This window comes from Streptomyces sp. NPDC058240, from assembly GCF_042882135.1.
GTDB lineage: Bacteria > Actinomycetota > Actinomycetes > Streptomycetales > Streptomycetaceae > Streptomyces.
Genome location: NZ_JBHVWT010000002.1, coordinates 127849 through 243191, shown reverse-complemented (window position 1 = coordinate 243191; position 115343 = coordinate 127849). Strand labels below are relative to the sequence as shown.

At 69.1% G+C, this 115343-nt stretch carries 105 protein-coding genes, 3 tRNA genes and 1 pseudogene (2 of these 109 only partly in view); 58 read left to right on the top strand and 51 right to left on the bottom strand.

The window, feature by feature from the left end:
• On the top strand, positions 1-362 hold the end of the coding sequence (trxB, locus tag ACFVX4_RS06365; protein ID WP_389972499.1) for a thioredoxin-disulfide reductase. It extends 601 nt beyond the left edge of the window; the window shows 362 of its 963 coding nt (coding positions 602-963); the start codon falls outside the window, past its left edge; it ends in the stop codon at positions 360-362.
• A 47-nt stretch (positions 363-409) separates the two neighbouring features.
• Entirely contained in the window at positions 410-742 is a 333-nt protein-coding gene (trxA, locus tag ACFVX4_RS06360; RefSeq protein ID WP_389972497.1) for a thioredoxin, read from the top strand.
• A gap of 80 nt (positions 743-822) precedes the next feature.
• On the opposite strand, the gene ACFVX4_RS06355 is transcribed toward trxA, so the two are convergent.
• The 9 genes from ACFVX4_RS06355 to rpmH form a co-directional block, all read right to left on the bottom strand.
• Positions 823-1440, bottom strand: coding sequence for a GNAT family N-acetyltransferase (locus ACFVX4_RS06355; protein WP_385337500.1), 618 nt, complete (start codon positions 1438-1440; stop codon positions 823-825).
• A gap of 300 nt (positions 1441-1740) precedes the next feature.
• Positions 1741-2841, bottom strand: a complete 1101-nt coding sequence (locus ACFVX4_RS06350) for a ParB/RepB/Spo0J family partition protein (protein ID WP_389972494.1) — start codon at positions 2839-2841, stop codon at positions 1741-1743.
• A complete protein-coding gene (locus ACFVX4_RS06345) occupies positions 2838-3914 on the bottom strand; it encodes a ParA family protein (protein ID WP_389972492.1) in 1077 nt (358 codons plus the stop codon). Before ACFVX4_RS06345 ends, ACFVX4_RS06350 begins: the two co-directional genes overlap by 4 nt.
• A 291-nt stretch (positions 3915-4205) precedes the next feature.
• Positions 4206-4922 (bottom strand): 16S rRNA (guanine(527)-N(7))-methyltransferase RsmG, encoded by a 717-nt coding sequence (gene rsmG, locus ACFVX4_RS06340; RefSeq protein WP_266416829.1) that lies wholly within the window; start codon positions 4920-4922, stop codon positions 4206-4208.
• A gap of 109 nt (positions 4923-5031) precedes the next feature.
• A complete protein-coding gene (locus tag ACFVX4_RS06335) occupies positions 5032-5541 on the bottom strand; it encodes a R3H domain-containing nucleic acid-binding protein (RefSeq protein WP_124719874.1) in 510 nt (169 codons plus the stop codon).
• A gap of 14 nt (positions 5542-5555) precedes the next feature.
• On the bottom strand, positions 5556-6818 hold the full coding sequence (gene yidC / locus ACFVX4_RS06330) for a membrane protein insertase YidC (protein ID WP_389972489.1): 1263 nt from the start codon (positions 6816-6818) through the stop codon (positions 5556-5558).
• Between the two features lie 3 nt (positions 6819-6821).
• Positions 6822-7181 carry a membrane protein insertion efficiency factor YidD gene (yidD, locus tag ACFVX4_RS06325; protein ID WP_389972487.1) on the bottom strand — a complete coding sequence of 120 codons (360 nt, stop codon included), beginning with the start codon at positions 7179-7181 and terminating at the stop codon, positions 6822-6824.
• Positions 7178-7549 carry a ribonuclease P protein component gene (gene rnpA / locus ACFVX4_RS06320; protein WP_329820077.1) on the bottom strand — a complete coding sequence of 124 codons (372 nt, stop codon included), beginning with the start codon at positions 7547-7549 and terminating at the stop codon, positions 7178-7180. The genes yidD and rnpA overlap by 4 nt, the downstream gene beginning before the upstream one ends.
• Before the next feature lie 18 nt (positions 7550-7567).
• Positions 7568-7705 carry a 50S ribosomal protein L34 gene (rpmH, locus tag ACFVX4_RS06315; RefSeq protein ID WP_030930485.1) on the bottom strand — a complete coding sequence of 46 codons (138 nt, stop codon included), beginning with the start codon at positions 7703-7705 and terminating at the stop codon, positions 7568-7570.
• A gap of 369 nt (positions 7706-8074) precedes the next feature.
• Here rpmH and dnaA point away from each other — a divergent pair, with 369 nt between their 5' ends.
• The 10 genes from dnaA to ACFVX4_RS06265 all read left to right on the top strand — a co-directional run bounded on the left by dnaA (position 8075) and on the right by ACFVX4_RS06265 (position 21471).
• Entirely contained in the window at positions 8075-9874 is a 1800-nt protein-coding gene (gene dnaA, locus ACFVX4_RS06310; protein WP_389972485.1) for a chromosomal replication initiator protein DnaA, read from the top strand.
• A gap of 1136 nt (positions 9875-11010) precedes the next feature.
• Positions 11011-12141: a DNA polymerase III subunit beta gene (gene dnaN, locus ACFVX4_RS06305; protein ID WP_389972483.1), complete on the top strand. Its 1131-nt coding sequence runs from the start codon at positions 11011-11013 to the stop codon at positions 12139-12141.
• Between the two features lie 155 nt (positions 12142-12296).
• Positions 12297-13175, top strand: coding sequence for a phosphogluconate dehydrogenase (NAD(+)-dependent, decarboxylating) (gene gnd, locus ACFVX4_RS06300; protein WP_389972481.1), 879 nt, complete (start codon positions 12297-12299; stop codon positions 13173-13175).
• Between the two features lie 85 nt (positions 13176-13260).
• A complete protein-coding gene (gene recF / locus ACFVX4_RS06295; RefSeq protein ID WP_389972479.1) occupies positions 13261-14391 on the top strand; it encodes a DNA replication/repair protein RecF in 1131 nt (376 codons plus the stop codon).
• The gene (locus ACFVX4_RS06290) at positions 14388-14960 is read left to right on the top strand and encodes a DUF721 domain-containing protein (RefSeq protein ID WP_389972477.1); all 573 of its coding nucleotides are present in this window, start codon (positions 14388-14390) and stop codon (positions 14958-14960) included. Before recF ends, ACFVX4_RS06290 begins: the two co-directional genes overlap by 4 nt.
• 448 nt (positions 14961-15408) lie before the next feature.
• Positions 15409-17514: a DNA topoisomerase (ATP-hydrolyzing) subunit B gene (gyrB, locus tag ACFVX4_RS06285; protein WP_389972475.1), complete on the top strand. Its 2106-nt coding sequence runs from the start codon at positions 15409-15411 to the stop codon at positions 17512-17514.
• A gap of 46 nt (positions 17515-17560) precedes the next feature.
• Positions 17561-20182: a DNA gyrase subunit A gene (gyrA, locus tag ACFVX4_RS06280; RefSeq protein WP_389972473.1), complete on the top strand. Its 2622-nt coding sequence runs from the start codon at positions 17561-17563 to the stop codon at positions 20180-20182.
• Between the two features lie 93 nt (positions 20183-20275).
• On the top strand, positions 20276-20860 hold the full coding sequence (locus tag ACFVX4_RS06275) for a DUF3566 domain-containing protein (protein WP_389972471.1): 585 nt from the start codon (positions 20276-20278) through the stop codon (positions 20858-20860).
• A 70-nt stretch (positions 20861-20930) separates the two neighbouring features.
• Positions 20931-21007, top strand: a tRNA-Ile gene (locus ACFVX4_RS06270).
• A gap of 110 nt (positions 21008-21117) precedes the next feature.
• Positions 21118-21471, top strand: coding sequence for a hypothetical protein (locus ACFVX4_RS06265; protein WP_389972469.1), 354 nt, complete (start codon positions 21118-21120; stop codon positions 21469-21471).
• 83 nt (positions 21472-21554) lie between these two features.
• On the opposite strand, the gene ACFVX4_RS06260 is transcribed toward ACFVX4_RS06265, so the two are convergent.
• On the bottom strand, positions 21555-21923 hold the full coding sequence (locus tag ACFVX4_RS06260; RefSeq protein ID WP_389972467.1) for a DUF6344 domain-containing protein: 369 nt from the start codon (positions 21921-21923) through the stop codon (positions 21555-21557).
• Between the two features lie 308 nt (positions 21924-22231).
• On the opposite strand from ACFVX4_RS06260, the gene ACFVX4_RS06255 reads away from it, so the two are divergent.
• The 3 genes from ACFVX4_RS06255 to ACFVX4_RS06245 all read left to right on the top strand — a co-directional run bounded on the left by ACFVX4_RS06255 (position 22232) and on the right by ACFVX4_RS06245 (position 25781).
• Complete coding sequence (locus ACFVX4_RS06255; protein ID WP_003958712.1) at positions 22232-22366, top strand: DLW-39 family protein; 135 nt, start codon at positions 22232-22234, stop codon at positions 22364-22366.
• A gap of 233 nt (positions 22367-22599) precedes the next feature.
• Positions 22600-24438 carry a VWA domain-containing protein gene (locus ACFVX4_RS06250; RefSeq protein WP_389972922.1) on the top strand — a complete coding sequence of 613 codons (1839 nt, stop codon included), beginning with the start codon at positions 22600-22602 and terminating at the stop codon, positions 24436-24438.
• Positions 24438-25781: a hypothetical protein gene (locus tag ACFVX4_RS06245; protein WP_389972465.1), complete on the top strand. Its 1344-nt coding sequence runs from the start codon at positions 24438-24440 to the stop codon at positions 25779-25781. Before ACFVX4_RS06250 ends, ACFVX4_RS06245 begins: the two co-directional genes overlap by 1 nt.
• A gap of 49 nt (positions 25782-25830) precedes the next feature.
• Here ACFVX4_RS06245 and ACFVX4_RS06240 read toward each other — a convergent pair whose 3' ends face one another.
• Positions 25831-27246, bottom strand: a complete 1416-nt coding sequence (locus ACFVX4_RS06240; RefSeq protein WP_389972463.1) for a serine/threonine-protein kinase — start codon at positions 27244-27246, stop codon at positions 25831-25833.
• Positions 27247-27346: 100 nt separating this feature from the next.
• Positions 27347-27895: a DNA-binding protein gene (locus ACFVX4_RS06235; protein WP_266416858.1), complete on the bottom strand. Its 549-nt coding sequence runs from the start codon at positions 27893-27895 to the stop codon at positions 27347-27349.
• Between the two features lie 169 nt (positions 27896-28064).
• On the opposite strand from ACFVX4_RS06235, the gene ACFVX4_RS06230 reads away from it, so the two are divergent.
• Positions 28065-28137, top strand: a tRNA-Ala gene (locus ACFVX4_RS06230).
• 209 nt (positions 28138-28346) lie between these two features.
• Here ACFVX4_RS06230 and ACFVX4_RS06225 read toward each other — a convergent pair.
• On the bottom strand, positions 28347-29081 hold the full coding sequence (locus ACFVX4_RS06225) for a DUF5324 family protein (RefSeq protein ID WP_389972460.1): 735 nt from the start codon (positions 29079-29081) through the stop codon (positions 28347-28349).
• Between the two features lie 490 nt (positions 29082-29571).
• On the opposite strand from ACFVX4_RS06225, the gene ACFVX4_RS06220 reads away from it, so the two are divergent.
• Positions 29572-30099, top strand: a complete 528-nt coding sequence (locus tag ACFVX4_RS06220) for a peptidylprolyl isomerase (protein WP_389972458.1) — start codon at positions 29572-29574, stop codon at positions 30097-30099.
• A gap of 175 nt (positions 30100-30274) precedes the next feature.
• A complete protein-coding gene (locus ACFVX4_RS06215) occupies positions 30275-31177 on the top strand; it encodes a rhomboid family intramembrane serine protease (RefSeq protein ID WP_389972456.1) in 903 nt (300 codons plus the stop codon).
• 329 nt (positions 31178-31506) lie between these two features.
• On the opposite strand, the gene crgA is transcribed toward ACFVX4_RS06215, so the two are convergent.
• A complete protein-coding gene (crgA, locus tag ACFVX4_RS06210; RefSeq protein WP_389972454.1) occupies positions 31507-31761 on the bottom strand; it encodes a cell division protein CrgA in 255 nt (84 codons plus the stop codon).
• A gap of 141 nt (positions 31762-31902) precedes the next feature.
• Here crgA and ACFVX4_RS06205 point away from each other — a divergent pair, with 141 nt between their 5' ends.
• The 6 genes from ACFVX4_RS06205 to ACFVX4_RS06180 are packed head-to-tail and all read left to right on the top strand — an operon-like array spanning position 31903 to position 36464.
• Positions 31903-32670 (top strand): DUF881 domain-containing protein, encoded by a 768-nt coding sequence (locus tag ACFVX4_RS06205; protein WP_389972452.1) that lies wholly within the window; start codon positions 31903-31905, stop codon positions 32668-32670.
• A gap of 26 nt (positions 32671-32696) precedes the next feature.
• Positions 32697-33413 carry a class E sortase gene (locus ACFVX4_RS06200; RefSeq protein WP_389972450.1) on the top strand — a complete coding sequence of 239 codons (717 nt, stop codon included), beginning with the start codon at positions 32697-32699 and terminating at the stop codon, positions 33411-33413.
• 56 nt (positions 33414-33469) lie between these two features.
• Positions 33470-33652: a hypothetical protein gene (locus ACFVX4_RS06195; RefSeq protein ID WP_072487564.1), complete on the top strand. Its 183-nt coding sequence runs from the start codon at positions 33470-33472 to the stop codon at positions 33650-33652.
• Positions 33649-34287, top strand: coding sequence for an aminodeoxychorismate/anthranilate synthase component II (locus ACFVX4_RS06190; RefSeq protein ID WP_389972448.1), 639 nt, complete (start codon positions 33649-33651; stop codon positions 34285-34287). Before ACFVX4_RS06195 ends, ACFVX4_RS06190 begins: the two co-directional genes overlap by 4 nt.
• The gene (locus ACFVX4_RS06185) at positions 34284-35708 is read left to right on the top strand and encodes a class E sortase (RefSeq protein WP_389972446.1); all 1425 of its coding nucleotides are present in this window, start codon (positions 34284-34286) and stop codon (positions 35706-35708) included. The genes ACFVX4_RS06190 and ACFVX4_RS06185 overlap by 4 nt, the downstream gene beginning before the upstream one ends.
• 27 nt (positions 35709-35735) lie before the next feature.
• Positions 35736-36464, top strand: coding sequence for a class E sortase (locus ACFVX4_RS06180; protein WP_389972444.1), 729 nt, complete (start codon positions 35736-35738; stop codon positions 36462-36464).
• 77 nt (positions 36465-36541) lie between these two features.
• On the opposite strand, the gene ACFVX4_RS06175 is transcribed toward ACFVX4_RS06180, so the two are convergent.
• Both ACFVX4_RS06175 and ACFVX4_RS06170 read right to left on the bottom strand, forming a co-directional pair.
• Positions 36542-36691 carry a hypothetical protein gene (locus tag ACFVX4_RS06175; protein ID WP_389972966.1) on the bottom strand — a complete coding sequence of 50 codons (150 nt, stop codon included), beginning with the start codon at positions 36689-36691 and terminating at the stop codon, positions 36542-36544.
• A gap of 50 nt (positions 36692-36741) precedes the next feature.
• Positions 36742-36834 (bottom strand): annotated as a pseudogene (locus ACFVX4_RS06170) (restriction endonuclease); the annotation flags it as partial.
• 7 nt (positions 36835-36841) lie between these two features.
• On the opposite strand from ACFVX4_RS06170, the gene ACFVX4_RS06165 reads away from it, so the two are divergent.
• Entirely contained in the window at positions 36842-37081 is a 240-nt protein-coding gene (locus tag ACFVX4_RS06165; protein WP_389972442.1) for a hypothetical protein, read from the top strand.
• A 514-nt stretch (positions 37082-37595) separates the two neighbouring features.
• Here the strand turns inward: ACFVX4_RS06165 and pknB are convergent.
• From pknB to ACFVX4_RS06135, 6 genes are all read right to left on the bottom strand, one after another.
• Positions 37596-39578 (bottom strand): Stk1 family PASTA domain-containing Ser/Thr kinase, encoded by a 1983-nt coding sequence (gene pknB, locus ACFVX4_RS06160; protein ID WP_389972440.1) that lies wholly within the window; start codon positions 39576-39578, stop codon positions 37596-37598.
• Between the two features lie 167 nt (positions 39579-39745).
• On the bottom strand, positions 39746-41203 hold the full coding sequence (locus tag ACFVX4_RS06155) for a peptidoglycan D,D-transpeptidase FtsI family protein (RefSeq protein WP_389972438.1): 1458 nt from the start codon (positions 41201-41203) through the stop codon (positions 39746-39748).
• Complete coding sequence (locus ACFVX4_RS06150; RefSeq protein WP_389972436.1) at positions 41200-42609, bottom strand: FtsW/RodA/SpoVE family cell cycle protein; 1410 nt, start codon at positions 42607-42609, stop codon at positions 41200-41202. The genes ACFVX4_RS06155 and ACFVX4_RS06150 overlap by 4 nt, the downstream gene beginning before the upstream one ends.
• Before the next feature lie 23 nt (positions 42610-42632).
• Positions 42633-44144: a Stp1/IreP family PP2C-type Ser/Thr phosphatase gene (locus ACFVX4_RS06145; RefSeq protein WP_389972434.1), complete on the bottom strand. Its 1512-nt coding sequence runs from the start codon at positions 44142-44144 to the stop codon at positions 42633-42635.
• 129 nt (positions 44145-44273) lie between these two features.
• Positions 44274-44789 (bottom strand): FHA domain-containing protein, encoded by a 516-nt coding sequence (locus ACFVX4_RS06140; protein ID WP_389972432.1) that lies wholly within the window; start codon positions 44787-44789, stop codon positions 44274-44276.
• 10 nt (positions 44790-44799) lie between these two features.
• Positions 44800-45669 (bottom strand): FhaA domain-containing protein, encoded by an 870-nt coding sequence (locus ACFVX4_RS06135; RefSeq protein WP_389972430.1) that lies wholly within the window; start codon positions 45667-45669, stop codon positions 44800-44802.
• A gap of 317 nt (positions 45670-45986) precedes the next feature.
• Here ACFVX4_RS06135 and ACFVX4_RS06130 point away from each other — a divergent pair.
• A tRNA-Leu gene (locus tag ACFVX4_RS06130) sits at positions 45987-46069 on the top strand.
• A 242-nt stretch (positions 46070-46311) separates the two neighbouring features.
• On the opposite strand, the gene ACFVX4_RS06125 is transcribed toward ACFVX4_RS06130, so the two are convergent.
• Positions 46312-46782 (bottom strand): MarR family winged helix-turn-helix transcriptional regulator, encoded by a 471-nt coding sequence (locus ACFVX4_RS06125; protein ID WP_389972428.1) that lies wholly within the window; start codon positions 46780-46782, stop codon positions 46312-46314.
• A gap of 90 nt (positions 46783-46872) precedes the next feature.
• Here ACFVX4_RS06125 and ACFVX4_RS06120 point away from each other — a divergent pair, with 90 nt between their 5' ends.
• From ACFVX4_RS06120 to ACFVX4_RS06105, 4 genes are all read left to right on the top strand, one after another.
• A complete protein-coding gene (locus tag ACFVX4_RS06120; protein ID WP_389972426.1) occupies positions 46873-48039 on the top strand; it encodes a hypothetical protein in 1167 nt (388 codons plus the stop codon).
• 148 nt (positions 48040-48187) lie between these two features.
• On the top strand, positions 48188-49639 hold the full coding sequence (locus ACFVX4_RS06115) for a DUF2252 domain-containing protein (protein WP_389972424.1): 1452 nt from the start codon (positions 48188-48190) through the stop codon (positions 49637-49639).
• A gap of 58 nt (positions 49640-49697) precedes the next feature.
• Positions 49698-50753 (top strand): J domain-containing protein, encoded by a 1056-nt coding sequence (locus ACFVX4_RS06110; RefSeq protein WP_389972422.1) that lies wholly within the window; start codon positions 49698-49700, stop codon positions 50751-50753.
• Positions 50754-50799: 46 nt separating this feature from the next.
• Positions 50800-51144: a rhodanese-like domain-containing protein gene (locus ACFVX4_RS06105; RefSeq protein WP_389972420.1), complete on the top strand. Its 345-nt coding sequence runs from the start codon at positions 50800-50802 to the stop codon at positions 51142-51144.
• 86 nt (positions 51145-51230) lie between these two features.
• On the opposite strand, the gene ACFVX4_RS06100 is transcribed toward ACFVX4_RS06105, so the two are convergent.
• The 6 genes from ACFVX4_RS06100 to paaA all read right to left on the bottom strand — a co-directional run bounded on the left by ACFVX4_RS06100 (position 51231) and on the right by paaA (position 56153).
• On the bottom strand, positions 51231-52430 hold the full coding sequence (locus tag ACFVX4_RS06100; protein ID WP_389972418.1) for an acyl-CoA dehydrogenase family protein: 1200 nt from the start codon (positions 52428-52430) through the stop codon (positions 51231-51233).
• A gap of 144 nt (positions 52431-52574) precedes the next feature.
• Positions 52575-53633 carry a 2Fe-2S iron-sulfur cluster-binding protein gene (locus tag ACFVX4_RS06095; RefSeq protein WP_389972416.1) on the bottom strand — a complete coding sequence of 353 codons (1059 nt, stop codon included), beginning with the start codon at positions 53631-53633 and terminating at the stop codon, positions 52575-52577.
• Positions 53634-54140: a 1,2-phenylacetyl-CoA epoxidase subunit PaaD gene (gene paaD / locus ACFVX4_RS06090; protein WP_389972414.1), complete on the bottom strand. Its 507-nt coding sequence runs from the start codon at positions 54138-54140 to the stop codon at positions 53634-53636.
• Entirely contained in the window at positions 54134-54835 is a 702-nt protein-coding gene (gene paaC, locus ACFVX4_RS06085; protein WP_389972412.1) for a 1,2-phenylacetyl-CoA epoxidase subunit PaaC, read from the bottom strand. Before paaC ends, paaD begins: the two co-directional genes overlap by 7 nt.
• Entirely contained in the window at positions 54832-55122 is a 291-nt protein-coding gene (gene paaB / locus ACFVX4_RS06080; RefSeq protein WP_093548044.1) for a 1,2-phenylacetyl-CoA epoxidase subunit PaaB, read from the bottom strand. Before paaB ends, paaC begins: the two co-directional genes overlap by 4 nt.
• Positions 55119-56153: a 1,2-phenylacetyl-CoA epoxidase subunit PaaA gene (paaA, locus tag ACFVX4_RS06075; RefSeq protein WP_389972410.1), complete on the bottom strand. Its 1035-nt coding sequence runs from the start codon at positions 56151-56153 to the stop codon at positions 55119-55121. The genes paaB and paaA overlap by 4 nt, the downstream gene beginning before the upstream one ends.
• 115 nt (positions 56154-56268) lie before the next feature.
• Here paaA and ACFVX4_RS06070 point away from each other — a divergent pair, with 115 nt between their 5' ends.
• From ACFVX4_RS06070 to ACFVX4_RS06060, 3 genes are all read left to right on the top strand, one after another.
• A complete protein-coding gene (locus tag ACFVX4_RS06070; protein ID WP_389972408.1) occupies positions 56269-57030 on the top strand; it encodes a DUF5819 family protein in 762 nt (253 codons plus the stop codon).
• On the top strand, positions 57027-58280 hold the full coding sequence (locus tag ACFVX4_RS06065) for an HTTM domain-containing protein (RefSeq protein ID WP_389972406.1): 1254 nt from the start codon (positions 57027-57029) through the stop codon (positions 58278-58280). The genes ACFVX4_RS06070 and ACFVX4_RS06065 overlap by 4 nt, the downstream gene beginning before the upstream one ends.
• 149 nt (positions 58281-58429) lie before the next feature.
• Positions 58430-59068: a TrmH family RNA methyltransferase gene (locus ACFVX4_RS06060; protein ID WP_389972919.1), complete on the top strand. Its 639-nt coding sequence runs from the start codon at positions 58430-58432 to the stop codon at positions 59066-59068.
• A gap of 55 nt (positions 59069-59123) precedes the next feature.
• On the opposite strand, the gene paaN is transcribed toward ACFVX4_RS06060, so the two are convergent.
• Positions 59124-60824, bottom strand: a complete 1701-nt coding sequence (paaN, locus tag ACFVX4_RS06055) for a phenylacetic acid degradation protein PaaN (protein ID WP_389972404.1) — start codon at positions 60822-60824, stop codon at positions 59124-59126.
• Between the two features lie 123 nt (positions 60825-60947).
• Between paaN and ACFVX4_RS06050 the strand changes: the two genes are divergently transcribed.
• The gene (locus ACFVX4_RS06050; RefSeq protein ID WP_389972402.1) at positions 60948-61541 is read left to right on the top strand and encodes a TetR/AcrR family transcriptional regulator; all 594 of its coding nucleotides are present in this window, start codon (positions 60948-60950) and stop codon (positions 61539-61541) included.
• Positions 61542-61609: 68 nt separating this feature from the next.
• On the opposite strand, the gene ACFVX4_RS06045 is transcribed toward ACFVX4_RS06050, so the two are convergent.
• Positions 61610-62116, bottom strand: coding sequence for an Lrp/AsnC family transcriptional regulator (locus ACFVX4_RS06045; protein WP_389972916.1), 507 nt, complete (start codon positions 62114-62116; stop codon positions 61610-61612).
• Positions 62117-62379: 263 nt separating this feature from the next.
• Between ACFVX4_RS06045 and pdhA (ACFVX4_RS06040) the strand changes: the two genes are divergently transcribed.
• The 7 genes from pdhA (ACFVX4_RS06040) to ACFVX4_RS06010 all read left to right on the top strand — a co-directional run bounded on the left by pdhA (ACFVX4_RS06040) (position 62380) and on the right by ACFVX4_RS06010 (position 71412).
• Positions 62380-63543, top strand: a complete 1164-nt coding sequence (gene pdhA / locus ACFVX4_RS06040; RefSeq protein WP_389972400.1) for a pyruvate dehydrogenase (acetyl-transferring) E1 component subunit alpha — start codon at positions 62380-62382, stop codon at positions 63541-63543.
• Positions 63540-64571 carry an alpha-ketoacid dehydrogenase subunit beta gene (locus tag ACFVX4_RS06035; protein ID WP_266416932.1) on the top strand — a complete coding sequence of 344 codons (1032 nt, stop codon included), beginning with the start codon at positions 63540-63542 and terminating at the stop codon, positions 64569-64571. The genes pdhA (ACFVX4_RS06040) and ACFVX4_RS06035 overlap by 4 nt, the downstream gene beginning before the upstream one ends.
• On the top strand, positions 64571-66094 hold the full coding sequence (locus tag ACFVX4_RS06030; RefSeq protein ID WP_389972397.1) for a dihydrolipoamide acetyltransferase family protein: 1524 nt from the start codon (positions 64571-64573) through the stop codon (positions 66092-66094). The genes ACFVX4_RS06035 and ACFVX4_RS06030 overlap by 1 nt, the downstream gene beginning before the upstream one ends.
• Before the next feature lie 109 nt (positions 66095-66203).
• Positions 66204-67064: an NTP transferase domain-containing protein gene (locus ACFVX4_RS06025; protein WP_389972395.1), complete on the top strand. Its 861-nt coding sequence runs from the start codon at positions 66204-66206 to the stop codon at positions 67062-67064.
• 428 nt (positions 67065-67492) lie between these two features.
• Entirely contained in the window at positions 67493-69142 is a 1650-nt protein-coding gene (locus ACFVX4_RS06020; protein WP_389972393.1) for a molybdopterin molybdotransferase MoeA, read from the top strand.
• Positions 69100-70242: a TrkA family potassium uptake protein gene (locus ACFVX4_RS06015; protein WP_266416939.1), complete on the top strand. Its 1143-nt coding sequence runs from the start codon at positions 69100-69102 to the stop codon at positions 70240-70242. The genes ACFVX4_RS06020 and ACFVX4_RS06015 overlap by 43 nt, the downstream gene beginning before the upstream one ends.
• 183 nt (positions 70243-70425) lie before the next feature.
• Entirely contained in the window at positions 70426-71412 is a 987-nt protein-coding gene (locus tag ACFVX4_RS06010; RefSeq protein WP_389972390.1) for an NAD(P)H-quinone oxidoreductase, read from the top strand.
• A gap of 154 nt (positions 71413-71566) precedes the next feature.
• Here the strand turns inward: ACFVX4_RS06010 and ACFVX4_RS06005 are convergent, their stop codons facing one another.
• The 6 genes from ACFVX4_RS06005 to ACFVX4_RS05980 all read right to left on the bottom strand — a co-directional run bounded on the left by ACFVX4_RS06005 (position 71567) and on the right by ACFVX4_RS05980 (position 79441).
• Entirely contained in the window at positions 71567-72115 is a 549-nt protein-coding gene (locus ACFVX4_RS06005) for a bacterial proteasome activator family protein (protein ID WP_323180131.1), read from the bottom strand.
• 182 nt (positions 72116-72297) lie between these two features.
• Entirely contained in the window at positions 72298-75144 is a 2847-nt protein-coding gene (locus ACFVX4_RS06000) for an FtsX-like permease family protein (RefSeq protein ID WP_389972388.1), read from the bottom strand.
• Entirely contained in the window at positions 75141-75926 is a 786-nt protein-coding gene (locus tag ACFVX4_RS05995; protein WP_389972386.1) for an ABC transporter ATP-binding protein, read from the bottom strand. Before ACFVX4_RS05995 ends, ACFVX4_RS06000 begins: the two co-directional genes overlap by 4 nt.
• A gap of 144 nt (positions 75927-76070) precedes the next feature.
• Positions 76071-76685, bottom strand: a complete 615-nt coding sequence (locus ACFVX4_RS05990; RefSeq protein ID WP_266416947.1) for a PadR family transcriptional regulator — start codon at positions 76683-76685, stop codon at positions 76071-76073.
• A 117-nt stretch (positions 76686-76802) separates the two neighbouring features.
• Positions 76803-77504 (bottom strand): hypothetical protein, encoded by a 702-nt coding sequence (locus ACFVX4_RS05985; protein WP_389972383.1) that lies wholly within the window; start codon positions 77502-77504, stop codon positions 76803-76805.
• Positions 77505-77788: 284 nt separating this feature from the next.
• Positions 77789-79441 carry a protein kinase gene (locus ACFVX4_RS05980; protein WP_389972381.1) on the bottom strand — a complete coding sequence of 551 codons (1653 nt, stop codon included), beginning with the start codon at positions 79439-79441 and terminating at the stop codon, positions 77789-77791.
• Between the two features lie 294 nt (positions 79442-79735).
• Here ACFVX4_RS05980 and ACFVX4_RS05975 point away from each other — a divergent pair, with 294 nt between their 5' ends.
• Positions 79736-81367 carry a protein kinase gene (locus ACFVX4_RS05975; RefSeq protein WP_389972379.1) on the top strand — a complete coding sequence of 544 codons (1632 nt, stop codon included), beginning with the start codon at positions 79736-79738 and terminating at the stop codon, positions 81365-81367.
• Between the two features lie 89 nt (positions 81368-81456).
• Here ACFVX4_RS05975 and ACFVX4_RS05970 read toward each other — a convergent pair whose 3' ends face one another.
• The 3 genes from ACFVX4_RS05970 to ACFVX4_RS05960 form a co-directional block, all read right to left on the bottom strand.
• Positions 81457-82449 (bottom strand): phosphotransferase, encoded by a 993-nt coding sequence (locus ACFVX4_RS05970; protein WP_389972913.1) that lies wholly within the window; start codon positions 82447-82449, stop codon positions 81457-81459.
• A gap of 202 nt (positions 82450-82651) precedes the next feature.
• The gene (locus ACFVX4_RS05965) at positions 82652-83110 is read right to left on the bottom strand and encodes a pyridoxamine 5'-phosphate oxidase family protein (protein ID WP_389972377.1); all 459 of its coding nucleotides are present in this window, start codon (positions 83108-83110) and stop codon (positions 82652-82654) included.
• A gap of 141 nt (positions 83111-83251) precedes the next feature.
• Positions 83252-83911: a response regulator transcription factor gene (locus ACFVX4_RS05960; RefSeq protein ID WP_266425659.1), complete on the bottom strand. Its 660-nt coding sequence runs from the start codon at positions 83909-83911 to the stop codon at positions 83252-83254.
• A gap of 340 nt (positions 83912-84251) precedes the next feature.
• Here ACFVX4_RS05960 and pdhA (ACFVX4_RS05955) point away from each other — a divergent pair, with 340 nt between their 5' ends.
• Genes pdhA (ACFVX4_RS05955) through ACFVX4_RS05945 form a run of 3 tightly spaced genes read left to right on the top strand, consistent with a single transcriptional unit; the run spans position 84252 to position 87836 of the window.
• Complete coding sequence (gene pdhA / locus ACFVX4_RS05955; protein WP_389972375.1) at positions 84252-85433, top strand: pyruvate dehydrogenase (acetyl-transferring) E1 component subunit alpha; 1182 nt, start codon at positions 84252-84254, stop codon at positions 85431-85433.
• Between the two features lie 2 nt (positions 85434-85435).
• Complete coding sequence (locus tag ACFVX4_RS05950; protein WP_266492038.1) at positions 85436-86416, top strand: alpha-ketoacid dehydrogenase subunit beta; 981 nt, start codon at positions 85436-85438, stop codon at positions 86414-86416.
• Positions 86417-86426: 10 nt separating this feature from the next.
• Complete coding sequence (locus tag ACFVX4_RS05945; RefSeq protein WP_389972373.1) at positions 86427-87836, top strand: dihydrolipoamide acetyltransferase family protein; 1410 nt, start codon at positions 86427-86429, stop codon at positions 87834-87836.
• On the opposite strand, the gene ACFVX4_RS05940 is transcribed toward ACFVX4_RS05945, so the two are convergent.
• Positions 87823-88329: an ATP-binding protein gene (locus ACFVX4_RS05940; RefSeq protein WP_389972371.1), complete on the bottom strand. Its 507-nt coding sequence runs from the start codon at positions 88327-88329 to the stop codon at positions 87823-87825. The genes ACFVX4_RS05945 and ACFVX4_RS05940 overlap by 14 nt on opposite strands.
• 227 nt (positions 88330-88556) lie before the next feature.
• On the opposite strand from ACFVX4_RS05940, the gene ACFVX4_RS05935 reads away from it, so the two are divergent.
• Together ACFVX4_RS05935 and ACFVX4_RS05930 are read left to right on the top strand one after the other, a co-directional pair.
• On the top strand, positions 88557-89435 hold the full coding sequence (locus ACFVX4_RS05935; protein WP_093547999.1) for a helix-turn-helix transcriptional regulator: 879 nt from the start codon (positions 88557-88559) through the stop codon (positions 89433-89435).
• A gap of 2 nt (positions 89436-89437) precedes the next feature.
• The gene (locus ACFVX4_RS05930; protein WP_329869720.1) at positions 89438-89620 is read left to right on the top strand and encodes a DUF397 domain-containing protein; all 183 of its coding nucleotides are present in this window, start codon (positions 89438-89440) and stop codon (positions 89618-89620) included.
• 79 nt (positions 89621-89699) lie between these two features.
• On the opposite strand, the gene ACFVX4_RS05925 is transcribed toward ACFVX4_RS05930, so the two are convergent.
• The gene (locus tag ACFVX4_RS05925; protein ID WP_389972368.1) at positions 89700-90092 is read right to left on the bottom strand and encodes an SgcJ/EcaC family oxidoreductase; all 393 of its coding nucleotides are present in this window, start codon (positions 90090-90092) and stop codon (positions 89700-89702) included.
• A 170-nt stretch (positions 90093-90262) separates the two neighbouring features.
• Here ACFVX4_RS05925 and ACFVX4_RS05920 point away from each other — a divergent pair, with 170 nt between their 5' ends.
• A complete protein-coding gene (locus ACFVX4_RS05920) occupies positions 90263-90859 on the top strand; it encodes a hypothetical protein (RefSeq protein WP_389972366.1) in 597 nt (198 codons plus the stop codon).
• A 126-nt stretch (positions 90860-90985) separates the two neighbouring features.
• Positions 90986-91420 (top strand): VOC family protein, encoded by a 435-nt coding sequence (locus tag ACFVX4_RS05915; RefSeq protein WP_389972364.1) that lies wholly within the window; start codon positions 90986-90988, stop codon positions 91418-91420.
• A 71-nt stretch (positions 91421-91491) separates the two neighbouring features.
• Here ACFVX4_RS05915 and ACFVX4_RS05910 read toward each other — a convergent pair whose 3' ends face one another.
• On the bottom strand, positions 91492-92391 hold the full coding sequence (locus ACFVX4_RS05910; RefSeq protein ID WP_266416980.1) for a D-alanyl-D-alanine carboxypeptidase family protein: 900 nt from the start codon (positions 92389-92391) through the stop codon (positions 91492-91494).
• Positions 92392-92594: 203 nt separating this feature from the next.
• Between ACFVX4_RS05910 and ACFVX4_RS05905 the strand changes: the two genes are divergently transcribed.
• The gene (locus ACFVX4_RS05905; protein ID WP_389972362.1) at positions 92595-93278 is read left to right on the top strand and encodes a GntR family transcriptional regulator; all 684 of its coding nucleotides are present in this window, start codon (positions 92595-92597) and stop codon (positions 93276-93278) included.
• Positions 93275-94585 carry a nitrate/nitrite transporter gene (locus ACFVX4_RS05900; RefSeq protein ID WP_266416982.1) on the top strand — a complete coding sequence of 437 codons (1311 nt, stop codon included), beginning with the start codon at positions 93275-93277 and terminating at the stop codon, positions 94583-94585. The genes ACFVX4_RS05905 and ACFVX4_RS05900 overlap by 4 nt, the downstream gene beginning before the upstream one ends.
• An 81-nt stretch (positions 94586-94666) precedes the next feature.
• Here the strand turns inward: ACFVX4_RS05900 and ACFVX4_RS05895 are convergent, their stop codons facing one another.
• Entirely contained in the window at positions 94667-95491 is an 825-nt protein-coding gene (locus ACFVX4_RS05895; protein WP_389972359.1) for a maleylpyruvate isomerase family mycothiol-dependent enzyme, read from the bottom strand.
• A 170-nt stretch (positions 95492-95661) separates the two neighbouring features.
• Between ACFVX4_RS05895 and ACFVX4_RS05890 the strand changes: the two genes are divergently transcribed.
• Positions 95662-96459 (top strand): carbon-nitrogen family hydrolase, encoded by a 798-nt coding sequence (locus tag ACFVX4_RS05890; protein ID WP_389972357.1) that lies wholly within the window; start codon positions 95662-95664, stop codon positions 96457-96459.
• A gap of 32 nt (positions 96460-96491) precedes the next feature.
• Here ACFVX4_RS05890 and ACFVX4_RS05885 read toward each other — a convergent pair whose 3' ends face one another.
• Positions 96492-96983: an LURP-one-related/scramblase family protein gene (locus ACFVX4_RS05885; RefSeq protein ID WP_389972355.1), complete on the bottom strand. Its 492-nt coding sequence runs from the start codon at positions 96981-96983 to the stop codon at positions 96492-96494.
• Positions 96984-97084: 101 nt separating this feature from the next.
• Here ACFVX4_RS05885 and ACFVX4_RS05880 point away from each other — a divergent pair, with 101 nt between their 5' ends.
• Both ACFVX4_RS05880 and ACFVX4_RS05875 read left to right on the top strand, forming a co-directional pair.
• A complete protein-coding gene (locus tag ACFVX4_RS05880) occupies positions 97085-98632 on the top strand; it encodes a recombinase family protein (protein WP_389972353.1) in 1548 nt (515 codons plus the stop codon).
• A 237-nt stretch (positions 98633-98869) separates the two neighbouring features.
• On the top strand, positions 98870-100720 hold the full coding sequence (locus tag ACFVX4_RS05875) for an NHL domain-containing thioredoxin family protein (protein ID WP_389972351.1): 1851 nt from the start codon (positions 98870-98872) through the stop codon (positions 100718-100720).
• A gap of 48 nt (positions 100721-100768) precedes the next feature.
• On the opposite strand, the gene ACFVX4_RS05870 is transcribed toward ACFVX4_RS05875, so the two are convergent.
• The 5 genes from ACFVX4_RS05870 to ACFVX4_RS05850 all read right to left on the bottom strand — a co-directional run bounded on the left by ACFVX4_RS05870 (position 100769) and on the right by ACFVX4_RS05850 (position 108564).
• Positions 100769-103714, bottom strand: coding sequence for a BTAD domain-containing putative transcriptional regulator (locus tag ACFVX4_RS05870; RefSeq protein WP_389972349.1), 2946 nt, complete (start codon positions 103712-103714; stop codon positions 100769-100771).
• A 183-nt stretch (positions 103715-103897) separates the two neighbouring features.
• Positions 103898-105196 (bottom strand): M18 family aminopeptidase, encoded by a 1299-nt coding sequence (locus tag ACFVX4_RS05865; RefSeq protein ID WP_389972347.1) that lies wholly within the window; start codon positions 105194-105196, stop codon positions 103898-103900.
• A 61-nt stretch (positions 105197-105257) separates the two neighbouring features.
• Positions 105258-105932: a hypothetical protein gene (locus tag ACFVX4_RS05860; protein WP_389972345.1), complete on the bottom strand. Its 675-nt coding sequence runs from the start codon at positions 105930-105932 to the stop codon at positions 105258-105260.
• Positions 105933-106004: 72 nt separating this feature from the next.
• Positions 106005-106616, bottom strand: a complete 612-nt coding sequence (locus ACFVX4_RS05855) for a Uma2 family endonuclease (RefSeq protein WP_389972343.1) — start codon at positions 106614-106616, stop codon at positions 106005-106007.
• Between the two features lie 121 nt (positions 106617-106737).
• Positions 106738-108564, bottom strand: a complete 1827-nt coding sequence (locus tag ACFVX4_RS05850; protein WP_389972341.1) for an acyl-CoA dehydrogenase — start codon at positions 108562-108564, stop codon at positions 106738-106740.
• Positions 108565-108736: 172 nt separating this feature from the next.
• Here ACFVX4_RS05850 and ACFVX4_RS05845 point away from each other — a divergent pair, with 172 nt between their 5' ends.
• The 3 genes from ACFVX4_RS05845 to ACFVX4_RS05835 all read left to right on the top strand — a co-directional run bounded on the left by ACFVX4_RS05845 (position 108737) and on the right by ACFVX4_RS05835 (position 111456).
• Positions 108737-109177, top strand: coding sequence for an SseB family protein (locus tag ACFVX4_RS05845; RefSeq protein ID WP_072487501.1), 441 nt, complete (start codon positions 108737-108739; stop codon positions 109175-109177).
• 149 nt (positions 109178-109326) lie between these two features.
• Positions 109327-110283, top strand: a complete 957-nt coding sequence (locus ACFVX4_RS05840) for a pirin family protein (RefSeq protein ID WP_389972339.1) — start codon at positions 109327-109329, stop codon at positions 110281-110283.
• An 84-nt stretch (positions 110284-110367) separates the two neighbouring features.
• A complete protein-coding gene (locus tag ACFVX4_RS05835; RefSeq protein ID WP_389972337.1) occupies positions 110368-111456 on the top strand; it encodes an AI-2E family transporter in 1089 nt (362 codons plus the stop codon).
• A gap of 8 nt (positions 111457-111464) precedes the next feature.
• Here ACFVX4_RS05835 and ACFVX4_RS05830 read toward each other — a convergent pair whose 3' ends face one another.
• Positions 111465-113567, bottom strand: coding sequence for a SpoIIE family protein phosphatase (locus ACFVX4_RS05830; protein ID WP_389972335.1), 2103 nt, complete (start codon positions 113565-113567; stop codon positions 111465-111467).
• A 229-nt stretch (positions 113568-113796) separates the two neighbouring features.
• Between ACFVX4_RS05830 and aspS the strand changes: the two genes are divergently transcribed.
• Positions 113797-115343, top strand: the 5' portion of a protein-coding gene (gene aspS, locus ACFVX4_RS05825) for an aspartate--tRNA ligase (RefSeq protein ID WP_389972333.1). 271 nt of this gene lie beyond the right edge of the window; the window shows 1547 of its 1818 coding nt (coding positions 1-1547); its start codon is at positions 113797-113799; the stop codon falls past the right edge of the window.

Below are 115343 nucleotides of genomic sequence, written 5' to 3'. Positions count from 1 at the left end.
GGGACAGCGAGGTTGCCGGAGTGCACGGCGAACAGAAGCTGTCCGGCCTGACCCTTCGGAACACCAAGACCGGCGAGACGTCGGAGCTCGCGGTGACCGGCCTGTTCATCGCGGTGGGCCACGATCCGCGCACCGAGCTCTTCAAGGGCCAGCTCGACCTCGACGACGAGGGCTACCTCAAGGTCGCTGCTCCCTCGACGCGTACCAACCTGACCGGTGTCTTCGGTGCCGGTGACGTCGTCGACCACACCTACCGGCAGGCCATCACGGCCGCCGGCACGGGCTGCTCGGCCGCTCTCGACGCGGAGCGCTTCCTGGCCGCACTCGCCGATGACGAGAAGGCCGCTGCGGCCACCGTCTGACTCACGCCTCTCTCCCCACTACACCCCAAGAAGTTAAGGAGGCCGCCGTGGCCGGCGCCCTGAAGAACGTGACCGACGACTCCTTCGACGAGGTCGTCCTGAAGAGCGACAAGCCTGTGCTGGTGGACTTCTGGGCTGCCTGGTGCGGCCCGTGCCGTCAGATCGCCCCCTCGCTGGAGGCCATCGCCGCCGAGCACGGCGACCAGATCGAGATCGTCAAGCTCAACATCGACGAGAACCCGGCCACGGCCGCCAAGTACGGCGTCATGTCCATCCCGACCCTGAACGTCTACCAGGGCGGCGAGGTCGCGAAGACCATCGTCGGCGCCAAGCCGAAGGCCGCGATCCTCCGCGACCTCGATGGCTTCCTCGGCGAGTAGGAACGCAACTCGCTGTTTCACGTGAAACGGGTCCATCCCTCGGGGGATGGACCCGTTTCACGTTGTCATGGGTTCTCGGATCACAGCGGCCTCAACGCTGGCTCCTTCTGCACTGCACCGAGCAACCGGTCCAGTGCCAGCTCGACGTCTTCCTTCCAGGACAGCGTCGTACGCAGTTCCAGCCTCAGCCTCGGATGAACGGGATGCGGCCGTACGGTCTTGAAGCCGACTGCCAGCAGATGATCCGCGGGAAGCACACAGGCAGGCTCCTTCCACCGAGCATCACCGAAAGCCTCGATCGCCTTGAACCCCCGACGCAGCAGGTCCTTGGCAACGGCCTGCACCATGACCCGGCCCAGTCCCTGCCCCTGGTAGCCCGGCACGATCCAGGCAGTCATCAACTGCACGGCATCGGGGGAGACAGGGCTGGTGGGAAACGCGGTCGAACGCGGCACATAGGCTGGTGGCGCATAGAGAACGAAGCCCACCGGCACATCGTCGACATAGACAACGCGGCCGCACGACCCCCACTCCAGGAGAACGGCCGAGATCCAGGCCTCTTTCTCCAGCTCGGGTGTTCCCGCCTTTACCGCAGCTTCCCCGCTGACCGGATCAAGCTCCCAGAAGACACACGAGCGGCAGCGTCCGGGAAGATCGGAAAGGTTGTCCAGTGTGAGCGGTACGAGCCGACGTCCCATGAAGGCTGTTCCTCGCTTCCTTCGCCTGCCGCGTCGCGTGCGACAGTCAGTGCACTCCGTTCGAGGAGCAGGCTGCCGACGAACCCTCCGACAGCCCCCAGGCCCAGCCCCACTGTCATCAGTCGGCTGCGGCTCACTGATCGCATGGCCCTCCCTACCGAGGTGGCCCAAGCCGGATGTGCCATACCAGAACGCATCGTATCCACCCAGGGATGAAGCCGACACCGAGAGAAAGCAAAGGGCGGGCTGAGTTCCGGTAACCCCCGAAATACAGCCCGCCCCACAACCCCGTCAGCAGGGTCAGCCCTCGCCGTCCTCTGCGAAATCCTCGGAGGGTGCCCGATCCAGCACGCGCCCCTCACCCGGTGCCAGGCTGCCGAGAATGCGGTCCAGATCCTCCATCGACGCGAACTCGACGACGATCTTCCCCTTCTTCTGACCGAGGTCGACCTTCACCCTGGTCTCGAAACGGTCCGAGAGCCGGGTGGCGAGGTCCGACAGTGCGGGCGCCACCCGACCACCGGCCCGCGGCCCCTTGGACTTGGCAGGGCTCGTGGGGCTGGAGCCCATGAGGGTCACGATCTCCTCGACCGCACGCACCGAAAGCCCCTCGGCCACGATGCGATGAGCCAGCCTGTCCTGCTCATCCGAGTCGTCCACGGACAGCAGCGCCCGCGCATGACCGGCGGACAGCACCCCGGCCGCCACCCTCCGCTGCACCGGAGCCGACAGCCTCAGCAGTCGCAGCGTGTTCGACACCTGCGGCCGGGAACGCCCGATCCGGTCGGCCAGCTGGTCATGCGTGCACTTGAAGTCCTTGAGCAGCTGGTCGTACGCGGCTGCCTCCTCCAACGGGTTCAGCTGAGCCCGGTGAAGGTTCTCCAGGAGTGCGTCCAGGAGAAGCTTCTCGTCATCCGTGGCCCGGACGATAGCCGGGATCCGCTCCAGACCCGCCTCCCGGCAGGCCCTCCAGCGCCGCTCGCCCATGATGAGCTCATAGCGCTCCGGCCCCACCTTCCGCACGACAACGGGCTGGAGAAGGCCCACCTCCTTGATGGAGGTCACCAACTCCGCGAGTGCGTCCTCGTCGAACACCTCACGGGGCTGGCGGGGATTCGGCGTGATGGAGCCGAGAAGAACCTCGGCAAAGTACGCCCCGGCGGGTCCCACCGATTCGGCGGCCGCTCCGGACTCCGAAACCGGTGCACTCGGCTCCGGCACAACCGGAGCACCCCCGAGAGCGGCCACCTTTGCCGCAGCCACCCCCCGCTCCGCCGTCATCACAGGACCCGCCCCGGCAGAGGTCGATCCCACCCCTGAGGACGGCACCTGCTTCTCCTGCGGAGCGGCGGGGATCAGGGCACCCAGCCCACGCCCCAACCCTCTTCGACGCTCGCTCACTGAATCCCCTCCGAAGTGCTCTGCTGGCTGTTCCCCATGCCCGTCCGGGCATGCTGGGGCTCGTAGTGGATCCCGACGCCCCGCAGGGCGATCTCACGCGCCGCTTCGAGGTACGACAGCGACCCACTGGAACCCGGGTCATAGGTCAACACGGTCTGCCCGTAGCTGGGCGCCTCCGAGATCCGCACCGATCGCGGAATGTTCGTCCGCAGCACCTCCTTGCCGAAGTGGCTGCGCACCTCCTCCGCAACCTGCGAAGCGAGCCTGGTCCTGCCGTCGTACATGGTGAGCAGGATCGTCGACACATGAAGATCGGGGTTGAGATGCCCCCGCACCAGGTCCACATTGCGCAGCAGCTGCCCCAGCCCTTCCAGTGCGTAGTACTCGCACTGGATAGGGATCAGCACCTCGGCGCCGGCGACCATCGCATTGACCGTCAGCAGGCCGAGCGAAGGCGGGCAGTCGATGAGGATGTAGTCCAACGGCTGCTCATACGCCTGGATCGCTCGCTGCAGTCGACTCTCCCGCGCCACCAGCGACACCAGCTCGATCTCCGCACCGGCGAGATCGATGGTGGCGGGGGCGCAGAAGAGACCTTCGACGTCCGGTACGGGCTGAACCACCTCGGAGAGCGGCCTGCTCTCCACCAGGACGTCATAGATGGAGGGGACTTCGGCATGGTGATCGATACCCAGAGCCGTAGAGGCGTTCCCCTGCGGGTCGAGGTCGACGACCAGAACACGTGCTCCGTGAAGCGCGAGCGAGGCAGCAAGATTGACCGTCGTGGTCGTCTTGCCCACTCCACCCTTCTGATTGGCCACCACCATGACGCGCGTCCGGTCAGGACGGGGCAGGCCCTCGCCGGCGCGGCCGAGGGCCTCAACCGCCAGCTGGGCCGCGCGACCGATGGGTGTGTCGTCCATCGGCGGCGGTGTTTCACGTGAAACACCCTCCCCCGCCGATTCGGTTCGGGGACCGGGGACCGGATCGGTCATCGGTCCCGCGATGTTGGCGTCGGACCGCAAGGATTCACTCTCCTCGACTTCAGGCTCGCAATGAACAGAGCCTGCCATGCTTTCGGGGTCGTGAACCAGCGAGGCCCGCTCTTCTGTGGATGAATCCACTTCTGTGGACAACTCCGTAGCCCTAACGGGCCTGCGATGCCGCGGCGCGGCAGCCGCACGGCCGCGGCTGATGATTCCATGCAGCAGAGAGCGACGTTTCACGTGAAACACGATGCCCCTGCAGCCTAGCTACAGGGGCACGACACTCCGCATGGGGACGTACGGCTACATACCGGAAGCGCAACCGGCAGACGGTATGAACCGCACGTAACACTCGACCCCGCGGCGCGACCAGAGACGTCAGCGACGGCGCCTCGTACGACTCGTCCTGGCGGCCTTGGCCCTCTTTGCGGCGAACCTCACACCACCCGGACTCTCACCGACCACCACACGCACCACCGTGGACATCGGGTCGACAACACCCTCCCCGACATGCAGCACCTCGGTCTCCACCACACCGAGCTTGCTCAGCGCCGCACGAGCCCCGACGATCTCCTCCTCGGCGGTGTCCCCCTTGAGCGCCAGCATCTCTCCGTACGGACGCAGCAGCGGAACGCCCCAGCCGGCCAGCCGGTCCAGCGGCGCCACAGCACGAGCCGTCACCACATGCACCGGCTGAAGCGAGCCCAGAACCTCCTCGGCCCGGCCACGCACGACCGTCACATGGTCCAGACCCAGCAGCTCCACGACTTCCTGAAGGAAATTCGTGCGCCGAAGCAGTGGCTCCAGCAAAGTGATCTTGAGATCCGGGCGCACCAGCGCCAGCGGGATACCGGGAAGACCCGCACCCGAACCCACATCGCAGACCGTGACTCCCTCGGGCACGACCTCGGAGAGCACCGCACAGTTCAGCAGATGCCGCTCCCACAGCCGCGGGACCTCACGCGGGCCGATCAGCCCCCGCTTCACCCCGGCATCCGCCAGCAGCTCCGCGTACCGGACGGCCTCCGGGAAGAACTCGCCGAAAACCGCCCGCGCTCCTTGGGGCGCCTGGGGAAGCTCTACTTCCGCCGTCACGGGGACCGTCCTTCCATACCGCACTACCGCACTGTGGGTGGCTGACTATCAGGCTGACAAAGATCGGCCCCGCCTGCGAACAGACGGGGCCGACAGAACTAGGGTCCGGTCAGGCCGGGAGGACGACGACGAAGCGCTCCGGCTCCTCGCCCTCGGACTCGCTGCGCAGACCGGCGGCCGCGACCGCGTCGTGAACAACCTTGCGCTCGAACGGCGTCATCGGGTCCAGCTTCACCGGCTCACCGGTGCTCTTGACCTCATCCGCGGCCTTGGCACCCAGCTCGGCGAGCTCCGCCCGCTTCTTGGCCCGGAAGCCCGCGATGTCCAGCATCAGCCTGCTGCGGTCTCCGGTCTCCCGGTGAACAGCAAGCCGCGTCAGCTCCTGGAGCGCCTCCAGCACCTCACCGTCGCGGCCCACGAGCTTCTGCAGATCACGTGCCGAGTCGCTGATGATCGAGACCGCGGCCCGGTCCGCCTCGACATCCATGTCGATGTCGCCGTCCAGGTCGGCGATGTCGAGCAGACCCTCGAGGTAGTCCGCTGCGATCTCGCCCTCCTGCTCAAGGCGGGTCAAGGTGTCGCTGCCCTCAGCGGCCGTGGAGGTGGTGCCTTCCGTCACGGATGGACTCCTTCTTACTTCTTGGACGGGTGCTTGGGCCGCTGCGGACCCTTGCGCTGTCCGGACTTGGCTTGGCGTGAGGAGCCGGACGCGGGCTTGCCCGCCGGCTTGGACTTCTCGTCCTGCGATGCGTCCCGCTTCTGCAGGGAGGTCTTGGAACCCGACTCGGTGGAATCGGCGTCCTTGGCCCCTGCCTGCGTGGCACCGGTCTGACGCTGGGACTTGGTCTGGCGCTTGGGCTGCTGACGCCGCTGCGCGGCTCCGCCCTCGGCCTCGGAGACAGCGGTCTCGCCCTTGGTCACCGTGCCGTCCTCCTGGGCGACGAGACCCAGCTTGGCCAGCCCGGTGACGAACTTCCGCTCGATGTCATTGCGGTCCGGGCCCTTGGCCACGATCCGCTTGACGGTGTTGCGCCGGGTCCTGCCGCGAACCTCACCATGGGCGGTGACGCTCTTCAGCAGACGTCCCAGGTACTGGTCCTGCGCCTTGCTGCCCGGGGTCGGGTTCTGGTTGATCACGTACATCTGCTGACCCATGGTCCAGACGTTGGTGGTCAGCCAGTAGACAAGGACACCGACGGGGAAGTTGATGCCCATGCCGGCGAAGATCAGCGGGAAGATGTACATCAGCATCTTCTGCTGCTGCATGTACGGCGTCTTGACCGTCAGGTCGACGTTCTTCGTCATCAGCTGGCGCTGGGTGAAGAACTGCGACGCCGACATCATCACGATCATGACCGCGGTGACGACCCGGACATCGGCCAGAGAGGCGCCGAGAGCGCTGACCTCCGACGAACTGTTCATGAACTTGGCGGCGAGCGGAGCACCGAAGATGTGTGCCTGACGGGCGCTGTCGAGCAGCGACTGGTCGATGACACCGATCTTCTTGTTCGAGGCGATGGCCGACAGCACGTGATACAGGGCGAAGAAGAACGGTGACTGCGCCAGGATGGGAAGGCACGAGGAGAGCGGGTTGGTACCCGTCTCCTTGTACAGCTTCATCATCTCTTCGGACTGACGCTGCTTGTCGCTCTTGTAACGCTCCTGGATCGCCTTCATCTTCGGCTGGAGCACCTGCATGTTGCGGGTCGACTTGATCTGCTTCACGAAGAGCGGGATCAGGCAGATCCGGATCAGCACCACCAGGGACACGATGGACAGGCCCCAGGCCCAGCCCGTGTTGTCGCCGAAGATCGCCCCGTACAACTTGTGGAACTGGACGATGACCCATGAGACGGGCCAGGTGATAAAGCTGAACAGACTGGCAATCGTGTCCACTAATCAGGCTCCTTGAGCATTGGGCGAAGTCTCTGCGGCCTGACCCGGGGCTTCGGAAGCCGATCCCCGGACAGACGCATCAGCGGCGGAGTCCCCGCCCTTGCCACCGCGCATGGCATTACGCAGGAGTTCATGCCAACGCGGACGTTTGCGTGGTGGAACATGGTCCACGCCACCGGGTGACCACGGATTGCACCGCAGGATGCGCCAGGCCGTCAGCGCGGTTCCCTTGATCGCTCCGTGCCGGTCGATCGCCGTATATCCATAGTGGGAACACGACGGGTAGTAACGGCAGACAGGCCCGAGAAGTGGGCTGATCGTCCACTGATACAGCTTGATAAGAGCCAGCAGCGGGTACTTCATCGCGCGCCCCCTCCCAGCAGCCGCTGCAGAGCGGCGTCCAGGTCTCGGGCCAGCTGTTCATGGCCGGCGTCGCCCGCTCCGGGCAACGCTCGTACGACAACCAGGCTACCGGGGGGCAGCAGGGCAAGCCGTTCTCGGACCAGGTGGCGAAGCTTCCGCTTCACCGCTGTGCGTACAACCGCTCCACCCACGGCTTTGCTGACAACGAAACCCGCACGCGGCGGGGGAGCATTCTCCCCAGTCACGTGCGGGTCCGTTGCACCGCTGCGTAGATGAACGACGAGTAGCGGGCGGCCGGCCCGGCGTCCTCGACGTACTGCGGTCGCGAAGTCCTCGCGCCGCCTCAGCCGATTCTCGGTAGGCAGCACGTCATGACCTGTAGGCGATCAGGCGGACAGGTTGGCGCGACCCTTGCCACGGCGGGACGCGAGAATCGCGCGGCCGGCACGGGTGCGCATACGCAGCCGGAAGCCGTGGGTCTTCGCGCGACGACGGTTGTTCGGCTGGAAGGTGCGCTTGCTCACTAGGGGGCTCCAGAAATGACTCGTGTGTTGGCGGGACATCGCCTGGCTGTCACCGTGCGCCCACGAGAGACTCGCGTAAACGCTCTAGTGCACCGCTTCACAATCACAGATCGTGATCTTTGCCCATCGGAGGCAGGCGGCAGCAGCCATCGACAACTCGACCTGGTCACGGTACGCGCGGCTACGCCATCCGGTCAAACCGGCTCCGCGACACCCCCCACTGTGCACAGGCTGTGGACAACAACTTGAACCACGCGGGTCGCCCTGACTACCGTGGCTGAGTTCCGGTCTTTTCTTCCTGCCTGCCGGTCCCCACCCATCCCGTCCCGAGAACCACACATTCGTGGGACCAGCGAGAGAGCGTGCCCTGTGGCTGACGTACCTGCCGATCTTGCCGCAGTGTGGCCACGAGTGCTGGAGCATCTCCTCGGAGAGGGCCAACAGGGCATCGAGCCGAAGGACAAACAGTGGATCGAGCGCTGCCAGCCGCTCGCCCTGGTCGCGGACACCGCGCTGCTCGCCGTCCCCAATGAATGGGGCAAACGCGTCCTCGAAGGCCGGCTCGCGCCGCTCATCAGCGAGACGCTGAGCCGCGAATGCGGCCGCCCGATCCGCATCGCGATCACCGTCGACGACTCCGCGGGCGAGCCTCCGAGCCCTCCCGCGCCTCCGATGCACCAGTCCCAGCAGCACCGCTACCAGGGACCGCAGCACGACGAGCGGCAGCACAACGACGCGTACGACGGATACGGGCACCGGCCCTCCGACGACGGCATGCCGACCGCCCGGCCGGCCTACCCCGACTACCAGCAGCAGCGCCCCGACCCCGGCGCGTGGCCGCGCACCCAGGAGGACCTCTCCTGGCAGCAGCCCCGGCTCGGCGGATTCCAGGACCGCGAGGCTCCCGCGGAACAGTGGCGCGAGCCGTACGCCGGCGGCCGCCCCCAGCAGCCGCAGCACGACTACCGTCCGCAGCCGCCCGAACGCCAGGGTTACGAGCAGCAGCGCCCCGACCACCGCGACATGCAGGAGCCCCAACCGCAGCACCGGCAGGGCGGCGCCGGCACCGGACGGCCCGGCGGCATCTCCGGACCGATGGGCTCGCAGCCCGCTCCCACGCCCGGCCCCGGCGAACCGGCGGCCCGGCTGAATCCGAAGTACCTCTTCGACACCTTCGTCATCGGCGCGTCCAACCGGTTCGCGCACGCCGCGGCGGTCGCGGTCGCCGAAGCCCCCGCCAAGGCGTACAACCCGCTCTTCATCTACGGGGAGTCCGGGCTCGGCAAGACCCACCTGCTGCATGCGATCGGTCACTACGCCCGCAGCCTCTACCCGGGCACCCGGGTGCGGTACGTGAGCTCCGAGGAGTTCACCAACGAGTTCATCAACTCGATCCGCGACGGCAAGGGCGACACCTTCCGCAAGCGCTACCGGGATGTGGACATCCTGCTCGTCGACGACATCCAGTTCCTGGCGAGCAAGGAGTCGACGCAGGAGGAGTTCTTCCACACCTTCAATACGCTCCACAACGCCAACAAGCAGATCGTGCTGTCCTCCGACCGGCCGCCCAAGCAGCTGGTGACCCTGGAGGACCGGTTGCGGAACCGTTTCGAGTGGGGTCTGACCACCGACGTGCAGCCGCCGGAGCTGGAGACGCGGATCGCGATCCTCCGCAAGAAGGCGGTGCAGGAGCAGCTCAATGCCCCGCCGGAGGTGTTGGAGTTCATCGCCTCCCGTATCTCCCGGAACATCAGGGAGCTGGAGGGGGCGCTGATCCGGGTCACGGCCTTCGCCAGTCTCAACCGTCAGCCGGTGGACCTCGGGCTGACCGAGCACGTGCTGAAGGACCTGATCCCGGGTGGCGAGGACTCGGCTCCGGAGATCACGGCGACGGCCATCATGGCCTCGACCGCGGACTACTTCGGCCTCACGGTGGACGATCTCTGCGGAACCTCGCGCAGCCGTGTGCTGGTGACGGCCCGACAGATCGCCATGTACCTCTGCCGGGAGCTCACGGATCTCTCACTGCCCAAGATCGGTGCGCAGTTCGGCGGCCGCGACCATACGACGGTGATGCACGCCGACCGGAAGATCCGAGCACTGATGGCGGAACGGCGCTCCATCTACAACCAGGTCACCGAGCTCACCAACCGCATCAAGAACGGCTGACGGACCGCCGCACCTGCGCCGACGCCGGTCGGCACCCGGGTCGCCACGCACCTCGACAGCTGCTCCCGTACGCGCCGCAAGGGCGCCCGAAGATCCCTCACAGGGTCCCTCGGGCGCCCTTTTCGTTGCCTGGAAACCGCCCGGAGGGCGTCCTGAAAGCCGCCCGGAGGCCGTCCTGGAACCGCCCGGAAGCCGCACCGGAACCGCCCGGAAGCCGTCGGAAGGCCCTCGGAGACCGTCCGGAAGCCCCTCGGAGACCGCTCAAGGTCCCCTGGAGACCGCCCGAATGCCGTCCGAACGCCTCCCGGGGACCTCCCATCGCCCGCCCCGGACCCCGCTGCCAACGCTCCGACGCCACCGCGGTGTTCGAATACCTGCCGTCGGCCGTCCGTTCTCCACAGATCTGGGGAGTTTTCCCCCTCCACAGCCTGGGGATCCGGAAGTTGTCCATATTGCTTCCACAGGGCCGACTGCCGATACTCCATCAGGCCAGGTCAAGGGCCTGGGGATTTGTGGTCAACAATGATCCACAGCCTGTGGACAAACTATTCGTCCACAGGAGGCGGATGATGTTGTCCACCGGCGACCCACAGGTCGAGCCGTGTTGTCCCCAGCTCCCTGCTGCTTCTCCACACCTCTGTCCACTGTTCGGCAACAGGGCACCGCCTTTCACCGCGCCGAGTGAAAGGCGTCACACCAAGAGGGTCGGTTGGGCTGTGGGGAACCTGGGTAAAGCTGGGGACAGCCCTGGGGAGAAACCCCCCTGTCCTGTGCATCGGGTGTGCAGAACTTTCCTGTGTCCACAGAAGCGCCGTGTTGTCCACCGGTGCCACCCACAGGGTCGGTGGACAAAAAACCGGACTTGACCTGCGGAAACGACGTTATCCACGGTTTCCACAGGCCCTACTACTACTGCCACATAGAGTTAGCCCGGAATCCGCTTCGAAGTGGGGCCTGTGCACAACTCGGGGCCGGAGCGCTCCGAACCTCTTGTCGCGACTTGACCCCGAGCAGCACCGAGTGTCGGTGCCGTACGTCAGACTGGTCCCCGGCGTCCTTCCTGCCTCGTCGGCGGGAGACCCGATCAGACGACGAAGGCCAGCAGGGCGAGCGAGCAACAGCAGGAGGCGGTTCCGGTGAAGATCCGGGTGGAGCGCGATGTACTCGCGGAGGCTGTGGCCTGGGTGGCCCGTAGCCTCCCGGCCCGTCCGCCGGCGCCCGTTCTTGCGGGCCTTCTGCTGAAGGCTGAGGACGGGGTCCTCAGCTTCTCCAGCTTCGACTACGAGGTCTCGGCCCGGGTCTCGGTGGACGCCGAGGTCGAGGAGGACGGCACGGTGCTGGTCTCCGGCCGGCTGCTCGCCGACATCTGCCGCGCCCTTCCCAACCGCCCGGTGGAGATTTCCACAGACGGTGTACGGGCGACCGTGGTCTGCGGCTCCTCGCGATTCACACTCCACACCCTTCCTGTGGAGGAGTACCCGGCGCTTCCCGAGATGCCGACCGCGACGGGCACGGTCCCCGGCGAGGTCTTCGCCTCGGCCGCCGCCCAGGTCGCCATCGCCGCGGGCCGTGACGACACGCTGCCGGTGCTGACCGGTGTGCGGATCGAGATCGAGGGCGACATCGTCACCCTGGCCTCGACCGACCGCTACCGCTTCGCGGTCCGCGAGTTCCTCTGGAAGCCGGAGAACCCGGACGCCTCGGCCGTAGCCCTGGTGCCCGCCAAGACGCTGCTGGACACCGCCAAGGCCCTGACCAGCGGTGACACGGTGACCCTGGCGCTGTCCGGCTCGGGTGCCGGTGAAGGGCTGATCGGTTTCGAGGGCGCGGGCCGGCGGACGACCACGCGGCTGCTCGAAGGCGATCTGCCGAAGTACCGCACGCTCTTCCCCACGGAGTTCAACTCGGTGGCGGTCATCGAGACGGCGCCGTTCGTCGAGGCCGTCAAGCGTGTGGCTCTCGTCGCCGAGCGGAACACCCCGGTGCGGCTCAGCTTCGAGCAGGGCGTGCTGATCCTGGAGGCGGGTTCCAGCGACGACGCACAGGCTGTGGAGCGGGTCGACGCGGTGCTGGAGGGCGACGACATCTCGATCGCCTTCAACCCGACCTTCCTGCTGGACGGGCTGAGCGCGATCGACTCCCCGGTCGCCCAGCTCTCGTTCACGACGTCCACCAAGCCCGCGCTGCTCAGCGGCCGCCCGGCCGTGGATGCCGAGGCCGACGACGCGTACAAGTACCTGATCATGCCGGTCCGCCTCTCCGGCTGACCCGGTCGCAGGTCCGGTCATCGGTCCGGCCGTAGGTCCTGTCATGGCGGATCCCGACGGGCACGCTCGGCTCCGAGCATGCCCGTCGGTCCGTCCCCGGCCGGGCGTAGGCTCGTCCTTGGGTACGAATCGGCACAACGCTTAAGGAATCTCTGATGGAGCTCGGTCTCGTCGGCCTCGGCAAGATGGGCGGCAACATGCGCGAGCGCATCCGCCGCGCAGGCCACACCGTCATCGGTTACGACCGCAACCCGGACGTCTCCGATGTCCACAGCCTCGAAGAGCTTGTGGGCAAGCTGAAGGGTCCCCGGGTCGTCTGGGTGATGGTTCCGGCCGGCGCCCCGACCCAGGCCACGATCGACGAGCTCGCCGGTTTTCTCTCGCCCGGCGACATCGTCGTGGACGGCGGGAACTCCCGCTGGACCGATGACGAGAAGCACGCGGTCGAGCTGGGCATCAAGGGCATCGGCTTCGTGGACTGCGGCGTCTCCGGCGGCGTCTGGGGCCTGGAGAACGGCTACGCGCTGATGTACGGCGGCGACGCCGAGAACGTGGCGAAGGTCCAGCCGGTCTTCGACGCGCTGAAGCCCGAGGGCGACTTCGGTTCCGTGCACGCGGGCAAGGTCGGCGCCGGCCACTTCGCGAAGATGGTCCACAACGGCATCGAGTACGCCATGATGCAGGCCTACGCCGAGGGCTGGGAGCTCCTGGAGAAGGTCGACTCCGTCACCGATGTGCGCGAGGTCTTCCGCTCCTGGCAGGAGGGCACGGTCATCCGTTCCTGGCTGCTCGACCTGGCGGTCAACGCGCTGGACGACGACGAGCACCTCGACAAGCTCCGTGGCTACGCCGCCGACTCCGGTGAGGGCCGGTGGACGGTGGAGGCCGCGATCGACAACGCGGTGCCGCTGCCCGCGATCACCGCGTCGCTCTTCGCGCGTTTCGCCTCGCGCCAGGACGACTCCCCGCAGATGAAGATGATCGCCGCGCTGCGCAACCAGTTCGGTGGCCACGCGGTCGAGAACAAGAAGTAACCGCAACGGGAGGCGGGCCGGACCCAGGCGTCCGGTTCGCCCCACGAAGCACGGAGCAGGAAGCCGGGAAGGTCGGCGTACACCCATGCATGTCACGCATCTCTCGCTGGCCGACTTCCGCTCGTACGCCCGGGTCGAGGTACCTCTCGAGCCGGGCGTCACCGCTTTCGTGGGGGCCAATGGCCAGGGCAAGACGAATCTGGTGGAGGCGGTCGGCTATCTCGCGACGCTCGGCAGCCACCGGGTCTCCTCCGATGCGCCGCTGGTGCGGATGGGCGCGGACCGGGCTGTCGTCCGCGCCGCCGTGACACAGGGAGAGCGTTCGCAGCTGATCGAGCTGGAGCTCAATCCCGGCAAGGCCAATCGGGCTCGTATCAATAGATCGTCACAGGTCAGACCACGTGACGTGCTGGGGATAGTACGTACGGTGCTGTTCGCGCCGGAGGATCTGGCGCTGGTCAAGGGCGATCCCGGGGAGCGCCGGCGCTTCCTCGACGAGTTGATCACGGCTCGTTCGCCGCGGATGGCGGGTGTGCGCTCGGACTACGAGCGGGTGCTGAAGCAGCGCAACACGCTGCTGAAGTCGGCGGCGATGGCGCGTCGGCACGGCGGCAGGTCGATGGATCTGTCCACGCTCGACGTGTGGGACCAGCATCTGGGCCGGGTGGGTGCGGAGCTGCTGGCGCAGCGGCTGGATCTGATCGCGACCTTGCAGCCGCTGGCGGACAAGGCGTACGGGGATGTCGCGCCGGGCGGTGGCCCGGTGGCGTTGGAGTACCGCAGCTCGGTCGGGGCGGGTGTGGAGTCCGCCCGTACCCGTGAGGAGCTGTACGAGCAGCTGATCGCCGCCCTGGTGGATGTCCGCAAGCAGGAGATCGAGCGGGGGGTGACCCTGGTCGGTCCGCACCGTGACGATCTGCTGCTGGGGCTGCGGGGGATGCCGGCCAAGGGGTACGCGAGCCACGGTGAGTCCTGGTCGTACGCGTTGGCGCTGCGGCTGGCTTCGTACGATCTGCTGCGCAGCGAGGGCAATGAGCCGGTGCTGGTGCTGGACGACGTCTTCGCGGAACTGGACGCGCGGCGCCGTGAGCGGCTGGCGGAGCTGGTGGCTCCGGGTGAGCAGGTGCTGGTGACGGCTGCGGTGGACGACGATGTTCCGGGTGTGCTGGCGGGGACGCGGTACGCGGTATCCGCGGGTGAGGTGGAGCGGCTGTGAGCGGCCGTGGCGAGGGGCTCGGGGAGCCGTCGCGGGAGCGTTCCGGCGGGGGGAGGGCTCCGGAGCCCTCGGGCGTCGATCTGGCGCGGGTGGCGTTGCGCGCGGCCAAGGAGCAGGCGCGCGCGCGTGGTGCTGCCGCGCAGCAGAAGAAGCAGGCCAGGCGGGGTGGCGGGCTGCGTTCGGGGGCGCGGGCCGATGGGCGTGATCCGTTGCCGCTGGGTTCCGCGATCAACCGTCTGATCACCGAGCGCGGCTGGGAGACGCCTGCGGCGGTGGGCGGGGTGATGGGGCGCTGGCCGCAGATCGTCGGTGAAGATCTGGCCAATCATTGTGTGCCGCTGCGGTACGACGAGGATCCGGACGAGCGGGTGCTGACGGTGCAGTGCGACTCGACGGCGTGGGCGACGCAGCTGCGGTTGCTGGCGCCTCAGCTGGTGGCCCGGCTGAACGCGGATCTGGGGCAGGGCACGGTGCGGTTGATCAAGGTGCTGGGGCCCGGTGGTCCGCGGCGCAGGTTCGGTCCGCTGCGGGCGCCGGGGAGCACCGGTCCGGGCGATACCTACGGCTGACCTGGGCTTTTCTCTGTTTCGGAGCTGTTGCAGGGCTGTTGTCGTGTTGCTCCCTTGTCTTTTCTGGGCCCTGTGCGGGCCCCGTTCCCGGTTCGGATGCGGCTCTGCCGCGGTGCTGGGCTGTCTGTGCGGGGCGCTACCCGGCGGGTCCGTTTTGTGCGGGTATGCGGTGGTTGAAACCACGCGGTGAGAATGGGGCGTCCCTCACGGTAGCGGGAGCTTGACAGGCCGAAGCGCTCAAGGCCCGCGTGAGCCTCCTGAGAGCCCTTCCTGAATATGGGGAGTCGTCAGCCGCTCATTCAGGGCGGCACATGCGTACTCAGGTACCGGCAAACCCCCATTCATGTCAGCGCTACCGGTAGACTGGTGGACAATCCCGCATCCTTGCGGGAGTCGTCGATACAAGCCGAACGACGCAGCCGCTCCCCGTTTGCCCGGAGAACGGCCTGTGCTGTGCCAGAAAGGGCGCTTCGTGGCCGATTCCGGCAACCCCAACGAGAACATTCCGTCCACACCCGGTGAGAGCGCCGAGGCTGTCGCCGCGGGCGAGGCCGTGGGCACGGGCGAGGTCACGGCCTCGTACGACGCCAGCGCGATCACCGTCCTCGAGGGTCTGGACGCGGTCCGCAAGCGACCTGGCATGTACATCGGTTCGACCGGTGAGCGCGGCCTCCACCACCTCGTGCAAGAGGTCGTGGACAACTCGGTCGACGAGGCGATGGCCGGGCACGCGGACACGATCGACGTCACGATCCTCGTCGACGGCGGGGTCCGCGTGATCGACAACGGCCGCGGTATCCCGGTCGGCATCGTGCCGTCGGAGAAGAAGCCCGCGGTCGAGGTCGTGCTGACGGTGCTGCATGCCGGCGGCAAGTTCGGCGGCGGCGGTTACGCCGTCTCCGGTGGTCTGCACGGTGTCGGTGTCTCCGTGGTCAACGCGCTGTCGTCGCGGGTCTCGGTCGAGGTCCGGACGGACGGTTACCGCTGGACCCAGGACTACAAGCTCGGTGTGCCCACCGCTCCGTTGGCCCGCAACGAGGCCACCGACGAGACGGGGACGTCCGTCACCTTCTGGGCCGACGGGGACATCTTCGAGACGACCGAGTACTCCTTCGAGACCTTGTCGCGCCGCTTCCAGGAGATGGCGTTCCTCAACAAGGGCCTGACGATCAAGCTCACCGACGAGCGCGAGTCGGCGAAGGCGACGCTGGGCGCGGATGTTGCCGAGGTGGCCGAGGTCGCCGAGGCGGAGCAGGCCCGCACGGTCACGTACCACTACGAGGGCGGCATCGTCGACTTCGTGAAGTACCTCAACTCCCGCAAGGGCGATGTCATCCACCAGTCGGTGATCGACATCGAGGCCGAGGACAAGGAGCGTCTCCTCTCGGCCGAGATCGCCATGCAGTGGAACACGCAGTACAGCGAGGGGGTCTACTCCTTCGCGAACACGATCCACACGCATGAGGGCGGTACACACGAGGAAGGTTTCCGCGCCGCGCTGACCACGCTGGTCAACAAGTACGCGCGCGAGAAGAAGTTGCTGCGCGAGAAGGACGACAACCTCACGGGTGACGACATCCGCGAGGGTCTGACGGCGATCATCTCGGTGAAGCTGGGCGAGCCGCAGTTCGAGGGCCAGACGAAGACCAAGCTGGGCAACACCGAGGCGAAGACCTTCGTCCAGAAGGTCGTCCACGAGCAGCTCACGGACTGGTTCGACCGCAATCCGAACGAGGCGGCCGACATCATCCGCAAGGGCATCGCGGCGGCCACGGCCCGTGTCGCGGCCCGCAAGGCGCGTGACCTGACCCGTCGCAAGGGGCTCCTGGAGAGCGCCTCGCTGCCGGGCAAGCTCAGCGACTGCCAGTCCAACGACCCGACGAAGTGCGAGATCTTCATCGTCGAGGGTGACTCCGCCGGTGGTTCGGCGAAGTCCGGCCGTAATCCGATGTACCAGGCGATCCTGCCGATCCGCGGCAAGATCCTGAACGTCGAGAAGGCCCGGGTCGACAAGATCCTGCAGAACACCGAGGTCCAGGCGCTGATCTCGGCCTTCGGCACCGGGGTCCACGAGGACTTCGACATCGAGAAGCTGCGCTATCACAAGATCATCCTGATGGCGGACGCCGATGTCGACGGTCAGCACATCAACACCCTGCTGCTGACGTTCCTCTTCCGCTTCATGCGTCCGCTGGTCGAGGCCGGGCACGTGTATCTCTCCCGCCCGCCGCTCTACAAGATCAAGTGGGGCCGGGACGACTTCGAGTACGCGTACTCGGACCGGGAGCGCGACGCCCTGGTCGAGCTGGGCAAGCAGAACGGCAAGCGGATCAAGGAAGACTCGATCCAGCGCTTCAAGGGTCTCGGCGAGATGAACGCCGAGGAGCTGCGCGTCACCACGATGGACGTCGACCACCGGGTTCTCGGCCAGGTCACGCTGGACGACGCGGCGCAGGCCGACGACCTCTTCTCGGTGCTGATGGGCGAGGACGTCGAGGCGCGGCGCTCGTTCATCCAGCGCAACGCCAAGGACGTCCGCTTCCTCGACATCTGAGTCGGCCGTACCAGCAAGCCGCCGCTCGAAAGGACTTTGACCAGCAATGGCCGACGAGAACACCCCTGTGACACCTGAAGAGGAGCCCGCCGCCGGTGTGGGCATGCGTGTCGAGCCCGTCGGGCTCGAGACGGAGATGCAGCGCTCCTACCTCGACTACGCGATGTCCGTCATCGTCTCGCGTGCGCTGCCGGACGTGCGGGACGGTCTCAAGCCCGTGCACCGCCGGGTGCTGTACGCGATGTACGACGGCGGCTACCGGCCCGAGAAGGGCTTCTACAAGTGTGCCCGTGTCGTCGGTGACGTCATGGGTACATACCACCCGCACGGTGACTCCTCGATCTATGACGCGCTGGTGCGACTGGCGCAGCACTGGTCGATGCGCATGCCGCTGGTGGACTCCAACGGCAACTTCGGTTCTCCGGGCAACGACCCGGCCGCCGCCATGCGGTACACCGAGTGCAAGATGATGCCGCTGTCCATGGAGATGGTCCGGGACATCGACGAGGAGACCGTCGACTTCCAGGACAACTACGACGGCCGCAACCAGGAGCCGACGGTTCTGCCGGCGCGGTTCCCGAACCTGCTGGTCAACGGTTCGGCGGGCATCGCGGTCGGTATGGCGACCAACATCCCGCCGCACAACCTGCGCGAGGTCGCGGCCGGTGCGCAGTGGTACCTGGAGCACCCGGAGGCCTCGCAGGAGGAGCTCCTGGAAGCGCTGATCGAGCGGATCAAGGGCCCGGACTTCCCGACGGGCGCGCTCGTCGTGGGCCGCAAGGGCATCGAGGAGGCGTACCGCACCGGCCGTGGCTCGATCACGATGCGCGCGGTCGTCGCGGTCGAGGAGATCCAGAACCGGCAGTGCCTGGTCGTCACGGAGCTTCCGTACCAGACCAACCCCGACAACCTGGCGCAGAAGATCGCCGACCTGGTGAAGGACGGCAAGGTCGGCGGGATCGCGGACGTCCGTGACGAGACCTCGTCGCGTACGGGGCAGCGTCTGGTCGTCGTGCTGAAGCGGGACGCGGTCGCCAAGGTCGTTCTGAACAACCTGTACAAGCACACCGATCTGCAGACCAACTTCGGCGCCAACATGCTGGCGCTGGTCGACGGTGTGCCGCGCACCCTCTCGATCGACGCGTTCATCCGCCACTGGGTGACGCACCAGATCGAGGTCATCGTCCGGCGTACGAAGTTCCGTCTGCGCAAGGCGGAGGAGCGGGCGCACATCCTGCGTGGCCTGCTCAAGGCGCTGAACGCGATCGACGAGGTCATCGCGCTCATCCGACGCAGCCAGACGGTCGAGGTGGCGCGCGAGGGCCTGATGGGCCTGCTGGAGATCGACGAGATCCAGGCGAACGCGATCCTGGAGATGCAGCTGCGCCGGCTGGCCGCGCTGGAGCACCAGAAGATCACGGCCGAGCACGACGAGCTCCAGGCGAAGATCAACGAGTACAACGCGATCCTGGTGTCGCCGGAGCGGCAGCGGAAGATCGTCAGCGAGGAGCTGGCGGCGATCGTCGACAAGTTCGGCGACGACCGGCGTTCCAAGCTGGTGCCCTTCGACGGTGACATGTCCATCGAGGACCTGATCGCCGAGGAGGACATCGTCGTCACGATCTCGCGCGGCGGCTATGTGAAGCGCACGAAGACGGACGACTACCGCTCGCAGAAGCGCGGCGGCAAGGGCGTGCGCGGTACGAAGCTCAAGGAAGACGACATCGTCGACCACTTCTTCGTGTCGACGACGCACCACTGGCTGCTGTTCTTCACGAACAAGGGCCGGGTGTACCGGGCGAAGGCGTACGAGCTCCCGGACGCCGGCCGTGACGCCCGTGGTCAGCACGTCGCCAATCTGCTGGCCTTCCAGCCGGACGAGCAGATCGCCCAGATCCTGGCGATCCGTGACTACGAGGCCGCGCCCTATCTGATCCTGGCCACGAAGGGCGGTCTGGTGAAGAAGACCGCGCTGAAGGACTACGACTCCCCGCGTTCGGGTGGTGTCATCGCCATCAACCTCCGGGAGACGGGGGACGGCTCGGACGACGAGCTGATCGGCGCGGAGCTGGTCTCGGCCGAGGACGACCTGCTGCTCATCAGCAAGAAGGCCCAGTCGATCAGGTTCACCGCGACGGACGATGCGCTGCGCCCGATGGGCCGTGCCACCTCGGGTGTCAAGGGCATGAGTTTCCGCGAGGGAGACGAACTGCTCTCGATGAATGTTGTCCGGCCGGGTACGTTCGTGTTCACTGCCACCGACGGTGGGTACGCGAAGCGGACTCCTGTCGACGAGTACCGGGTTCAGGGCCGTGGCGGTCTGGGCATCAAGGCTGCCAAGATCGTGGAGGACCGGGGCTCGCTGGTCGGCGCGCTGGTGGTCGAGGAGACGGATGAGATCCTTGCCATCACGCTCGGCGGTGGTGTGATTCGTACGCGAGTCAATGAAGTCAGGGAGACGGGCCGTGACACCATGGGCGTCCAACTGATCAATCTGGGCAAGCGCGATGCCGTCGTCGGTATTGCCCGTAACGCCGAAGCCGGTCGTGAGGCCGAAGAGGTCGAGGGGTCCGAGGACGCCGAGGCCGCGACGGCGGAGGGTGCCGAGAGCACGGTCGAGGGCAATGTCGAAGGCACCTCGCCTTCGGCCGGGGAGCACGAGGAGTAGAGCGTGAGTGGAGCCACGGGCGCCGGTTCGGCCGCTTCCGGAGCAGGAGCGAACGGTGCCCGTGGCCCTGCCACGGACTCCCAAGGGGGCACTGTGACGGACACCCGGGGGCCTCAGCCCCAGTACGAGGGCTATGCGACCGGGCCGTTGCCCGGTGAGCGCGAGCCCGCACCGGGGCAGGCGAGCGGGCCGTACCACCCGCCGCAGGCGTATCCCTCGCCCGCCGGCGGGACCCAGGGCGGTGCGCAGGGCGTCGGCGCCGCGCAGGCGGCCCGGCGGCCGCGGACGGGGGCGCGGACGACTCCGCGTACCCGCAAGGCGCGGCTGCGGGTGGCCAAGGCCGATCCGTGGTCGGTGATGAAGGTCAGCTTCCTGCTCTCCATCGCGCTCGGCATCTGCACGGTGGTGGCTTCCGCGGTGCTGTGGATGGTGATGGACGCGATGGGCGTCTTCGAGACCGTGGGCGGAACGATCAGCGAGGCCACCGGGTCGAACGACAGCAACGGCTTCGATCTCCAGTCGTTCCTGTCGCTGCCGAGGGTTCTCATCTTCACCTCGGTCATCGCGGTGATCGACGTGGTTCTGGCGACCGCGCTGGCGACGCTGGGCTCCTTCATCTACAACTTGTCGGCGGGTTTCGTGGGCGGTATCGAGCTCACGCTGGCCGAGGACGAGTAGGACGCCGGGTATCGATTTTGGGACTGGCCCCGACGTGCGCTAATCTTCAGAAGTCAGCGCACAGCGCGGCGGGGCTATAGCTCAGTTGGTTAGAGCGCATCCCTGATAAGGATGAGGCCACAGGTTCAAATCCTGTTAGCCCCACCAGCACGAAGGCCCCTCACCGGAAACGGTGGGGGGCCTTCGGCATGTACGGCTGATGCATGCGGCTGACGTGTACGGCTGGCGTGTGCGGCCGGCGTCAGTAGGTTGGCCGCATGTCTTCCGTACTTGTTGTCGGTTACGACCCACAGGCACTGCCCGGCGTCGACGCGGAGGTCGTTCGCGCGACCCTCGCCGAGGAGGTGAGGCGGTTCGGCGAGCTCGGCATCGAAGCGGCCATGACGCTGGTCGTCTTCGACGAGTCGGCCGAACCCGCGATCGTCGCGTCGCTGGTCGAGCGTCCGTGGGACGTGGTCGTCGTCGGGGGCGGGATCCGCAAGACCGAGCAGCTGTTCCCCCTCTTCGAGCGGATCGTGAATCTGATCCGCCGCCATGCGCCCGGCGCCGCCATCGCGTTCAACACCAACGCGGGGGACAGCGTCGAGGCGGCGCAACGCTGGCTCCAGTAGGCGGGAGAGCCGCTGGAGGGCACGGAGAAGCCCCCGTCCGGTGTGAACCGATCCGGGGGCTCAGTGCGTCATTTGAGCGGCTCTCAGGGCGGAAGGAGGGACACGTCCCCCGCCGGGGCCCCGTGGGGGCTGCGGGCGGCGTTCCTGGTGTCCGTGGCCGTGTTGTCGACGGACAGATGACGGGTCGCGGGTGAGGAGCCGTGCGCCTCGGCGCGGATACGCTGCTTCATCGTGGGTGGCAGCGCCCTGTCACGCGGAAGGGTCCATCGCACCGACTGGGTGGTCGCGGTTGCCGCGGTCGCACCCATGTGCTCCTGGGTCGTGGCGGTCGGCTCCGTGGCGCTCTGCTCCGTGGCCGCCGCCGGGGTGCTCATGAGCCCCAGCGCGGCGAGCAGTGCGAAGAAGGCGGTGACGAAGGCGGTCCAGATGCTCTTGGGCTTGAAGGTGCTCATGGCCCCTCGCTTTCGGGTGGTCTGGTTTGCTTACCTTTCTGATGATGTGGATGTGGCTCGCGATTTCATGGACCGACGCCACCGATCCGCCGATCTTCGGATGAACACCACTCGTATGGTTCAACCGGTCCTGACGGGCTTGTTCCGGACCGCGGGACGGGGCCGGATCCGCCGGGCGGAACGATCCTCGGACGATCGCTTTTCCCCGGGCGCCAGTTGGGTCGCAGGCAGGTCACCGGTTGATATCGGCCGGTGTGTATAGTCGGGCGGCAGAAGTCCCCTACGTCAAGGAAAGACGAGGTCGCGCGGTGAAGAAGCTTCTCCTGGTCGCACTGGCCGCCATCGGCGGGCTCCTCGTGTACCGCCAGATCCAGGCGGATCGCGCCGAGCAGGATCTGTGGACGGAGGCGACTGACTCCGTGCCCGCAGGTTCGGGTGTGTGAGACAGAACAGCCTGATTGCGGGCCCCGGTCGCTGAGCGGCCGGGGCTTCGTGCTGTTGCGGGACCGTGACGGCCGTGCTCTTGAGTTCACCCGAGCAAATCAATACGTTGCTTGAGCAAAACAGCCGGGTTTTGGTCAAGGGGGCACGGGTGAAGGCACGGGACCACCACCGCCGTACCGCAGGCGCGGGGGCATGGATCGGCGGGGCGCTGCTCGCCCTGGTGGCGGGCGCGATGCCGGCCGTGGCGACGCCCGCGGACACTGCGCCCGGAGCATCCGGAGCCGGCTCGAACGGCAGCCTGGTCATGGTCCTCGACTCGTCCGGCTCCATGGCGGACGACGACGGGACGGGGCACACCCGGATGGAGAGTGCCCGTACGGCCGTCGGGACCGTCGTCGACGGCCTTCCCGACGGGTATCCGACCGGACTGCGGGTGTACGGCGCCGACCGCGCCCGGGGCTGCGTGGACACCAGGCTGGTGAGGCCGGTGCGCGGGCTCGACCGGGCGGCCGTGAAGCGCGCCGTGGCGGCCGTACGGCCCAGGGGCGACACTCCCATCGGCCTGTCGCTACGGAAGGCCGCCGAGGACCTTCCGCGGCCGTTGGGCGGCGCCATCGGTACGCGCACGATCCTGCTGGTCTCCGACGGCGAGGACAACTGTGGTACGCCACGGCCCTGCGAGGTCGCCGAGCAGCTCGGCAAGGAGGAGATCGGGCTGCGGATCGACACCGTGGGCTTCCAGGTGAAGGGCGCGGCCCGCGAGCAGCTCGAATGCGTCGCGGCGGCGGGCAACGGCCGCTACTACGACGCACCGGACGCCGATTCGCTGGCCAGGCAGTTGCAGCGGGCGTCCCAACTCTCCGCGGACGGCTACCGGTTCCGGGGCGAGCGGATCGCGGGCACGGCGACGAGCGCGGGGGCGCCCGTGCTCGTCGACGGGCAGTATCTCGACACCATCGGGCCGGGTGAGAAGCGGTACTACGCCGTAGACCTGGACGCCGCCTCGACGGCGAACTTCTCGGCCACGGCCGTGCCGCAGCCCGGGGCGGCCGTCGACACCTTCGACGCGCTGCGCACCGGCATCGCGTACGGCACCGGCGGTTCCTGCGGGTCGGAGACCGCGCACTTCTCCCAGAAGGAGGGCGCGACCCCGCTGACCTCGGCGATCGCCCGTATCCCCACCGCGCGGGGCACCGGTCCCTGCGACCGGGCGGGGCGGTACTGGCTGGTGGTCGAGCGGGAGAGCAAGAAGGGCTCCGACGCGGCGCGTTGGCCGCTCGAGCTCGTCCACGGGGTGGAGGCGCCGCTGGCGAAGGGCGTCACGCCCGCGCAGTCGCAGCCGGAGTACGGCAAGGGCGGCGAGGACGCCGTGCCTCCTTCCGGCGACCCCCGCGACGTACGGGGCGGCACCGGCTTCAACGATGCCGAGAGGATCACCCCGGGCGTGTGGCGCGACCGGATCCTCCCGTCGCAGACCCTCTGGTACAAGGTCCCGGCCGGCTGGGGCCAGCAGGTGTGCTACGACGTGGAGTTCGCGAACGAGCCCACGGTGGAGCGCGGCGGACCCACGTACTCGTACGGGGCGACGCAGCTGTTCACGCCCGCTCGGTTCCCGCTCACCGGAGGCGGCGAGTTCACCCCGACGACCCTGTACAGCGGTCGTCCCTCGGCGGTCCGGATGGGCGGCGTGCCGGTCGCCTGGACCAATCGCTACGAGAACGGCACCCATGTCCGGCCCGTCCACGCCGGGGGCGACTTCTACATCTCGGTGACGCTGGGGGCGCGGGCCGCGGACATCGCGGAGAACCCGCAGATCGGAGTGGTGCTGCGGGTGTCGGTCCTCGGCGACGAGCTGGCCGGCCCCGAGCACCATGCTCCCGCCGCCACCAAGAAGGCGGACAAGAAGGGCAATTCGATCAGGGTCGAAGACAGCAGCGGTACGGGCGGGGCAGGATGGACCGGCATTGCGGCCGCTGCCGGGGCGGGCGCCGTGGTGGTGGTGATCGCGGGGCTCGTGTTCGTACGCGGGCGTCGCGGGCGGGCCGCACAGACGACGAGGGGAAGCGCGTGATGAGGCAGCGCAACAGGGGCCGGGTGGCGCTGGCCGCGGTCGCGGCGATGTGCGCGGCGGCGGCGCTGCCGGGGCAGGCGTTCGCGGCCGGGGAGCCCGCCGCGTACACCTTCGACCCCGGGGCGAAGAAGGTCGTCGGCACGGAGGTCAGCACCGAGGCGTCGGCGCTGACACCCGGATCGGTCTACAAGAGCTCGATCAAGCGCGGCGAGAAGCTCTACTACCGCCTCAACCTCGACGCGAGGACGAACGCGTACGTCTCGGCGGTGGCCGTGCCCAGGGGCGGCGGCCAGGTCGCCTACGGGGACGGCATCACGGTCAGCATCCGCGACAGCACGGACATGCAGTGCAGTTCGCAGGACGCGCGGTTCGAGTCGGCGGAGTTCCCGCGTCCGATCGCCACGTACGCCTACCGGATCATGCAGAAGGACAGCAGCACCTGCCAGGAGGCCGGTACGTACAACGTCCTGATCGAGCGGGAGAGCAAGGAGACCTCGGCGCCCGACGAGTGGGACCTGGAGCTGCGCTACGAGTCCGAGCCGCAGCTGAAGTCGGCCGGTTCGATGCCGACCGACGCGCCGGAGAACTGGCCGTCCGCCTCGCCCACGCCGCCCACGACCGCCCCGCAGAAGCGGTCGGGCGGCACCAGCTACTACGACGCGACCGGTCTGGAGACCGGCGAGTGGCAGGAAAAGGGCGGCATCAAGCCGGGGCAGACCCTCTTCTACCGGGTGCCGGTGGACTGGGGCCAGCAGATCTTCGCCACCGCGGACCTGAGCAACAACAAGGCCTCGGACGAATTCATCGGCAACGCGCTCGCGATGTCCCTGGACAATCCGGTGCACGGACACGTCGATTCTGCGACGCCGCTGTCGTACTCCGGCAAGCCCGCGTCCGTGTCGCTGGATCCGCTGCCCCCGGTGGCGTACGAGAACCGCTACGACTCCACCAGCAGCGTCAGCGCGATGCGATTCGCCGGCTGGTACTACCTGTCGGTGACGCTCAGCCCGGCGATCGCGAAGTCGTACGGCGACAAGGCGATTCCGCTGACCCTCAAGGTCAAGGTCGAGGGGAAGGCGCGGAATTCGCCGTACACGGGGGACGCCGGGGCCTTCTCGGTCACGCAGGACGACAAGGACATGGCGAAGAGCGGCCAGAGCGGCCCGCAGGCGGCCAGGAGCGGCACGATGAAGACGGTCGGCGCGGCCGGGATCGGCGCGGGTTCGGTGCTGGTGCTCGGGCTCGGGGTGTGGACGCTGCTGGCCCGGCGCCGCGCGAGCACCGCCCCGGCGGGACCGTCCGGCGGCGAGCAGCCGTACGGAGGCCCGCCGCAGGCCTGGTAGCCGGGCCGGAACCCGAGCCCCGTGCAGCAGGGGGCTCGGGGGACCGGGCTCAGCTCTGGGTCAGTGCCCAGATGCCCACCGCGAAACAGATCAGCGCCACCAGCAGCACCGGGACCGCCACCTTCGGGGACGGTCCCGGACGTCTCTGCGGGGCGCGCGCCGGAGCGACCGCCGGAGCGGCCGCCGGGCCGTGCGGGGGAACCTCCGCGCCGGGCGCGGGAGTCCGCGGCTGCCCGACGGTGTACGCACGGGTGAGAGCCGGTTCGTGCTGCACGGCGGACGTGGGCGCCTGTGAGGGATCCGGCGCGGGAGCGGGGACGGGAGCGGTGTACGGGGACGCCGCGTGCGCCGTGTGCGCCGGGAGTGGAGAGTGTGGCGTGACCGGCTGAGGCTGCTGGGGCGACGGCGCGGCCTGCTGCGGAGGCGGCGGGAGGTGGAAGCTGCCCGTCTCCGACATCGGCACCGGCGGCTGGGTGTACGGCTGCTGCACGGGCTGCTGGGCCGCCGCCTGTTCCGGCTGTCCCGGCTGTCCCGGTTGGGCGTCCTGGGCGTTCCGCGTGTTCTGCGCGTTCTGAACGGGGGCTGTGATCGGTCCCGAGGGGCCGAACCCGGGGGGCAGCGGCCCGATTTGATCGAAGACCTCGACCGGCTCGTCCTCGGCTCCGGGCTCCGGCAGCATCTCGACCGCGGCCGTCAGCGCCTTGCGCGCACCCGTGGCCGTACGGAACCGGGCCTGCGGATCCGGCTGCAGCAGCCCCGCGAGGACCTGCCACAACGGCTCGGGGATCCCCTCCGGTGCGGCGGGCGTGCCGTACGAGGCGAAGTGCTCGACGATCGCCTGCGCGTCGGGCTTCTTGCCCTGGAGCAGATACAGCGCGACGAGCCCGACCGCGAACAGGTCCGCGGGGAAATCGGGTTCCGCGCCCATCATTTGCTCCGGCGCGAAATAACCGGGCGTTCCCACCACGTAGTTGGTCTCGGTGAGGCGCGGCTCTCCCTTGCGCATGGAGATACCGAAGTCGGACAGCCGCAGATGCGGTCGTCCGGTACCGGTCGCCTCCATCAGGATGTTGGCCGGCTTGATGTCCCGGTGCACCACGCCCTCCGCATGCACCGTGGACAGCCCCGACAGCAACTGGTCGAGGAGCGTGCAGACGAAACGGGGCGGCAACGGTCCGTAGTCGCCGATGACATGCGCCAGCGAACCGCCGCTCACCAGATCCATGGTGAACAGGACCTTGTCGTCGTCCGCCGCCCAACTGGCGGGCGCGAGCACATGCGGATGCTCGATCCGCAGCGCCTGCTCGCGGACGAAGCGCAACAGCGTGTGCGCGTCGCTCTGCTGGAGGACCTTGGCCGCCACATAGCGGCGGCGCCGGTGGTCCCAGGCCCGCCAGACGGCGCCGACCCCACCACGTCCGATCGGATCGATCAGTTCGTACCGACCGGCGAAGACCTCACCCATTGTGCTGCGCCCGCTCCCAGTTCCTATTTCGGTCCACGGCGTTCCTGTTTCGGCCCACGGCCGGCTTCGGGGGTGGTGCCCGGCCCGATCCAGACGAAAGCTAGCCCTGGTGTCCCTCGTAGTGCGCCACTGCGTCCGCGGTGCGCCCTGCGCCGTACACCCGGAGGAACTCTGCCAGTTCCGGGTGGGTCGGGGCGAGGGAGTCGGCGGCATCGATGATGTCACCGGCGGCCGCGACCGACCGCAGCAGCGACTGGATCTCGCGGACCACGCGCCGGACGGTGGGGGCGCCGCCGGTGGTCGAGGTCTGGCCGGTGCCGGTGAGGACGGAGCCGCCCTGGGACTTCTTGATCTCTTCCATGCGGTCGGTGGCCTCGCCCGCGCTGACGCTGCCGTCCGCGACCTGTCCGGCCAACTCCTGGAGCGCCTGGACGCGCTGGACGACCGCGGGGTTGCCGATCTTCGCCCGCTGGCCGCTCATCAGCTGGGAGAGCATGGGGGCGGACAGCCCGAGGACGGCGGCGAGCCGGGCCTGGTTCAGGCCGAGATCATCGATCAGCCGGCGGAAGAGCGCACCGAGAGGCTCCCCGTACCAACTGCGCTGAAGCTCTCTGGCCCTTGCCGTTGCCTCTTGCTGCGCTGCGTCCATGGCGTCTCCCCTTCGCTGCGGCTTCGCTGCTGCGAACCTCGTCGAGCATCTTACGGAGAGTGGTCGCCGACCGGGAGCCCCATCTTTTTGCAGGATTCCGGGGAGTACCCGGTACTCTGGTCTGCGGCGGTGACCAGGACGCTGAAGCGTCTGGGGCTGTCCGTTTTTCGGGGCCTTAGCTCAGTTGGTAGAGCGCTGCCTTTGCAAGGCAGATGTCAGGAGTTCGAATCTCCTAGGCTCCACCCATCAACCCCCTCTGACCGGCATGAACGCGGTCGGAGGGGGTTTTGCGTGCTGCCATGCGCTGTGCGCCGTGCGCCGTGCGGGCATGGCGGGGCAGCGAGGGCAGCGGCCGGGCAGCTGGGGGCAACGACCGGGCGGCGGGGAAAACGGAACCCGCGCCGGGAGACCACGATGTCTTCCGGCGCGGGTTCGTCGTTCGAGGACCGGCTCAGCGGCGGTCGTCCGGTCCGGTGCCGTCCACACCCTCCGGGCCGTCCGACCCGTCGGTCTCCGACTCGGCCTGCTTGGCCCGGAGCTCGGGGTCCAGCGGAGCCGGGCCGCTGCCGTCGACCGAGGTCAGCGGCGCACGGTCGGAGACCTCCGTGGCAGCGGGCGGTTCGACCAGCCAGTCGGGGTTGGCCTGCTTGTCCCACCACCGCCAGGCGGCGTAGGCGCCGCCCGCCACGATGCCGACCACGACGAGCCCCTTGAGCAGCCGCCCGGCCTTCGCCCGCCGCTCGTGCTTCCTGGCCAGCTGCCGGATCTCCGCCGCCGTGACCTGCCCGCGCAGTGCGGCCAGCGCGGCGGCGCTGCGGGCCGAGGCCTCCTCGGCCACGGGCTGGGCGACGGCCATCGCGTGCTCGACCCGCGGCACCGTGTAGTCCGCGGCGGTACGGGCTGCCCGGCGGGTGCGGCGCGCGGCGCGCCGGCCGACCTCGTCGACCTTGGGCGGCACATGGGTGAGGGCCAGTTCGATACGTGGTGCCAGATGCGCGTCGTATTGGACGCGGGCTTGCTGGGCCGCCTTGGACACCTTCGGCGCGAGCCGCGTGCGGGCCTCGTACGCAAGATGTGCGGCCTGGTCCTTGGCCGTGTCGGCGTAGGGCGCCACCACTTCCGCGGCGTGCTGCACGCTGTCCTTCGCCGAGTCGGTTGCGGCGCGCACGCTGTCGATGCGGGTCACGGGATCCTCCTCCTTGGTGGCGGGTAGACACTCCGCCTTTCCACCCATTTCGAGATCATGCCTGCCGGAGTCCCGTATGGCATGCGGGGCGGGCATCCGGGTCATTCAGGTCATGAGTGATGCCTTCGGGCAATGCGGTGCAAGGGGAGCTTGCCGACGACAATGCCACGGTTCGCTCAAGCCCGCGCCGCTTCGTCACGCACTTGGCCGCATTTGTTCCTGCGGGGAGCGGCACGGAAGCGGACCGGCGGGGATGCGGGCGGGCGGGCGCGGACTGCGACGGCGTGCGAGGCGCGGAACGAGGCGGGGAATGGGGCAGGAATGGGGCAGGGAGGTGAGCGCCACGCCTTCGCCGGTGGCGGCCGGGCGCCGGAGCGCACGGTCCGTGCGAGGATCGGTGAGCGTCACTGAAGACTTGGTGAATGTCACTGAGACCTTGGTGAACGTCACTGAGGACTCAACATCACCGAAGACTTACGGAAGGCAGATCGTGGCCGAGGAGCTTTACGCCACCTTGAAGACCAACCAGGGCGACATCGAGATCCGGCTTCTGCCGAACCACGCGCCCAAGACGGTCAAGAACTTCGTCGAGCTCGCCAAGGGCGAGCGTGAGTGGACGCACCCCGAGACCGGTAAGAAGTCGACGGACAAGCTGTACGACGGCACCGTCTTCCACCGGGTCATCAGCGGCTTCATGATCCAGGGCGGCGACCCGCTCGGCAACGGCACCGGTGGCCCGGGGTACGAGTTCGCGGACGAGTTCCACCCCGACCTCGCCTTCACCAAGCCGTACCTGCTGGCCATGGCCAACGCCGGTCCGGGCACCAATGGCTCGCAGTTCTTCGTGACCGTTTCGCCGACTGCCTGGCTGACCGGCAAGCACACCATCTTCGGCGAGGTCACCGACTCCGCCAGCAAGAAGGTCGTGGACGCCATCGCCGCCACCCAGACCAACGCCCGCACCGACCGCCCGGTGCAGGACGTCGTGATCGAGTCGGTCGTCATCGGGACCCGTTGATCACCTGAGAGCCCGTTGATCACCTGTGGTCATCGACTGATCACACGCTGATTACCCGTTCGGGAACCAACCGCCCTGCCCGTCCGTACTGATACATAGCGGACGAGCAGGGCGGCGTTGTGCGTGCCGTGCCCGCCATGACGAGGACCGAAGGGACCGGGAAGTGATGGGACCGATGGACCAGCAGCCGCCGGGAGGCACGGACCAGTCCGCCGCCGCGGACGGCTCGCTCAGCTGCTACCGCCACCCCGGTCGCGAAGCGAACATCCGCTGCACCCGCTGCGAGCGCCCGATCTGCCCGGAGTGCATGATCTCCGCCTCGGTCGGCTTCCAGTGCCCGGACTGCGTCCGCCAGGGATCGGGTACGGGACACGGACCGGCCGCCAATCAGCCGCGCACTGTCGCGGGCGGCAGCGTCACCGCCGATCCCCGCCTCGTCACCAAGATCCTTCTCGGTATCAATGTCGCCGTGTACATCGCAGTGCTGGCGAGGGGCACCGCGCTGGTCGACGAGCTGATGCTGATCGGCCGCGCCACGACCCACTACGGCGGTCCGCTCGAAGGCGTCGCGGAGGGCCAGTGGTACCGGCTGGTGACGTCGATGTTCCTGCACCAGGAGGTGTGGCACATCGCGTTCAACATGCTGGGGCTGTGGTGGCTGGGCGGGCCGCTGGAATCGGCGCTCGGCCGTGCCCGCTACCTCACGCTCTACATGATCTCCGGCCTGGCCGGCAGTGCCCTCACCTACTGGCTCTCCGTGCCCGTGCAGGGTTCGCTCGGAGCCTCCGGGGCGATCTTCGGGCTGCTGGGCGCCACCGCCGTGCTCCTGCGCCGGCTCAACTACGACATGCGTCCGGTCCTCGCGCTCCTCGCGGTGAACCTGGTCATCACCTTCAACCCCTGGGGCGGAATCGCCTGGCAGGCACATGTCGGCGGCCTGATCGCGGGCACGCTGATCGCGATCGGCATGGTGCACGCACCCCGCGAGCGGCGCGCGCTGGTGCAGTACGGCACCTGCGCCCTGGTCCTGGCGGCCGTGATTCTCGTGGTCGTCGCCAGAACCGCCGCGCTGACCTGAGCGGACGTGGCACCCGGGGCGGTTGTCCACAGGCGTAGTTGTCCACAGTGGGTGCCGGATCTTGTGCATTCTGTGGGAACAACTGTGCCCCTTGTCGCTGAGCTGGGTTTTTCCAGTCAGGACAAGGGGCGTGCCATCCCCCGATGGGGGAGACTGCAGTCACATCGGCGTCAACCGTCAGTGAGTTATCCACAGATCGTCTGACCTTTTCCCCCGCCTGTGGATAACGCTGTGGGTAACTCGGGGCAAGGCTTGCGGGACGAGGCCCCGCTGTGCCACCAGGAGCGCCGCGGCTCTACTTCCGCCACGGTGCTCCTGCTGCTGTGGCGCTACTTCCACTGCGTGGAGACACCGAAGCCGCCGGCGATGAAGCCGAAGCCGACGACGATGTTCCAGTTCCCCAGGTCCTTGATCGGCAGATCGCCGTCGGTCACATAGAAAACGACGATCCAGGCCAGACCGATCAGGAAGAGCGCCAGCATCACCGGCGCCACCCAGCTGCGGCTGGTCAGCTTTAGGTTGGTTGCCTGCTTCGCCGGAGGAGGCGTGAAGTCGGCCTTCTTGCGGATACGTGACTTCGGCACGAGGAACTCTCCTGTCGATGCGCTGCGTGACCGCGCAGGGAACTGTGGCTGGCGCCGGGGCGGGGCTCGAGGGGGAATACTGCCTCCCCCGGGCGTCCGTTAGCGTAGTGCTTCCCTGGCGCCGAAGGAGATAAGGGTACGTTGAGCAATTCTGCCGACTCCCCCCAAGGCCCGGTCCGGCGCACCTTCCGGCACCCGGCCCGCGTGCTCACCGCTGCCGTCTTCGCCCTCGCCGGACTGATCTTCGTCACCAGCGCCAACACGGCCAAGGGCACCAACATCCGCACCGACTCCTCGCTGCTGAAGCTCTCCGATCTCATTCAGCAGCGCAGCAACAAGAACGCCCAGCTGGACGAGACCAACGCAGCCGTGCGCGAGGACATCGACGCCCTCGTCCGGCGCGACGACGGCAGCACCAAGGCGGAGGACGCCCGGCTCAAGGAGCTGGAGCGGGCCGGCGGCACCACGAAGCTCACCGGCCGGTCGGTGAGCGTCACTCTCAATGACGCCCCGCCCAATGCCACCGCCAACCCCGGCTACCCCGATCCGCAACCCAATGACCTGGTCATTCACCAGCAGGACCTGCAGGCGGTCGTCAATGCCCTCTGGCAGGGCGGGGCCCGGGGCATCCAGGTCATGGACCAGCGGCTGATTTCCACCAGCGCGGTGCGCTGCGTCGGCAACACCCTGATCCTCCAGGGCCGGGTCTACTCCCCGCCGTACAAGATCACCGCGGTCGGCGACCCGGGCAAGCTCAAGCAGGCGCTCAACAATTCCCCGGCGATCAGCAACTACCTGCTGTACGTGAAGGCGTACGGGCTCGGCTGGAAAGTCGACGAGCACGAGGCGGTGACTCTTCCCGGCTACTCGGGCACAGTGGACCTCCACTATGCGGAGCCCGTGAAGTAGCGAGCGGCTGTGGGGAGGCCGGCCAGGTGTCGGTGCGACTGATCGTCAGGACGTTCAGCGAACTCTGCATCACCATCGGCGCCCTGATCGTGCTCTTTGTGGTGTACGTGCTGTTCTGGACCGGAGTGAAGGCGGCCGACGCGACCGAGGGGCAGATCGACTCCCTGCGCAGCCGGTGGGCACAGGGGACGGCGTCCGCACCCGCGCCGCAGGCCTCCCCGACGTCGAAGTCCTCGAAGTCCTCGAAGGAGCCTCCCGCCCCCGCCGCGTACCAGGACGGCAAGCCGTTCGCGATGTTGTACATACCCCGCTTCGGCAAGGGCTGGGAGTGGCCCGTCCTGGAGAACACCGAGGTCAAGACCTTGCAGAAGGGCCTCGGCCACTACACGGGGACCGCCCGCCTCGGTGCGAGCGGCAATTTCGCGGTGGCCGGACACCGCCGTACCTACGGGGATCCGTTCAAGGACTTCCCGAAGCTGCGCCCGGGAGACGCGGTGGTGCTGACGGACGGGACGACGTGGTTCACGTACCGCATCGACAAGAAGCCCTACCGGACGGTACCGAGCGACATCGGGGTCATCGACCCCGTCCCCCGGAAGTCCGGCTTCGACGGGCCGGGCCGCTATCTGACGCTGACCACCTGCGACCCCGAATGGGGCAGCAGCCACCGGCTGATCGCCTGGGCACACCTCGATGCCACCCAGCCTGTGACCGAAGGCAAGCCGGCAGCTTTCCACAGCTGACCCACGCTCCTGCCCCGGCCCTTTAGTCTGGTCCCGTACCGAATGGAGGGGACAGCATGTACGGCTGGATCTGGCGGCATCTGCCGGGCAACGCATGGGTGCGTGCGCTCATCTCGCTCGTGTTGGTGCTGGCTGTCGTCTACGCGCTCTTCCAGTACGTCTTCCCTTGGGCGGAACCGCTGCTTCCGTTCGGTGATGTGACGGTCGATGGCTCGACCGGGACGGAGGCCGGCCAGTGAGTGCCCGCATCCTTGTCGTGGACAACTACGACAGCTTTGTCTTCAACCTCGTCCAGTACCTCTACCAGCTCGGCGCCGAATGCGAAGTGCTGCGCAACGACGAGGTGACCACGGCACACGCCCAGGACGGCTTCGACGGCGTTCTGCTGTCGCCCGGTCCCGGCACCCCGGAGCAGGCGGGCGTCTGCGTCGAGATGGTGCGCCACTGCGCGGCGACGGGCGTCCCGGTCTTCGGGGTCTGCCTGGGCATGCAGTCGATGGCGGTGGCGTACGGCGGCGTGGTGGACCGTGCCCCGGAGCTGCTGCACGGCAAGACCTCGCCGGTGACCCATGAGGGAGCGGGGGTCTTCGCCGGCCTGCCGTCCCCCTTCACCGCGACCCGCTACCACTCGCTCGCCGCCGAACCGGACACCGTCCCGGCGGAGCTGGAGGTGACGGCGTGGACCGCCGACGGCATCATCATGGGGCTGCGCCACCGTGAACTGCCGGTGGAGGGCGTGCAGTTCCATCCGGAGTCGGTGCTGACCGAGTACGGGCATCTGATGCTGGCCAACTGGCTGGCGCAATGCGGCGACACCGGAGCCGTCGCAAGATCGGCGGGGCTCGCGCCGGTGGTGGGCAAGGCCGTCGCGTGACCACACTCCGCCCCGAACACGACGCCGGACAGGATGGCCCGTACGAGCAAGGAGCGTACGAGGCCGCAGGCGCGTTCGAGGCGGCGGTCGACCAGCTGGCGGACCCCTTGAACGATCCGCTGCCGGGGCGGCACGCCTCGCCGTGGTTCAGGGCGGGGAACCCGGCTGAGGCGGCGGAGGCGGCCGAGGCACCGGGGGCGGGGCAAGGACAGCACCGGGCCCCGGACGCGCAGGCACGGGCAGTGCCTCGGGCGCAGGAGCAAGCGCAGGCGCCACATGGGGTGCAGAGCCCCGAGGGAGCTCCGCGGGAGTGGTACGACCCCGAGGGGTTCGAACGGGACTGGTACGGGCAGCAGGCGCCCGCCCAGGCGCCCGTTCCGGAGCCCCGGGCGCAGCCCGTGCCTCTTCCCTTCCCGCTCGGCGACGAGACGGTCGGTCTGCCCCGGCTCCGGGGCGACACTCCGCCGGAGCCGGAATCGGATCTGGCCTCGAATCCGAATCCGAATCCGAATCCGAACCCGGATCCGAATGCGGCGAGCGACGTGGAGAGCTTCGCCGAACCCGAATCGGACCCCGAAGGAACCGACCCGGAACCGCGCACCGGAGGCCGTGCCGAACGGCGTCGCGTCGCCAAGGGGCGGGGGCGCCGCCGAGCCGACCAGCGGCCGGACACCGCGGCGACGGCCGCCTCACAGGCCGACAAGCCGATGTCGCGCGTCGAGGCACGGCGTGCGGCGCGCGCGGCCAAGGACAGCCCGGCCGTGGTGGCCAGCCGGGTCACCGGGGAGCTGTTCATCACGCTCGGCGTGCTGATGCTGCTGTTCGTCACCTATCAGCTGTGGTGGACGAATGTGCGCGCCGACCAGTACGCGGGCAAGGAGACGCACAAGATCCAGGACGACTGGGCGAAGGGCGACCGCAATCCCGGGGTGTTCGAAGCGGGGCAGGGATTCGCCATCATCCACATCCCCAAGCTGGACGTGGTCGCTCCGATCGCCGAGGGCATCAGCAAGGAGAAGGTCCTCGACCGGGGCATGGTGGGTCATTACGGCGATGGCGCGCTCCGTACCGCGATGCCGTCGGCCAAGCAGGGAAATTTCGCCCTGGCCGGTCACCGCAATACGCACGGCGAGCCGTTCCGCTACATCAACCGGCTGAGCCCCGGCGACCTGATCGTGGTCGAGACACAGGACGCGTACTACACGTACGAGACGACGAGGACGCTGCCGCAGACATCGCCGTCCAATGTCTCGGTGATCGATCCGGTTCCGCGCGGATCCGGGTTCACCGGGCCGGGCCGGTACATCACTCTGACGACTTGTACGCCGGAATTCACGAGTACGTACCGTTTGATCGTCTGGGGCAAGATGGTCGACGAACGACCGCGCAGCAAGGGGAAGCCCGACGCGCTCGTGGGCTGAATCATCATCACGACAGGGACGGGTGCGGTGACAGCTAGGACCGAGCACGAAGAGCGGGTCGGCGAATCCGCGCCCCCGCCCCGGCGCAGGGGCCGCCATCCCGTCGCGACCGTGATCAGTGTCTTCGGCGAACTGCTGATCACCGCGGGCCTGGTGCTGGGGCTCTTCGTCGTCTACTCCCTCTGGTGGACGAATGTGCTCGCCGATCGTGAGGCCACCAAACAGGGCCACACCGTCCGCGACCGCTGGGCGGGCGGGCCGGGCGCGCTGGACACGAAGGACGGCATCGGCTTCCTGCACGTCCCGTCGATGAAGAACGGCGAGGTGCTGGTCAAGAAGGGCACCGACACCGAGAACCTCAACAACGGCATCGCGGGCTACTACACGGACCCGGTGAAGTCGGCGCTTCCGTGGGACAAGAAGGGCAACTTCACCCTGGCCGCCCACCGTGACGGGCACGGTGCCAAGTTCCACAACATCGACAAGGTGAAGACCGGGGACGCGGTCGTCTTCGAGACCAAGGACACCTGGTACGTCTACAAGGTCTTCAAGGAGCTTCCCGAGACGTCGAAGTACAACGTCGACGTTCTGCAGGCGGTGCCGAAGGGGTCGGGCGCGAAGAAGCCCGGCCGCTACATCACGCTGACGACCTGCACGCCGGTCTACACGTCGAAGTACCGCTACATCGTGTGGGGCGAGCTGGTGCGTACGGAGAAGGTGGACAAGGACCGTACGAAGCCGGCCGAGCTGCGCTAGCCGATACGATGAGCCGGGCCCGAAGTCGCAACCAATCCTTGCGACTTCGGGCCTTCTGTCGTTCCGACCGGCTGCTCCTACTTGAGCACCTGCAGCTTCGTGCCCGCGCTCCAGGCCTCCAGGAGGCCGCGGTGCACGGCGCTGACGCCGGCCTGCATCGCGATATCGACCGTCTCGCGGGAGAACGGGCAGGTCGCCACGTACACAGCAGGGCGAAGTTCTTGCACTGGACGACCAGTCGGCGTCCGTCGGCGGTGTACGCGGTGATGTCGGCTCCGCGATCGCCGCTCCCGCCGTGGACCTCGACATCGGTGCAGTCGTCCCGGCGGAGTAGTCCGGCGATGTGCTGCTCGAACTCCCGCCAGTTCATGGCGTCCATGGCGGCCATGACCCCGACGAGCGGGCGCCGTTCCTGTGCCCGCTGGAGGCGCCGCAGCTGGACGTCGTGCCGGACGGAGCCGCCGCTCGATCTGCTGGACGTTCTCGCGGAGGCTGACGAGTTCTCGCTGCTGCTCGCCGGACGTTTCGATGAGGGCGCTGAGCATGGGGACGACGGTGGAGCCGAGGAGACGGGTGAAGCTCTCTTCGCTGAGCCGTGTGATGCGGGCGTCGAGTGACTCGATGTCGCTGTCATGCCCCGGGGCCTCCACGACGGTCGGCTGTGCCCGGAAGGTGTGCTCGAGGTCGAGCAGGTACGTACGGACACGGCGTGCGACGTCACTGTCCCGGAGCAGCATGGCGACGTTCAGGACCGTCCGCCGGAGCCAGAGAGCCATGCTCGAACGGGGCTGTGGATAACTCTCCGGATAGGAACTCAGGGTGAGTTCCTTAAATTTCTGCAGCTCAGTGCCCCGGATGACCCGCAGGCCATTCGATTCGAGCTCTTCTCCACCAGAGCGACCTCGTTGATCAGGCTCCTGGCCCTTCGCGTAGCCGGATGTACGGCCGGAGCCCAATGCCCCGCCCCGTCCCTCCCCGTCCCGCCCCGCCTGATCAACGAATCACCACATATGAAGACGCGATCGGTTTACGACCGCATGCGCGGTATGCAACGGATCTGTGGTGGCGGGCACAGCAAAGGGCCCCGGTCGCCGTGTGGCGGCCGGGGCCCGATGGGGCGGTGTGTCCGGGTCAGTGGCGTGAGTCGGACAGGCCGCCGAAGATGTTGCCGTTTCCGCCGCCTGGCATGGTCTGGACGTTGACCGCGCTGTTCTTGTCGACCTGCTGACCCGCGTTGGGCTGGAAGGCGACGACCTTCGCGTTGTCGTCGTTCGGCCCCTGTACCTGGCCGAGCTGCAGACCCGCCCCGGCGAGCAGGGCCTTTGCCTCCGCGAGTGTCTTGCCCTGCAGATCGGGAACCGTGGTCTGTTCCGGCTGCTGCGGGCCCTTCGAGACTGTCAGCACGATCTGGGCGGTCAGCGGCTGCATCGAGTCGGCGAGCGGCGTCTGGCTGATCACCTGGTTTGCCGGATTCTCCGAATCGACGTCGGTCCTGGAGACGTTCTTGAAGCCCAGGCCGTTGAGCTGAGCCACGGCGGCGTCGTAGTCCCGGTCGGCGACGTTCGGCACCTTCTGGGTGGCCTGCTTGGCGACCGTGATCGTGACTTCGGAGTTCTTCTCGGCCTTCGAGTTGCCCTCGGGGTCCTGCGTGATGACCGTACCCGCGGTCTTCTCGGACTCGACCGCGGTGACGTTCACCGTGAAGCCCTTGTCCTCAAGGTCCTTGCGGGCGGTCGCCTCGGTCTTCTCCACGACGTCCGGGACATCGACCTTCGGGGCGCCGGTGGAGACGACGACCGTGACGGTGTCCTTCTTGTCCATCTTCTCGCCGACTGCCGGCGTCTGGCTGCAGATCTTGCCCTTCGGCTGATCCTCGCACGGTTCGCGCGAGCCGATCTTCAGGACGACATCGGGATTCTCCGCGAGCTTCTGTGCTTCCTTCACGGTCGAGCCGATCAGGTTCGGCGCATCGACCTTGCCGTTGTTGCTGTTGCTGTCGCTGAAGACAGACTTGCCGATCAGGACCGCGCCGATCAGCACCAGGACGCCCGCGACGATCAGCAGGATCGTCGAGGTGTTGCTCTTCTTCTGGCGGCGGCGGTCCGGGCGGTCGTCGTAGCCGTAGCCGCCGTCGTCCGGGTTGACCGGGGGCAGCATGGACGTGGGCGCGCCGTTCTGGTCCGCGGCGCGCAGTGCGGTGGTCGGCTGGTCGTTGCCGTATCCGTCGTAGCCGCCGTAACCGGCCGCACCCATCGCCGCGGTGGCGGCGACCGGCTGGCCGTCGAGGCAGGCCTCGATGTCGGCGCGCATCTCGTCGGCCGACTGGTAGCGGTAGTCGGGGTCCTTGACCAGGGCCTTCAACACGATCGCGTCCATTTCGGGCGTGATCTCGGGGTCGAAGTTGCTGGGCTTCTGCGGTTCTTCCCGTACGTGCTGGTAGGCGACCGCGACCGGTGAGTCCCCGATGAAGGGCGGCCGGACCGTCAGCAGCTCGTAGAGCAGGCAGCCGGTCGAGTAGAGGTCGGAACGCGCGTCGACCTGCTCGCCCTTGGCCTGCTCCGGGGAGAGGTACTGGGCGGTGCCGATGACGGCGGCGGTCTGGGTCATCGTCATTCCGGAGTCGCCCATGGCGCGGGCGATGCCGAAGTCCATGACCTTGACCTGACCGGTGCGCGTCAGCATGACGTTCGCCGGCTTGATGTCGCGGTGGACGATGCCGGCGCGGTGCGAGTACTCCAGCGCCTGGAGGATGCCGACGGTCATCTCAAGGGTGCGCTCGGGCAGCAACTTGCGCCCGGAGTGCAGGAGTTCCCTGAGTGTCGACCCGTCGACGTACTCCATCACGATGTACGGGATGGAGACCCCGTCGACGTAGTCCTCGCCGGTGTCGTAGACGGCGACGATCGCCGGGTGATTGAGCGAGGCGGCGGACTGGGCCTCACGGCGGAACCGGGCCTGGAAGGACGGATCGCGGGCCAGATCGGCCCGGAGCGTCTTCACGGCTACGGTGCGGCCGAGCCGGGTGTCGTGTGCGAGGTAGACCTCGGCCATGCCACCACGGCCGAGCACCGAGCCCAGCTCGTACCGGCCGCCGAGGCGACGCGGCTCTTCCATAACTGTTCCAGCCCTCTCCGTCAGTCCCGACCGCACCGGTGTGCGGTCCGGCGGTGTGCTGCTCGCGCATACGCTACCGGCCGCGCACTACCTGATCGGTCCGTAGTCCGGACCTGATATCTGACCGGTATCCCAATGTGCAGGTATGGCACCCGATGTGATGGGCATCACTTCTTGCTGTCGATGACCGCCTTCATTACTGCCCGTGCGATCGGGGCGGCCAGGCCGCCGCCGGAGATGTCATCGCGGTTGGCCTGACTGTCCTCGACGACCACGGCGACGGCGACCGGGGAGCCGCTGTCGGTCTTGGCGTAGGAGATGAACCAGGCGTACGGATTCTCGCTGTTGTTCAGACCGTGCTGGGCCGTACCCGTCTTGCCGCCGACGGTGACGCCGGGGATCTTGGCGTTCTTTCCCGTGCCGCTCTCGACGACGGTCTCCATCATCTGCTGGAGCTTCTGCGCGTTCTCGCCCGAGAGGGGCTGGCTGAACTGCTCCTTCTCGTGGGTGTAGATCGCGTCGAGGCTGGGGGACTGGCGCTCGGCGACCATGTACGGCTGCATCAGCTTGCCGTCGTTGGCGACGGCCGAGGCGACCATCGCCATCTGGAGCGGGGTGGCGCGGTTGGACGCCTGGCCGATGCCGGCCATGGCGTTCTGCGGCCGGTTGTCCTTGGGGTAGACGCTGGCGTCGGCGCGTACCGGGGTGAAGATCTCCTTGTTGAAGCCGAACTTGTTGGCCTCGTCGATCATCTTCTGGTTGCCGAGATCGTCACTGATCTTGCCGAAGACGGTGTTGCAGGACCACCGCAGCGCTTCCCGGAGCGAGGCGTTCTCGCACGGGATGTTGCCCTCGTTGGCGAGGTTGCCGGTGGTCAGCGGGAGCCGCCAGGGCAGCGGGGAGTTCGTCTTGTCGTCGATCCCCTGGTACAGCCCGTTCTCCAGAGCCGCGGCGGCGGTGACGACCTTGAAGGTCGAGCCGGGCGGGTAGGTCTCGCGCAATGCCCGGTTGAGCATCGGCTTGTCCTTGTCGTCAAGGAGCTTCTTGCGGGCCTTGCTGTCCTTGTCGGAGTTGCCCGCGAACACCGAGGGGTCGTACGAAGGGGTGCTGACCAGGGCCAGGATGGCGCCGGTCTGCGGGTCGAGCGCGGCCACGGCGCCCTTCTTGCTGCCGAGCCCCTTGAACGCGGCCTTCTGCGCGGCGCCGTTCAGGGTGGTGACGACGTTGCCGCCCTGCTTCTTCTCGCCGGTGAACATCGAGAGGGTGCGGTCGAAGAAGAGCTGGTCGTCGTTGCCGGTGAGGATGCCGTCCTCGAGGTTCTCCAGTTGCGAGGCGTCGAAGGCCTGCGAGGAGTAGCCGGTGACGGGGGCCCACATGGGGCCGTTCTTCCAGACCCGCTTGTACTTGAAGTCGCTGCCCTTGGTCTCGACGGACCCGGTGACGGGGTTGCCGTCGACGATGATGTTGCCGCGCTCGTGGGCGTAACGCTCGATGCGGACGCGACGGTTCTCGTCGCGGCTGTTCAGCTCGTCGGCACGGACGTACTGGAGGTAGTTGGTCCGCACGAGCAGGGCGAGGATGAGGACGCCGCAGAAGATCGCGATCCGGCGCAGCGGCTTGTTCACGGTCGGACCACCTGGGTCATCTCGGCGTCAGGGGACGGTGCGGGTGCCGGTGCGGGGCGGCGAGCGGTGTCGCTGATCCGGATCAGAATGGCGATCAGTGCCCAGTTGGCCAACACGGACGAACCACCGTACGCAAGGAACGGCATGGTCATACCGCTGAGCGGAATGAGCCCCATGACACCGCCGGCGACCACGAAGATCTGGATCGCGAAGGCTCCTGACAGCCCGATGGCGAGCAGCTTGCCGAAGGGGTCGCGGGCGGCCAGTGCCGTGCGTACGCCCCGCTCGACGATCAGGCCGTAGATCAGCAGGACGGCCATCATCCCGGCCAGACCCAGCTCTTCGCCGACGGTGGCGAGGATGAAGTCGGCGTTGGCGGCGAAAAGGATAAGGTCCGAATGGCCTTGGCCGAGCCCGGTGCCGAGCGTGCCGCCGGAACCGAAGGCCATCAGCGACTGGGCGAGCTGTTCGCTCTGGGCCCACGTCGCCTTGGCGAACGGGTCGAGCCAGGCGTTCACACGGGACTGCACGTGCGGCTCGAAGGACGCCACACCCACGGCGCCCACCGCGGACATCAGCAGGCCGAAGACGATCCAGCTGGTCCGTTCGGTGGCGACGTAGAGCATCACCACGAAAAGACCGAAGAACAGCAGCGAGGTGCCGAGGTCGGTCTCGAAGACCAGGACCAGGATCGACAGGGCCCAGATGGTGATGATCGGTCCGAGGTCACGCCCGCGCGGCAGGTACATCCCCATGAATCGGCGGCTGGCCAGCGCCAGTGCGTCACGCTTCACCATGAGATAGCCGGAGAAGAACACCGCGATAAGGATCTTGGCGAACTCTCCTGGCTGGATCGTGAACGGGCCGAGGCTGATCCAGATCTTCGCGCCGTTCACCGCCGGAAAGAACATCGGCAGGACCAGCAGGACCAGCGCCACGGCCATCGAGATGTAGGTGTACCGCTGCAGGATGCGGTGGTCCTTGAGGATCACCAGCACGGCGACGAAGAAAGCGACACCGATCGCCGAGTACAGCAGCTGCTTGGGAGCGTCCGGGCTGTAGGCACCGTACTGAGACTCCGCGCGCTGGATCAGTCGCTGCGACTGGTCCAGCCGCCAGATCAGTACCAGCCCCAGGCCGTTGAGCAGGGTGGCGAGCGGGAGCAGTAGCGGATCCGCGTACGGCGCGAACTTGCGCACCACGAGGTGGGCGACGCCGCCGAGCAGGATGAGTCCGGCTCCGTATCCGAACATGCCGGACGGGAGTTTGCCGTCGATGGCGAGCCCGACATTGGCGTAGGCGAACACCGAGATGGCGATGGCGAAGACCATCATCATCAGTTCGGTGTTGCGGCGGCTCGGTGCGTCGATCGCGCCGATCGTGGTCGTGTTGGTGACAACGCTCATGGTGCTGAAGGCCCCCTACGGCTTTACTGCTTACCGCACTGCGGGACCAGCTTTTTCTCTTCCTCCGAGAGGCTGGGACCAGGAGTGGGAGTTTTGGTCGGCTTGGTCTTGGCGGCATCGGACGTCTTGGCGCCACTGGATGTCTCGGCAGCGTCCGTACCCGGTGCCTGGCCCTCGTCGGCGCTGGCCTTCTCGGCGGCACGTCGTTCGGCGTTCTTCTTGCAGGCGGATGCCTGGAGAGCGAGTTCGCCGATCTTCTCCTGGGCGGCGGCCAGGTCGCCCTCGGCGATGGTCGCCTTGACCTGCTTGCGCTGGTAGGGCGGGAGGTACTTGAGTTCGATCTCGGGGTGGTCCTTCTCGACCTTCGAGAGCGAGACCCAGGCCAGGTCCTGGCTGATGCCGCGGAACAGCGCGACGTGTTCGTTCTTCGCGCCGACGTAGAACTGGTTCTGGGTCCAGCGGTAACCGCCGTAGAGACCGCCGCCGATGACGGCGAGCGCCAGCACGGAGTAGAGGGACCGCTTCAGCCACTTGCGGCCGCCGCCGGGCTTCACGAAGTCGTCGTCGGTGTACGCGTCGAAGGAGCCGTCGGGCATCCCGCCGTAGCCGCCGTCGACGCCGTCGCCGCTTCCGGGCGGGCCGAAGCCCCCCGCGGGCGGCGGTACGGGGCGGCCGAGGCCGGCTGCCCGTCCGGCGGGGGTCTGCATGGCGGCCGTGCTCTCGGCGGCGGACATCTGCGCGGCCTGGTTCTCGGCGACAGCGCCGACGATGACCGGGGTGTCGTTGAACTGCGCGGCCAGGGTGTCGTTGCTGTCGACATCGAGGACATCGGCGACGATGCAGGTGATGTTGTCGGGGCCGCCGCCGCGCAGGGCGAGCTGGATCAGCTCCTGGATGGTCTCCTGAGGGCCCTGGTAGCTGGCGAGCGTCTCTTCCATCGTCTGGTGGGAGACGACGCCGGACAGCCCGTCGGAGCAGATCAGGTAGCGGTCGCCGACCCGGACCTCGCGGATGGAGAGATCGGGTTCGACATGGTCGCCACTGCCCAGTGCACGCATCAGCAGGGCGCGCTGCGGGTGAGTGGTGGCCTCTTCCTCGGTGATCCGGCCCTCGTCGACCAGCCGCTGCACCCAGGTGTGGTCCTGGGTGATCTGGGTGAGCACGCCGTCGCGCAGCAGATATGCGCGGGAGTCGCCGACGTGGACGAGGCCGAGGCGCTGGCCGGTCCAGAGCAGGGCGGTGAGCGTGGTGCCCATGCCCTCCAGCTGGGGGTCCTCCTCGACCATCATGCGCAGTTGGTCGTTGGCCCGCTGGACCGCCGTACCGAGCGAGGTGAGGATGTCCGAGCCCGGGACATCGTCGTCGAGTTGGACGAGCGTGGAGATCACCTCGGAGCTGGCGACCTCGCCGGCTGCCTGGCCGCCCATGCCGTCGGCGATGGCGAGAAGGCGCGGGCCGGCGTAGCCGGAGTCCTCGTTGCCCTCCCGGATCATGCCCTTGTGCGATCCGGCGGCGAAGCGCAGGGAAAGACTCATGCGCACCTCGCCCGTCGGCTCGGGGTACAGCCGGTCTCGAGCCACACTGCCCACCCTCCGGTCGGGAGCCGGGCGGGGTCCGTTGCCCGGACCGCCGCGGCTCGCTCGCTCCGCTCGCTCATTGTCGTACTACTTCCGCAGCTCGATGACGGTCTTGCCGATCCGGATCGGCGCGCCCAGCGGAACAGGTGTCGGGGTGGTGAGTCGGGTCCGGTCGAGATACGTGCCGTTGGTGGACCCGAGATCCTCGACGATCCACTGGCCGTCACGGTCGGGGTAGATCCTGGCATGCCTGCTGGACGCGTAGTCGTCGTCCAGCACGATCGTTGAATCGTGCGCCCGGCCCAGCGTGATGGTCTGCCCCTGGAGCGCCACCGTGGTGCCGGCGAGGCTGCCTTCGGAGACGACCAGCTTTGTGGGTGCCCCCCGGCGCTGGCGCCCTGGTTGCTGGCGTTGCTGCGGCGGTGCCGCGGCATTCTGGCGTGCCTGTGGAGGTCGTGCGTCGTTCGCAGTGCGGCGTGAGCCGCGCTGCGTGACGCGCGTTCCGAACAGGTCGCTGCGGATGACCTGGACGGCCACGATCACGAACAGCCACAGAACAGCCAGGAAACCTAGCCGCATGACCGTCAGGGTCAGCTCTGACATTGCCCCCGCTTCACCCTTCGGCTTGCCGGTAAACGATGGTGGTGCTGCCCACGACGATTCGCGAGCCGTCGCGGAGCGTAGCGCGGGTGGTGTGCTGCCCGTCCACCACGATGCCGTTGGTGGACCCGAGATCCTGGATCGTCGAGGGCGTTCCGGTCCGGATCTCACAGTGCCGACGCGATACGCCGGGGTCGTCGATCCGCACGTCGGCGTCGGTGCTGCGTCCCAGCACCAGCGTCGGGCGGGAGATCTGATGGCGGGTGCCGTTGATCTCGATCCAGCGTCGCACCTGCGCGTTCGGCAGGGGGCTGGGCCCGGTCGGCGGGTGCCGGTCGGTGCTGGGTGCTCCGGGCCTTCCGGCACCCGGCGGCGGGGCCGGGGGCATGGGAGGGGCGGAGCTGGGCGGGTAGCCGTAGCCGCCGGTGGGTTGTGCGGACCGGCCCGGACCCGGGTAGGGAGGCTGGCCCTGCAGTCCTTGGTGGCCCTGGGGGTCCTGCTGTGACGAACTCGACGCCAGGGTGCGGCTGCGCACCCGGTAGAGCCCGGTGTCGAGGTCGTCGGCCTTCTCCAGGTGGACCTTGATGGGGCCCATGAAGGTGTACCGCTGCTGCTTGGCGTAGTCGCGGACCAGCCCGGAGAGTTCGTCGCCCAACTGGCCGGAGTACGGGCTGAGTCGCTCGTAGTCAGGGGTGCTGAGCTCGACGATGAAGTCGTTGGGGACGACGGTCCGTTCGCGGTTCCAGATCGTCGCGTTGTTGTCGCACTCGCGCTGGAGGGCTCCTGCGATCTCGACTGGCTGGACCTCGGACTTGAAGACCTTGGCGAAGGTGCCGTTGACCAGACCTTCGAGACGCTGCTCGAAACGCTTCATGACTCCCATGGGGCACCTCCTCCGTTGTAGTCGTCCCTGTACTGCTTACTGATCGTATCCACGCGTCGGGAAATCGGCTGGTTCCCCTTGTCTGCCCTGTGGATGAGTGTCACCTCTCACACGGATCGTAGAGGCGGCCTCCTCACAGTGTCCCGCACCTGGGGTGCACAGAGGAGGAGTGGGGGCGACCGCTCGGCGTTCCCGCTTCCCTTCAGTCGGTCGGTGAAACAACGGATGTGAATCCACCCTGTCCAGCGTGCTAATCTTCCGGATGTCGCCAGGGAATCGCACCAAACGGTGAGAGAGTCTCTGGAAACACCACTCTTGCGCGAGTGGCGGAACGGCAGACGCGCTGGCTTCAGGTGCCAGTGTCCTTAGGGACGTGGGGGTTCAAATCCCCCCTCGCGCACAAGAGAGAAGCCCCACAGGCCGAACGGTCTGTGGGGCTTCTTCGTTCCCGGATTCGTGTTTCACGTGAAACGTCTGATTCGAGGCGCCCTGCGGGACGGTGGGGCTTACGAGTCGTACGAGCTATACGTGGCGTATGGGGCTTGTGGGGCTGAGGGGTGACCGCCTTGTGGCGGCCGAGGGGGCCGATGGGGCTCGCGGACTCCGGGTTCCACGTGCGGCCGTCCGGGGCCCGGGGTCGGATCAGGCCGTCGGCGTCCGTGGGGCGGCCGTGATGGTGTTACCCGCCGAGTTGTAGCGCAGCAGGTATTCCGCGAACCGGGCGAGATCTTCCTCCGTCCAGTCCGCGAGGCGTTCCTGGTAGGCCGTGCGGCGACTGGCCTGCGTGGAGGCGAGGGCCTGGGTTCCGGCCGCGGTGGGGTGCAGCACCTGGATCCGGTGGTCGTCGGGGTCCGGGTGGCGCTCGACCAGTCCCAGTTTCTCCAGGGTGCCGATCTGTCGGCTGACTGTCGACTTGTCCAGCATGTAGTGCGCGGCCAGATCGGTCGCGCGGCAGCCGTGCCGGTCTTCGATGTGCGCCAGCAGCGTGTACGAGACCAGCGGGAGCTCCGGGTGGAGGCGGGCTGCCGCGGCCCGCGCGCGGCGCGCGAAGGCGGTCAGTTCCCGCTGGATGACGTCCAGCGACTCTTCGCGTTCCTGGGGGGTGCCTGGCACGGTTTTGCCTTCCGTCTCGCGGCTCTCGGGTTTCAGTTGTATAGTACAACGAGTTAGAGGTTGTAAAAGCCAACTATTGGAGTGTTCCGAATGTCCGCAGGCCCGAGTGCCGCCACCGGCTCCACCGCCGCCGCCCTCCGCCATGTGCTGGGCCATTTCGTCACGCCGCTGCTGATGTGCATCGGCATGGGGCTCGCCTACCTCGGGGCCTTTCACGCCCCGGAGCCGCACGATCTCCGGGTGGACGTGGTCGGGTCCGGGCCGAGCGCGCAGGTGCTCGCGCAGACACTGCAGGACAAGAGCGACGGGGCGCTGAGCGTGCGTACCGTTCCCGACCGTGCCGCGGCCGTGGACCATCTCAGGACACAGGAGAGTTACGGCGCCTACCTGCCGGGTAAGCACCCCGAGCTGCTCGTGGCCGGTGCGTCCTCCGACACCAGTGCCACGGTGGTCGAAAAGGTGTTCACCAAGGTTGCCGCCGAACAGGGCGACCCGCTGAAGGTGACGGACACGGCACCGACCGCGGACGGCGATCCGACCGGCCAGGGCATCTTCTTCCTGCTGGTCGCGGTGAGTATCGGCTCGTACGCCTCGGTCGCGGTCATCGGCGGCGCGGGCGCCGTGCTGGCGCTGCGGATCAGGGCCGCACTGGCTGTTGCCGCGTCGCTGGTGGTGAGCGTGATCGGAGTGGTGTTCGCGGGGCCGCTGTTCGGCCTGGTGGACCATGGGCTCGGCGGTCTGTGGGCGATGGCCTGGCTCTACGCCGCGGGCATCCTGCTGATCGGCGTCGGGCTGCACACCTTCCTCAAGCGCTGGACGACGCTCGGGCTGATGGTGCTGTTCGTGATGCTCAACTTCACCAGCTCCGGCGGCATCTTCCGGCCCGAACTGCAGCCCGGCTTCTTCGCTTCGCTGCACTCTTTCTGGAACGGCGCGGGCTTCGTCGAGGGCGTACGCAGCCATGTGTACTTCGGCGGACACGCGCTGGGTGGACATGTGCTGGTGCTCGCGCTCTGGTTCGTGGCGGGCCTGGCCCTGATGGGGCTGGCGGGGCTGTCGGAGTCGAGGCGGCGGAAGGCCGCGGTGGAGACGGCAGCGGCCGGCACCGACGCCGTCGCCGGTTCTGTCGAGGCCGGTGGAGCCCATGGGCCGAAGCACGCTGCCAGGACCGGGGGCGGAACCCGGACCGGGGCGGGCGCCGAGCCGCAGATCGAGGAGGAGATCGAGGAGGAGATGGAAGAGACCGTCGGTGTCTGACCAGGACGGATCGTTGTCCACAGGTCGCAAGGTGCGTTTTCCACAGGAGCAGACGGCATTCGGCCGACGGCGGTACCTTCGTCGCAATTGATCTGCGACAGGGCGTCGGGCCGGGAGCGCAGGGCGAGGGCGGGGGAGGCTGCGCGCCATGGGTGACATCGAAGCGACAGTGCCGGTTCAGCGGTCTGTGTCGGGTGATCCACGTATTCCGGTCGTGCCCGGATTCGCGCGGAGGGCGGCCGGGGCGGGCGGGGACGCGGCGCGGCCGTCGAGGAAGGCGGGCAAAGCGGTGCGGGAGCGGGTGCCCAGGGCCTCGCACGCGTTCCTGGACCTTCCGGCCGGGCGGCCCGACGCGGTGCGGGCGGTCGAGGAGTCGAGCCGGGGCAGAGTGTCCTCCCTCGCCCCGATCCGGGTGGGGCGGATGGCGGCCACCCCCTTTGCCTTTCTGCGTGGCTCGGCCGGGCTGATGGCCCATGATCTGGTGGGCACGCCGGTCAGCGGGGTGGGTGCCCAGCTCTGCGGCGATGCGCACGCGGCCAATTTCGGGCTGTACGGCGATGCGAGGGGCAGCCTGGTCATCGATCTGAACGACTTCGACGAGACCGTGTTCGGCCCGTGGGAGTGGGACCTCAAGCGTCTGGCCACCTCGCTGGTGCTTGCGGGGCGTGAGGCCGGGGCGGACGAGGAGACCTGCCGGCAGGGCGCGTACGACACGGTGGGCGCGTACCGGCGGACGATGCGGCTGCTGGCCAAACTGCCCGCGCTCGACGCCTGGAACGCCATCGCGGACGAGGAGTTGGTCTCGCACACGGACGCGCGGGATCTCCTCGGCACTCTGGAACGGGTCTCGGAGAAGGCCCGCAACAACACCAGCGCCCGCTTCGCGGCCAAGTCCACCGAGGATTCCGGGGACGGCGGACGCCGCTTCATCGACGCGCCGCCGGTGCTGCGACGGGTGCCGGACGTGGAGGCCGGGGCGGTTGCGGCGGGACTCGGCGACTACCTGGGCACGATCTCGGAGGACCGAGTTCCGCTCCTCGCCCGGTACGCGATCCACGACGTGGCGTTCCGGGTGGTCGGTACCGGGAGTGTCGGCACCCGGTCGTACGTGGTGCTTCTGCTCGATCACCGCGGTGAGCCCCTGGTGCTGCAGGTCAAGGAGGCGCGGCCCTCCGTGCTGGTGCCGTACTTGCCGGCTGTCGGCTTCGACGTGCCGGAGGTGGCGCACGAGGGGCGCCGGGTGGTGCTCGGGCAGAAGCGGATGCAGGTCGTCAGCGACATCCTGCTGGGCTGGGCGACGGTGGACGGACGCCCGTTCCAGGTACGGCAGTTCAGGAACCGCAAGGGCAGCGTGGATCCGGCGGCACTGGCGGCCGATCAGGTCGACGACTACGGCCGGATGACCGGTGCGCTGCTGGCACGCGCCCACGCGCACAGCGCGGATCCGCGACTGATCGCGGGCTACTGCGGCAAGAACGAGGAACTGGACGAGGCGGTGGCGGCGTTCGCGGTGACCTACGCGGACCGTACGGAGGCGGACCACGCGGAGTTGGTGCGGGCCATCGGTTCGGGGCGGATAGCCGCCGAACTGGGCGTCTGAGGGGCATCGGGCCGACCGTGCGTCCTCGGGACGTGGGCCGTGGCCATACGCTGGACGGGTGACCCACGAAGCCGCCGGGGTGCCGACCACCCGGAACGACGATGACCGGCAGGACAACGACCGGCAGCGCGAGCAGCATGCCCGGAACGAGCAGTACGGGCAGGGTGAGCCGCCAGAGCAGCACGGTCGGCCGGCCGGTGCCGGTACGGACACCGGCGCCGGTCCTGGGGCCGGTGACGAAGGTGGCTCCGGCACCGCCGCGGGCAGCGCCGGAGACGGGGCTCCCGACGAGGCGGCGGGCGGGGACGCCGGCGGGGGGACGGGTGGTCGTGCTGGGGGGGAGCGGCCCGAGGCCCGGCTCGCGAAGGCGGTTCGGGCGGCGGAGCAGGCGCTGATCGAGTTCGAGATCGCGGTGGAGACCTTCCGGGTCGAGGTCGAGAATTTCTCCCGGCTGCATCACCAGAAGCTCGGGCCCATGTACACCCGCCTCGACGAGCTGGACGCGCAGATCGCGGAGGCTCGGGCCGCCAGGACGGGCGATCCGGAGGACATCCGCAAGGCGCAGGAGGCCCGGGCGATCGTCATGCCGATGCCGGGTGTCGACGAGCTGTTTCACGACTGGATCGACTCCGACGGGCTGTCCCCCGAGGCCGCGGCGATGCTGACCGAGCAGCCGGTCCGGCCGCCCAAGCGGGTCCGGCCGACCGAGGAGGCGCGCAAGCTCTACCGCGACCTGGCACGCCAGGCCCACCCGGACCTGGCGCAGGACGAGACGGAACGGGCCCGCCGGGACGAGTTCATCGCCCGCGTGAACGCCGCGTACGGGCGGGGGGACGAGGCTCTCCTGATCGAGTTGGCGCAGGAATGGGCGGCGGGTCCGGTGGCTCCGGAGGCGGAGCTCAGCGAGAGCGAGGAGCTCTATGCCCGGCTGAACTGGCTGACCCAGCGCAAGGAACTTCTGACGGTGCTCGCCCAGGAGCTGGAGGAGAGCGCCATCGGGGCCATGCTGCGGATGGCGCCGGACGATCCGGACCGGCTGCTCGACGAGATCGCCGAGCAGCTGTTGGGCGAGGTCGCGCAGCGCGAGGCGGAGCTGGCGGGCATGGTGCAGTAGCGTTCCAGGTGACTCAGGAGCGTACGTACGAGAGAAGGCATGACCCATGAATTTCGCCCCGCTGCCCTCGGTGGATGTCGCGGCGGTGCCGTCGCACGGCTTTGTGCTGGACGTCCGGGAGGACAACGAGTGGGCGGCCGGGCATATCGAGGGCGCTCTGCACATCCCGATGAGTGACTTCGTGGCCCGCTTCGGTGAGCTGACCGAGGCCGCCGACGACGGCCGGCGTGTGCACGTGATGTGCCGCGTCGGTGGCCGGTCGGCCCAGGTCACCCAGTACCTGGTGCAGCAGGGTATCGACGCCGTGAACATCGACGGCGGGATGCTGGCCTGGGACGGCGCCGGACGCCCGATGGTCACGGACGACGGCAACCCGGCCTTCGTGCTCTGAGCCGGGGAGCCGCTCCGCCGGGGAGCTGGTTCGTGGTTGTGCGGCGGCTTGGCCGCTCGGTCGGTGCGCTTGCCGTTTGACCGGTGTCAGCCGAGGAGGTGTGTGGCCAGAAGGCTGCCCAGTGCCTCCTCGTGTGCCGCTGCCGGACCGAGGGACAACTCGATCTGCTTGGCCCAGGCGTGAAAGCGGTGCAGCGGATAGTCCGTGTCCGCTCCGAAACCGCCGTGCAGATGCTGTGCCGTCTGCACGACCCGGCGGACACCGTCCGAGGCCCAGATCTTCGCCACGGCGATGTCGCCCTCGGCAGGCAGCATCCCGTCGGCTCCGGTGGAGATCCGCCAGGCCGCCTGCCAGAGCGTCACTTCCATGGCCCGTAGGTCGATGTACCGGTCCGCGGCCTGTACCGCGACGGACTGGAAGGTCGCCACCGGGAAGCCGAACTGCTCGCGCTTGCCGGTGTATTCGCTCGTCATGGCGAGCACGGCCTCACCCAGGCCGAGTGCGAGTGCGCACGTTCCGGTGGTGAGGAGGGCGCGCAGCCACTCCCAGGCCCCGGCTCCGTCGATCAGCGCGCTGCCGTCGATCCGTACCGACTCCAGCCGGACCTCGGCGAACCGTTCACCGTTGGTGGAGACCTGCTCTGCCAGAGTGACGCCGTCCTGGGCGGGCTGGACCAGGGCGACCACCGCCCGGCCCTCGTCCGTGTGGGCCGGAATCGCGATCCAGTCCGCGGCCTGCGCCCACGGCACTGCCGACTGCGTCCCGTCGAGCACCCAGCCGGCAAGGTCTCCGGCACCGTCGTCGACGGCTGTGCCGGGGGCTTCGTCCGTCGGGACGATTCCTGCTGTCGCTTCCCGGCGGGCGGTGACGGCGAGTTCGGCCGGATCGTGGCCGGAACGGCCGTTGGCCCCGACGGTGAGGACCAGCTCCCCTCGACCGACCGGAGGCAGCAACTGGGCGGCCAGCCGCGGGTCTCCGTACCGCTGGAGCGCCATCGCGACCGCGCACGTCTCCAGCAACGGCACTCTCGCGAGCACCTTGGCTGACTCGCGCAACACCAGGCAGAGCGCGACGAGATCGAGCCCGGCCCCGCCGTGCTCCGGCGACAGCGTCAGGCTCAGCAGATCGCCCGCGGCAAGCCGGGCCCACAGCGGGCGGTCGATGTCCTCGGCCACCGCGCCCGGCACGAGAGCGGGGCTGGGAACCCCGTCCGGTGCGACTCCCGAGAAGACCGCTCGTGCTGCCTCCGTGGCCGCCTGCTGTTCCTCGGTGAAGGTGAAGTCCACTGTCCTGGCCTCCCGCTGACCGACTGTCCCTGTGCCCGAATGTGACGGGCCGTCAAGATAGAACAGGTTCTACGAGAAGGGAACAGGAGGAGGAGCGGGAGAAGCAGCAGGGGGATCAGGAGACAGGGAGAGGGGAGGGAGCGGTCAGCGGTCGAAGTCGAGCTCCACCTCCGGGGTGGCCGGATGCGACTGGCACGCCAGCACATATCCCGCATCTGTCTCTTCGGGCTCCAACGCGAAGTTGCGGTCCATCCGCACCTCGCCCGAGACCAGGAACGCCCGGCAGGTCCCGCACACCCCGCCCTTGCAGGCGTACGGTGCGTCGGCGCGGCTGCGCAGCACGGTCTCCAGCAGCGATTCCCCCTCCTCCACCGGCCAGGTGCCGGAACGGCCGTCCAGGGTGGCGGTGAGCCTGCTGTGAGCGGGTGTTTCGGCCCGGGGGCGGACGGATGTGCTCGGGCCGTCGTCCACATGGAAGATCTCCTGGTGGATGCGGGGCCGGTCGACGCCCAGGCCCCGCAGCGCCCGGTCCGCGGCCTGGATCAGTCCGAATGGCCCGCAGAGGTACCAGCCGTCCACCTCGGTCACCGGTAGCAGCGCGGGCAGCAGTTCGGTGAGACGGTCCCGGTCCAGCCGGCCGGAGGGGAGACCTGCCTGCTGCTCCTCCCGGGAGAGCACCGTGACCAGCTGGAACCGGTCCGGGTAGCGGTCCTTGAGGTCGGCGACCTCGTCCAGGAACATCGTCGAGAGCGCTGTCCGGTCGCTGCGGATCAGGCAGAAATGGGCATCGGGTGCCCGTGCCAGCAGCGTGGCCGCGATGGACAGGACCGGCGTGATTCCGCTGCCGCCTACGATCGCCGCGAAGTGTCCGGCGCGGGGCGCCAGCACGAAGCGGCCCATCGGAGGCATCGCCTCGACCAGGTCACCGACGGCGAGTTCCTTCAGGGCGTACGTGGAGAACACGCCGCCGTCGACGAGCCGAATGCCCACACGCAGTACCGGATCGTCCGGTTCCTCGGTGGCCGGGGAGCAGATCGAGTACGAGCGGCGGATCTCCTCGCCGTCGACCGTGTACCGCACATTGAGGTGCTGGCCGGGCTTGTGGCGGAAGGTCTCGCGCAACTCGGGCGGTACGGCGAGGGTGACGGCCACCGAATCGTCCGTGAGCCGTTCGATCGTGCGGACCCGGAGCGGATGGAACATCTACAACTCCTTGAAGTGGTCGAACGGTTCGCGGCATGTCACGCAGCGGCGCAGCGCCTTGCACGCGGTGGAGGAGAACCGGCTCAGCAGCTCCGTATCGGTCGATCCGCAGTGCGGGCAGCGCACCGAGAGCGTGAGTGGCACCGGACCGCCCGCGCCGGTCATGGCGTCGTGCGGGCGCGGGGGCGCTATGCCGAACTCGGCCAGCTTGCGCCGTCCTTCCGCGCTGATGTCGTCCGTGGACCAGGCCGGTGAGAGCACGGTGACCACGGAGACCTCCGGTATGCCGTGGTCGTGCAGCACCCGTTCGATGTCGGAGGACATCGCCTCGATCGCAGGGCAGCCGGTGTAGGTCGGGGTGAGACGCACGGTGACCTTGCCGGGGGCGAGAACATCCACACCCCGGAGTACCCCCAGCTCGTCCAGGGTCAGCACGGGCAGTTCGGGATCGGGTACGGAGCCTGCGAGGCGGTGCAGCTCCTTCTCCAGGACGGTCTCGGTCACCATGACGCCCCCGGGTGGCTGCGATGCAGATGCTGCATCTCGGCGATCATGCGGCCGAAGGGTTCGGTGTGGATGCCCTGGCGTCCCGCGCCCGCCGTCCACGCCCCGGACCGCGGACCGGTCGGCAGCGTCAGCGTGGCCCGCTCCAGCACCGCGGAAACGGACTCCAGCCAGCCGCTGTGCAGCGACTGCCAGTCGACCTCCACCCCCTCGACGGGCTCGAACAGCTCGCCGGTGAACCGCCACAGGGCATCCACGGCGCGCTGCATCCGGTCATGGCTCTCGTCCGTGCCGTCGCCGAGCCGCAGTGTCCAGTGCTCCGCGTGGTCCTGGTGGTACGCGACCTCCTTGACGGCCTTCGCCGCCAGGCCGGCGAACGCGTTCTCGCCCGATGCCAGCTGCTCGTACAGCAGCCGCTGGTAGGTGGAGAAGTAGAGCTGGCGGGCGATGGTGTGGGCGAAGTCGCCGTTGGGCTGCTCGACCAGCTGGACGTTGCGGAAGGCGCGTTCCTCGCGCAGATACGCCAGCTCGTCCTCGTCCCCGACCAGGGAGAGGAGTATCCGGGCCTGCCCCAGCAGGTCCAGGGCGATGTTGGCCAGGGCCACTTCTTCTTCCAGCACGGGCGCATGGCCCGCCCACTCCCCCAGCCGGTGCGAGAGCACCAGCGCGTCGTCGCCCAGGGCGAGGGCCGCGGTCACAGGTGCTTCACCCCTTCCGGGATCTCGTAGAACGTCGGATGCCGGTACGGCTTGTCGCCGGCCGGTTCGAAGAAGGAGTCCTTCTCGTCCGGCGAGGACGCCGTGACCTGTGCGGACGGGACCACCCAGATGGAGACGCCCTCGGAACGGCGCGTGTACAGATCGCGCGCGTTGCGCAGGGCCATCTCGGCGTCCGGGGCGTGCAGGCTGCCCGCGTGGGTGTGGGAAAGACCGCGGCGCGAACGCACGAACACCTCCCACAGTGGCCATTCGGTCGAGCTGCTCATGCTGTCGCCTCCCCGTTCCCCGCTGCTGTGTGTGGTGCTGCGTGCGCTTGTGCTGCTGTGCGTTTCCCGGCGTGGGCAGCCGCCGCGTCCCGGACCCAGGCGCCCTCCTCGTGTGCTCGGCGGCGCTGGGTGAGGCGCTGTTCGTTGCACGGGCCGTTGCCCTTGAGGACCTCCTGGAACTCCTTCCAGTCGATCACCCCGAAGTCGTGCTGTCCGCGCTCCTCGTTCCACCGGAGGTCCGGGTCCGGGAGGGTGAGACCCAGCGCCTCGGCCTGCGGGACGCAGATGTCCACGAAGCGCTGCCGCAGCTCGTCGTTGGAGTGGCGCTTGATCTTCCAGGCCATCGACTGCGCCGAGTGGGCCGATGCGTCGTCCGGCGGGCCGAACATCATCAGGGACGGCCACCACCAGCGGTTCACCGCGTCCTGCGCCATTTCGTGCTGCGCCGGGGTGCCGCGGCTGAGAGCGAGCAGCAGCTCGTACCCCTGGCGCTGGTGGAAGGACTCCTCCTTGCAGATGCGGACCATCGCTCGGGCGTACGGGCCGTAGGAGCAGCGGCACAGCGGCACCTGGTTGGTGATCGCGGCGCCGTCCACGAGCCAGCCGATCGCGCCGACGTCCGCCCAGGTCAGCGTCGGGTAGTTGAAGATCGATGAATACCTCTGGCGGCCCGCGTGAAGCTTGTCGAGCAGCTCCTCGCGGCCGGTGCCGAGGGTCTCTGCCGCGCTGTACAGGTAGAGCCCGTGGCCTGCCTCGTCCTGCACCTTGGCCATCAGGATCGCCTTGCGTCGCAGCGAGGGCGCCCGCGAGATCCAGTTGGCCTCCGGCTGCATGCCGATGATTTCGGAGTGGGCGTGCTGGGCCATTTGCCTGACCAGCGAGGCGCGGTACGCATCGGGCATCCAGTCGCGTGGCTCGATGCGCTCGTCCGCTGCCACCGCGGCGTCGAATGCCGCCTCCAGGGCCTCGTCCGCCCCTTCGAGCCTGTCCGCTCCCGCCTGCGCTGTCTGGTCCGCAGTCACTGCCGCCATCCCGGGCTCCCTACCGACCGATCGTTCGGTTCAATGTCTTCAATGGTGAGTCGGCGGCCCGTAGGGTGTCAACCCTGTGGATAACTGACCGGGGATCGACGGGGATCGGGGCGGGATGGATTCGTACGACGACAGGGGCGCCGAAAGCGGGAACGGGGCTGCCGAGCCGGGGCCGGATCAGCAGGAAGAAATATCTTCCGGCGCTGGTCAGGGGCCTGAATCAAGTCCGCGTGGCGGGATGGCCGCCCTGTCGCTTCCGTACCAGATCGTGGCCGCGGTCGCGCTGTCCGTCATCGGGCTGGTCGCCTGTGGACAGCTGGCCATGGTGTTTCTGCACGTCGCCCCCTCCAACACCATGAGCAAGCAGCACGGCGAAGCGGTCGACGAGTGGATCTATCCCGAGTTCGAGCAGAACTGGAAGCTCTTCGCCCCGAACCCGCTTCAGCAGAACATCGCCATTCACGTACGAGCCGAGATAGCCGGCGCCGACGGGCGCCGCACCACCTCCTGGATGAGCCTTTCCGGCGAGGACGGCAAGGCGATACGCGGCAGTCTTCTCCCCAGCCACGTCCATCAGAACGAACTCCGACGCGGCTGGGACTTCTACCTCAGTTCCCACGACAACGAGAACCGGGCCAATGGCCTTCGCGGTCAGCTCTCCGAGCGCTACATCCGCCGCATCGTGATGCTGCGCCTCGGCGAACACGACTACGGCGGCACCGTCGAGCGCATCCAGGTCCGTTCCGAGGTGCGGTCCGTCGGGGCGCCCGCATGGAGCGAGGAGAAGATCAGTACGAGGCCGTCCTACCGGGTACTGCCGTGGTGGACGGTAACTGACGCAGACCTTCCCAAGAGCGCCAAGGGGGCGGACAAGTGAGTACGTTCGCCGTCGACCGCAAGATCGACCACAAGATCGCCCGCGGTATCCAGCGCGTCACCTCCACGTCCTTCGGCCAGTATCAGAGTGCCGTCATCCGGATCGGCTTCTCGGCCACCTATCTGTTCTTCCTGCTGCGCGAACTGCCGCACCGCCACGAGATGTACGGACCCGACGCCCCGTGGCGCTGGGACATGGCGCAGCAGCTCATATCCGGCAATCAGGCATTCACCGCACTCATGTGGTCGGACAGTACGGTCTGGTTCGAGATCGTGTACGCGGTCGCGCTGGTCTCCGCGGCGCTGCTGATGGTCGGCTGGCACACCCGCGCCATGTCGGTCCTCTTCATGGCCGGGGTGCTCTCCCTGCAGAACCGCAGCATCTTCATGGGCGACGGCGGCGACAACGTCATCCATCTCATGGCGATCTATCTGATGCTCACGCGCTGCGGGCGGGTCTGGTCGTTGGACGCCCGGCGTGCGGCGCGGCAGGCGCGTGCGGGAGCGGACGATCCTCGGCGCCCGGTGCGGGGGAATGTGGCCGGTATGGTCCTCTGGGTGGTGCTCGGCCTCGTTCTGATCGTGGCCGGCATGACCGATGGGCTCGGCGGCACCTGGTGGCTGCCGACTCTTCTCTGGGTCCTTTGGGTCGGCGAGGGCGCCTGGTGGGCTGTGAACCGTTACGCACCGCACAGCGAATCGCGCGCCCTGCTCGATGTCGTCGCCAACCTCGCCCACAATGCGACCCTCGTCGTGATCATGGCCGAGGTCTGTCTGATCTACGCCACTGCGGGGTGGTACAAGATCCAGGGTTCGCGGTGGCAGGACGGTACGGCGCTGTACTACCCGCTCAAGCTCGACTACTTCACGCCCTGGCCCGGACTGTCGGACATCCTCGCCTCCAGCGGTGTGATGGTGATGTTGCTTACGTACGGCACGGTCATCGTTCAGGTCGCGTTTCCCTTCACCCTGTTCAACCGGCGGGTCAAGAACGTTCTGCTCGTCGCCATGATGTGTGAGCACGCCGGCATCGCCCTGCTGCTCGGGCTGCCTTTCTTCTCCATGGCGATGATCGCCGCCGACTCCGTCTTCCTGCCGACCGTCTTCCTGGTGTGGCTCGGCGGCCGGGTAACCCTCGCCCGGGAGCGGCTGCTCCCGGGCAGGGCCGAGGTCCCCGGGCAGCGGCGTGGCGCCGATGACGAGGAGGCCCCGCAGCACAGCGGCGGCGGGGGTCATACGCTCGTCGGGTGAGCAGTAGCGAGAGTGGCAGCACGGGCCGCGCGGGCAGTAGCGGCGGCGAATCGTTGAACAAGGAGGCCGTCGGATTCGAGGCGCCCCTCGCATCCGTAGCGGGGACGGAGCCCGGTCTGCCGGAGGAGCCCGGTGCCTCGGCGGAACCGATGCAGTACGACGACGGGTTCGGGACGGAGATCGGCGTCGGACCCCACCCGCTGCCGTGGCCCGTGGACGAGCGGTACGACCCCGAGCTGCTCGCCCACGGCGACCGGCGCAACGTGGGCGATGGCTACCGGTACTGGACTCGGGAGGCGATCGTCGCCGATCTGGATCTACGGCGGCACGACTTCCATGTCGCGGTCGAGAACTGGGGCCACGACTTCAACATCGGCTCCGTGGTGCGCACGGCGAACGCCTTTCTCGCCAAGGAGATCCATATCGTGGGGCGGCGGCGCTGGAACCGGCGCGGTGCGATGGTCACCGACCGCTACCAGCATGTGCGGCATCACCCCGACACCGAGTCGCTGACCGCGTGGGCCGAGGCCGAGGGTCTGCCGATCATCGGGATCGACAATCTGCCGGGAGCGGTGCCGCTGGAGCGGACCGAGCTGCCGCGGCGCTGCGTACTGCTCTTCGGGCAGGAAGGTCCCGGACTCACCGAGGAGGCCCGTAAGCGTGCGGCGATGGTGTGCTCCATCGCGCAGTTCGGGTCGACGCGGTCGATCAACGCGGGGGCCGCGGCCGCCATTGCCATGCACGCGTGGGTGCAGAGGTACGCGGAGATTCCCGAGGCGGGGAACTAGACGGTCCGGTCTGGTCCGGGTTGGGGGCGGGGCTCCGCCCCCAACCCTCGCCGGGTCATGCCTGGCGGCGGACTTCCACCATCCGGAAGCGGTTGGATACGAAGGCTCCGTCGCACAGCGCCGCGTTCGCTGCCGGGTTGCCGCCCGAGCCGTGGAAGTCGGAGAAGGCCGCGGTCTGGTTGACGTACACCCCGCCGGTCAGATTCAGCGACAACTGGGCCGATTCGTCCAGGCAGACGTCTTCCACCGAGCGTTCCACCTCCGGTGAGGTGGTGTACGCGCCGACCGTCATTGCGCCCTGGTCGCGCACCGTGCGGCGGAGCAGCTCAACGGCGTCGGCCGTCGAGTCGACCGCTACCGCGAAGGCGACCGGGCCGAAGCACTCCGACAGGAAGTGCTCCTCGTCGTCCGGCTTGGTGGCGTCCAGCTTGACGACGGTGGGGGTGCGGACCACGGCGTCGGGGAATTCCGGGTTGGCCACCTCGCGGGACGGCAGGGCGACCTCGCCCAGATCCGCGGCTGCTTCCAGGCGGGCCTTCACGTCGGGGTTGACCAGGGCGCCGAGCAGCGCGTTCGCCCGGGTGTCGTCGCCCAGCAGGCCGGTGACGGCAGCGGCGATGTCGGCGACCACTTCCTCGTACGTCTTCTCGCCGGCGTCGGTGGTGATGCCGTCCCGGGGGATCAGCAGGTTCTGCGGGGTCGTGCACATCTGGCCGCTGTACAGGGAGAGGGAGAACGCCAGGTTCGACAGCATGCCGCGGTAGTCGTCCGTGGAGTCGAGGACGATCGTGTTGACGCCGGCCTTCTCCGTGTAGACCTGGGCCTGGCGGGCGTTGGTCTCCAGCCAGTCGCCGAAGGCGGTGGACCCGGTGTAGTCGATGATCTTGATTTCGGGGCGGAGGGCAAGCGTCTTCGCGATGCCTTCGCCCGGTCGCTCGGCGGCCAGGGCGACCAGGTTGGGATCGAAGCCAGCCTCGGCGAGCACCTCGCGGGCCAGCTGCACCGTGAGCGCGAGCGGAAGCACGGCGCGTGGGTGCGGTTTGACCAGGACGGGATTGCCGGTGGCCAGGGAGGCGAAGAGGCCGGGGTAGCCGTTCCACGTGGGGAAGGTGTTGCAGCCGATCAGCAGCGAGATGCCGCGTGGCGCCGCGGTGAACGACTTCTGCAGCTGGAGCGGGTCGCGCTTGCCCTGCGGCTTGGACCAGTCGGCGCTCCGCGGGGTGCGGATCTGCTCCTCGTACGCGTACGCCACCGCCTCCAGGCCACGGTCCTGGGCGTGCGGGCCGCCCGCCTGGAACGCCATCATGAAGGCCTGGCCGCTGGTGTGCATCACGGCGTGACCGAACTCGTGGGTCCTGGCGCTGATCCGCGCGAGGATCTCCAGACAGACCAGGGCCCTGGTCTCGGGGCCCGCCGCACGCCAGGCGGGCATGCCCGCACGCATCGCCGGAAGCAGGACGTCCAGGTCGGCGTGCGGATATTCGACGCCGAGCTCCGGCCCGTACGGAGAGATCTCCCCGCCCGTCCAGCCGTCGGTGCCGGGCTGGCCGAGGTCGAGCCGGGTGTTCAGCACGGCGTCGAAGGCGGCCTTGCCCTCGGCGGCGCTCAGGCTGCTGGTGGCGCCGCCCTCGCCGTATGCCTTCGGATGCTCGGGGTGCGGGGACCAGTAGGCACGCGTACGGATCGCGTCGAGGGCCTGGTCGAGCGTGGGGCGGTGCTTCTCGGACAGCAGGTGCGGGGAGAGCTCGGCGGCCATGACGGACCAACTCCTCATCGAGCTGGGCAGGGACGGGCGGACAGAGTTAGAGTAACCGAACGATCGGTCGGGACAAGGGGGCCCGCCAAACCTGTGGACAACTCGTAGGGGAGGATCGCGGACATGACCACGGCCAAGCGGGACACGTACACCCCGGAGACTCTGCTCACCGTTGCCGTCCGTGTCTTCAACGAGCGCGGCTACGACGGCACGTCCATGGAGCACCTCTCCAAGGCGGCGGGCATCTCCAAGTCGTCCATCTACCACCATGTCGCGGGCAAGGAGGAACTCCTGCGCCGCGCGGTCAGCCGGGCGCTGGACGGGCTCTTCGGAATTCTCGACGAGCCGGGGGCGACGCAGGGGCGTGCGATCGAGCGGGTCGAGTACGTCACCCGGCGCACCGTCGACGTGCTGATAGCCGAACTGCCCTACGTGACGTTGTTGCTGCGCGTACGGGGCAATACGAAGACGGAGCGCTGGGCCATGGAGCGGCGGCGCGAGTTCGACCAGCGGGTGACCGATCTGCTCAAGGCGGCGGTCGCGGACGGTGACCTCCGCTCCGACGTGGACATACGGCTGGTGACCCGGCTGCTCTTCGGAATGGTCAACTCCCTGGTGGAGTGGTACCGGCCGCTGCCCGACGGCGGAGTCGACGGGGAGCGGCTGGCGGACACGCTCGTTCGCGTGGCCTTCGAGGGGATGCGGTCCAGCCGTTGAACCGTTGACGGCCGCACAAGGAATCCCGGTCCCGACCCGGATTCCTGGCGCCCGTTACGGGACAGTCCTCAGGTGAGCTCGGTGGGCCTGTCCGGGCCCGGGGCCAGGTCCGTCTCCTCGAACACCAGGAGCGTGCGGGTGGAGAGCACTTCCGGGATGGCCTGGATCCTCGTCAGTACCAGTTCGCGCAACGACCTGTTGTCCCGGGTGTGCACCAGCAGCAGGACGTCGAAGTCGCCGCTGACCAGCGCGATATGAGTCGCCCCTGGCAGGGCCTGGAGCTGCTCGCGCACCGTGCGCCAGGAATTCTGGACGATCTTGAGAGTGATGTACGCGGAGGCTCCCTGCCCCGCCCGCTCGTGGTCCACCCGCGCGCTGAAGCCACGGATCACGCCGTCGTCGATGAGCCGGTTGATCCGGGCATAGGCGTTGGCCCGGGACACATGGACCCGGTCGGCCACCGACCGTATCGAGGTGCGGCCGTCCGTCTGGAGCAGTCGCAGGATGCGGCGATCGATGGCGTCGAGCGGGCGTGCGGGCGAAACCTGGCCCGGGTCCTCGCCCCCGTCGGCCATTTGTTCAGCTGACATGTGCCCCCGCCTCCCTGTCCTGGACGACCTGCCTCCATCCCAGGCTGTGGAGAACCGTTTGTCCACAGGCTGAAGGTGCCTGTAGCCAAAATGCGCTCACGACCGAACAATCGGTAGGTGAGGCGCACCACATCCGTGCCTCGGCAGCGCTCGACATTTCGATGTATTTCGACACCCCTCGGCATCGGACGATCCCCTGATGCCGACAGACGCCGCTCGAAACCCCTCGATGCCAGGAGGTGCTTGTCATGACGGTCCAAGAGCTGCCCGGCGCGGCCGCTTACCGGCCCACGCCGCCCCCGGCCTGGAAGCCGCTCACCGATCCCGCGCCGCTGCTCCCGGACCCCGAGCCGTACCGCGTGCTCGGTACGGATGCCGTGGCCGACGCCGATCCCGAGCTGCTGCTGCGGCTCTATGCGGAGCTGGTCCGCGGCCGGAGGTACAACGCGCAGGCCACCGCCCTCACCAAGCAGGGCCGGCTCGCCGTCTACCCGTCGAGCACGGGGCAGGAGGCCTGCGAGATAGCGGCCGCGCTGGTGCTGGAGGAGCGGGACTGGCTCTTTCCCAGCTACCGGGACACGCTCGCGGCAGTGGCGCGAGGCTTGGACCCGGTCGAGGCACTGACCCTGCTGCGCGGCGACCGGCACACCGGTTACGACCCGCGTGAGCACCGCATCGCACCGCTCTGCACCCCCCTCGCCACCCAGTTGCCGCACGCCGTCGGGCTGGCACACGCGGCGCGTCTCCAGGGCGACGACGTGGTGGCACTCGCCATGGTCGGCGACGGCGGGACCAGCGAGGGCGATTTCCACGAGGCGCTGAACTTCGCGGCCGTCTGGCGTGCCCCGGTCGTCTTTCTCGTGCAGAACAACGGCTTCGCCATCTCCGTACCGCTGGCGAAGCAGACCGCCGCGCCGACCCTGGCGCACAAGGCCGTGGGGTACGGGATGCCGGGCCGGCTGGTGGACGGGAACGACGCGGCCGCGGTGCACCAGGTCCTCGGTGAGGCGGTGGCGCGGGCCCGCAGCGGCGGCGGGCCGACGCTCGTCGAGGCGGTGACGTACCGCATGGATGCCCATACGAACGCCGACGACGCCACTCGCTACCGCGTCGACAGCGAGGTGGAGGCCTGGCGTGCGCACGACCCGATCCAGCTTCTCGAGCGGGAGCTGACCGGGCGGGGGCTGCTCGGCGACGACGGGATCGAGGAGGCGCGCGTGGCCGCGGAGCGGATGGCAGCCGCCCTGCGCGATCGGATGAACGCCGATCCGGTGCTGGACCCGATGGATCTGTTCGCCCATGTCTATGCGGAACAGACCGCACAACTGCGGGAGCAGGCAGCCCGGTTGCGTGTCGAACTGGACGCCGAGCAGGACCAGCACGGCCATGACGACGTGGAGGAAGGACGATGACCACCGCAGCGGCGACGGCCGGAGAGCGGACGGCGAAGGCCAAACCCGCCACGATGGCGCAGGCACTCGGGCGGGCGCTGCGCGACTCGATGGCACAGGACCCGACGGTGCACGTTCTCGGCGAGGACGTCGGCACGCTCGGCGGGGTCTTCCGGATCACCGACGGGCTGGCGAAGGAGTTCGGCGAGGACCGGTGCACGGACACCCCGCTGGCCGAGGCGGGCATCCTCGGGGCGGCCGTGGGCATGGCGATGTACGGGCTGCGGCCCGTGGTGGAGATGCAGTTCGACGCCTTCGCCTACCCGGCGTTCGAGCAGCTCATCAGCCATGTCGCGAAGATGCGGAACCGGACGGCCGGCGCCATGCCGCTGCCGATCACTGTCCGGGTGCCGTACGGCGGCGGGATCGGCGGGGTCGAGCACCACAGCGACTCCTCGGAGGCCTACTACATGGCGACACCCGGCCTCCATGTCGTCACGCCCGCCACGGTCGAGGACGCGTACGGGCTGCTGAGGGCCTCGATCGCCTCTGACGATCCGGTGGTGTTCCTGGAGCCGAAGCGGCTCTACTGGTCTAAGTCGGACTGGTCGCCCGACGCGCCGGTGGCGGTGGAGCCGATCGGCCGGGCCGTCGTCCGCCGGCCGGGCCGCAGCGCGACGCTGATCACGTACGGGCCTTCGCTGCCCGTCTGTATGGAGGCGGCGGAAGCGGCCGTCGAAGAGGGCTGGGACCTGGAGGTCGTGGACCTGCGCTCGTTGGTGCCGTTCGACGACGAGACCGTTGCCGCTTCCGTCCGGCGTACGGGGCGTGCGGTCGTCGTCCATGAGTCCTCCGGTTTCGGCGGTCCGGGCGGTGAGATCGCGGCCCGGGTCACCGAGCGCTGCTTCCACCACCTGGAGGCGCCGGTGCTGCGGGTCGCCGGGTTCGACATTCCGTATCCGCCGCCGATGCAGGAGAAGCACCATCTCCCGGGCGTGGACCGGGTGCTGGACGCGGTCGCCCGCTTGCAGTGGGAGGCGGAGAGCTGATGCCCCAGGTACTCGAATTCAAGTTGCCGGACCTCGGCGAGGGGCTCACCGAGGCGGAGATCGTGCGCTGGCTGGTGGAGGTCGGCGATGTCGTCGCCATCGACCAGCCGGTCGTCGAGGTCGAGACGGCCAAGGCGATGGTGGAGGTGCCGTGCCCGTACGGGGGTGTGGTGACCGCACGGTTCGGCGAAGAAGGCTCGGAACTACCGGTCGGGGCACCTCTGTTGACGGTTGCGGTCGCAGTGGGACCGGCGCAACCGGTGGGGTCGGTCGAAGGGGTGGACGAGGGAGCAGGGTCCGGTTCGCGTGGGTCCGGGGCTGGCGCTGTGGCTGGTTCGCGTGGGTCCGGGGCCGGTGAGGTGGAGGCGTCCGGCAATGTGCTGGTCGGGTACGGGACGGGTGCGCCGGTGGCGCGCCGTCGGCGGGTCCGTCCCGCAGCCGTGACCGCGGCTGTTCCCGCACGGGCGCCTGTGGCTCCGGCACCGGTTCCCGATCCCGTGCCGGATGCGGTGCCGGGGCCGGTGGCGGTCGTCTCCCCGCTGGTACGGAAGCTGGCGCGGCAGCATGATCTTGATCTGCGGCAGCTGGCGGGCTCCGGACCGGACGGGCTGATCATGCGGGCCGATGTCGAATCCGTGATCAGGGCGCTGGCAGAGGGAAGGGCCGCTCCCCTGGTGGCCCCGGTCCCGACGCCGGGGGCCGTGGCGGAGTCCGTGGCGGTAACGGAGCCGGTTTCGGGATCGGTATTGGGATCGGCATCGGGATCGGTGTCGGGGTTGGCTTCCGGGGTGGTGGGGCAGTCGCTGACGGCGGCGAGACCGGCCGCACATCGGATTCCGTTGCGCGGTGTACGGGGTGCGGTGGCCGACAAGCTGGCGCGCAGCCGGCGGGAGATCCCCGACGCCACGTGCTGGGTCGATGCTGATGCCACCGAGCTGATGGCGGCCAGATCCGCGATGAACAGCGCCGGTGGTTCGGCTGCCGGCCCCAAGGTGTCGGTACTGGCCCTGCTGGCTCGTATCTGCACCGCGGCGCTGGCCCGGTTCCCCGAGCTCAACTCCACGGTGGACCTGGAGGCGCGGGAGATCGTGCGGTTGCCGGAGGTCCATCTCGGGTTCGCGGCGCAGACCGAGCGGGGCCTGGTCGTCCCCGTCGTGCGGGACGCACAGGCCAGGAACACCGAGTCGATCGGGGCCGAGATCCTCCGGCTGACCGAGGCGGCGCGGGCCGGGCGGCTGACCCCGGCGGAGCTGACCGGGGGCACGTTCACACTGAACAACTACGGGGTGTTCGGAGTCGACGGATCGACCCCGATCATCAACCACCCCGAGGCGGCGATGCTGGGCGTCGGCCGGATCGTGCCCAAGCCCTGGGTGCACCGGGGAGAGCTGGCCGTGCGCCAGGTGGTCCAGCTCTCGTTGACCTTCGACCACCGGGTCTGTGACGGCGGCACGGCGGGCGGCTTCCTGCGCTACATAGCCGACTGCGTGGAGCAACCGGCGGTGCTGCTGCGCACGTTGTAGGCGAAAACAGGCGTGGGCTCCCGTTTCCTCCCCTCGCTCGATCCGGCCGATCGGCTCGATCACCGACCGGGAGGATCAGCGGGAGCCCGCGGCCCGCATACTCGGATGCATGACCGCGTATGACGCCATCGTCCTTGCCGGAGGGGCCGCCAAGCGGCTCGGCGGCGCCGACAAGCCCGGGATCCGGGTCGGTGGCCGTGCGCTGCTCGACCGGGTGCTCGCGGCCTGCGCCGACGCCTCGGTGACGGTGGTGGTGGGCGGGCGCCGGTCCACCGTGCGGCCGGTGATCTGGACGCGCGAAGAGCCCCGGGGCGGCGGTCCGTTGGCCGCGCTCGACGCCGGGGTTCGGCGGACCACGGCGGAACGGGTTCTCGTGCTCTCCGCCGACCTGCCGTTTCTCGGGGCGGGCACCGTCGGAGCGCTCCTGGCCGCCGCCGGGGAAGGGCAGCGGGACGGGGCTCTGTGCATCGATCAACAGGGTCGCGACCAGCCTCTCGTCGCCGTCTACCGTGCCGAACCGCTGCGCCGTGAGCTCGCGCTGCTCGCCGCCGAGCACGGTGGTCTGTCCGGGCTCCCCCTGCGTCTACTGACGCAGGAACTCGACCTTGCCCGGGTGGAGGCCGATCCTCTCGCCTCCTTCGACTGCGACACCTGGGAGGACATTGCGTCGGCCCGAGCCCGTATCAGAGAGCATGGGACCGTGCTGGATGAATGGATCACCGCAGTCAAGAACGAACTCGGCATCGAACTCGACGTCGACACCGACGTCCTGCTCGATCTCGCCCGTGATGCCGCCCACGGCGTCGCCCGGCCCGCCGCGCCGCTGACGACCTTCCTGGTCGGGTACGCGGCGGCCAAGGCGAGCAGCGAAGGAGGCGGCGACGGCGACGGTGCCACGGCGGTGGCCGAGGCCGCCCGGAAGGCTGCTGCGCTCGCCCTTCGCTGGGCGGACGAGAACGAGACGCAATGACCACCGGTAACGGCGGGTCCGATCGGCCTCCGGCTGCGGATACCGCATCGATGGGCGTCGGGGCCTCGGCGGCCGGATCACCCTCGGCGGCCGGCGCACGTTCGACGGCCGGATCCTGTTCGGTGGTCGGCTCATGTTCGGCGGACGAAGCACACCCGGCCGACTCGTCTGTGGACGTCGAGCATGAGTCACCCGTCGGCTCGTCTTCGGTTGTTGGTTCGTCCTCGCCCGTCGGCTCGCCTTCGGCCGTCGGCTCGCGTTCGGAGGACGACCGTCTCCGGAGCGGGGAGCGGTGTCCGACTCCGGGAGAGGTGCGGGCGGCTGAGGAGGACCGGGCCGTTGAGCAGGCCCTCGCTCTGGTCGGGCGCCAGTCGTCCGGTGAACCTCACCCCGCGGGTTGGCCCCATGCCGCAGGGCAGCCGCACTCCATGGGCCGGCCTCGCCCCGCGGACGAACCTGCGGCAGCACCCCGTTCGCTGCCCCCGAACCGGAGCCCCGACGCGGCCCCCGGGCATGACCGGCACACGCACACGCACGCGGACAAGCACACGCACGCGGACAAGCACACGCACGCGGACAAGCACACGCACGCGGACAAGCACACGCACGCGGACAAGCACACGCACGCGGACACGTATAAGCACACGGACACGGACATGGGCAGGCATCGGCACAGGTATGCGGCCTCCTGGCGGGAGGCGCGTGCGCTCGCCGTTCGGTCCGGGCGTGCCGTTGCGGTCCGGGCCAGCCGTCTCTCCCTTGACCAGGCGCTCGGACACGTACTCGCCGAGCCGCTCGTCGCGCTCACCGATCTGCCGTCCTTCGACACCTCTGCCATGGACGGCTGGGTCGTCTCCGGACCGGGGCCGTGGAACATCCGCGAGGCCACCGGGGCCGGAGACAAGAAGAGGGCCGATGCCGGCTCAAGCCGGGATCCGGGCATCCTCGCCGGGCGGAGCGCCCCCGCCACGCTTGCCGACGGAGATGCCGTACGGATCGCCACCGGCGCCCGCATCCCGGTGGATGCCAACGCCGTGATCCGCAGCGAGCACGCTCACGTGGACGAGGCCAGGGGGCTGCTCCACGCGACGCACCGGGTGCTGCCCGGCCAGGACATCAGGCCCCGTGGCCAGGAATGCCGTGCCGGCGATCAGCTCATGCCCGCCGGAGCGCTGGTGACACCCGCTGTTCTCGGTCTGGCCGCCGCGGCCGGGTACGACACGCTCGTCGTGGTGCCTCGTCCTCGTGTCGACGTCCTCGTTCTCGGTGACGAACTGCTGACCGGCGGTCTGCCGCACGACGGGCTGATCCGTGACGCGCTCGGCCCGATGATCGGCCCCTGGCTGCGCACGCTGGGTGCCGAGGTCTCGGCCCCGCAGCGCCTCGGCGACGACGCGGCGGCCCTGCGGCGCGCGCTCACCACCTCCGATGCCGATCTGGTCATCACCACCGGTGGTACGGCTGCGGGCCCCGTCGATCACGTCCACCCGGTCCTTGCCGAGATCGGCGCCGAGCTGCTGGTCGATGGAGTCGCCGTCCGACCCGGCCACCCGATGCTGCTGGCCCGGCTCAGGAAGGCGGATTCGGTGGCGGGTTCATCGGAGCGCCAGGGTGAGGCGCGGGGCGAGGGCCCGTATCTCGTCGGGCTGCCGGGCAACCCTTTGGCCGCCGTCTCCGGGCTCCTCACACTCGCCGAGCCCCTGCTCCGCGGGCTGGCTGGCCGGGAGCCGGAGGCGCCGTACCGGGCCGTCGTACGCGACGAGGTGCACGGGCACCCGCATGACACCCGTCTGGTGCCCGTCATCCACCGAGCGGGCGGCGCTGTCGAGAGGCCAGGCAGCGGGTACAGCGGGTACGAGGACGGCAGTGGATACGGCGACGGCAGCGGGGGAACCGGTAGCGATGCCGAGAGCGTCGTACCGCTGCATTACAACGGTCCGGCGATGCTCCGCGGGATCGCTGCCGCTGACGGGCTGGCCGTCGTACCGCCGGGCGGGGTACGGTCCGGCACCGAGGTGGAGATCCTCGATCTACCGTGGGCCTCGGCGATGCCGTGGACGGAAGGGTGTTTCACGTGAAACTTCCCGGCCACGATGCGATGGCCAGGCGCGCGGACGAGCATGTCGTACCCACACGGGTGCTGCTCCCGCGCAGGGTGGTCAACGGTCCGGCGCGGCAGGTCGCCAAGCGGCTGATGATGGCGCTTCTGGTGCTGGCCGCAACGGTGTTGATCGTCTGGGTGGACCGCGGCGGATACCACGATGCCGCCGATGGCCGGGTCGATCTGCTGGACGCGGTGTACTACGCGACAGTCACCCTCTCCACCACCGGCTACGGCGACATCACCCCGTACGGGGACGCCGCCCGGCTCACCAATGTGCTGCTCGTGACACCACTGCGGGTGCTCTTCCTGATCATCCTGGTCGGCACCACTCTTGAGGTCCTTACGGAACGGACCCGGGAGGACTTTCGGCTGAAGCGTTGGAGAACCAACTTGCGTGATCACACCGTTGTCGTCGGCTTCGGGACGAAGGGCCGTTCGGCCATCCAGACCTTGTGTGCCACCGGCCTGAAGAAGGAACAGATCGTCATCGTCGACCCGGCGACCAAGGTGATCGAGATCGCCAACGCCGAAGGGTTCGTCGGTGTGGTCGGCGATGCGACGCGCAGCGAGGTGCTGTTGAGGGCCGAGCTCCAGAAGGCGCGTCAGATCATCATTGCCACCCAGCGGGACGACACGGCGGTGCTGGTGGCGCTGACGGCCCGGCAGCTCAATCGCGGGGCGAAGATCGTCGCAGCGGTGCGCGAGGAGGAGAACGCCCCGTTGCTCCGGCAGTCCGGCGCCGACGCGGTGATCACCAGTGCCAGTGCGGCGGGCCGGCTGCTGGGCCTCTCCGTCCTCAGCCCCAGCGCGGGCACGGTGATGGAGGACCTGATCCAGCAGGGCAGCGGACTCGATCTCGTCGAACGGCCGGTGATAAAGGCCGAGGTGGGCAAGAGTGTCCGGGAGACCGATGATCTCGTGGTCAGCGTGCTGCGGGGACATCGACTGCTGGGTTACGACGATCCGGCGGCCAGTCCGCTCCAATTGACGGACCGTTTGATCACCATCGTGCGCGCCTCGAACGAATTGCCACCGGACACCCCGTCCATGGGCACCCCGCGCCTGCGCGACTGATCCAGGGCGGTGCTCGCACGGCCGGTCCCACGCAGCTCCCGCGCGACTGATCCAAGGCGGTGCCCGCGCGGCTGGTCCCACGCAGCTCTCGCACGACTGGTGCCAGGGGCTCCCGCGCGGCTGATCTGATCCCGGGCGGCGTCCTTCATGGTCCTTCATCTGCCACGGAGTAGCCTCGCCGCCATGTATGCGATCACGATCCCTGAACCCGGCGGTCCCGAGGCACTTGTCTGGGCCGAGGTGCCCGATCCGGTAGCCGGTGAGGGCGAGGTCCTCGTCGATGTCGTGTCCAGCGCGGTCAATCGCGCCGATGTGTTGCAGCGGCAGGGGTTCTACAGCCCGCCGCCCGGCGCGTCCCCGTACCCCGGCCTCGAATGCTCGGGCCGTATCTCGGCGATCGGGCCCGGTGCCACCGGCTGGTCGGTCGGCGACGAGGTGTGCGCGCTGCTCGCGGGCGGCGGATACGCGGAGAAGGTCGCCGTGCCCGCCGGGCAGCTGCTGCCCGTGCCGGACGGCGTCGAGCCGGTTCTGGCCACGGCGCTGCCCGAGGTGACGGCCACGGTCTGGTCCAACGTCTTCATGGTGGCCCATCTGCGCCCCGGCGAGACACTGTTGGTGCACGGCGGATCCAGCGGCATCGGCACGATGGCGATCCAGCTCGCCAAGGCCGTGGGCGCGCGGGTCGCGGTCACCGCCGGGGGGCCGGAGAAGCTGGCGCGCTGCGCGGAGCTCGGGGCCGACATCCTGATCGACTACCGGGAGCAGGACTTCGTCGAGGAACTGCGCAAGGCGACCGACGGGGCCGGTGCGGATGTCATTCTCGACATCGTCGGCGCGAAGTACCTGGACCGGAACGTGAAGGCGCTCGCCGTCAACGGCAGGCTGGCCATCATCGGCCTTCAGGGGGGCGTCAAGGGCGAGCTGAATCTGAGCGCCCTGCTGAACAAGCGGGCGGCCATCACCGCGACCTCGCTGCGCGGCCGCCCGCTCGCCGAGAAGGCCGCCATCGTCGCCGCCGTGCGCGAGCATGTCTGGCCGCTGATCGCCGACGGTGTGGTGCGGCCGATCGTGGACCGCACGGTGCCGATGCCGGACGCCGCCGAGGCCCACCGGGTACTGGAGTCCAGCGCGCACATCGGGAAGGTGCTGCTGCAGGCTCCTGCGGGCTGACGCCCCGGCCCGGCCCCTGCCCGCCCCACCACGCGGAGAGGCCCGGCGCACAGGTCGTGGACCATGTGTGCCGGGCCTCGGTGTTTTTCGTGGTCAGGGGCGTACGCACCAGGGATATCGGAGGTGCGGGACCGAGGGACCAGAAGGACAGGCCCTAGAGGTACGGGCCCGACCTGATGGCCCCGTGCGGGTCCCCGCTGCCGTCCTCGTCCTCGTGCGCGCTGCCCGGCGGAAGGGCGCGGCGCATCTGCTCCAGCTGGGCCCGTGCCGCCATCTGCTGGGCGAAGAGCGCCGTCTGGATGCCGTGGAAAAGGCCCTCCAGCCAGCCCACCAACTGGGCTTGCGCGATCCGGAGTTCCGCCTCGGAGGGCACCGACTCCTCGGTGAACGGCAGGGAAAGGCGCTCCAGCTCCTCCACCAGCTCCGGCGCGAGGCCGTCCTCCAGCTCCTTCACGGAACTGGCGTGGATCTCCTTGAGCCTGACCCGGCTCGCCTCGTCGAGAGGAGCCGCCCTGACCTCCTCCAGGAGCTGCTTGATCATGCTGCCGATGCGCATGACCTTCGCGGGCTGCTCGACCATCTCCGTCACCGGGACCTCACGCGATTCGTCGTCAGTGCCACCGCCGCCGATCGCCATGCCGTCCTGCCCCACCACGAGGACTTGGGGGTGCTCCTGCGACCGTTCATTCCTCGGCATCTCCATGGCGCCATTGTCTCGCACACCTGCCGTACAACACCGTGGTGCCCCCGCAAACGGTTGATCCACCGTTTCCGAGGGCACCAAGTCAGCCGGTCAGCCCACCGACGACACCAACCGCACTGGTCACGCCGCCCGAACCGACGACACCGGCCACTCCGCCCGCACCGCCCCCGCCGACCGCGGCATCACTCGGCCCTCCGTGCCAGCGCGAGGCGGGAGCGGGTGAGTGCCGTCGCGAGCAGACCGGCCAGCAGCGGGACGCCCACGACGAGCAGGCCGAGGGTCGTCCAGGGCAGCACGATCGGTGTGTACGCCGACTCCGTGGGTTCCAGCCGCATCATGTGCAGCGCCTCGCTCAGATCGACCATCCGCAGTGCCACCGCGGGCACCAGTCCCGCCAGAGTGCCGAGCACCACACCCGTGAGTGCCACCACCACGCACTGGAAGCCGGACAGCTTCCGCCGCACGCTCGGGGGCGCACCCACCGCGCTGAGCGTGTTGAGATCGGCCTCCGCGTCCGCCTTGGCGAGGCCCGTCGTGATCGCGGCGGCGCCCAGCGTCACCATTCCGGCGAACAGGGTCAGGATCAGCAGCATGGAGTCGTCGGTCCGGCCGGGGCCGGATTCGTACTGCGTCCAGATGCCGCCGCCGGCCTGCTCGATCGCGCCGTAGGTCCGCTGCTCCTCGGCGCCCGTCGGCGTGTGGGTGAGCCCGTACACGCTTCCTCTCGCTTCGGTGTGCAGGCCGAGCCGTTCCGCGGTCCGCTGCGGCAGGATCATCTTGATCCCGGGGGTGGCGGCGTACTTCTCGGGTGCCACGTACACCTTCAGCCTGTCCGTGGCGGTGCGGGTGCTGCCCGGGTGCAGCTTCCGGTTCTGCTTGTCCTTCTTGCTGTAGCGGTGGACCGCCTTGACGGTGACCTCGCCGTTCTTCGCGAACACCGGGTTGAGCAGTACCGGTGTGCCGGCCGCCAGTGCCTTGGCGGCGGCGGGGTCGTCGAGCTTCACATAGGTGCTGAGCATGGCCTCGTCCGCCACGACGATGCTGCTCGCATCGGCGTTGAAGAGGCCCGACGACATGAGCTCGACCAGACATGCGGGGGAATGCATCAGCTTCTTGTGCTCGTCGGCGGTGAGCCGCGCGGCGAGTTTCTTGGCGCCCTCGCCGGTGAGCGGGCAGGAGCTGGCCTGGCCGGCGGGCTTGACCAGTTCGAGCGAGCCGCAGTGGTTCTCCTCGTCGCCGTAGATGTCGCAGTCGCTGCCCGCCCAGACCCGTCGGAAGTCGGCGTGCCCCCCGGTGACGGCCATGTTCCGCTCGACGGCGGCCCGTGCCAGCGGGAGCCGGGCGGCAGCCTCGGCATCGGAGGAGGAGAGGACGACGGTCTTCTCGTTCAGCGAGGGGACGTAGTTGAACTCGGCCTCGGCCGCGGCGCTGGACATGTACGTGGCGATGGCCACCGAACCGGCGACGGCCGCCATCACGGCCGCGACCGCGGGAGCGGTACGGCCGCGGTTGCGGGCCGCGTCGCGCAGCGCCAGCCGGGGAGAGAGCGGCAGCCAGCGGGCGAGCCGCCCGAGGAAGCCGACGATCACCGGGATGCAGGCGAGCAGCCCGAGCTCGGCGGTCACCGAGCCGCCGGCGACCAGCGTCGAGTCCCCGTCGGTGCCGCCGTAGATGGCGACGGCGACACCGATGGCCAGCACGCAGGCGCCCAGAACGGGCAGCACCCGGGAGGAGCGGCGGACGCCGCGGCGGCCGGTGAGCGACTCCAGCACGGACTGCCGGCTCGCCACGATCGCCGGGGCGAACGCCGCCAGGAGACCGGTGATCAGGCCGATCACGGCGATGGCCAGCAGTTCCTTCGGGTTCAGGGCAAGAGAGACGAAGCGCTGCCCGGCCCACTCCTCGATCATGGGGCGGAACACAGCGGTGGCTCCCAGCCCGACCACCACACCGGCCGCGGCTCCGATGCCGCCGAGCACCAGACCGCCGCCGAGCACCACGGCCCGGACGTGGCGTCTGTCCCCGCCACAGGTGCCGAGAAGGCCGAGCTGGCGGCGGGAGCGGCGCGCGCCGACCGCGAAGGCCGGTCCGGCGAGCAGCACGATCTCCAGGACCGCCATGGCGACCACGGTGACGAGCGCAGCGCTCAGCGGCCCGGAGTCCTCCGAATACGTCTCGCGGTTCTTCCTGGCCAGCGGGACCTCGGAGAGCGGCGGCGGGTCGAGGACGACCTGACGGGACTTGACGAGGATGCCCGACTTATTGGCCGCCATGACGTCCGGCCAGGTCACCCCCACCCCTTCGGGGCCCTTGACCAGCCAGCTCTTGGAGCCGACGTTCGGCGGCACCACGTTCTTGTCGTGGTCGGCCCTGGCCTGCCACGGGGCGATGACCGCTCCCGGATCGGCGTACAGCGCCTCGGTGTCCAGCATGTCCGGCTGCTCGACCACGCCGGTGATCGTGTACTTCTCGCCGGAGTTGCGCACGGTGGTGGCCGAACCGATGTGCAGGCCGGTCGACTTCAGGAACGGCTCGGTGGCGGCCACCTCGTCCGGGCCGTGCGGGTAGTCACCGCGTACGAGGTCGATCTTGCCGCGGGCCAGCTCGTCCGATGTCCGGAACTCGTAGATCTCGGTGTTGGCGACGCCGTAGCCGGTGGTGACGCTCGCCGGGACGGACTGGATGCTGATCGCCCGCGAGCCCTTGGGGAACGTGGTGCTGATGTCGATCGACGGGCCGGTGTCGTCCACCGGCGCGTTCTCGTCGACCCGGTCGTACCTCTCCGCTTCGGGCATCTGCTCGATGGGGCCGATCTGCTGATCGCTGAAGAGCGCGTCGGCGGAACCCATTGCTGCGGTCAGCTGCTCGGCCGTGGTCGATGTCACGCTGCGGTACGTCACGTCGAGGGCGGTGACGCCGACCACGGGGGCGGCGATCATCGCGACCACCAGTGCGCTGCGGCCCTTGGACCGCATCGCGTCGCGCCGGGCTATCCGTAGGGCGGCGCGCCAGCCGGTGAAGACGCTCACTCGGCGGCCTCGGCGGCGAGGAGCGAGTGGGCGTCGGCGTTGTCGGTGAGCGTCTGGTCGACGATCGAACCGTCCCGCAGGAACACGACCCGGTCCGCCCAGGCCGCGTACCGCGGCTCGTGCGTCACCATCACGCCGGCCGCGCCCTGGTCGCAGCGGCTGCGCAGCAGTGCGAGCACCGTCTCGCCGGTCTCGGAGTCGAGCGCTCCGGTCGGTTCGTCGGCGAGCACCAGGCGCCGGTCCCCCACCAGCGCACGGGCTATCGCGACACGCTGCTGCTGGCCGCCGGACATCTCGTCCGGGAACCGGTCGGCGACCTCCAGGAGCCTCATCTCCTCAAGCGCCGCCCGAGCCTCCTTGCGGGCCTTGCGGACGGAGATGCCGTCGAGCTCGCGCGGCAGGGCGATGTTCTCGGCGGCGGTGAGGGCGGGGATGAGGTTGTAGTCCTGGAAGACGTAGCCGACGCTGCGGCGGCGCAGGGCGGCGATGCCCTTGCGGCCGAGTCCGGCGATGTCCTGGCCCTCGATGACGACCTGGCCGCTGGTCGCGGTGTCGAGACCCCCCGCGATGGTCAGCAGGGTGGACTTGCCGGAGCCGGACGGGCCCATCACGGCGACGAGTTCACCGGCGCGCACGGAGAGGTCGATGCCGCGCAGGGCGTGCACCTCGGCTATGCCGGAGCCGTGGGTGCGGGTGAGCGCCCGGAGTTCGAGCACCGGTTCACCGGCCGGTATCGGCGAGTCGGCCGGTGCCGCGGATCGGGACGGGGCGTGCGAGGACATGGTGAGTGGTTCCCCCTCGGAACGGGTGTGGGGCGACGGGCCCGCGGTCTGTGCTTCGCAGTCAGCAGTCAGCAGTCAGCAGTCAGCGGTCAGCGGTCAGCGGTTCGCCGTCTGCTGTCTGTGGTTCGCCGACTGCGGTTCGCGTCAGCGCCGGCTGCGCGGGCGGGCGGTGCGGGGCGCGGCGCGGCCGGTCGTACGCACCTCGGGTTCCGGCTCCGTGGCGGCGGCCTCTGCGAGGCGGACCAGCCGGGTCTCGCAGTGATCCAGCCAGCGTGTCTCGGCCTCCGCCTGGAAGATCAGCTGCTCCAGTACGAGCAGCCAGGCGACCTCGTCGCGGTTGGCCGGCACGTCGCTGAGCGACCGCGCCTTGAGGCGGGTGTAGTCCTGCATCGCCTTCAGGGTGTGGTGGCGCTGGGACTGGATGACGGCACGGATGTCGACCCCCGGTGCGCCGACCGCCATGGCGAGCTTGATGGCCAGCTCGTCACGGGGCGGGTTGCTGCGGTCGACGGGCGTCTCGAACCAGTTCCGCAGCTCGGTGCGTCCGTCGTCGGTGATTGCGTACAGGGCGTGCCCCTGGTCGTCCTCGTCGTCCTGGACGACCAGACCGTCACGCTCCAGCCGGCTCAGCGTCGTGTACACCTGGCCGACGTTGAGCGGCCAGGTGGAGCCGGTGCGCGATTCGAATTCGGTACGGAGCTGGGAGCCGTATCGGGGGCCCCGTTCCAGAAGGGCCAGCAGCCCGTGACGGATCGACATACTCAGTATGTATACCGAGTATGTTGCTCGGTGCAAATCTCCGCCGGGCGTGTGGGCGGCGGTGAGGGGCCCGGTTCGTGGAAGATCCGTGGAGGATCCGTGGAAGACGTGGGCGGCTCAGTCCGGGCGGCGCATACGGAACGCCAGAAAGCCCAGCCCCAGCCCGATCAGCGTGATTCCCGCACCCAGCGATACCCGCTTCATCTGTTGAACGGCCGGCGCGTTCAGGGCCTGCGGCGAGAGCGGGCCGGTCCCGGGGGACGTGCTCGCCGCGGGTATCGCGGCCGGCGCGGGCCCCGGATCGGTCGCCGCGGGGGGCGGGTCGGGCCGCGGGCGCGAACTGTCCACGCGCGCGAGCTCCCACGGCAAGAGCTGCCGTCCGGGGCGCAACCGCCCCTCCCCGGCCTCGCGCCCGGCGAGCGGGGGCTGCACCTCGGGCTGCGGCGGCTCCTCGTCGGAGCCGGGGGCCGAAACGGAGTCGGGGTCGGAGTCCGAAGCAGACTCGGGGTCGGAGTCGGAGGTGGCCGGGGAGCCGGAGGCCGGGGATCCGGGAGGTGCGGGAGCGGCTGTTCCGCCGCCCGAGGGAACGGTCGTCGGTATCGCCGAGGGGGCGGCCGTAGGGGTGACCGGCTCCTCGGCTGACGGATCGGCACCGGGTATACCGGAAGGCTGGGCGGAGGCTCCGGCCGAGGTGTGCGGGGGCGGTGTTATCGGGGTGCTGAACGGGCCTATTGGCCGGTCGGGCGCGCGCTGGACGGCCTGCGTCTCGCCTGCCGCAGTCCCCAGCGCCGCACCCGCCGTCAATATCAGGCAGGCCACGCGCCTCGTGGGTCGTGAGGGGAGAAGTCCTGGAGCCATGGGGTCAGCGTCACATGTGGCGGTATGTCCGGCATCTCGGACGTATGGCGCTCCGGGCGCCGCCCTCGCTCGTGCTCAATCGCGCGCGACGGCCCGTCATCCAACCCGCACACGCACCGGCCCGTCACCTCAGCCTCCGCACGAGCCGCCGAAGTGCGAGCCGCCGAAGTGCGAGCCGCCGAAGTGCGAGCCGTACAAGTCCGCACGAGCCGCACGAGTACGTACGAGGCCGGGCAGGTCCGGACTCAGGCCGGGTCGCCCGTCGCGACGCGCAGTTCGAAGTGGGCGCCGGTCTTGTCCACGGCGGTGCCGGACGACGGGAACTGGTCGATGACCTGATCCTCCGCGTACGCGTTCCCGGGGACCTTGACCTTCTTGACGGTCCAGCCGGCCGCGTCCGCGCACGCCTTCGCGGAGAGGTAGTCCTTGTACAAGAACTTCGGCGCGTCCACCTTCTTCGTGTCGTCGCTGTCCTCCATCGCGTCCGTGCAGTCCTCCGTGTCCATCGTCCGGTTCCGTTCCGGATCCTTGTGCTCGCCCGCGGCCGGTGACTCGTTCGCGGTCGTGCCGCCCTTCGAGTCGTCGTTCTTCAGCGAGAGCACCGTGATCAGCCCGCCGATCGCGATCAGCGCGACCACGATCGAGCCCACGATCACCGGCATGTTCCGCTTGGAGCCGCCCCCGCCCGAGCCGGAGTGCGACTGCGTCTGGGTCTGCGGCGAGACCGTGTAGGGCGGCGGCGTCTGCTGCTGCATCGGGGCCTGGCTCTGGTACGCCTGGGCCGACTGCGGGTAGCCGTACGACGGTGCCGGCGTGGGGGCCGGGGTCGCCGGACCGTACGGGCCCGGCTGGGCGCCCGACTGGTACGGGCCCGGCTGGTACGGCGTCTGGACGCTCTGGGGCATCCCGCCGGACTGGTCGACCGGCGGGAAGACCGCCGAGCCGACGCCCGAGCCGCTGTTCGCCGGGGCGCCGCCGCCCGCGACGATCACCGGCGCGCCCGTGGAGCCGCTCGCGGCCAGCACGCGGGCGATCTCGTCCTGCATCGCCGCCGCGCTCGGGAAGCGTTCGTTCGGGTTCTTCTTCAGCGCGCGGGCGACCAGCGCGTCCAACGCCGGGGTGATCGACCGGTTGATGGTGGAGGGTGCGACCGGCTCCTCCTGGACGTGCGCGTACGCGATGGCCAGCGGGGAATCCGCGTCGAAGGGGATTCGCCCGGTCAGCAGCTGGAACAGCATGATGCCGACCGAGTACAGGTCGGAGCGGGCGTCCACGCCGCGGCCCAGGGCCTGCTCGGGGGAGAGGTACTGCGGGGTGCCGACGACCATGCCGGTCTGCGTCATCGACGTGACGCCCGACTGCATGGCGCGGGCGATGCCGAAGTCCATGACCTTCACGACACCGCGCTTGGTCATCATCACGTTGCCGGGCTTGATGTCGCGGTGGACCAGGCCCATTTCGTGGCTGGTGTCCAGCGCGGCCAGTACGTCGGACGTCACCTTCAGTGCCCGGTCGGCCGGCATCGCGCCATGGTGCTGGATGTCCGCCTGGAGCACGGAGCCGAGCGGCTGCCCCTCCACGTACTCCATGACGATGTACGGCATCAGCGCGCCGCCGAGCTCGTCCTCGCCGGTGTCGAAGACCGAGACGATGTTGGTGTGCTGCAGTTTGGCAACGGCCTGCGCCTCGCGCCGGAAGCGTTCACGGAAGGACTGCTCGCGGCCCAGCTCCGTATGCAATGTCTTGATTGCGACCTGTCGGTCCAGGGCGGTGTCGTACGCCAGGTATACGGACGCCATCCCGCCCTCGCCGAGCAGGTCGCGAAGCTGGTAGCGCCCGCCGGCGACGGAACCGCCCGCGTAGCGACCCTGAGCGCCGTGTGCGCCGTCCTGGCTCATGACTAGCTTCCCCCTCGGCGCGCGACTCACGCGATCATCCCTATTACGCGCCAAGTCTGCCCGAGGGGTACGACACGTCAAGCCAGGTGCCCGTTCCGTGACCCTACGCACAAGAAGCGTCTCGGAAGCGTTACAGGAACCGCATGAAATTTGCGTGGACGGCACGCCGGGCGGTTGGGTAACCGGTCCCTCTCGGAAACGGTGCGTCCGAAAGAGGCTGTAGCGTGACGTGGCAATGCAGCTAGACACCGTGAGAACCCGCGGACGCGCGGACAGATACGACGGCGAGGACTGATGGCACCCGATTCCGAAGCAAACGGCGGCGGAGTTTCGGATGGCACCGACTCCTGGGGCATCGGCGGTGTCGTCGGTGACGGACGTTACCGGATGACCCACCGCCTCGGCCGGGGCGGCATGGCCGAGGTGTTCGCGGCCGAGGACGTCAGGCTGGGACGCACGGTCGCCGTGAAGCTCCTGCGCTCCGATCTCGCCGAGGACCCGGTCTCCAAGGCCCGGTTCACGCGCGAGGCGCAGTCGGTCGCCGGACTCAACCACCACGCGATCGTCGCCGTGTACGACTCCGGCGAGGACATCGTGGGCGGGGCGACCGTCCCCTACATCGTGATGGAGCTGGTCGAGGGCCGCACCATCCGCGATCTGCTGATCAGCGCCGAGGCCCCGCCGCCCGAGCAGGCGCTGATCATCGTTTCCGGCGTGCTCGAAGCACTCGCGTACTCGCACCAGCACGGCATCGTGCACCGCGACATCAAGCCGGCCAACGTGATCATCACCAACTCCGGTGCGGTCAAGGTGATGGACTTCGGCATCGCCCGTGCGCTGCACGGCGCGCAGTCGACGATGACCCAGACCGGCATGGTCATGGGCACGCCGCAGTACCTCTCCCCCGAGCAGGCGCTGGGCAAGGCCGTCGACCACCGCTCCGACCTCTACGCCACCGGCTGCCTGCTGTACGAACTCCTGGCGCTGCGGCCCCCGTTCATGGGAGAGACGCCGCTGTCCGTCGTGTACCAGCACGTCCAGGACATTCCGGTCCCGCCGTCCGAGGTCCTGGACGCGGTGCCGCCGGAGCTGGACGGGCTGGTCATGCGCTCCCTCGCGAAGGACCCGGACGACCGGTTCCAGAGCGCCGAGGAGATGCGCGGCCTCATCCAGTACAGCCTCCAGATGCTTCAGGTGCAGGGCGGCCACACGGGTACGTGGAACACCGGTGCAGTCGCCATGCACGAAGGCGGGAACACCCCGGCCATGGGCGTCGCCGGGGCCACGATGGCGATGGGCCACCCGCATCACGGGGACACCTCGCAGGGTCCGATCCTGCCGCCGATGAACCCCGACGACGGCGGTTACGAGGGCGGGCACCAGGGCGGCGGCGGTCGCGGCAAGCTGTGGCTGTTCGTCGTGCTCGCGCTGATCGCGATCGGGGCGGGTGTCGCCATCGCGGTCAACGCCGCGAACGACACCGGTTCGACCCCTGAGAAGAAGCCCGACAAGACCACCAGTTCGCCGTCCCCGTCGAAGACGTCGTCCGGGCCGAGCGACGAGAAGAGCCAGGAGCCCCAGGCGCCGGAGAACTCCACCGGCAACCAGCAGGACACGCCGCCGCCGCGGAGCTACTCCCCGTCGACCACCCCGACCCAGCCGTCCGAACCACCGTCGAAGGAACCGTCCACCCCGGCCAACGGCAGCACCGGTACGGACACCGGCGGTACCACGGACACCGGCGGCACCGGTACGGACGGCGGTAGCACGGGTACGGACACCGGCGGTACCACGGACACCGGCGGCACCGGTACGGACGGCGGCAGCACGGGTACGGACGGCGGCAGTACGGGTACGGAGGGCGGCAGCGGCGCCACCACCGGTACATCCGCGGCGGCCGGGCCCGGTACGGGCACCACGTCCTGACCCGACCGACGGCCAAGCCACCGCCCCGGCGATGACCGGGCCCCGGCCCGTGAACGCCTCGCGCACCGGCCCGGTCGTTCACGGGCCGGTCACCCCGTGAACGCCTCGCGCACCGTCTCGTACTCGCGCGTCCACCAGACCGCCAGGGCCGACACCGCAGGGAACTGCGGGTCGGCCCTCCGGTCGTGCAGGCAGTACCGCCAGCGCAGTATCCAGAAGTCGTTGAGCCGCTCCCACCACACCCGGTGCACCGCGGCGGCCAGTTCCGCCGCCCCCGCCCCGGCCGCCTGCCGGTAGGCCCGCGCGTACGCCCGCACCTTTTCCAGCTCCAGCTTCCCGGCCGGCAGTACGAAGAAGATCGCCGCGGCCCGAACCGCCTCCTCCGCCCGTGGCTGGACGCCCAGCCGGTCCCAGTCGAGGATCGCGACCGGGTCGCCGCCCCGGTACAGGACGTTCAGCGGGTGGAAGTCGCCGTGCACCCACCCGGTGGCCTGGGCGTCGGGGGTGGGGGGCCTGCGAGCGGCGTGCCGTTCCAGCAGGGTGCGCCGCTCCAGGAGGCGGTGTTCGGCCAGTTCGTCGAAGGAGTCCCGGGGGCGGCGCCCGCGGGCGGCCGTCAGCAGGTCGTCGATCAGCGCGAAGGTGTCGGCGGGGTCGGGGCTCCGGTACCCGACCGACCGGTGCGCGAGCCCCGTGCCCGCCCCCATGACCTGTTCGAGCCCGGTGTGCACGGCCCCGAGCAGCGCCCCGAGCCGCTCCGACTGGGCGGTGCTGAGCTGGGCGCCCGCCCGGTGCAGCCCGTCCACCCACGGGTGCAGGGCGTAACACCGGCCGCCGATCTCCGTGACCGTGTCGCCCTCGGTGTCCTGCACGGGCGGGGCGACGGGCACACCCAGCGACTGCAGCCGCTGGGTGGCGCGGTGCTGGCGGACGATCGTGGCGCGGTCACCGGTGGAGTCGTCGAGGTGGTGCTTGAGGAAGTAGGAGCCGCGGGTGGTGGAGACGCGGTAGCCGTGGTTGAGCAGGCCCTTGGTGATGGGCTTGCAGCTCAGGGGTTCACCGGCGTCCGGATAGTGGCGCAGCACCTCGTTCACCGGGGGCACGGGCGGCCGTGGCACGGACGGGAACAGCACCTTGTCCACCGGGGACACCGGTGGCGCGGGCACGGACCGGAACAGCACCTTGTCCACCGGGGACACGGGCTGAGCGGGCACGGACGGGAACAGCACCTCGCCGGCCGACGGAGCGGGCGGAAGGGTGACAAATGAGCGCGGCACTCACCAGATGTTAGATCACGCTGTGTGGCCGAATCGGCTGACTTGCGTCGAAGCCCAGAGTGTGCACGGAGACGAAGTGCGGTTCGATCCTGAGGTACGCCGGGTCGAAGGGCTCCCCGTTCACCCGGGCGGGACCGTCGCCGAAGAGCTCGCGCTGGCCGGGCGCCGGGTGCACGATCTCGGCGGTGCCGGTGAACTGCACGGCCCACAGATCGTCGTCGCTCCCCGGACCGCTCCCCGGACCGCCGCCCGGACCGGCGGCGTCGAAGTTGTCCGCGCCGTACGCCACGACCGTGCCGTCGCATGTGCTGTGGTACCCGAAACCGCTGTGCATCCGCAGGACCACGCGGCCGTCGATCACGACGTGGCGGGCCACCGACAGAAACGGGAGGGCACGCATGCTCGTCGCCAGCCGGCCGTAGCGGACGCGGCCGAGCAGTTCGATCGCCTGGAGTTCCTCGGAGGACATGGCCTCCACTCTCCGCCACCCGGGAGGTCGCAGAAAGAGGCCGCGGCCCCGGTTGGTCCGGGACCAAAGTCCCGAAGATCACCGGGGCGCGGCCCCTCGGACCCTGCGCCTGGGTCGTCCCGGCCGCCCGGGGCGTGGTGCTCAGCGCTTCTCCGCCTGGAGCCTGGCCACGTACGCGGCGGCCTGCGAACGCCGCTCCATGCCCAGCTTGGAGAGCAGGCTGGAGACGTAGTTCTTGATCGTCTTCTCGGCGAGATGCAGCCGCTCGCCGATCACCCGGTTCGTCAGCCCCTCGCCGATCAGATCGAGGATCTTGCGCTCCTGGTCGGTGAGACCGGCGAGCTTGTCCTCGCCCCGGCCCTTCTTGCCGTCGCGCAGCCGCTCCAGCACCCGGGCGGTCGCCACGGGGTCCAGCAGCGACTTCCCGGCCGCCACGTCGCGTACCGCGTTCAGCAGTTCGTTGCCCCGGATCGCCTTCAGCACATAGCCCGACGCACCCGCCATGATCGCGTCGAAGAGTGCCTCGTCGTCGGCGTACGAGGTGAGCATCAGGCATTTGATGTTGTCGTCCTGGGAACGGACCTCCCGGCAGACCTCCACCCCGCTCCCGTCCGGCAGCCGTACGTCGAGCACCGCCACATCGGGCCGGGTCGCGGGGATACGGACCAGCGCGTCCGCCGCGGTGCCGGCCTCGCCGACGACCTCGATGTCGTCCTCGGACGAGAGCAATTCATGGACTCCGCGTCGGACGACTTCGTGGTCGTCCAACAGAAAAACGGTGATTTTTCCTTGTTCGCGCACAAAACGCAGTCTCACACACTCACCTCTTCCCTGCCGCCGAACGGCGGGATAACGTGCCGTTGTTCCGGCGGCCTGCAAGGCTGTTACCAGTGCTGTGACCAGCGAGAGTTCCCGACTTTTTCGATTTACTTGGAAATCCAAGCAAAATCGCAGGTCAGATAGGGTTTCGCAGTTATGCGGCGTACTGGGTAACGTGCTTTTGGCAGGGCGCTCGCCGGGGCACCTGTCACGCCTGTTCCCGGACCGAGCGGCACCCACCCCGTGCACGGGTACGGACACAGGCGAGCCGCACTGGCTTCCCGGCAGACCCCGGGGGCCGGACCGACGGAGGAGCACGCACGTGACCGTGGAGAGCACTGCCGCGCGCAAGCCGCGACGCAGCAGCAAGCGGACCAGCGCCGTGAAAACGACCGCGAAGACGTCCGCGAAGACGCCACAGAGTTCCGAGCCCGAGCTCGTACAGCTGCTGACGCCCGAGGGCGAGCGAGTGGAGCATCCGGACTATTCGATCGACCTGACCGCGGACGAGCTGCGCGGTCTGTACCGGGACATGGTCCTGACCCGTCGCTTCGACGCCGAGGCCACCGCCCTCCAGCGCCAGGGCGAGCTGGGCCTGTGGGCCTCGCTGCTCGGCCAGGAGGCCGCGCAGATCGGCTCCGGCCGGGCCCTGCGCGACGACGACTACGTCTTCCCGACGTACCGCGAGCACGGTGTCGCCTGGTGCCGGGGTGTCGATCCGACCAATCTGCTCGGGATGTTCCGTGGCGTGAACCACGGTGGTTGGGACCCGAACAGCAACAACTTCCACCTGTACACGATCGTCATCGGCTCGCAGACCCTGCACGCCACCGGCTACGCCATGGGCGTCGCCAAGGACGGCGCGGACTCGGCCGTGATCGCGTACTTCGGCGACGGCGCCTCCAGCCAGGGGGACGTCGCCGAGTCCTTCACCTTCTCCGCGGTCTACAACGCCCCGGTCGTCTTCTTCTGCCAGAACAACCAGTGGGCGATCTCCGAGCCGACCGAGAAGCAGACCCGCGTCCCGCTCTACCAGCGCGCGCAGGGCTTCGGCTTCCCCGGCGTCCGGGTCGACGGCAACGACGTACTCGCCTGCCTGGCCGTCACCAGGTCGGCGCTGGAGCGGGCCCGCCGGGGGGAGGGGCCCACCCTCGTCGAGGCGTTCACCTACCGGATGGGCGCGCACACCACCTCCGACGACCCGACGAAGTACCGGGCGGACGAGGAGCGGGCCTCCTGGGAGGCCAAGGACCCGATCCTGCGGCTGCGTGCGTACCTGGAGAAGGAGGGCGCCGCCGACGAGGCGTTCTTCACCGCGCTGGACGAGGAGAGCGAAGCGCTCGGCAAGCGGGTGCGCGAGGCGGTACGGGCGATGCCCGACCCCGACCCGATCGCGATCTTCGACAACGTCTACGCCGACGGAAACCCGCTCGTCGACGAGGAGCGCGCCCAGTTCGCCGCCTACCAGGCATCGTTCGCCGACTCTGCCGAGGAGAGCAAGTAGCCATGGCCATGGAAAAGATGTCCATTGCGAAGGCTCTCAACGAGTCGCTGCGCAAGGCTCTCGACACCGACCCCAAGGTCCTCATCATGGGTGAGGACGTCGGCAAGCTCGGCGGGGTCTTCCGGATCACCGACGGACTCCAGAAGGACTTCGGCGAGGACCGGGTGATCGACACCCCGCTCGCCGAGTCCGGCATCGTCGGTACGGCGATCGGCCTGGCCCTGCGCGGCTACCGGCCCGTTGTGGAGATCCAGTTCGACGGCTTCGTCTTCCCCGCTTACGACCAGATCGTCACGCAGCTCGCCAAGATGCACGCCCGCGCGCTCGGCAAGATCAAGCTGCCGGTCGTCATCCGGATTCCGTACGGCGGCGGCATCGGTGCCGTCGAGCACCACAGCGAGTCACCCGAGGCCCTGTTCGCGCACGTCGCGGGGTTGAAGGTGGTCTCGCCGTCGAACGCGAGCGACGCCTACTGGATGATGCAGCAGGCCGTCCAGAGCGACGACCCGATCATCTTCTTCGAGCCGAAGCGCCGCTACTGGGACAAGGGCGAGGTCGAGACCGACTCCATCCCCGGCCCGCTGCACAAGGCCTCGGTGGCGCGTACCGGCACCGACCTCACGCTCGTCGCGTACGGCCCGATGGTGAAGGTCTGCCTGGAGGCGGCCGCGGCCGCCCAGGAAGAGGGCAAGTCGATCGAGGTCCTCGACCTGCGCTCGATGTCCCCGATCGACTTCGACGCCATCCAGACCTCGGTCGAGAAGACCGGCCGGCTCGTCGTGGTCCACGAGGCGCCGGTGTTCTACGGCTCCGGGGCCGAGATCGCCGCCCGGATCACCGAGCGCTGCTTCTACCATCTGGAAGCACCGGTGCTGAGGGTCGGCGGCTACCACGCCCCGTACCCGCCGGCGCGGCTGGAGGACGAGTACCTGCCGGGTCTCGACCGCGTGCTCGACGCCGTCGACCGCTCGCTGGCGTACTGAGGACTGGGACGTGACAACGATGACCGACACTTCCAACGCTGCTCGCTTCCGTGAGTTCAAGATGCCCGACGTGGGCGAGGGACTGACCGAGGCCGAGATCCTCAAGTGGTACGTCCAGCCCGGCGACACCGTCACCGACGGCCAGGTCGTGTGCGAGGTCGAGACGGCGAAGGCGGCCGTGGAGCTGCCGATCCCGTTCGACGGGGTGGTGCACGAGCTGCGTTTCCCCGAGGGCACGACCGTCGACGTCGGCCAGGTGATCATCGCGGTGGACGTGGCACCGGGCAGCGGTGACGCGGCCCCGGCGCCGGTTGCCGTTCCCGCGCCGGTCGCGGAGCCGTCGGAGCCCGAGGCTCCCAAGGGCCGTCAGCCGGTCCTGGTGGGGTACGGCGTCGCCGAGAGCTCGACCAAGCGGCGGGCCCGCAAGGGCGCCACGAAGGCGGTGCCCGCTGCCGCCGCGGCGATCCAGGGCGAGATGAACGGCCATGCCACCGCGGTCCCGGAGAGCCGGCCACTGGCCAAGCCGCCGGTGCGCAAGCTGGCCAAGGACCTGGGCATCGACCTGGCGACGGTCGTTCCGACCGGCGAGGGCGGGATCATCACCCGCGAGGACGTGCACGCGGCGGCCAAGCCCGTACCCGCGCAGGCCCAGGCGCCCGTCGCCGCCGCTCCGGTGGCGGCCGAGGCCCCGGCTCCGGCCGTCGTCGCCACGGCGGGCGCCCGCGAGACCCGTATCCCGGTCAAGGGCGTACGGAAGGCCATCGCCCAGGCGATGGTCGGCAGCGCCTTCACGGCTCCGCATGTCACCGAGTTCGTGACCGTCGACGTGACGCGCACGATGAAGCTGGTGGCGGAGCTCAAGGAGGACAAGGAGATGGCGGGGGTGCGGGTCAACCCGCTCCTGATCATCGCCAAGGCGCTCCTGGTCGCGATCAAGCGGAACCCGGGCGTCAATGCCGCCTGGGACGAGGCCAACCAGGAGATCGTCCAGAAGCACTATGTGAACCTGGGCATCGCCGCCGCGACCCCGCGCGGTCTGATCGTGCCGAACATCAAGGACGCGCACGAGCAGACGCTCCCGCAGCTGGCCGCGTCCCTGGGCGAGCTGGTCTCCACGGCCCGCGAGGGCCGGACGTCCCCCGCCGCGATGGCGGGCGGCACGGTGACCATCACCAACGTCGGTGTCTTCGGCGTCGACACGGGCACGCCGATCCTGAACCCGGGCGAGTCCGCGATCCTCGCGGTCGGTGCGATCAAGCTCCAGCCGTGGGTCCACAAGGGCAAGGTGAAGCCCCGTCAGGTCACCACGCTGGCCCTGTCGTTCGACCACCGCCTGGTCGACGGCGAGCTCGGCTCCAAGGTCCTGGCGGACGTCGCCGCGATCCTGGAGCAGCCGAAGCGGCTGATCACCTGGGCGTAGCAGTCACTTCAGTACCTGTGCGAGATGGGCCCGCGCGAAGTTCGCGCGGGCCCATCGGCATGTCCGGCCCCTGCCGCAGGGCGAGTTCGGCGAACACGGTCTTCCCGACGGTTCGAGGCTCGACGCCCCAGCGGTCCGCGATCCGCGCGACGATCAGGAGCCCCCGCCCGTAGCACTCGTCGCCCGCGGCCTCGCGCAGACCGGGCAGCCGCTCGCCGCGCGGGTCACTGACCGCGATACGGAGCGTGGTCGCGGTGAGCGTGAGGTGAACGCGGAAGAGCCGCCCCCGGATGGCGCCGTGCAGTAACGCGTTGGTCGCCAACTCGCTGACCAGCAAGGCCGCGTCGCCGGCCAGCCCCGGATACCCCCACTCCCGTACGAGCCGCGCGGTACGGCGCCGGGAGAAGGTGACGCTGCGGGCGGTCGGCGTGAAGTTGAGTCTGTCCTCGCGGAGGACGGGTTCGGGGACGGAGATCTGTTCGGCTGCGGTCATGGGCGCGTGCCTCCGTGGGTGCGGGCGGTGGCGATGCCGCGCCTGCGGGGCGCCATTTCTGGGCGCGGGGCAGGGCGGTGCACTTCCGCCGACTGATTCCGCTGTGCGAGCGGCTGTGAGCCGAACGTAGCGACTCCCTGAAGTTGGAGGCAAGTGAAACGGAGCCAATTGTCTCCAACGAGCTACAGCAGTCGACCGTCTGCATTGCGGGAGGCCACACTGGGGCGGTGAATCGAGCGACTCGGCAAGGCAATCGATCGTCAACTGTCCTGGGACGCAGGCTCGGCAGCGAGTTGCTGCGCCTGCGAGACGCGTCGGGGAAGACGCAGCAGCAGGCTGCTCAGGTCATCAGCGCGACCAACTCCAAGATCGTGAAGATGGAGCAGGGATGGGTTCCGATGAGGGATCCGGACATCCGTGCCCTCTGCGAGTTCTACGGTCTCGATGACGCGCAGCTCGTCGACCGCCTGCTGGAGGTGGCCCGGATGGATCGGGAGCGCCGCAAGGCGAAGGGCTGGTGGAACCAGTACCCGGAACTCCGTTCACTGGTCGAGTACGTTGCGCTCGAAGACATCGCCAAGGGAGTCAGGACCTGGCAAGGGGCGTTCGTACCGGGCCTGCTCCAGACGCCGGACTATGCGAGGGCGCTCGCTGTCGGCAACGCGGACTGGGACGACCCCGACGAGATCGAGCGGTTCGTCGAAGCGAAGATCGCACGCCAAACACGCCTCGCGGACGGCAGTCCTCTGGCGCTGTGGGCGATCGTCGCGGAAGGAGCGCTGCGGCAATTGGTCGGTGGCCGCGACGTGATGCTCGCTCAACTGGAACGGCTGGCGGAGGCTGCCGCCGAGCCAAATGTCACAGTGCAGGTTGTCCCCTTCCTTGCGGGCTCGCACCCCGGCATGACCAGCGCTTTTAGCATCGTGTCGTTTGCCGAACCCGGTGCTATGGACGTGGTCTACATGGACACCACGTCGTCTACTCTGTGGCTTGAGAGCGAGTCGGATGCCGCGCGTCACAACGTCACGTTCGGTCGAATCGCCAGAAGCGGACTCGCTCCCCGCGATTCCATCGCTCTGATAGGGCGTATTCGCAAGGAGTTGTAGTCGTGCCACACTTCGAGTTCGTCAAGTCCAGCTACAGCAGCGGCAATGGCGAGTGCGTCGAAGTCGCCCGCAACATCCCTCGTACCGTCGCCGTCCGCGACTCCAAGCGCCCCGACGGCCCGCTTCTCGTGCTCGCACCCGCCGCGTGGGACACCTTCACGGCGGACCTGCGCCGGCAACCGTAGGCGAGGCGGTGGAACGGCGAGGGCGAGGAGGGTTCCTGCGACATCCTCCGCGCCGCCGCCGTCCGTGGCTCCGAGATGTCTATTCGGCCCACACTGCCGTGTTCTGGCAGGCGTGCAGCAGCCACCTTCCGTCATCCTGCTTCGTCATGACGTAGAGCGGAGCGCCTTCCGTTTCGCCCTCCGGTGAGTGGTAGACCTGCCGTACCTTCACGGCCGCCACGTCGGGCTGCAGGAATTGCGTGTGCACTGCCTTGTAGGTGATCTCGCCCTCCCAGCTGGCCGCCGGCAGCACGGTGCGGGTGAACTCGGCGATCGCGTCGAAGCCGATCAGGACCTTGCCGTGGCCGGTCGTCCAGAGGGCGTCGGGGTGGAAGAGTGCGAGGAAGCCCTCGACGTCCTTGGCACGCTGAGCGCGCTCGACGGTGGCGACGACCTGTTCGATGGCTTTGATGTCTGCGGTTTCGGTGTTCATGCAGATCACTCTGGGATCTCAAGCGGACTTGAGGTCAAGGCCGGCCGCAGGATCGCCCCAGAACCTCATCAGCGCGGTACGGCGGCCCCTCTCGCCCTGGGTCCGGCCTCGTGTCGGACACCGTTGTTACGTTGACGCGAGGATCTCGCTTCGACCTCTGGAGAGGGCGCATGTACGACGAACGGCTCGCCGGGTTTTCCCGGGAGCGGCTGGACGGCCGTCCGATACCCGGCGATCTGCGCGTGCTGCTGGTGGCGCAGTGGGGAGGCCGCACCGACTTCACCCACCTTCTCGACCTCGACTTCTTCGAGGCGGGAGAGGTCCACCCGCTCCTGGACACCAGCTATCTGAGCGAAAAGGAACTCGCGGACCCGGAGATGCAGGCCGTCAACGCCGCAGCCGCGGAGATGGCCAAGTACGTCAAACTCGTGGCGAAGGGCGGAAAGGGGTGGATCGGCTACTGGCTGCACCCCGACGAACCTGGGGATCGTGCCTGGCACCTCATGGAGCTGGACACCGAGTTCATCTTCTGGGGCCTGGTCGGTCTCACCCTGACCGAGGGGGTCGCCGCCGAGCGGGCTAGCTACCAGGGCGAGCCCGACGAGCGAATCGCGTTCACACAACTGGCCGCCGAACTCGCCGAGCTGGGCCTACCGCTGAGCACCCAGGACTACGACGCCCTCGATGACACCGAGTACATGGTGGCCCCGGAGGAACTCATGGAGGAGCTGATCGAAGCCGAACGCAAGAAGCGCGGTCTTCACTGAGCGGGGAGACGCCGGCGCCCCGGGTGGGCGAGCGTCGAGGTGCCGTAAGTGTCCAGAAGGGCGCTCGGAATCCCGGGCTCAATAAAGGGGAACTGGTGTGCGGAGGCCCGCTGTTAGGGTGGCCGAATGGCATCGGTAAGGAAGATCCAGATCACTTTCGACTGCGCGGATCCCGAGCGCGTCGCTCGTTTCTGGTGCGAGGTGTTGGGGTACGTCGCACCGCCGCCTCCGGAGGGGTTTGACTCCTGGGACGCCTATAACGACTCACTGCCGCCCGAGGAGCGGGGTGCGTGGTTCGTGTGCTCCGACCCCACGGGCGAGGGCCCGCGCATGTACTTCCAGCGCGTTCCCGAAGGGAAGGTCGCCAAGAACCGGGTGCACGTCGACGTGCGGGCCGGCACCGGGCTCGTGGGTGCGGAGCGGCTGGCCGCGCTTGAGGCCGAACGCGATCGGCTGGTGGCGCTCGGCGCGGTGTGCACGAAGGTGCTGTATGCCGACGAGGACAACGAGTCGTGCATCAACATGCAGGACATCGAGGGCAACGAGTTCTGTCTCGACTGAGCATCCTCCGGCACAGAAAGAGGGGGCCCGCATGGCGCGGGCCCCCTCTTTGCGTGCGTTGCCGGGCCGGACTACTTCTTGAAGGAGTAGTCCATGATCTTCTTCATGTCCGCGGTGCGGTTGGCCGCGCTCGACGAGCCGAGCACGGTGCCGATGACCGTCTTGCCGTTACGGGTCGCGGCGAAGACCAGGCAGTACTTGGCCGACGGGCCGGAGCCGGTCTTCACACCGATGGCGCCGCTGTAGCTGCTGAGCATCGTGTTGGTGTTGGACCACGACATGTAGCGGTAGCCGCCGGACTTCGTGGTGACCTTCTGCTTGGTCGACTTGGTCTTGACGACCGAGCGGAAGGTGGAACTCTTCATCGCGCTGCTGGCGATCTTCGTCAGGTCGCGCGGCGTCGAGTAGTTCGAGCCGTTCCCTATGCCGTCGAACGAGTCGAAGTGGGTGTTCTTCAGCCCGAGGGACTTGGCCTGGGCGTTCATCTTGCCGATGAACGACTTCACGCGGGCCGCGCGGGTGGAGCCGGAGCCGAACTTGTCGGCCAGCGCGTAGGCGGCGTCGCAGCCGGACGGCAGCATCAGGCCGTACAGCAGCTGGCGGACCGTGACCTTGTCGCCCACGATGAGGCGGGCCGACGAGGCGCCCTTGGAGACGATGTAGTCGCTGTACGCCTTCTGGATCGTGACCTTGGAATCCAGGTTCAGGTTCTTCTGCGACAGCACCACCTTCGCCGTCATGATCTTGGTGGTGGAGCCGGTGGAACGACGGGTGTCCGCGGTCTTGGCGAACAGGGACTTCGCGGTGCCGTTGTTCATCACGTATCCGCCGGCGGCGGTGATCTTGGGGTTGGGCAGCGTGGCGGCCTGCGCGGTGGAGGCGAACGCGCTGCCCGCGATGACGGCGCCTGCCGTCAGCGCCACGGTGGCAGTGGCGGTGGCGCGGCTTATGCCCTTAATGCCGATTTTCAACTTGAATGCTCCAAATGCCCCTGGAATGCGGCCACATGTGGGTGCCGCTCGGTGGTGAGACTCATGAGAGCGGGGGATGGATGTGCTGATTCCTGGGGTAATTTCGGGGCTACGGGTGATTCCGGCCATGATCGGTGGTGAAGCATCCGTCCGGATCCCGGATCCGTTTCGTCATGCACGCATCTTGTATCTATGCTGTGTGCATGCCTGCCGCACCCCCAGCCGTGAAGCCTGTCGCGAAGTCCCCCACCAAGCAGCCCCCCGCCACCGAGCGCGTGTACGCCCATATCAAGGAGGCGGTCCTGGGCCGCCGTTACGAGGGCGGCACGCTCCTGACCGAAGGAGACCTCGCGGAGGCCGTCGGCGTCTCCCGCACGCCGGTGCGCGAGGCGCTGCTGCGGCTGGAGGTCGAGGGGCTGATCAAGCTGTACCCGAAGAAGGGCGCCCTCGTCCTCGCCGTCTCCGCGCAGGAGATCGCCGATGTGGTGGAAACCCGGCTGCTGGTCGAGGAGTTCGCGGCGCGCAAGGCCGTGCCCGCCTCCGCGCAGCTGATCGGCCGGCTCGAAGAACTCCTGGAGGAGCAGCGGCAGCTGGCCGAGGCCGGGGATCTGGCCGAGGTGTCGGTGAAGGACCGCTGCTTCCACGCCGAGATCGTGCGCAACGCGGGCAACGACATCCTCTCGCGCCTCTACGATCAGCTGCGCGACCGGCAGTTGCGGATGGGCGTCGCCGTGATGGAGGCGCACCCGGGGCGGATCGCCGCCAACATCACCGAGCACGGTGAGCTGTTGGAGGCGATCAGGGCCGGTGACGCGGACGGTGCCGCGCAGGTCGTGCGGCGCCATGTCAGCCGGGTCAAGGTGCTGGTCAGGGGTGAGGACCGGTGAGTTCTGCCGCCGCTCCCACCCTGTCCCTGCCCGGTGATCCACCCGGCGGCCGACGTGCCGCCCGGGTCTGGGGCATCGGGGTCGCCGTCTATTTCGTCGCCATCATCTTCCGCACCAGCCTGGGCGTCGCCGGGCTGGACGCCGCCGACCGGTTCCACGTCAACGCCTCCGCGCTCTCCACGTTCTCCATCCTTCAGCTGCTCGTCTACGCGGGCATGCAGATACCCGTCGGCCTGATGGTCGACCGGCTCGGCACCAAGAAGGTCCTCGCTCTCGGGGCCGTCCTGTTCACCCTCGGGCAGCTCGGCTTCGCGCTCTCCCCCTCGTACGGCATGGCGCTGGCGTCCAGGGCGCTGCTCGGCTGTGGTGACGCGATGACGTTCATCAGCGTGCTGCGGCTCGGCGCCCGCTGGTTCCCGGCCCGGCGCGGCCCGCTGATCGGCCAGGTCGCGGCGCTCTTCGGGATGGCGGGCAACCTCGTCTCGACGCTCTTCATCGCACGGGCCCTGCACGGGTTCGGCTGGACCACCACGTTCGTCGGCAGCTCGGTCGCCGGGGTCGTCGTCCTGGTCCTGCTCCTGCTGTTCCTGAAGGACCACCCCGAGGGCCATGAGCCGCCGCCCGCGGAGCACGCGGGTGCCGCCTATGTGCGCAAGCAGATCGCCGCTTCCTGGCGGGAGCCCGGCACCCGGCTCGGCATGTGGGTGCACTTCACCACGCAGTTCCCGGCCATGGTGTTCCTGCTGCTGTGGGGGCTGCCGTTCCTGGTGGAGGCGCAGGGGCTCAGCCGGTCGACCGCCGGTGAGCTGCTCACCCTGGTGGTGCTCTCCAACATGGCTTTCGGGCTGGTCTACGGGCAGATCATCGCCCGCCACCACGCGGCCCGCGCCCCGCTGGCCCTCGGCACGGTCGCGGTGACGGCGCTGCTCTGGGCGTCGGCCATCTTCTGTCCGGGCGACCATGCGCCGATGTGGCTGCTGATCGTGCTGTGCGTGGTGCTCGGCGCGTGCGGTCCGGCCTCGATGATCGGATTCGACTTCGCGCGGCCGGCGAATCCGCCGGAGCGGCAGGGCACCGCGTCGGGCATCGTCAACATGGGCGGCTTCGTCGCCTCGATGACCACGCTGTTCGCCGTCGGTGTGCTGCTGGACGCGACCGGCGACAACTACCGGATCGCGTTCGCCTCGGTCTTCGTGCTGGAGGCGCTCGGCGTCGTACAGATCCTGCGGCTGCACTCCAGGGCCACGCACCGCGAGCGGGACCACCATGTGGTCAGCCGCGTGGAGGCCGTGCACGTACCGGTGTGACCGCCCCGCGCGCCGGATCGGCGGCGCGCCCGTCCCTCGTGCGACGGGCGCCGCCGATCATGACGTCACGGCACTACGCCGTCACGGCGTCACGGCGAAGTTCTGCAGGATCGCCGTCGCCAGGTCCTGATCGCCCTCGACCTTGATCCGCTCGGCGACCGCACCCGCGCGCACCCGCCCGCAGGCGAGGAGGAAGTACGTCTCCCAGTCCATCGCCAGCGTCACCGCGGGCCCGAGCGACGGCGAACCGTCCACCGAACCACGGCCCTCCGCGTCGACCCTGACGGTGCGCAGGAACTCCAGCGGCCCGTGCACATCGAGCACGATCGCCGAACTGGTCGGTGCTCCCGCGTCCTTGGCGACCACCTTCGGCAGCGCCTGCAGCAGGGTGTCCCGGACGACGGTGGCGCCGGGGGAGTCCAGATTGCCGGGCTGCCCCAGCGTCGCCCGCAGGTCCTGCTCATGCACCCAGACGTCGAAGGCGCGCATCCGCAGCGCCAGTTCGAGGGTCTGCTCGGCGCCGAGCGGCGCCCGGACCATGGTCCCGGGATCGCGCGTCTCGTTGCGCAGCTGACGCGCCCGCCGGATGATCGTGTACTCCAGCTCGGAGGTCATCTCCGGTGCGGTGTGGTGACGCCGCACATCGACCTGCATCTCCATGTACCGGGCGAAGTCGTTCTGCACGTGGTAGAGGTCGCGGGGCAGCGTGTGGATCGGGCGCGGGTCGCCGAGCTGCTCGGACTCCATGCCGATGACGTGCGAGACGATGTCGCGCACCGACCAGGCGGGGCATGGCGTACGGCGGTTCCACTCCCCCTCGGCGAGTGGCTTCACCAGCTCGGCTATCGACTCGATGGAGTGGGTCCAGGCATCGGCGTAGGTCTGGAGGCTGGGATGGACGGTCACGGGACCCCTCGTGCGGTTCTGCGGTGCATGGGCTGGAGAGCTTGGCGCGGGCGGCGGGCTGCGTGGGAGGTTCGTTCGCTAAGTTACGCTGCGAGCAGGCACCCCGGCAGTGCTTTCGTGTGACGATCGTAGGCCCGTGTTGACGGCTCGAATGCCAGGACGGTGGTAGTGTGCGCGCCTCCCTCATCCAGATCGCAGTAGACCCGGACGAATCCGTCAACGCCCGTAGGCAGCGTGCGGCTTCACTGGTGGCGGCCCAGCGCGGTGCGGATCTGGTGGTGCTTCCCGAGCTCTGGCCGGTCGGCGCCTTCGCGTATGCCGACTTCGCGGACGAGGCCGAACCGCTCCAGGGGCCCACCCACGACATCATGGCGAAGGCCGCGGCCGACGCCGGGGTCTGGCTGCACGCGGGCTCCTTCGTCGAGCGCGCCGCCGACGGCACCCTCTTCAACACCTCGCTCGTCTTCACGCCCGAGGGCGAGCGGGCCGCCGCGTACCGCAAGATCCACCGCTTCGGCTTCGACAAGGGCGAGGCGGTCATGATGGGCGCCGGCGAGGAACTGGTCACGGTCGACATGCCGCAGACCAGGCTCGGCCTCGCCACCTGTTACGACCTGCGCTTCCCGGAGATGTTCCGCGGCCTGGTCGACGCGGGCGCCGGGACGCTGATCGTCGCGGCGGGCTGGCCCGAGCGGCGCCGCGCCCACTGGACGCTGCTGGCGCAGGCCCGCGCCGTCGAGAACCAGTCGTACGTCCTGGCCGTCGGCACCGCGGGCACCCACGCCGGAGTCCAGCAGGCCGGGCACAGCATCGTCGTCGACCCGTGGGGCGAGGTGCTCGCGGAGGCGGGCGCGGACGAGGAGGTGCTCGACGTGGAGTTCGACCCGGCGAGGGTGGCGACGACCCGTGAGCAGTTCCCGGCCCTCAAGGACCGCCGCCTGGGACTGGCCCCGCCCAGGCTCCGGTAGGACCGCTTCGTTTCACGTGAAACCGGGGCGGGTCAGTCCTCGCGCTCCTTGTCCGCGAGCACGATGACGCAGACCGATACGGCGATGAGCAGTGCCGCGTCGGCGTCCTCCCGTACGACATCGATGCCGTAGGTGTCCCGGACGGTCAGCCGACGCCGGGAGATCTGCGCCAGCAGTTCCCCGTCGTAGTCGATGGCGAACTCGCGGTCCAGGATCTTGCCGCTGACGTCGAGCTCGGTGCCGTCGGCCAGCGTGACCCGGTAGTGGTTGCGCAGCAGCGACAGCCGCTTGCGCTTGATCCTGGCGAGCTGTTCGCCGTCGCGCTCGATGAGCATCGTGTCGCGCAGGCTGAGCAGCTTCTGCCGGATCTCGACCAGGATCCGGCCCTGTGCGTCCTTCAGCTCGAAGGTGTCCCGCACCCGCATGGCCTTGCCGTCGACGAGGAACACCTTGCGGCCGTCCGCGTCCTCGATCCAGTAGTCGTCACCGACGGCGAAGAGTCGTTCACGCACCAGGAATCTCATGGCTCACAGGGTGCCCGACGACCCTCCGGAATGTGTGCATTGCGGTCCTGGATTCCTGGAAGTTCACCACGGAGCAATGAACTTCTGGAGATACTCAATTGGTGCACCAAGACACAATCTGTGATCTGTACCTGTGCCTGTCCCTCGACCGGGACGGCAAGACCGCAATCGAACGGCAGGAAGCCGACTGCCGTGCATGGGCCGAACGTAACGGTCTGACCGTACGCAAGGTCCACATGGACAGGGGGCGCTCCGGCTACAAGGCCGTTGAGCGCAAGGGGTTCGACGCCGCACTTGCGGCAGTCACCGCCGGAGTGGTCGGCACGCTGATCGTCTGGAAGTTGGATTGCCTGTCCCGCAAAGGAATCGGCCAGGTGGGCAAGGTGCTCGACGACATCGAAAAGGCGGGCGGCCGTTTCGTATCCGTCATCGACGGTCTCGACACATCGAACGACTCGGCCCGGATGATCGTCGCCATGCTCGCGGAGCTGGCACGGTCGGAGTCCAAGAACCTCGGTACGCGCGTGGGCCACGCGAAAAGGTACCTGCGCAGCAAGGGGCAGTGGATCGGGGGACAGCCGCCTTACGGGCTCAAGGTGGACCCGAAGACGAAGAAGCTCGTCCATGACCCCGAGGACGCCGTGTACGCCCGCCTGATCGCGGATGAGGCGCTGGCAGGCGTGTCTCTTGTGAAGATCGCGCGGTTGCTCAACGAGTACGACATCCCCTCACCGCGCGGCGGGCAGTGGAATGCAGCGAGCATCATGCAGCTCCTGCGGTCACCTGCGCTCGCTGGTCTCATGCCGGAGACAGAAACCGTTGAGACGGACGACGGGGAGAAGAAGTACACGGGACGGGTCTTCCCGTACCAGGATCCCGAGACGCTCGACCCGGTGGAGATCGGCGAGGGGATCATCACGGTTGGCGAACGGGATCGCATCATCCGCCAATTCGAGTCACGCACCTTCGTGCATGCGGGCAAACGCCGTCCGAAGTCACAGGGCACGGCGCTGCTCACGGGGCTGGTGTTCTGCGGCGTACCGGGGTGTGGCAGCCGTATGCACCGTGTGGGCAACAGCTACCAGTGCTGGTCGCACCGCTCGGGCAATCAGTGCATCGGAGCGTCCGCGCTGGCCGATGCGGTCGACGCCTACGTGACCGAAAGGTTTCTGACCAAGGTCCCAGCACTCGACCTTGACGACCCTCTCCTGATCGCGATTGCGGATCGCTGGGTTCATCGTGTCGATCCGGAGACGTTCGCGAAGCGTGACGCCATCGCAGTCGAAGTCCAAGACGAAGAGGCCCGGTTGGCGGACCTCGAAGACGCACGCTACGTGCGCGGCGAGTTCACCGGTCCTGCGGCGATTGACCGCTACAACCGGCTGACCGAGCGGCTGCGTGGCCGCATCGACGGCTTGCGTGATGATCTTGGCAAGCTGCCGATGCCGTCGATGGACGTAAGGCCGATGCTTGATGCTGTCCAGCTCCGTGAGGCGTGGGGCGACTCCACAGTCGATGACCGCCGCGATCGTCTGTCGCTCGCCATCGATCGCGTGGAAGTCAGCAAGGGCAAGCGTGGGGCTCGGCTCATTCCGGAGCAGCGTATCCGGATCCGCTGGGCCGGCCTGACGGAGGCGGAAGTCCTGTAGCCCCGGCTTGGAGCCTTTCGCGGCCCGTCGCTGAGAATCTTGGTGACGGGCCGTTCGCCTGCCTTGAGAGCGTGCGCAGCTCCTGCACGCCTTCCCGACCACTCGTCGGCCCCTCCAGCGCACGGGCGGGGCGCTCTGTCTTGTCCTCAGAAACGATGCCTGCGATGCCGCTGAGGCTTCCGCCTTGCTGGTGTCACCCATGAACGTGCGTTTCCTCTGTGGTGGCACTCTTGAACCATGAACGATGCGACTCCCACCCCCGCTCCGCGCCGAGCCCGCGTCCGTGCCCCCGAGCTGGTCGGGAAGGGCGGCTGGCTCAACACTGGTGGGAAGGATCTGACGCTCGCGGATCTACGAGGCAAGTGTGCCGTTGTAGATTTCTGGACCTTCTGCTGTGTGAACTGCCTGCATGTCCTCGATGAGCTGCGCGAGCTGGAGGAGAAGCACCGCGACACCCTGGTGATCATCGGGGTGCACTCGCCGAAGTTCGTCCACGAGGCCGAGCACCGGGCCGTCGTCGATGCCGTCGAGCGGTACGAGGTCCACCACCCGGTCCTCGACGATCCGGAACTGGCGACCTGGAAGCAGTACGCCGTACGGGCCTGGCCCACGCTCGTCGTCATCGACCCCGAGGGCTATATCGTCGCCCAGCACGCCGGCGAGGGCCATGCGCACGCCATCGAGAAGCTGGTCGAGGAGCTGGAGGCCGAGCACGCGGCGAAGGGCACGCTGCGCCGCGGCGACGGCCCCTATGTCGCGCCCGAACCGGTCGCCACGCATCTGCGCTTCCCCGGCAAGGCGCTGCTCCTGCCCGACGGCGGCTTCCTCGTCTCCGACACCACCCGTCACCGCCTGGTCGAGATCGAACGTGACAGTGAAACGGTTCGCCGTCACATCGGAACAGGGGACAGGGGGTTCACCGACGGCGCACCCGACGAGGCCCGGTTCTCCGAGCCGCAGGGCCTCGCCGTCCTGCCCGACGGCCGGATCGCGGTCGCCGACACGGTCAACCACGCCATCCGCGCCCTCGACCTCTCCACCGGGGCGACGACGACGCTCGCCGGCACCGGCCGCCAGTGGTGGCAGGGCTCGCCGACGTCCGGACCGGCCCGCGAGGTCGACCTCTCCTCCCCCTGGGACGTCGCCTGGTTCGCGGACCGGCTGTGGATCGCCATGGCGGGCGTGCACCAGCTGTGGACGTACGACCCCGTGACGCGGACCGTCCAGGTCGCCGCGGGTACCACCAACGAGGGCCTGGTCGACGGGCCCGCCGCCGAGGCCTGGTTCGCCCAGCCGTCCGGGCTCGCCACGTCCGCCGACGGGGAGCGGCTCTGGGTCGCCGACCCGGAGACGTCCGCCCTGCGGTACGTCGAGCGCGACGGATCCGGCTTCGCCGTCCGTACGGCCGTCGGCACCGGACTCTTCGACTTCGGACACCGCGACGGCGCCGCCGGGCAGGCCCTGTTCCAGCACCCGCTGGGGGTGACCGCGCTGCCCGACGGGTCCGTCGCCGTCTGCGACACGTACAACCACGCGCTGCGGCGCTACGACCCCGGGAGCGGTGAGGTCACCACCCTGGCCACGGATCTGCGCGAGCCGAGCGACGCCGTGCTGGTCGACGGCGATCTCGTGGTCGTCGAGTCCGCCCGGCACCGGCTGACCCGGCTGCGGCTCCCCGAGGAGGCCGTACGCGTCGCCGACCGCGCCCACCGCACCCGGCGCGCGGCCACCGAGATCGCCCCGGGCACGCTCCGGCTCGATGTGGTCTTCCAGGCGCCCGCCGGGCAGAAGCTGGACACCCGGTACGGCCCCTCGACCCGGCTGCTGGTCTCGGCGACCCCGCCGGAGCTGCTGGCCGAGGGCGCGGGCCCCGGTACCGACCTCTTCCGCGACCTGGTCCTCGGCGAGGGCGTCACCGAGGGCGTCCTGCATGTGTCGGCGATGGCGGCGTCCTGCGACGACGACCCGCTGAACGAGTACCCGGCCTGCCATGTCCACCAGCAGGACTGGGGCGTCCCCGTCCGCGTGAGCGCACAGGGAACGCCCCGGCTGCCGCTGGTGCTGGCAGGAATGGACGAGCAGGCCTGACCTCCCGCAGCCTCCCGGGCGCTTTCGTGATCGCGTCCGGGAGGGGGCTCACCCGTTGTCGGTGAGCCGTCGGACCGCCTCCTCGTACCGCTTGCGGTACTCCGGCTCGGCCGTCACCCGCAGCAGCGCCTGGAGGGCCCGTACCGCGCCGGTGTCGTATCCGGCGGACTCCGCCTCCCCGGCCGCCCGGTCGAGCAGCCGGATCCCGTCGTTCTCCTCGCCGAGCGCCAGACGGGCCTCGCCGCTGGTGGTCAGCAGCAGCACCCGGCGGGCGACCTCCTCGTGCTCGGGCCCCAGGTCGAGCGCCGTCCGGACGGATTCGAGGGCTTCGTGCGGCCGGTTCGCGGTCAGCTGCAGCCGGGCGAGGTGCTGGAGCGCCAGCATCTCGGTGTGCGCTTCCCGTTCCTCACGGGCCAGGTCGACAGCCCGCCCGCAGCCCTCCAGAGCCGTGTCGAGCTCTCCCTGCTCGGCCTGGACGACGGCGAGGTTGATCAGTGCGGTCGCCTCGCCGAGCCGGTCGCCGGCCTGCCGGGCCAGACCGGGCGAGCGCTCCAGCAGGGTGACGGCCTCGGTGGTCCTGCCCTCCTCGGTCAGCACCCAGCCCAGCAGGCTGAGCACCCTCGACTCGGCGTACGCGTCGTCGTGGGCGCGCGCGGAGTCCAGCGCCAGCTCCAGCAGCGGGGACCAGTTGTCCCGCACCCGCCACACCACCTGCGGCCACTGGAGCAGGATGATCCGCCACGCCCGGTCGTGGAATCCGGCGGTCCGGGCCGCGTCGGCGGCCAGCGCCAGATCGTCGCGTTCGGTCGCCAGCCAGTGCATCGCCGCCGCCCGGTCGACGAAGTCCCGTACGGCGACCGGGCGGTGGTAGTCCTCCGGCAGGACGAAGCAGAGCTCGCCGCCGGGCTCGGCCGTGTCGGCGGCGGCGAGCGCGGTGGCGATGTAGTGGTCGAGGACACCGATGAGCGCCTCGGACCCGCCCGCGGGGTCCATGCCGCGGGCGTAGAGGCGCACCAGATCGTGCAGCACCCAGCGCCCCGGCGCCGTCTCGGTGACGAGATGGGCGGCGGCGAGCCGTTCCAGCGCCGCCGTGGCGACGACCGGGTCGGTGCCGGCGAGCGCGGCGGCCGTGTACGGGTCGAAGTGGCCTCCGGGGTGGTGGCCGAGCCGGGCGAGCTGGTGGACGGCGTCCTGCGGCAGCTGCTGCACGGTCAGCCGCAGCGCGGCCGAGACACCGGTGTCGTCCACGTCGAGGTACGTCAGCCGGCTGCGCTCGTCGGCCAGTTCGTCCGCGAGACCGGCCAGCGTCCAGGTCGGGCGTCCGGCCAGCCGGGCCGCGGTGACCCGGAGGGCGAGCGGCAGCCCTCCGCAGAGTTCGGCGAGCCGGCGGGCCGCGACCGGTTCGGCGAGCACCCGGTCCTCACCGAGCACACCGGCCAGCAGGGCCGTGCCGTCCGGCGGTTCGAGCACGTCGAGCGGTACGGGACGGGCCGCGTCCGAGGCGATGAGGCCCTCCAGCCGGTGCCTGCTGGTGACCAGCGTGACGCAGTCGGTGCCGCCCGGCAGCAGCGGCCGGACGGTGGCGGAGTGGCGGGCGTTGTCGAGTATGACGAGCAGACGGCGCCGGTCGGTCAGCGACCGGAAGAGCGCGGCCGCGGCCGAGACGGACTCCGGGACGCGGCGGGGCGCGACGCCGAGCGCCAGCAGGAACTCGCGCAGGACTTCGACGAGTGCGGGCTCACCGGTGTCGCTGAACCCGCGCAGATCGGCGAAGAGCCGTCCGTCCGGGAAGGCGGCCGGATTGCGGTGCGCCCACTGCAGGGCCAGCGCGGTCTTGCCCACCCCGGCCGGTCCGGTGACCAGGCAGACGGGTGCCTCGCCCGCCGCGGCCCGGGTGAGGGCGGCCAGTTCGGCGGTCCGCCCCTGGAAGCCGCGGGGCGCGCGGGGCAGCAGATCGGTGGGGTGCGGCTCGCCGGCGAGGGACGGCACGGGGAGGGGTCGGGGCGGCGCGGGGCTGGGGGCGCCGCCCGTACCGCCGCCCGTACCGCCGAGCAGGTCGGCCGGGCGGTCGGCCGGTGCTGCCGCGGCCCCGCCGTCCGTTCCGGCCCGCCGGTCCGCCGCCGGGCGGGCCGCGGGCACGGCCCCGTTCCCGGAGCCGCCGCTGTCACCGCCGCCCGACCGGACCGGGCCGCGGGCTGTCGTCCCCGGACCGCCGGGCGCGTTCCGTCCGCCCTCCCGTCCGGCGTCCGGCCCGGGGTCGCCGCGCAGGATCAGCGCGTACGCGTCGGCGAGTTCGTGTCCGGGATCGATCCCCAGCTCGTCGGCGAGCAGCCGCCTGGTGCGGTGGAACCAGTCCAGTGCCTCCGACTGACGTCCCGCCCGGTACAGCGCCGTCATCAGGGCCGCCGCCAGCGACTCCCGCATCGGATGCGCGACGGCTTCCGACCGCAGGACCGCCGCTGCCCGGTTGTGCTCCCCCAGCGCGGCGTAGGCGCGCGCCAGTTGCTCGACCGTCGCCAGCCGCGACTCCTCCAGCGAGTGCGCGGCCGCCTGGAGCGGCCGTCCGGCGAACGCGCCGCTGAGCGCCGGGCCCTGCCACAGGGACAGGGCCTCCTTGAGCATCAGTACCGCGTCGGCGGGGCTGCGCTGCCCCCGCGCCAGCGTCAGCAGCTCCTCGAAGCGCTGCGAGTCCAGCAGGGTCTCCGGCAGCCGCAGCACATAGGCGTCGCCGAGGGTGACCAGCTCCACCCCGTACGCCTCCGCGTCCGCACCCACCAGCAGGGCGCGCAGCCGGGACACATGCCCCTGGATGACGCTGCGGGCGTGCAGCGGCGGTGTGTCGTCCCACAGGGAGTCCGTCAGCCTGGCGATGGAGACGGGGGTGTTGGCGGACAGCAGCAGCGCGGCGAGCAGACTGCGGCGCTTGGCGGGGCCGAGCGGCAGCGGCCCGGTGAACGTGTCGACGGAGACGGTGCCGAGCAGCCGGAACTCCACGAGCAGCTTCCCTTCCGGGCGGGATGCGCCCGGAGCCGGGCACGGGAAAGTCCCAGGATATCGGGGGTGCCGGGGAGTCGGCGACGGGTCGTGCCCGATCGGCGGGGTGCGAGCGGAACGGCGTCGTCGGCCGGGCCGGCGCGCCTCGCGCACCGGCCCGTCGATGGCCTCGCGGCGGGTGGCTCAGCCCGCCAGGAACGCTGTCAGCGCGTTGGCCAGCAGATACGGGTCGTCCGCCCCGCACAGCTCACGGGCGCTGTGCATCGACAGGATCGCGACGCCGATGTCCACGGTCTGGATCCCGTGCCGGGCAGCGGTGATCGGGCCGATCGTGGTGCCGCACGGCATCGAGTTGTTGGAGACGAACGACTGCCACGGCACGTCCGCCTTCCGGCACGCCGCCGCGAACACGGCCCGGCCGCTGCCATCGGTCGCGTACCGCATATTGACGTTGACCTTGAGGATCGGTCCGCCGTTGGCCACCGGGTGGTGGGTCGGGTCGTGGCGCTCGGCGTAGTTGGGGTGGATCGCGTGACCGGTGTCGGAGGAGAGACAGACGGTCCCGGCGAAGGCACGGGCGCGGTCCTCGTACGTCCCGCCGCGCGCGAAGACGGAACGCTCCAGGACCGTGCCGAGCAGCGGCCCGTCGGCGCCGGTGTCGGACTGCGAGCCGTTCTCCTCGTGGTCGAAGGCGGCCATGACCGGGATGTACGGAAGCTCCTCGTCCGGCTGCCCGGCGACGGCGCCGAGTGCGGCGGTCGCCGCGTGCACGGAGAGCAGGTTGTCCATCCTGGGACCGGCCAGCAGTTCGCGGTCCCGGCCCAGGTAGGCGGGCGGCTCGACGGCGTGCGGCATCAGGTCCCAGCCGGTCACGTCCTCGGCGTCGACGCCGGCCTCCTCGGCGACGAACCGGATCAGGTCGCCTTCCTCGACGTTCCCGAGCCCCCAGATCGGCTGCATGTGCTTCTGCCGGTCGAGCTTGAGCCCGTCGGGGTTGGCCGACCGGTCCAGGTGCACGGCCAGCTGCGGTACGCGCAGCAGCGGCCGGTCGATGTTCACCAGCCGGTGCGTGCCGTCGCGCAGTGAGATCCGGCCGGCCAGGCCGAGGTCCCGGTCGAGCCAGGTGTTGAGCAGCGTCCCGCCGTAGACCTCCACGGCGACCTGCCGCCAGCCGTGCGCCCCGGTGTCGGGCAGCGGCTTGACCCGCAGGTTCGGCGAGTCGGTGTGCGCCCCGACGATCCGGAACGGGGTGTGCGCCTCGGCGCCCTCCGGTACGTACCAGGCCACGATCGCACCGCCGCGCAGGACGTACTTGCCCCCGCTGGTCCCGTCCCAGGCCGCGGTCTCCTCGACCTGCCGGAACCCGGCCTTCTCCAGTCGGGCGGCCGCGGTCGCCACGGCGTGGTACGGGGAGGGGGAGGCCATCAGGAAGGCCATCAGATCGTCGGTGTGACCGCGGTCGAAGCGGAGGGAGGAACTCATGTTCCTCACTGTAACGAGACCGGACCGGGCGGCTTCACCACCGTCGCACGAGGGCGTCCGCTCAATGTCCCGGGAGGGTCGCCGAGGGCTTCTCGCCGTTCTGGACCTGCTGCGCGCGCTCGGCGAACATGGCCGCGAACGCCTTGACCTCCTTGTCGGGGACGGCCGATTTGCCCTGGGTTCCGGTGCTGATGCCCAGGACGGTCGTCCCGACCCGGATCTGCGCGATCGTGCCCGGTCCGCCCATGGTGCCGACCGCGGCGCGGTTGGCCTCGCGCTCGGCGCCCGGACTGCCGAGGTCCACCTTCTCGGCGTCCTGGCCGACCCGGCCCCCGCCGTACCACTTGATCAGGACGTCGTACGCGGCGTCCGCGGCCTTCCCGTCCTTGTAGGCGAGGGCCCAGAAATTCAGGGTGGTCGCGTCCGCCTTGCGCGCGAAGGCGGACGAACCCCAGGACGTGGCCGTGCGGCAGGCCGTCTCCCGCTGCTCCTTCGTCCTGGACACGCAGACCGGCGGCGGGTACCCGGGGACCGGCTTCAGGGCCGCCGGCTTCATGTACATCCGCCAGCCCGGTACGGCTTTCGCGTCCGGCAGCACCGAGGCGACCTGGCCTTTGTCGAGCGCCGCCGCCTTGGCGTCGTCACCGCCCCCGCCCCCGCAGCCCGCGAGCAGCAGCACCGCCGCCCCGACCACCACGAGCCGTCCCCGCGTACCCACGAAACCCTTGTCACCCATGAGTGAACCCGCCCCCTCCGGCTGTCGGACATCCGATCTTAGAGAGGCCCGGGCCACCGGGTAGGAGCAGGTCTACAGCCGGTCGATGGCGGTCAGATCGATGTCGATGTCGTACGGGGCGGAGAGCTTCAGCCGGTCGTGGTGGACGCCGGTGGAGACGTAGGCCTTGGTCACCGCGTCGCACTCGTACGTCCACACCACGGGCCGGTCGTGCTCGCCGCTCATCTCGACCCGCCAGAAGTGCGGGATGCCCGCCGCCGCGTACTTGTGAGGTTTGGTGTCGCGGTCGCGGTCCTCGGAGTCGGGGGAGACGACCTCGACGGCGAGCAGGACGTCGGCGGCCTCGTAGCGTGTTTGTCGCGGGCCTCCTACGCCGTCCGCCTTCACCACGACGAGGTCAGGTTCTGGGACATTGCGCTTACCGAGCACGACGGCCATCTCCCGGCGTACCCGCAGAGCATCGGGAACGTGCTGGCGCAGCCCCTGTTCCAGCAGATACATCGCCAGCGTGTGAAAGTTCCGCTGCGGACGCACGAAAACCAGGCTCCCGTCGATCAGCTCTGTGTGCGGCGGGAGGTCAAGCGTGAAGAAATCGTCCACGGTGTAGCCGTCCTCGGGCGGGACCGGCCACTTGGAATCGTCGCGGCGCAGCTGCGACGCTTCGGGCAGTGCCTCGGCAGTCATGGTTCCTCCCATGGACGGGATTCTCGGACCTGCACTCAGCGTACCCAGCTGATACGACAGCACCGCCACCCGAAAGTGTGTCCGGGTGACGGTGCGTGCTGACGATCGTGAGCGGGAGGGGCTAGAACGCGGCCTCGTCCAGCTCCATCAGCGAGTTGTCGACGGACTCGGCGAGCGCGCGCTCGGCCGAGACGCCCGGCAGGACGTTGGCGGCGAAGAACTTCGCGGCGGCGATCTTGCCCTGGTAGAAGGCGATGTCCTTCGCGGAGGCGGTCGGCAGCTTCTCGGCCGCGACGGCCGCGCCCTTGAGGAGCAGGTAGCCGACGACGACATCGCCGGAGGCCATCAGCAGGCGGGTGGTGTTGAGGCCCACCTTGTAGATGTTCTTGACGTCCTCGCCGGTCGCGGTGAGGTCGGTGATCATCGTGCCGACGATCGCCTCCAGGTCCACGGCCGCCTTGGCGAGCGAGTCCAGCGCGCCGGCCAGCTCCTCGTTGCCCTGGGCGCCGGCGAGGAACTTCTTGATCTCCTCGGAGAGGGCGTTCAGCGAGGCGCCCTGGTCACGGACGATCTTCCGGAAGAAGAAGTCCTGGCCCTGGATCGCCGTCGTGCCCTCGTACAGCGTGTCGATCTTGGCGTCACGGATGTACTGCTCGATCGGGTACTCCTGGAGGTACCCGGAGCCGCCGAAGGTCTGGAGCGACTGAGCCAGCTGCTCGTAGGACTTCTCGGAGCCGTAGCCCTTCACGATCGGGAGCAGCAGGTCGTTGAGGCCGTGCAGCGCCTTCGCGTCCTCGCCCGCGGCCTCCTTCTCCTGGATCGCGTCCTGGACGGTGGCGGTGTACAGCACCAGGGAGCGCATGCCCTCGGCGTACGCCTTCTGCGTCATGAGGGAGCGGCGCACGTCGGGGTGGTGCGTGATGGTGACCTTGGGGGCGGTCTTGTCCATGAACTGCGACAGGTCGGTGCCCTGGACGCGCTCCTTGGCGTACTCCAGCGCGTTCAGGTAGCCGGTCGACAGGGTCGCGATGGCCTTCGTGCCGACCATCATGCGGGCGAACTCGATGATGCGGAACATCTGGCGGATGCCGTCGTGCTTGTCGCCGATCAGCCAGCCCTTGGCGGGGTGCTGGTCGCCGAAGGTCATCTCGCAGGTGTTGGAGGCCTTGAGGCCCATCTTGTGCTCGACGTTCGTCGCGTACACGCCGTTGCGCTCGCCCAGCTCGCCGGTGGTCCAGTCGAAGTGGAACTTCGGGACCATGAAGAGCGAGAGGCCCTTCGTGCCGGGGCCGGCGCCCTCGGGGCGGGCCAGCACGTAATGGATGATGTTCTCGGACATGTCGTGCTCGCCCGAGGTGATGAAGCGCTTCACACCCTCGATGTGCCAGGAGCCGTCCTCCTGCTCGACGGCCTTCGTGCGGCCCGCGCCGACGTCGGAACCGGCGTCCGGCTCGGTCAGCACCATCGTCGAGCCCCACTGCTTCTCGACGGCGATCTCGGCGATCTTCTTCTGCGCCTCGTTGCCCTCCTCGAAGAGGATGCCGGCGAACGCCGGGCCCGAGCAGTACATCCAGATGGCCGGGTTCGAGCCGAGCAGCAGCTCCGCGTAGCCCCAGATCAGGGAGCGCGGCGAGGTGGTGCCGCCGATCTCCTCGGGCAGGCCGAGGCGCCAGTACTCGGAGTCCATGAACGCCTGGTACGACTTCTTGAAGGTCGCCGGGACCGGCGCGGTGTTGGTCTCCGGGTCGAAGACCGGCGGGTTGCGGTCGGCGTCGGCGTAGGAGACGGCCAGCTCGTTCTCCGCGAGGCGGTTGACCTCGTCGAGGATGCTCTTCGCCGTCTCGACGTCCATCTCGGCGAACGGGCCGGTGCCGTACGTCTTGTCGCGCCCGAGGACCTCGAAGAGGTTGAACTCGATGTCGCGGAGATTCGACTTGTAGTGCCCCATGGGAAGGCTCCGTAATCAATAGCAGTGGCGCGCAGCGCCCCGGGACGGGGTGTGGGCCGGGCGGGCGACGAGCTGGCGGTGCGTATATCAGCTGACCTCTACGATGATGCTACCCGTCAGTAATAAGACGCAACCCCTCAAGGCTCCGATGTGTCCGATTACTCTTTGCGCTATGTACGGCTACGACCAGAACCCGGGCGCACAGCAGCAGATGGGTGGCGGCTACGGCGAGCAGCCGCTGTATCCCGAACCCTCGCCGCCGTCCCTGGGCGACGCGGTACGGGCCTTCACCACCGGCTCGCTGTCCGCCGAGGACTTCCAGCAGATCTTCGCGACGTCGAAGGTCTACTGCCCGCGCGGCGACAATCCCGGGTTCCTGGCGCTGCACAACACCCAGCAGCCGGTGATCCCGATGTTCACCACGCTCAAGGAGCTGCGGCTGTACGCGGGCAAGGAGTCCAAGTACTTCGTGATCACCGGGGCCGAGGTGATCGACCTGCTGCCGACCGGCTACGGCTTCGTCCTCGACATGGAGGGTGAGCACCGCATGGTCTTCGACGCGAAGGCCGTGGAGCAGATGGTCGACTTCGCGATGCGTCGCATGTACGGCTGAGATCCGATCGGAACAACGCGAAGGGGGCCCGTGCCGCTCGGCACGGGCCCCCTTCGCGCTGCCCTCGGCCGGCGGGGAATGGATGACACCTTGCAAGATGTTCACCATTCAACTAAATTGAAGGCAGGACGATCCCGGAGGTGGCTCCCATGCCCGCAGTGACTGTCGAAAATCCGCTGACCCTGCCCAAGGTCGCCGCCCCGGGCGACGCAGCGGACCGCCCCGTGCTCGCCGTCACCACGGCGCCGAGCGGATTCGAGGGCGAGGGCTTCCCGGTTCGCCGGGCGTTCGCCGGTATCAACTACAAGCACCTCGACCCGTTCATCATGATGGACCAGATGGGTGAGGTGGAGTACGCGGCCGGTGAGCCGAAGGGCACCCCCTGGCACCCGCACCGCGGCTTCGAGACCGTCACGTACCTGATCGACGGAACCTTCGTCCACCAGGACTCCAACGGCGGCGGCGGCACCATCCGGAACGGCGACACCCAGTGGATGACCGCCGGTTCCGGTCTTCTGCACATCGAGGCCCCGCCGGAGTCCCTCGTGATGTCGGGCGGCCTCTTCCACGGCCTCCAGCTCTGGGTCAACCTGCCCAAGGCCGACAAGATGATGGACCCCCGCTACCAGGACATCCGCGGCGGCCAGGTCCAGCTCCTCGCCTCCCCGGACGGCGGCGCGCTGCTCCGCGTCATCGCCGGTGAGCTCGACGGGCACGAGGGCCCCGGCATCACCCACACCCCGATCACGATGATCCACGCCACCGTGCGCCCCGGCGCCGAGGTGACCCTGCCGTGGCGCGAGGACTTCAACGGACTCGCGTACGTGCTGGCCGGCCGCGGCACCGTCGGCGCGGAGCGCCGCCCCGTCCACATGGGGCAGACCGCGGTCTTCGGCGCCGGTTCCGCGCTGACCGTCCGCGCGGACGAGAAGCAGGACGGCAACGCCCCGGACCTGGAGGTCGTGCTGCTCGGCGGCCGCCCGATCCGTGAGCCGATGGCGCACTACGGACCGTTCGTGATGAACAGCCAGGCCGAACTGAAGCAGGCCTTCGAGGACTTCCAGGCCGGCCGCCTCGGCACCGTGCCCGCGGTTCACGGAATGTGATACCCGCAGCCGGAGTGTGACAGTCCGTCATTCATAAGGCCCCACAAGCGGGACATCGCACCCGCGCCGTGATTGGGTGGGAGGGTGCAGAACCAGAAGCCCCTCCTGCCCGATGCCGCGCGGCGCACAGCGGCCTGGTGCGGTGTTGTTCTCCTCGTCACCGGGGTCGCCGCAGTCGCCATCTGGCTGTGCATCATTTTCAAGACCGCCATCACTCCCGTGCTGCTCGCGCTGCTCGGTACGGCGCTGCTCGGTCCGGTGCACCGCTGGCTGACCGCCCGCGGACTGAAGCGCTCGCTCGCTGCGGGGCTCACCTGCGTACTGCTCGTCGCAGTGGTCGGCGGTGCCGGGTACATCGTCGTCACCGCGCTCGTCGACACCGGTGACCAGATCGTCCGGTCGCTGAAGGACACCGCCCAGTGGGTCGTCGACCACTTCGGGATCGGCAGGAGCACCAATGTGGACGACCTCGCGTCCAACGTCCAGAAGCTCGTCGAGAAGTTCGGCGCGAGCGCCGCGGGCGGGCTCCTCTCCGGGCTCAGCCTGATCGGCTCGCTCATCGCCACCAGCGTCCTCGCCCTCCTGCTGACCTTCTTCTTCCTGCGCGACTCCGACCGGGCCGCGCAGCTCGCCCACTCGGTCGCCCCGCGCGGTACCGGGGAGCTGGTCGAGGCGATGGGGCGGCGGGCCTTCGAAGCCGTCCAGGGCTTCATGCGGGGCACCACGTTCATCGCGCTGATCGACGCCGTCTGCATCACCGTCGGCCTGCTGATCCTGCGTGTTCCCGGCGCGGTGGGGCTCGGTGCGCTGGTCTTCGTCGGTGCCTACATCCCCTACCTCGGGGCCTTCATCTCGGGCGCCGTCGCCGTGCTGGTCGCGCTCGCCGACCGGGGGTTCGTGATCGCGCTCTGGGCGCTGGGGGTCGTGCTCGCCGTGCAGGTGCTGGAGGGCCACGTCCTGCAACCGATGATCCAGAGCCGTACGGTGCAGATGCACCCGGCCATGATCATGATCGCGATCACCGCGGGCGCCAGTGTGGCCGGCCTGCTGGGCATGCTGCTCGCGGTCCCGGTCTGCGCGGCTGCCTTCGGCATCCTCGGCGAGCTGCGCAAAGAGCGCCCGGGGTCGCCGTCCGGGGGCGAACCGGCGGGCGGCGCACCCGACAGCCTCTGAGGCCCGGCTCAGCTCCCCGCCCCGGCACTCGGCCCCGACTCGTGCAGCTCGAACCAGATCGACTTCCCGGCCCCCTGCGGATCCACCCCCCACGCGTCGGCGAGCATCTCCATCAGCACCAGCCCCCGGCCGCTGGAGGCCATCTCCCCGGGACGCCGCTTGTGCGGCAGTTCGTCGCTGCCGTCGGACACCTCCACGCGCAGCCGCCGCTCGCCGTGCTCCCCCGTCGCCTGCGCGAGCATCAGCGCGTCCCCGTCCGTGTGGACGAGGACATTGGTGGCCATCTCGGAGATCATCAGCACCGCCGCGTCGACCTGCTCCGGATCCGCCCAGTCGTGCAGCAGGTCCCGCAGCTGCTGCCGGGCCGCCGCGATCCGCTCCGGCTGGGCCTGCGCGATGGTCAGGGCGGTGCGCCGCGGCGCCGGCTGTTTCCGGGTTCCCCCGTCGCGCCGGAGCAGGAGCAGCGCGATGTCGTCCTCCCGGCGGTCCGCCAGCGGGCCCGTCGTGTAGTGCGAGGTCGGCCCGTGCACCGCCTGCACGAGGGCGTCGGCGAGCTTCTCCAGGTCGTCCGTGTGCTCTTCCAGGACCGGCCGCAGCCGGTCCCAGCCGGAGAACATGTCGTGGCCGCCGGTCTCGATCAGCCCGTCCGTGCAGAGCATGATCGTTTCTCCGGGCTCCAGGGTGAGCCGGCTCGTCGGATAGTCGGCGTCCTCCTCGACGCCGAGCGGCAGTCCGCCCTCGGTCTGGCGGATCATCGCGGTCCCGTCGGCGGTGGTGACCACGGGGTCGGGATGGCCGGCCCGCGCGATGTCGAGCGTGCCGGACTCCGGGTCGACCTCCGCGTACAGGCAGGTGGCGAAGCGCGGCCCGGTCGTCGCCCCGTTCTCGTACGCGTCGGTGAGCCCGGAGAGGAAGCGCGAGGCGCGCGAGAGCACCGCGTCCGGACGGTGTCCCTCGGAGGCGTAGGCGCGCAGCGCGATCCGCAACTGGCCCATCAGCCCGGCGGCCCGCACGTCGTGGCCCTGGACGTCGCCGATGACCAGGGCGATACGGCCGTTGGGGAGCGGGATCATGTCGTACCAGTCGCCGCCGACCTGGAGCCCGCCGCCGGTCGGGATGTAGCGGGCGGCGACGGTCATCCCCGGGATGTCGGGGCCGAGCGTCGGCATCATCGAGCGCTGGAGCCCCAGCGACAGCTCCCGCTCGGTCTCGGCGACCCCGGCCCGGGTCAGTGCCTGCGCGAGCATCCGGGCCACGGTCGTCAGTACGGACCGCTCGTCCGGCGAGAACGACACCGGGTGCTTGAACCCCGCCATCCACGCGCCCATGGTGTGCCCCGCGACGATCAGCGGCAGGAAGGCCCAGGACTGGCGCCCGAAACGGCTGGCGAGCGGCCAGGTGACCGGGTAGCGGCGGCCGTAGTCCTCGGGCGACGGCAGATAGATCGCCCGCCCCGTCCGTGCGACCTCGGCGGCCGGGTAGTCGGTCTCCAGCGGCATGTCGGTGAACGGGTCCTCGTCGCCGACGCTGTGTCCGTGGTGCCCGATGACCGTCAGCCGCTCGCCCGCGATGCCGAAGACCGCCAGGCCGTCCGGTGAGAAACCCGGCATGGAGAGCGAGGCGGCGACCCGCAGCACCTCCGCGGTCGACCTGGCCTCGGCCAGCGCCCGGCCCGCGTCCAGCAGGAAGGCCTCGCGGGAGCGGCGCCAGTCCCCGGTGATGGGGGTGTGCGCCCCGGTGGTGCCGGGCTGCGGCTCGGCGACTTCCTGAAGGGTGCCGACCAGTATGTAGTCCGCGCCGCTCGCCACCTCGACCGGGAGCGGCTTGGAGCGGCTGCGCACCGTGCGCAGCACCCGGCCGCTCCCGTCGACGATCCGCAGCCGGGCCTCGGCGAGGGTGCCCTCGGCGCGGGCGAGATTCACCACCCCGTAGATCTCGTTCCAGTCGACGGGGTGGAAACGGGAACGCACCGCGGACTCGCGGAAGACACCGGCCGCGGCGGGCAGCTCCAGGAGCCGGGCCGCCTCCGCATCGAGCGTGACGGTCCCGGCTGTGTTGTCCCAGCGCCACAGACCGGTCGCGGTCGCGGCCAGGACGTCCTCGGTGCGCATTGCCCCACTTTAAGAAGATCTGCTCCGCGAACGCCACCGAGGGTGGTCGCCCGGGGAGCGTCCGGGGAGGGTTCGGGGAGGGGGCGGGGACGGTCCGGGCGGTCCCGGCGGGACGTCCGACGGGCTCCGGATGATCTTGAAATGTCAATGTCAATGATTCGGTGCGGGTGCGGGCGGTAGCCTGGGGTGGCTGAATCCACCCCGAACCGCGAAGACTGGATGAACGACGATGCATCGGTACAGGTCCCACACCTGCGGCGAGCTCCGCGCCTCTGACGTCGGCACCGACGTCCGACTGAGCGGCTGGCTGCACAATCGCCGAGACCTGGGTGGCATCCTCTTCATCGATCTGCGCGACCACTACGGTCTGGTGCAGCTCGTCGCCCGCCCCGGCACCCCCGGCAACGAGGCGCTGGCGAAGCTCACCAAGGAGACCGTCGTACGGATCGACGGCAAGGTCTCCGCGCGCGGTGCCGACAACGTGAACCCGGAGCTCCCGACCGGCGAGATCGAGATCGAGGTCACCGAGGTTGAGGTGCTGGGCGAGGCCGCCCCGCTGCCCTTCACGATCAACGCCGAGGACGGGGTCAACGAGGAGCGGCGCCTGGAGTACCGCTTCCTCGACCTGCGCCGCGAGCGCATGCACCGCAACATCATGCTGCGCTCGGCGGTCATCGCCGCCATCCGCGCCAAGATGGTGGCCCTCGGCTTCAACGAGATGGCGACCCCGATCCTCACCGCGACCTCCCCCGAGGGCGCCCGTGACTTCGTCGTCCCGTCCCGTCTGAACCCGGGCAAGTTCTACGCCCTGCCCCAGGCCCCGCAGCAGTTCAAGCAGCTGCTGATGATCTCCGGCTTCGACCGCTACTTCCAGATCGCGCCGTGCTTCCGCGACGAGGACGCCCGCGCGGACCGTTCGCCCGGCGAGTTCTACCAGCTCGACGTCGAGATGTCGTTCGTCGAGCAGGAGGACGTCTTCCGGCCGATCGAGAAGCTGATGACCGAGCTCTTCGAGGAGTTCGGCAACGGCCGCCACGTCACCTCGCCGTTCCCGCGCATCCCGTTCCGCGAGTCGATGCTGAAGTACGGCAACGACAAGCCCGACCTGCGCGCCAAGCTGGAACTGGTCGACATCTCCGACGTCTTCGCCGGCTCGGAGTTCAAGGCGTTCGCCGGCAAGCACGTCCGCGCCCTCCCGGTCCCGGACACCGCGGGCCAGTCCCGGAAGTTCTTCGACGGCCTCGGCGACTACGCCGTCCAGCACGGCGCCAAGGGCCTGGCCTGGGTCCGCGTCGGCGAGGACGGCACCCTGGCGGGACCGATCGCCAAGTTCCTCACCGAGACCGACGTCAAGACCCTCACCGAGCGTCTCTCCCTCGTCCCCGGCCACGCGGTCTTCTTCGGCGCGGGCGAGTTCGACGAGGTCTCCAAGATCATGTCCGCCGTCCGCGTCGAGGCCGCCAAGCGCGCCGGCCACTTCGAGGAGGGCGTCTTCCGGTTCTGCTGGGTCGTCGACTTCCCGATGTACGAGAAGGACGAGGACACCGGCCGGATCGACTTCTCGCACAACCCCTTCTCGATGCCCCAGGGCGGCCTGAAGGACCTGGAGGAGAAGGACCCGCTGGACATCCTCGCCTGGCAGTACGACATCGTCTGCAACGGCATCGAGCTGTCCTCCGGCGCCATCCGCAACCACGAGCCCGAGCTGATGCTCAAGGCCTTCGAGATCGCCGGTTACGACCGCGAGACCGTCGAGCACGAGTTCGCGGGCATGCT

Coding starts and splice junctions, on each gene's coding strand:
- ACFVX4_RS06070 (WP_389972408.1), top strand. CDS start 56,269: ATGGATTCGTACGACGACAGGGGCGCCGAAAGCGGGAACGGGGCTGCC.
- ACFVX4_RS06095 (WP_389972416.1), bottom strand. CDS start 53,633: ATGTTCCATCCGCTCCGGGTCCGCACGATCGAACGGCTCACGGACGAT.
- ACFVX4_RS05845 (WP_072487501.1), top strand. CDS start 108,737: ATGTACGGCTACGACCAGAACCCGGGCGCACAGCAGCAGATGGGTGGC.
- ACFVX4_RS05865 (WP_389972347.1), bottom strand. CDS start 105,196: ATGAGTTCCTCCCTCCGCTTCGACCGCGGTCACACCGACGATCTGATG.
- ACFVX4_RS06050 (WP_389972402.1), top strand. CDS start 60,948: ATGACCACGGCCAAGCGGGACACGTACACCCCGGAGACTCTGCTCACC.
- ACFVX4_RS06145 (WP_389972434.1), bottom strand. CDS start 44,144: ATGAGTCTTTCCCTGCGCTTCGCCGCCGGATCGCACAAGGGCATGATC.
- ACFVX4_RS06060 (WP_389972919.1), top strand. CDS start 58,430: ATGCAGTACGACGACGGGTTCGGGACGGAGATCGGCGTCGGACCCCAC.
- ACFVX4_RS05855 (WP_389972343.1), bottom strand. CDS start 106,616: ATGACTGCCGAGGCACTGCCCGAAGCGTCGCAGCTGCGCCGCGACGAT.
- paaN (WP_389972404.1), bottom strand. CDS start 60,824: ATGGCCGCCGAGCTCTCCCCGCACCTGCTGTCCGAGAAGCACCGCCCC.
- ACFVX4_RS06045 (WP_389972916.1), bottom strand. CDS start 62,116: ATGGCCGACGGGGGCGAGGACCCGGGCCAGGTTTCGCCCGCACGCCCG.
- ACFVX4_RS06355 (WP_385337500.1), bottom strand. CDS start 1,440: ATGGGACGTCGGCTCGTACCGCTCACACTGGACAACCTTTCCGATCTT.
- ACFVX4_RS06135 (WP_389972430.1), bottom strand. CDS start 45,669: ATGGGAGTCATGAAGCGTTTCGAGCAGCGTCTCGAAGGTCTGGTCAAC.
- paaA (WP_389972410.1), bottom strand. CDS start 56,153: ATGGCGGCAGTGACTGCGGACCAGACAGCGCAGGCGGGAGCGGACAGG.
- ACFVX4_RS05915 (WP_389972364.1), top strand. CDS start 90,986: ATGGCATCGGTAAGGAAGATCCAGATCACTTTCGACTGCGCGGATCCC.
- ACFVX4_RS05925 (WP_389972368.1), bottom strand. CDS start 90,092: ATGAACACCGAAACCGCAGACATCAAAGCCATCGAACAGGTCGTCGCC.
- ACFVX4_RS06345 (WP_389972492.1), bottom strand. CDS start 3,914: ATGGCAGGCTCTGTTCATTGCGAGCCTGAAGTCGAGGAGAGTGAATCC.
- ACFVX4_RS05905 (WP_389972362.1), top strand. CDS start 92,595: ATGCCTGCCGCACCCCCAGCCGTGAAGCCTGTCGCGAAGTCCCCCACC.
- ACFVX4_RS06030 (WP_389972397.1), top strand. CDS start 64,571: ATGCCCCAGGTACTCGAATTCAAGTTGCCGGACCTCGGCGAGGGGCTC.
- ACFVX4_RS06105 (WP_389972420.1), top strand. CDS start 50,800: ATGAATTTCGCCCCGCTGCCCTCGGTGGATGTCGCGGCGGTGCCGTCG.
- ACFVX4_RS05885 (WP_389972355.1), bottom strand. CDS start 96,983: ATGAGATTCCTGGTGCGTGAACGACTCTTCGCCGTCGGTGACGACTAC.
- paaB (WP_093548044.1), bottom strand. CDS start 55,122: ATGAGCAGCTCGACCGAATGGCCACTGTGGGAGGTGTTCGTGCGTTCG.
- ACFVX4_RS06005 (WP_323180131.1), bottom strand. CDS start 72,115: ATGGAGATGCCGAGGAATGAACGGTCGCAGGAGCACCCCCAAGTCCTC.
- paaD (WP_389972414.1), bottom strand. CDS start 54,140: ATGGTGACCGAGACCGTCCTGGAGAAGGAGCTGCACCGCCTCGCAGGC.
- ACFVX4_RS06245 (WP_389972465.1), top strand. CDS start 24,438: ATGAGGCAGCGCAACAGGGGCCGGGTGGCGCTGGCCGCGGTCGCGGCG.
- ACFVX4_RS05830 (WP_389972335.1), bottom strand. CDS start 113,567: ATGCGCACCGAGGACGTCCTGGCCGCGACCGCGACCGGTCTGTGGCGC.
- gnd (WP_389972481.1), top strand. CDS start 12,297: ATGGAGCTCGGTCTCGTCGGCCTCGGCAAGATGGGCGGCAACATGCGC.
- ACFVX4_RS06020 (WP_389972393.1), top strand. CDS start 67,493: ATGGGCCGGCCTCGCCCCGCGGACGAACCTGCGGCAGCACCCCGTTCG.
- ACFVX4_RS06195 (WP_072487564.1), top strand. CDS start 33,470: ATGTACGGCTGGATCTGGCGGCATCTGCCGGGCAACGCATGGGTGCGT.
- gyrA (WP_389972473.1), top strand. CDS start 17,561: ATGGCCGACGAGAACACCCCTGTGACACCTGAAGAGGAGCCCGCCGCC.
- ACFVX4_RS06165 (WP_389972442.1), top strand. CDS start 36,842: ATGGCGGCCATGACCCCGACGAGCGGGCGCCGTTCCTGTGCCCGCTGG.
- ACFVX4_RS05950 (WP_266492038.1), top strand. CDS start 85,436: ATGGCCATGGAAAAGATGTCCATTGCGAAGGCTCTCAACGAGTCGCTG.
- ACFVX4_RS05975 (WP_389972379.1), top strand. CDS start 79,736: ATGGCACCCGATTCCGAAGCAAACGGCGGCGGAGTTTCGGATGGCACC.
- ACFVX4_RS06265 (WP_389972469.1), top strand. CDS start 21,118: ATGTCTTCCGTACTTGTTGTCGGTTACGACCCACAGGCACTGCCCGGC.
- ACFVX4_RS06150 (WP_389972436.1), bottom strand. CDS start 42,609: ATGAGCGTTGTCACCAACACGACCACGATCGGCGCGATCGACGCACCG.
- ACFVX4_RS06250 (WP_389972922.1), top strand. CDS start 22,600: ATGCCGGCCGTGGCGACGCCCGCGGACACTGCGCCCGGAGCATCCGGA.
- ACFVX4_RS05980 (WP_389972381.1), bottom strand. CDS start 79,441: ATGAGCCAGGACGGCGCACACGGCGCTCAGGGTCGCTACGCGGGCGGT.
- ACFVX4_RS06120 (WP_389972426.1), top strand. CDS start 46,873: ATGTCCGCAGGCCCGAGTGCCGCCACCGGCTCCACCGCCGCCGCCCTC.
- ACFVX4_RS05850 (WP_389972341.1), bottom strand. CDS start 108,564: ATGGGGCACTACAAGTCGAATCTCCGCGACATCGAGTTCAACCTCTTC.
- ACFVX4_RS05990 (WP_266416947.1), bottom strand. CDS start 76,685: ATGTCGATCCGTCACGGGCTGCTGGCCCTTCTGGAACGGGGCCCCCGA.
- ACFVX4_RS06035 (WP_266416932.1), top strand. CDS start 63,540: ATGACCACCGCAGCGGCGACGGCCGGAGAGCGGACGGCGAAGGCCAAA.
- ACFVX4_RS06025 (WP_389972395.1), top strand. CDS start 66,204: ATGACCGCGTATGACGCCATCGTCCTTGCCGGAGGGGCCGCCAAGCGG.
- ACFVX4_RS06115 (WP_389972424.1), top strand. CDS start 48,188: ATGGGTGACATCGAAGCGACAGTGCCGGTTCAGCGGTCTGTGTCGGGT.
- ACFVX4_RS05840 (WP_389972339.1), top strand. CDS start 109,327: ATGCCCGCAGTGACTGTCGAAAATCCGCTGACCCTGCCCAAGGTCGCC.
- ACFVX4_RS05875 (WP_389972351.1), top strand. CDS start 98,870: ATGAACGATGCGACTCCCACCCCCGCTCCGCGCCGAGCCCGCGTCCGT.
- ACFVX4_RS06215 (WP_389972456.1), top strand. CDS start 30,275: ATGGACCAGCAGCCGCCGGGAGGCACGGACCAGTCCGCCGCCGCGGAC.
- pknB (WP_389972440.1), bottom strand. CDS start 39,578: ATGGAAGAGCCGCGTCGCCTCGGCGGCCGGTACGAGCTGGGCTCGGTG.
- ACFVX4_RS05995 (WP_389972386.1), bottom strand. CDS start 75,926: ATGTCCTCGCACGCCCCGTCCCGATCCGCGGCACCGGCCGACTCGCCG.
- yidD (WP_389972487.1), bottom strand. CDS start 7,181: ATGAAGTACCCGCTGCTGGCTCTTATCAAGCTGTATCAGTGGACGATC.
- recF (WP_389972479.1), top strand. CDS start 13,261: ATGCATGTCACGCATCTCTCGCTGGCCGACTTCCGCTCGTACGCCCGG.
- pdhA (WP_389972400.1), top strand. CDS start 62,380: ATGACGGTCCAAGAGCTGCCCGGCGCGGCCGCTTACCGGCCCACGCCG.
- ACFVX4_RS06260 (WP_389972467.1), bottom strand. CDS start 21,923: ATGAGCACCTTCAAGCCCAAGAGCATCTGGACCGCCTTCGTCACCGCC.
- ACFVX4_RS05860 (WP_389972345.1), bottom strand. CDS start 105,932: ATGGGTGACAAGGGTTTCGTGGGTACGCGGGGACGGCTCGTGGTGGTC.
- ACFVX4_RS06235 (WP_266416858.1), bottom strand. CDS start 27,895: ATGGACGCAGCGCAGCAAGAGGCAACGGCAAGGGCCAGAGAGCTTCAG.
- ACFVX4_RS05965 (WP_389972377.1), bottom strand. CDS start 83,110: ATGTCCTCCGAGGAACTCCAGGCGATCGAACTGCTCGGCCGCGTCCGC.
- ACFVX4_RS05920 (WP_389972366.1), top strand. CDS start 90,263: ATGTACGACGAACGGCTCGCCGGGTTTTCCCGGGAGCGGCTGGACGGC.
- ACFVX4_RS06010 (WP_389972390.1), top strand. CDS start 70,426: ATGTATGCGATCACGATCCCTGAACCCGGCGGTCCCGAGGCACTTGTC.
- ACFVX4_RS06240 (WP_389972463.1), bottom strand. CDS start 27,246: ATGGGTGAGGTCTTCGCCGGTCGGTACGAACTGATCGATCCGATCGGA.
- ACFVX4_RS05940 (WP_389972371.1), bottom strand. CDS start 88,329: ATGACCGCAGCCGAACAGATCTCCGTCCCCGAACCCGTCCTCCGCGAG.
- ACFVX4_RS06140 (WP_389972432.1), bottom strand. CDS start 44,789: ATGTCAGAGCTGACCCTGACGGTCATGCGGCTAGGTTTCCTGGCTGTT.